The sequence below is a fragment of the Wansuia hejianensis genome, from assembly GCF_014337215.1.
Taxonomy (GTDB): Bacteria; Bacillota; Clostridia; order Lachnospirales; family Lachnospiraceae; genus Scatomonas; species Scatomonas hejianensis.
In genome coordinates this window covers 2,382,090-2,497,432 of sequence record NZ_CP060635.1, presented here as the reverse complement: position 1 = coordinate 2,497,432, position 115,343 = coordinate 2,382,090, and the positions used below count along the sequence as shown (strand labels likewise).

The following is a 115,343-nucleotide window of genomic DNA, read 5'->3' as shown; positions in this document are numbered from 1 at the left end:
TATTTTGCCAAAACAGGCCAGAAGCCGCTTGGAGAGGATCAGATTGCAGAGACGGCCAGAACGATTTATGAGAGTCTGGCGATGAAATACCGCCGTAATTTCGATAAGATGGCGGAAGCAGCCGGATTTGAAATCCGCGAATTGAACATTATCGGGGGCGGCTGCAATAACCGTTTCCTGAACCAGCTGACGGCCAATGTGATGAAGGTACCCGTGATGGCCGGACCGGGAGAGGCCACAGCGGCCGGCAATATCATGATACAGGCGGCAGGTCTGGGATTGTTCGGTTCTCTGGATGAGATCCGGGAGGTCATACGGAATTCGTTCCCCATCGAATATTTCTTGCCGGAGGATGTGGATGTGTGGGAGAAAAGGTATCAGTTCTACAGAGAAAGGGTGTTTCATGGGTGAAAAAATATTAATCGGGCTCGATCTGGGTACCCAGGGGGTCCGGGCGGCCGCTGCTGACGCACGGGGGCAGCTGATTGCAGAAGCTTCCAGGCGCTACAGCCATATAAATGTGGCGGAGGAGCCATATAAAGAACAACGGGCAGAGGAGTGGAGGCAGGCGTCGATGGAAGTGCTGGCAGAGACAGCACGCGCGCTGCGGGCGGCGAAGCCGGGATTTTCTGCGGTGCTGGCAGTGGACGGAACCAGCGGGACCATATTGCCGTTAGACAGTGAGGGGCGGCCTCTTTCGGCGGCCCTGATGTACAATGATTCCAGGGCTTCTTCTGTCATGGACGAGCTGCATGAGAACGTAAAAGGGCTGGAAGAAAAACTGGGATACCGCATGAGTGCGTCCTTCAGCCTGCCAAAGATCCTGTGGATACAGAAAAACTGGCCTTGGATCTATGAAAAGGCGGCGTCCTTCGTCCATCAGGCTGATTACCTGACAGGATGCCTGACCGGGAATTTCCGGGTGACGGATTATTCAAATGCGCTAAAGAGTGGCTATGATTTGATTGATGAAAAATGGGAGGGTGGAATTTTCTGTTCTCTGGGTATCGACAGAAAGCTTCTTCCGGATGTGGTAATGCCGGGCTGGCCGGTGGGTAGGATCACAGCCGCGGCTGCGGCCGAAACAGGGCTTCCGGCTGATACAGAGATCGTGGCAGGCACCACGGACGGTTACTCGTCCTGCGTAGCTTCCGGGGTCGTGCGTCCTGGTCAGTACAACACCACCATTGGGACGACGATTGTCCTGAAGGGAGTCACAGAGCAATTCATAAAAGATCCGAAGGGCCGTGTTTACTGCCATAAGCATCCGCAGGGATACTGGTACCCGGGCGGCGCCGGCAACGTGGGCGGAATCTGCCTGAATCAATGGTTTGGAGAGGAAAATTTCGCGGTTCTGAATTCAAGAGTCCCTGCGATGACTCCCACGGGCAATGTGATTTATCCCCTGACCATGAAAGGAGAGCGGTTCCCGTTCGTGAATCCGGAGGCCGAGGCCTTCTTCAGACTGAGAAATGAAGGAGAGGAGGCTCGCTATGCGGGCACAATGGAGGGCGTCGGTTATGTGGAGCGGCTGTGCTACGATACACTGGAGGGCCTGGGCTGTCCGCCGGGTGATACGGTCACGATCGCCGGAGGAGCGGTAAAGGCTCCGGTCTGGTCACAGATACGGGCCGATATACTGGGAAAAAGACTGGTACAGCCGGCCATGGTGGAAGCATCCTACGGAACTGCGGTTATCGCCGGAACCGTGTCTCTGGGAAGGAATCTCTGCGAAGCGGCCGAATTGATGGTAAAACACACGCGGGTATTTGAACCAGACGTTCGGAGACATGCAGCTTACAACGATTTATATGAGGAATTTTGCGATATCTGCAGAAAGAGGAATTATATCGATGAGTATCTATAAAGATTGTGATATACGCGGTATCTATGGGGAAGATCTGCGGGAAGAGGAGATGGGAAGAATCGGGAGAGCGGTCGCCGGCTTACTGCAGGGGCGTACAATTGTGGTCGGCGGTGATTTCCGCACGCACACCCCTTCTCTGAAAGCAGCATTTGTGGAAGCGCTTCTGGAGGGTGGGGCAAAGGTATGGGATGTGGGGCAGGTTTCCACCCCGCAGCTTTACTTTTCCAAACGATTTCTGGATGCATACGGAAGCGCGCAAATTACCGCATCCCATAATCCGCCCAAATATAATGGATTAAAGCTGATGCTGGGAGAGCTGCCAGTTCTTCCGGAGGACATCCGGGAAATACAGGACCGTGCAGAATCCGGAAAGTTTGAGTCCGGCGAGGGGACATTTCACCGGGTGGATACAGGCTCTGCCTATGAGGAAATGCTGAGAAGCCAATACGGACAGGGGAAGTGTGTCCCTCTCCATGTGGTCATTGACGCCGGAAACGGGGCCATGAGTGAAACGGCCCCCAGAGTGATGGAGGCGCTGGGTCTGCGGGTAACACGGCTGTATTGCAGCTATGACGGCACCTTCCCCAACAGGGACCCGAATCCGGCCGTACAGAAAAACCTCTCGGCCCTGTGCCTGAAGGTGAAGGAGGTGCAGGCCGATTTTGGAGTCGCGTTTGACGGCGACGGCGACCGGGCGATCTTTGTGGACAGTGCGGGCGTTCCGCTCCTGGCGGAAGAAGCCATGGTGATATTTTCAGACAGTCTGGTCCGTCCGGGGGAGAGCGTGGTCTATGACTTAAAGTGCAGCTCGATTTTACAAAAAGCCGTATTAGATGCGGGAGGAGTGGCGATCATGGAACGTTCCGGCCATGCGTTTATAAGGAGACATTTCCTGCAGGCTGGCAGCCGCCTGGCAGGGGAGGTGAGCGGCCATTATTTTTTCCGTGAACTGGAAGGGGATGACGGACTGTTTGCTCTGGTGACAATGGCGGATATTCTGCGGAAATCCGGCCGGACCCTGCGGGGGCTGCTGGAGCAGGTACGCTATACCGCAATCACCCCGGATATACGGAGAGCGGCGCCGGCGGACGAAATAGACAGGATCTTCCGCCGGATGGAAGACTGGGCCGGAGAACCGGGGCTGAAGGCCGTCCGCATAGACGGAATCCGCCTGGAATTCCCGGACGGAAGCTGGGTGCTGCTGAGGAGGTCCATTACGGAACCGGCGTTCACGATGCGGCTGGAAGCCCCCAAAGAAGAGCGGCTTGCGAAATTGCTGGAAACTGCGGGGCAGAAACTGGGCGTTGACCTGTCGTCCTATTGAAAGGAGTGTATTATGTCGGATTTTGTGAATAACAATAGAAAATTACTGGAGGAATATGTCCGCCTGTCCCATTGTTCGGGAGGACGGAGTGATTACGTACAGGGCGGGGGAGGCAACACTTCCGTAAAGCTGGCGGGTGGGAAGATGGCTATCAAAGCGTCGGGCTACCGCCTCAGTGACGTCGGCACGGAGCAGGCGTATTCCGTATTAGATTATCAGATGCTGAGAAGCTTTTACGGCGGTCATGAGGCAAAAGATTTCCAGGACGTGGAAGCGGCAGGAGCTGCGCAAACGAAGCAGGCCCAGTGCAGGATCGAAGGGCTTCCAGAGCTGCGCCCGTCTGTGGAAGCCGGTTTTCATTCGATCCTGGGGCGTTTTGTTTCGCATACACACAGTGTATACGCGAACCTGGCCTGCTGCACAGAAAGCTGCCGGGAAATCCTGCAAAGGGTCCTGGATGGCGCGGATTACCGCTGGGGCTGGGTGCCCTACTCAAATCCCGGGGCAAACCTGACCTTTGCAGTACAGGAGGAAGGCAGACGTGTAAAAGAATCACAGGGAGAAGAGCCGGCCGTGTATTTCATGCAGAATCACGGGCTGGTGGTCCATCATTCAGAATGTGAAGCCTGCCTGGGAATACAGGAGGACGTAAACCGGCGCCTTGCAGAATACTTTGGGCTGAAGCTGGAAGAATATCCGGAAGTAGTATTGCAGGAACTAGAAGAAGGGCTTTACAGAAGCGAAATTCCATTCCTGGAGCAAGCGTTCCGAAGTGGTATTTATACGGAAAATCATCTGCTTTACGCTCCGCTTTGCCCGGATCAGATGGTTTTCCTGGTGGGTACATTTAAGACGGAAGGCGGCCGGATGCCCGGACAGGATTGCTGTACAGCCGACCCGGAGACGGGAAAATTATATTTCAGAATGAGCAAAGGAAAGGCACAGGTGACGGCGGAGGTATTGCTTTCTGTGGTGTTTCTGGAAGAACACATCCGGAATGCCGGATATAAGACGGCAGTGCTGGGAGAAGCTGCGCAGGAATTCGTGAATAATTGGGAAAGTGAGAAATACAGGAAATCTCTTTCGGGTGGGGCGGGGGCAGAGAGCAAGAAAAAATGAAATTTGGTTTTGTGGCGAGGGGGAGGGGTGGATGCCCGGACGAAAAGCAGCGGGAGACCTCCGGCAGGCCGCAGCCTTCCATGGCGCCGTCCCTGTTCCGACCCGCCTCCCCTCAGCCTTTCGTCCGGGTATCCACAACACCTCCCCCTCACCGATCAATTGGAAGTTCAACCATAATCTGTTTGTACGCCGTTAGAGCTGGCGATAGTGCCTCTGGTCTTTTTCTGGCGGTAGAGCTGTGTTTGTGTTATACTTAAGAATATTATAAAGACATTTTTTGCTGGATGTTGTTTCTGGCGGCGGTTATGGAGGTGTAAGATGAACAGTATATTTGACAGAAAAAGTATTCGGAAATTTAAAGAGAAAAAGGTTGGGGAAGAGGAGATCCGGCTTCTTTTGAGGGCAGGTATGTCGGCGCCCACGGCCTGCAACCAGAGGGAGTGGGAATTTGTGGTTGTGACCGATGAGGGAGTGCTCGGTGAGCTTGCAGGGACCAGTCCCTATGCGAAGCCGGCGGAGCATGCGCCGTTGGCGATTGTACCGCTGGGGAATTGTGGAGCGATGAGCCATCCTAAGTTTTTTGAACAGGATCTGGGGGCGGCCTGTGAAAATATCCTGGTGGAGGCTGTGGAGCTGGGACTGGGAGCTGTCTGGATGGGTGTTGCGCCGGATCAGGAGAGGATGGGGCAGGTGTCTCGGATTCTGAAGCTGCCGGAGCATGTGAAGCCATTTGCGATCCTGGCGGTGGGCTATCCGGACGAGATCCGTGAAGCAGAGGACAGGTATGATGAGACAAAGGTACACTATAATAGATATTGACTGTTCTTTCCAGTCAGATATGCTATTATAAATTGTAGTTATCAGTAAAACGAAAATACACACCGCAAAAAAATCTTGAATATATTTCTGGAATCTGTTATGGTATAAACATGAAGGATGCAACCGCCCACAAGTGGTTTGACCTGCGAAAGAGATAGAAAATACCACCCTGACATCTGCCAAAGTTTCAAGGGTGGTTTTTCTATGCGATGCTAATGACTAATCAAGTAAATGAATGTCAGTAGTGCAATCAAAAATAATCCGAATTGTATCAAGTCGTTGAAGCTGAATTTGTTTTTCATAAGCCCCACCCCCACTCTATGTAAAATGAGGTCAACACCATCCTGTACCACGATTGTTCCTTGAGATCAATATAACAGAATTTATCATGACAATCAAGAAAAGACCTGAATTGGCTATTAACAACTTTATTGAAATTTTTATATTGATTCAACATTATCCTATACCACGATTGTTCCTTGAGATCAATATAACAGAATTACTCAGGGCAGTCAAGAAAAGATTGCTTGGGGCAGACAGAGTTGGCGGTATGTTGGACGTTTCGTCCGGAACCAGAGCCTGACACCCTCTTTTGCATACGATAGTATGCCTGAGATACCTTTTGCCAGTCGGTAATAGCAGAAGAGAACTTTTTCCTTCACTGGATTTGCTGATTTTATAATAGAAACCCTGAGCGCATTGATCGCACGAAGTTTCCGTACACAAAAGTTTTCAAACTGGAACACCTGCTTTTTACAGCGAAAATACTCTTCAATTTTCCATCTGGAAAAGTAGATCCGTGCCATCCAGATGACATCTTCTTTTGAACGGATCTCTTTATTAGTGGCAAGCATCATCTGGTGTTCTGTAATACCATAAACCAACACGAGATAAATATCTTTTCTGGATGCCGTGATCTGTACTTTTACATGGGAAAGGTATGCATCATGATCTTTCACTTTGTAGAAGATACTGGTTTTCACCTTGCCTTTGCGACGGTTACGGAGTTCTGTTGCAGGGGTCCATTTACTGGGATTAAAAAGTTTGCGGTTCGATTTGAGCCGGATCACGTAATCCTGTTTAAGCTCATCCAGCTTTAAAAACATCTTATTGTCATCATAGCCACGGTCCATGGCAAACGTTGCATGGTCAAACAGAGCAGCTCCCTGCTGCATGGCCTCAAAGGTTATGTTATTAGCAGATTTATAATCTTTCTCGGAAGAGGAGTGGATTCTGGAAAAGATGCTGACCGGGTGATTGCTTTTTGTAAGGACACAGGCTTCCGTGACATGGTAACCTTTCTTGTAAACATTTTTAGTGGAGGTGCTTTCAGAACCATCGCGGACGATACCGAGAGCCTAAAAATGATAACCATCGGGTTTGACGACATCGCTGTCATCGATGTGAATTACCGGTTCATCAGGAACCCATTTTTTAACGGTTTGAAGATAGGAAGCTGCCGTCAGCCCAGGAACGCCACGGTAGAGATGTTTAGAAAGGGGATCAACAACATTTATTTTTTTGGAATTTTCGGGAAGCTGATCCGTAACATCCGTCAGCAGGCAGCTGTTGGCGACAAGCATACCGTAGGTCGTGTCAGCGGTAAATTTCCGTTCTGGTTTAGAAAGACATTTGGAATTTATTTGAGAAAGTTAAAATTTTCCATTTCATTTGTTAAGTATTTGATGTACAATTAACCACAGGTAATCCTCATATTTTGGGGATTTTTTGAAAGTTGTGTATAAGGGAGGCAGTAAAAAAAGGTGAGTGGATAAAACTGCGGAAACTTTATATTAACAACTTTATTGAAATATTTATATTGATATGTTATAATACATATGTCAGGGTAGAACCTGCTGGATTGAAATAATAATGTTGTAAATAGAGAAGAGATTGCTATTTTATAAAATTAACAACTCTTCTTTATTTCTGTTATCAGCCGCTCGTCTACCGGAGGCACTATCACCAACTCTAGCGAAGCAAAAGCAGATTATGGATTTTGGTGAATTCGCACAAAGGATCTGTGCAAAATTAGAAAACCCTGCACAAATTATCAGATTATATGTTGACAAACAAAAGCCCCCATGCTAGAATATGTCATAACAAAGTAACATTACTATATAATTAAATAGGGAGGAGTTACATATGAAACGAAAAGCGTTATTATCAATCCTGCTGGCAGCTGTTATGACCGCGGGAATGGTTGGCTGCGGCAACAGCGCGGAGACGTCCGGGTCGGCATCTTCGAAGGGATCGTCGTCAGCCGCCTCGTCATCATCAGCCGCTTCGTCGGCCGCATCATCTGCATCATCTGCCGCATCAACATCGGGGGCATCGTCAAAGGAATATGACTTTGTCTATCTGTCACCCTCTACTGAATCCGAATACTGGCAGTATGCGGAGACAGGAATCCGCAATGCTATCCTGGATCTGGAAGAAGAAAAGGGAGTTAAAATCAATTTTACCGTGAGCGGTCCGGCTTCTGAATCAGAGACTGACGCCTATATCAAAGCATTTGAAAGTGTCATCGCATCCAGCCCGGACGCAATCATTACAGCCACCCTGGCTCCGGACGGAACCGTTCCGAAAACTCAGGAGGCTCAGAATGCCGGTATCTATGTAAACTTTGTAAGTATGGGTCTGGAAGGCGGAGATTCTCATAATTATGATGATTTCTACGGCGTACATTACTACTGCAACAATACTGTGATCGGCGAGACAGCCGCGGCAGCTATGTTGAAGGCGTTTGACGAGCGCGGAATTGAACCAAAGGGTAAAATCGGCATGCATATGTCAGTGGTTGTAGAGACTCTCGAAGAGCGCATGAACGGTTTCAAGGCTTATATGGCGGAGCACGCTCCGGATCTGGAATGCCTGGACACGCTTTATAATGAAAATGATGTGAATAACGCTCAGTCCAATGTGGAGACACAGATTTCAACATACGGAGATGAGCTGATCGGCCTGTACGGCGGCAATAATGTATCCGGCGACGGCATTGCACTGGCTCTGGGCAGCGCAGGAATGGGCGATAAGGTAGTTGGTATCGGCGTTGATTCCGACAGCCTTGAGATAGAAGCCCTGGAGAACGGAAACCTGTATGCAATCGTCGTTCAGACGCCATATGAGCAGGGGTATAATGCGGTTATGAATGCTTATACATACCTGGAGACCGGTAAGAATACAGAGACTGAAAAACATATTGACTGTACTTCCCAGGTTGTAACCGCTGAGAATATGGACACCGAAGAAAGCCAGGCGCTGCTGAATCCGAAGATTCTGGCAAAATAAAAGACGGATGAGAAAATAAGAATTACAATTATAGCTGCAGTTAAGTCTCCTGCGGCCTGGCTGCAGCAGCAGGAAACAGCGGTTTCAGAATAATATATGAGCCGTGCCCTTAGATGATTTCGTCTATAGTGCGCGGCTCACAATGTAATGATTGAGAAGGTGGTGGCTTTTATTATGGAGGATACGATTCTTAAAATTGAAAATGTCAGCAAAAGCTATCCGGGTGTGAAAGCGCTTAAGCATATCAACATGACGATCAAAAAGGGGGAAATCCGGGCGTTTCTGGGAGAAAATGGGGCTGGAAAGTCAACACTGATCAAGTGCATTATGGGTGTGGAATCTCCGGATGAGGGTTCGGTCAGCATTAACTGTGACGGAGAATGGAAATCCCCCAAAAACCCGGTGGAGAGTAAGGAGCTGGGGATGTTCGCCAATTACCAGCACGTGAATATAGCGAAAGAGCTGAGTATAGCGGAAAATTATTTTCTTGGTAGGCTTCCGAAGACAAGGGCCGGTTTTGTGGACTGGAGGAAAATGTATTCGGACAGCCAGAAGGTAGTGGATAAGTTCGGGATTGACATAGATCCCAGGGAAAAAATCAGCAATCTGACCGTAGCAATGCAGGAAATGGTTACGATCAGTAAGATTTCAGTGAATGATACGATCAGGCTTGTGATATTTGACGAGCCGACGGCACTTTTGGAAAACGATAAGGTGGAAATCCTGTTTCGATATATACGGGAACTGAAGAGCCAGGGAGTCAGCATTATTTATATTTCTCACAGGCTGGAGGAGATCATAGAAATCTGTGATACCGTTTCTGTTCTGAAGGACGGCGAATATGTGGATACAAAAAATGTCGCCGATGTCACAAAAGACATGCTGATGTCTATGATGGTAGGCCGTGAGATCGGTGATATATACAATATCAGCCATGCGGTGTCAGGTGAAGAGCTTCTGAAAGTCGAGGGCCTGAGCCACAAAAAGTATTTCAGGGATATCAGCTTCCGTCTGAAGGCAGGGGAGATTCTGGGGTTTTCCGGACTGGTTGGAGCGGGAAGAAGCGAGGTAATGCGTGCGCTTTTCGGGCTGGAAAAACTGGAGGCAGGAGAGATCTACATAAAAGGGAAGAAGGCGTCAATCAATTGTCCAAGGGATGCCATCCGCCAGGGAATTGGTTTCCTGACGGAGGACCGGAGGCTGGACGGCCTGGCGCTTCCTCTCAGTATTGAAACGAATATTAACGCAGCTTCTTATGATGAGATCAGCAGATTCGGCCTCATTAACCTGAAAAAGGAACGGAAGCGCGCGGAAGAATATAAAGAAAAAACCAATATTAAAGCGCCCAATATAGAACAAAAGGTGGAAAATCTGTCCGGAGGTAATCAGCAAAAGGTTGTAATTTCTAAGATTCTCTGCGGAGGCCCTGATATTCTGATCTTTGATGAGCCGACGGTTGGCGTCGACGTGGGGGCAAAGCAGGAGATTTATAAAATCATGGAACAGCTGGTGAAGGAAGGAAAAGGTATCATCCTCATATCCTCCTATCTGCCGGAGGTCATGGGACTGTCGGACCGCTGCATTGTCATGGCAGAAGGAAGAATCACCGGCATGCTGAACAGAGAAGAACTGGGGTTAGTCACGGAAGAAACGATGCTGAAGATGGCATCGACATCTGAATAAAACAATTGGGGGAAATTGACATGAAAGATAAAAAGCGTGATTTCAGTATTTTTCGGAGAACAGAATTTTCACTGATATTGATTATTCTGGCGCTGTTCCTGATAGCCACCTTTGGAACCGCAAATTTTTTCACAGAATACAATCTTATGAATATTCTGAAGCAGTGTTCCATCAATGGAGTCATTGCGATCTCTGCCACCATGATTATCATTACGGGAGGCATAGACCTGAGCTGCGGCGCCATCGTCGGCATGAGCACTCTGATGGTAGCCATGGGACAGGCGAGATGGGGACTGCCTATCGCCGCTTCCATTCTGATAGCGATTTTGGTTGGAATTGTCTGCGGGCTTTACAATGCGATTATCATCAATGAATTGAACGTACCTCCGTTTATTGCCACTCTGGGCAGCATGACGATCATTCGGGGGCTGATTAAAGTCATCAGCAACGCGGGCACCATTGCCGGGCTGAAGCAGGAATTCACATATCTGGGCGCAGGCTCCTTCCTGAAAATACCGTATCTGGCCTGGCTCTGGATTGCGGTTGTAATTGTAGGGTTTCTGATTTTAAAATATACTACCTTTGGAAGGAATATCTATGTTCTGGGAAGTGGGCAGGAAGTGGCGAAGCTCTGCGGCATTTCGATCCGGAAGACAGTTTATATGACTTATGGGTTTGCGGGGTTCCTCTGCGGAATTGCCGGCGTCATGCTGGCGGCCAGGATTAACAGTGCGGTTCCGACTGCGGGTCAGAGCTATGAGATGAATGCGATAGCAGCTTCGGTCATCGGCGGAGCCTCTCTCTCAGGGGCAAAGGGGGCCGTATTCGGTACGGCGCTGGGCACTGTGCTCATGACGTTGATTGACAATGTAGGCATCCAGTTTGGCATCAATTCGTTTATCATGGAGATCAGCACCGGTGTCCTGATCACGATTGCCGTTGTGATCGACCAGCTGAAGAACAGAAAAAGCAAGTGAAGGAGGTAACTGCGATTATGAAGTATATCATTGGAGCTGATGTAGGAACACAATCGATTAAAGTTCAGCTGTATGACCAGAACATGAATCTGGTGGCTAAGACGAATACGCCGCAGTATGTGGACACTCCGAAGCCAATGTGGGCGACCCAGAAAGCGGAATCCTGGTGGAAGATTGTGAGAGATAGCATACAGAAGGTGCTGAAGGATGCAGGCGTATCCGGCGGGGACGTGGCTGCTTTCGGATGCTGCGCCCACATGCATGGGGCAGTTCCCGTAAGGGTGGACGGTTCTGTGGTGGAAGAAGATGTACAGCTGTATTGCGATAAGAGAGGAAGCAGAATCGCTGAGGATCTGGCGGAGCATCTGAGCGGGGATGTGTACCGCGAGACGGCAAATGCGCCGATCGCCTCCTGGCATGGAGTGAAAATACGCTGGCTGAAGGATCACAAGCCGGAGGTCTATGAAGCTGCCGATAAATTTCTGACGCCGAAGGATTACATTAATTTCAAAATGACTGGTAAAACGTGTATCGATCCGTCGGAGGCTTCCGGCTCTTTTGCGATGAACTGTGAGACGGACGAGTGGTCCGACCTCCTGATCGGCACCCTGGGCATCGACAGGGAAAAGCTTCCGGAAATCAAAAAGGCCTATGAGATCATCGGGCATGTCAGTGAGAAGGCTGCGCAGGAGACGGGCCTCAGCACGCAGACGGCTGTGATTACAGGCGGAGGAGACATGCTGAGCATGCTTTATGTGTCTGGAATGAACAAGCTTGGAAGCGTGGTAGATATCACTGGCACAGGAGCTACAATTCAGGCATATACGAAGAAACCGGTCATGGATAAACGGATTATGAATCTCCGTCATGTGCTGGACGGCTGGGTTCCTTTTGGAAATATTGATTCCGCGGGTGGTGCATTCCGCTGGCTGCGGGATAACCTGGGGAAGAAAGAGGCGGAGGCAGCCAGAAAAGAGGGAAAAGACGATTACGCCTGCCTGTGTGAGCTTGCGGAGCAGATCCCGGCAGGAGCGGACGGGCTTTATTTCCTGCCGTATCTGATGGGCGAGCGTACCATGGGCAGTGCGGATTCCCGGGGCTGTTTCATCGGACTGTCCCTGGAGAAGAACATCGGCCATATGGTGCGGGCGCTGCTGGAAGGCGTAGCCTTTGAGTTCAAGCGTACCCTTGACATTTTCGAGGCTAACGGGGAGAAGATACAGATGGTATATCATTCTGGCGGAGCTGCGAAGGGCGATACCTGGAATCAGATTAAGGCGGATATATATAACGTGCCCATCTGCACATTGGAAGCAGATGAGGGCGGTGTCCTGGGCGCAGCGCTCATGTCAGCTGTTGCCGTAGGGTTTGTAGACGATCTGGAAAAAGGAGCCGACCGGCTGCTCAAGGTGAAAAAGACCTACCAGCCGAATCCTGCCAACAGAGAAATTTACGACAAATCTTATCAGGTATTCTGTGAGCTGCATGATGTGCTGCAGCCATCTTTTAAACATATGGCAAAAGTGCAGGAGGAGAAGTAGACATGGATTTCAGCAAAATAAAAAACACGGCCATCGCGAAACGGGTACGGGAGGAAGGCGCCGCGCTGGTTGCGAGATGCCATTTTGGAGTACAGGGCCTGACCAAGACAGAAGAGGATGTGAAGAAAGCTTTGTACCGCCTGCTGGATACCGGTTTTAAACCTGTAGCCTTCGATACAGAGCCGACATTTGTGAAAATGATCCGGGAAATAACCGGCGGGAGCATCCGGCTCCACGCGGCGGTGTCCTATCCTCTGGGTAGGATGACGCTGAAAAAGAAGCTGCAGGATCTGGAAAATCTATTGAACATGGGGGTAGAGGATACCTGTGTGTGTCTTGACTGGCAGGCGGTCTTTTCCCACCGTTACAGCGATGTGGAGAGAGAGGCCGCGGCCATCATGAAAGAATTTGACGGAAAATTTTATAAAAATGCCTTTGTCATACCGGCCACTCTCCTGAGCGATACAGAGATGATCGAGGTGCTGAAGGCGCTGGATGCAGCGGGTGTATATTCCGTAAAAGTAAATCCGGGTTGTAAGCTGGGAGTATCTTATGAGGAAGTGATGCTGATCAAGCGTCATTTCCCCAACCGTTTTGATATTCATCCGTCCGGCAATATCCGAACACTGGAACAGTTTGAAAAATATGTGGAGCTGGGCTGCCAGGTCATCCATACGGCCAGCACATTGGACATTGTGGAAAGCTATATGCAGCGACAGCTGAAGTTATATGGAGGGCTGGACGAATGAAATACGCGGATAAGATGGAATTTTCCAATATTCAGTTATATGAAGTAGGAGATATGCAGCTTGAGAATCTGGTACTCAAGGCTCTCCGGGCCGGCGCTAACACCGTAGTCGTTGGCCCCTCCGGGCTGCCTCTTGTAAACAGCCTGCTGAAGCCGGAAGACGGCGTCCGCATAGACTGTGCACTGTCATATCCCTCAGGCGCATATCTGACCTTTCAGAAGGTACAGGAGATTGAAGACATGCTGGCGGAGCCGGTACACATTGATGAATTCTATATTGTGATGCAGGTGGGAACTTATCTGAGCGGCCACTCAGACATGATGAGAGAAGAGCTGAAATCCCTGGTGGCAGCAGCAGGAGCCATACCGGTGAAAATTGTCACTGAAATCAGTGCATTCAGTAAAGAGCAGATGAAAGAAGTCTGTGACGCGGCTGCGGAGGCGAAGGTGAAAGGCATGGTTATTTCAGCGGATTTTAAGCCCTATGATATTCCGGAGCCGACGATTGAGCAGGTGAAGGACTTTGTAGAGGCGGCAGCCGGACGCTTCGAGGTGATCGGCGCGGGGAATGTAGCAGAAGCCGGCCGGTTTCTGGACATGCTCAATGCTGGTGTTACAAGGGTGAATACCCCGGCCGGTTTTGAAATATTAAAAGAATTGAATAAAGAAGCCTGAACACAGGACGGATCAAGGGGCAGGGCGTGTTGACAAAAGGGAAATTTATGCTAATATAAGTATTAAAGATACTACAATCCTACATTGACAGGCAATTGTATGCTGTAAGATTGCAGCAACCATGCCGGGGGAGGAAATATGCTGCTTGAAAAAAAGCTGGATAAGACAACACCTGTTCCGTTATACTTTCAGCTTAAAGAGTTAATCATGGCTGAGATCAAGAATGGCACCTATCCGAAAGACAGTGCGATACCGACGGAAAAAGAACTGAGCGATATGTTTGATATCAGCCGCACAACTGTGCGGCAGGCTATTGCCGAGATGGTTCAGGAAGGATGGCTGTACAGGGTGAAAAGTAAGGGAACCTTTGTATCGCAGCCTAAAATCAATCAGGATTTTATCCAAAAGCTGGAATCCTATAATGACCAGATACGGAGGACGGGGAGAACGCCGCATACGGAGGTACTGGATTTTAAAGTAATTCAAGCGACGCCTGAGGTGGCGGACCGCCTGAAGATCCAGCCGGAAGATAAGGTGATTTATCTGCAACGGAAACGGTATGCCGACGATGACCCTATTGTTGTATTGAAAACGTATCTACCTTATGAACGATGTTCCTTCGTCATGGAACATGACTTTGAAAAAGAATCATTGTATTCTGTTCTTTCCAGAGATAATTCCGTACAGGTACACTGTGTGAAACGTCTGGTGGAAGCTGTGGAGGCCACGGCCAGCGATGCGGAGAAGCTCAACATGAAAAAAGGGAAACCCATTCAGTTTTTTACCTCTGTTGGATTCAACGCATTCGGGGAGCCGATTGAGTTTTCTCTTGCCAGATACCGCGGAGACAGAAGCAGTTTTGAAGTAACCGTATTTACTGAAAAATGAAACCAGAGAGATCCCAAATGTCAGGTACAGGGCAGGCGGGATCTCTTTTTATACTCCAGATTACCCCGTGATGCATGGCCCTGGCGGGGAGGGGAGATGAGAATGAACAGATATGATCTGGTAATGTTTGATATGGATGGGACGCTGATGGATTCAAAAGTATTTCATCAGGAAGTATTTTACCGTTTTCTCAATGAATATGTAAAGCCAGTTACCAGGGAAGAAGTGGAAAAGGGGCTTGGGGCGACAGTCCGGGAGATCTTTGACAGTGTGGGAGTGGCAGAAGAGGATTTGCAGAGACTCTTTCAAAAACTGGATTATTTCTGCAAGACACAGGTGGACGGATTGGCCATACAAATCCCCGCCGCCGGAGGCGTCAGGGAGACGCTGGAAGTGCTGAGAGCCAGAGGGGTCCGGACGGCGCTGCTGACAAACTCAATGGAAGCCGTAACATTGCGCATGCTGGTCACCCACGGCCTGGAACAACTTTTTGATGCCATATCCGGTGCAGATTATGTTTCTATTGACAAGACGGGGCGCTGCAGGCGTATAGAGAAGTCTTTGGATGCACGGCGTATTCTGTACGTGGGGGATGCGGAGAAAGATATTGAGTTGGCCAGGGAAATGGGGTATGACAGTTGCTTTGCAAAGTTTCACTTTGGATGGTATGGAGATGCAGATTATATATCCTGTGTGATGAAGCCGACCTATATAGTGGAAAAATTGACGGATCTTCTGAAATATGTTTAGAAAAGGTGTAAAAGCTATTTACAATTTGATTTTAATGTTATATTATAATGTTATAACAATACATCATTACATCGTAAAGACAGAAAGGATGTGAAAACATGAAGATGGAAGGATTTGCCCATGTAGGATTGTATGTAAATGATATTCAGAAATCGCTTGCTTTCTATACAGAAAAGCTGGGATTTCAGCTGATCTGGGAATCTGTCAATCAGTGTGAAGCAGGAGAGGTATTGGTCAAATTCGTGAAAAGCGGAAACAGCGTGATCGAGCTGGTTCAGTTTCCATTTGCCATCGACCGGAAGGATGGCTGGTTCGACCATATCGCCATGAACGTGGAAAATATTGACGAAGTGATGGGGATTTTGAAGGAAAAAGGAATAGAATTTGAGGAAGGGTCATACACTCATGCGCCCCAGACATTCCAGGGAGGTTCCAAATGGGTGATGTTCCGTGGACCGGATCAGGAGCATATAGAACTGAATGAAAAATTATAAAATATATAAATGAGGTGAGTGACTATGTTAAATGTACAACCGGCAGTAAAACCAACGATTTACTTTATTGGCGTGACGACAGGTAAATCCTCCATCATGCGCGTATTTCCCAAATGGGCGGAGGCTCTGGGGCTGGATGCTGAGATCAAAGGCATTGATTTTAAACCCCATTCTCCTGGAGAGGATTACAGAGAAGCGGTGGAATTCATCAAAAAAGACCCGCTGTCCATGGGAGCTCTTGTAACGACCCATAAGATTGATTTATATAATGCCTGCAAGGATCTCTTTGAATACCTGGACCCCTTCGCGCTGAAGCTCGGTGAGATTTCCAGCATATCCAAAAAGGATGGAAAGCTCTGCGGCCATGCGAAAGACCCGATTTCCAGCGGATTGGCTCTGGAGCATTTTGTTCCGGAAAACTACTGGAAAGAGCATGGTGGAGATACCTTTTTAATGGGTGCAGGCGGGGCAGCCCTGGCCATGTCATTGTATTTCGGCCAGGAAAAATCTGGTGACGATATTCCGAAAAAGATCATCATTTCCAACCGAAGCCTCCCACGGCTGGAGTCAGCGAAGAAGATTCTGGAGGGACTGAATCCTGCGATCGAATTCGAATATTTACATACCCCGTCACCGGAGGATAACGACAGGATTCTGGCATCCCTGAAGCCCCATTCCCTGATTGTCAACGCAACCGGGCTCGGCAAGGATGCCCCTGGCTCGCCCCTCACAGAACGGTGCTCTTTTCCAAAAGACAGCCTGGTGTGGGAAATTAACTACCGGGGAGAGCTGGTATTTATGGAGCAGGCGAAAGCACAGGAGAAGGAGAAAAACCTTTACATAGAAGACGGATGGATTTACTTCATCCACGGCTGGACACAGGTGGTGGCAGAAGTGTTCCATATTGACAATATTGCGGAAAAAGTTCTGATGCTCAGCGAAGTTGCAAAAAATGCTTAACAGGAGGATAAGGAAATGAATCATTTTGACTGGGATCACAGTTTTTATGTAGATTTTGATCTGGCTGCAGGTTTTTCTGAGAAAGCGGAGCCTACCCGGCGGTATCTTTCCCAGATGAAGGATATGTATTATGATTCCGCGGCGGCGGAAAAAATTCTAAAGACGGAAGATCCGCTGATCTATGAGTTTTATGAGCTGGGATTTCCGGAGAGGGAAGGGGATCTCGCTTTCGGAACAACAATTCTCTATCCCGGCAAGGTGGGAAACGAATATTTTATGACAAAAGGTCATTTTCATACGAAGCTGGCAACTGCGGAAGTCTACTATACGTTAAGCGGTGAGGGCTGTATGGTTATGGAAAATCCGGAGGGAGATACTCTGGAAATGCCGCTGGTCAAAGGGCAGGCCCTGTATGTGCCCAGAAGGTACGCCCACCGCTCGGTGAACACCGGGAAAGATCCACTGGTTATGTTTTTTACCTTCCAGGCTGATGCCGGACATGATTATGGCACCATTGAGACAAAGGGCTATCACAAAATGGTAGTTGAAAAGGGCGGAGAGACAGCGGTTGTGCCGAATCCGAAGTGGTGAGACACGAGAAGGCATGCGGAAGGAGCTTCCGATGAAAAAAAGTATACATACGGTACTGGGTAATGTGGAACCGGAAAATATCGGGTTCACCCAGTGCCATGAGCATATCATGCTAAGCCGCGGGCGGTCCTCTGAAATCAATCCGGCGCTCTGCATTGATGACCTGGAGAAGTCTCTGGTTGAGACGGTTGCTTACAGGAGAGCCGGCGGAAGCGCGCTGGTAGAGGCCCAGCCGGGCGGCTGCTGCCGGGATTCTGAAAGCCTGACAGAGATCGCGGTGAGAAGTGGGGTTCATATCATCGCATCCACGGGTTTTCACAAGCTCCAGTTTTATCCGGAAACCCACTGGATCCGTTCTGTCAGCGAAAAGGATCTGGCAGAGTTCTGTATCGGGGAGCTGACCCAGGGTATGTTCACAGGTACGGACCAGGAATATCGTCCCAGGCAGGGCGGGGCAGCGGCAGGCATCATTAAGACCGCGTTAGATATCTGTAATCTGGAGGGTACTTACCGGACACTGTTCGGGGCGGCTGCCATCGCCCAGGCGGAGACAGGAGCCACGATGATGGTACATATTGAAAAGGGCAGTTCACCATTAATTTTGCTGGATTTCCTGAGAGAGCGGGGGGTGAATCTGGAAATGGTTTATTTCTGCCATATGGACCGAGCGTGCGGCGATACGGACATTTTTCTTCAGGTTCTGGAAGCCGGCGTTTCGCTGGAATTTGATACGATCGGGCGGTTCAAATACCACAGCGATGAGGCGGAGCTGGAGCTGATGAAGAGGGTGCTGAGCTGGGGCGGCGGCGAACAGCTGCTGTTTTCCCTGGACACTACCCGGTCCCGGCTGAAAGCCTACGATCCTGACGCCGTGGGGCTGGCGTATATCTTGAATACATTTGTCCCGGCCATGAGGAAGGCAGGAATATCAGAAAATCAGATTCAGAAAATATCTGTTGATAATCCGCGAAGAATTCTGGCTTGGTAGCTATGGAGGAAAGAAATGAACGTAAATGAAAGAATTGAAACATTGAAAATAGTTCCTGTAGTCGTAATCCAGGATGCAAAGGACGCGGTGCCGCTGGCGAAGGCTCTGACTGCAGGAGGGCTGTCTGTGGCGGAAGTCACTTTCCGCACGGACGCCGCTGAAGCCTCCATAAGGGCAATGACGGATGAATTTCCGGATATGCTGGTGGGAGCGGGAACTGTCACGAATGTGGAACAGGCGGAAAAGGCCATAGCCGCAGGGGCAAAATTTCTTGTGACTGCCGGTTTTAACCGCGCAGTGACAGAATATGCGGTAGAAAATAAACTTACTATCTATCCAGGGATATGCACGCCCACGGAACTGATGTTTTTGCTGGAATATCACCTGACTGTCGCAAAGTTTTTCCCGGCGGAGCAGTACGGAGGATTGAAAACGATCAAAGCGCTGTCGGCGCCCTTCCCTAATATACGTTTTATGCCCACCGGAGGGATTAACGCCGGCAATGTGAAAGAATATCTGGCGGATCCCAAGATCATTGCTTGCGGCGGCAGCTGGATGGTAAAGGATTCCCTGGTCCGGGAGGGTAAATTTGACGAGATTGAACGGTTAACTGCCGAGGCGGTTGCTCTCGTCCGGGATTAGAAGAGGAGGCATTGGGAGATATGGAAAAGTACAAGGTTCTGGTGACAGCGAGGTCCTTCGGCACGGCGGATCATAAGGCGGTAGAGCTCCTGGAAGCCAACGGCTGCGAGGTGATAAAACTGGTGGCGGCAGACGGTCCCGTCCCGGAACAGCTGCGCAGGGAGCTGCCTGGAGCTGATGCAGTGATTGCAGGGCTTGAAGAGTACGACAGTGAGCTGATCAGCTCAGGCAAAAACCTGAAAATCATTTCCCGCTATGGCGTGGGCTACGACAGGGTGGATCTCCGGGCGGCCGCTGACCGCGGAATAGCAGTGACAATCACCCCCGGGGCAAACGGCGATTCTGTTGCGGATATGGCGGTAGCCCTCATGATGGACTGTGCGAGGAATGTGACATATATGGACAACGGAATCAAAAGTAAAAACCAGGTGCGCCCTTCCGGGGTGGAGATGTGGGAAAAGACTGTTGGGATTGTGGGAGCCGGGAGGATTGGCAAAGGTGTGGCAAAGCGGTGCACGGGTTTCAATATGCGAATTCTGTGTTATGACCAGTATCAGGATGAAAAATTTGCGAAGGAGTGCGGGGCAGAATATGTGGATCTGGAAACACTGATCCGGGAATCAGACTTCATTACGATTCATTCGCCGCTGACGCCGGATACAGAGAATATGTTCAGTACAGCACAATTCCGGGCGATGAAAAAAGATGCAATCTTGGTAAATACCGCAAGAGGCGGAATTGTGGATGAAGAAGCTCTATATGAGGCGCTGAAAAACGGTGAGATCCGTGGGGCGGGGCTGGACGCGACCATGGCGGAGCCTCCTTATGAAAGCAGACTCTGTACACTGCCTAATTGTATTCTGACGCCACACGCTGGCGCCGCTACGAAAGAGGCGAGCAGCAAAATGAGCCTGATGGCGGCACAAAATGTATTGGACGTATTGCAAAACGGAAGTAGCCAATTTCAGGTGAGGTAAGAGTACAACCAGTATTTCATTCCCATTGCTGGAGGAATTCAGTTATTGTGTCATAGGGTGCCATACCGTTTATTCCAGTGCAGGCTGGCATCGACAAGTAATGGTATCTGTGATATGATTAAACCCTACCCGCAGGGCACCCTGTAATGTATGCCCTGTGGGTATAAAGTGTGGCAGAATGTCTATTGATTCAGTGAGAAGCTCGCTGGTATAGATGAAATCTCCTACAAATTACTCCAGGACTTCAAAGCGCTGGCTAACTGTTTCCATTTCCTTTTGACGTGCCTCAATGGTCTTGGTTGCCTGAGCTTTATCAGGAGCGGAGGCAGCGAATTCATTGAGCATTGACAGACTCTTTTTTCTTCCATCTGAAATTCTTATTTCCGGTCGTTCGGCCGCAGAATTCCAGAACACCAACCATAAGGTGGAAAGGGATGTTGCTCTTTTGGAGTGTCGTTGCTATAATTTTATTATTGGCAATCTATATCTTTTCTTTTTTATCATATAATGAAAGGGAAGCCATTGGAAGAGCGGACGCTTTTAGACTGTTTTATTTGCAGAAGCGATGGAAGTCCCTGAAAATATACAAATTTTGCTAAAAATTATCCTGACAGAGACATTTTGCTGAAATTTCCGCCCCAAACAGGGCCGGAGGAACGCAAGTCGTTCCTTTTCCGCTTTGCCCGGCTGGATGTGTGGGCCCAAAGTAGGGAGGATACAGTTTGGCTTCTGCAATAACAGCAGAGAGACGCTGGGGCTGGAACTGAAGGATGAAGCTGTCTGTATTTTGCGGAATACCCACGGAACCGGCAAAAAGGGGTGGAAACAGGTGTGAGATGGTTGAAAAAGGCAGCGCGGGCGGAGAGCATTGCGCAGTTTACAGAAGGGATGGATGTCTTTCCCCCAGGGATGAGAGAAGAAGACGGTGTGTTGAGCGGTAAAGAGGTGCTGAGTATGAAAAGGGTTTTCTTGATTGTTTTGGATAGTGTGGGCATCGGGGCATTGCCGGATGCGGGGCTTTATGGCGACGAGGGGAGCAATACTCTGAGATCTGCGGCCGGCAGCCCGTATTTTTCTATGCCTAATATGAGAAGGCTCGGGCTTTTTAATATTGACGGTATGGAATGGGCGGAAGGGGTGAATGCGCCTGCAGGTGCGTTCGGGCGTCTGGCGGAAAGCTCCAGGGGAAAAGACACGACGACGGGCCACTGGGAGATTGCGGGACTGGTTTCCGGCCGGGCCATGCCGCTGTTTCCGGAGGGCTTTCCGAAGGAGCTGCTGGAGGAATTGTCGGGGCGCGCCGGCCGGGGGATACTCTGCAATAGGCCTTATTCGGGGACTGAAGTAATCAGGGATTATGGCGAAGAGCATATCCGGACCGGTAATCTGATTGTGTATACCTCGGCGGACAGTGTGCTTCAGATAGCGGCTCATGAGGATGTCATTCCTGTGGAGGAGCTGTACAGGATCTGTGAGGCGGCCCGGGAACTCTGCAAGGGGCCGTATGGCGTGGGAAGGGTGATTGCCAGACCCTTTGAAGGAGAGTATCCCTTCAGGCGGACGGCAAGAAGGCATGATTATTCGTTAGTTCCGCCAGAAGATACAATGCTGGATGTGTTGAAACGGAGCGGTTTAGAAACCAGAGGCGTCGGCAAGATCGGCGATATTTTTGCGGGGAAGGGAATCAGCTCATCTGTACGGACATCTTGCAATGCGGAAGGGATTGACCGGACACTGGAGCATATGAATGCCGAATTTGACGGGCTGTGCTTTACGAACCTGGTAGACTATGATATGCTGTACGGCCACAGGAATGATGTGGACGGGTATGCGAAGGCGCTGACGTATTTTGACGAACGCCTGCCGGAATTGCTGAACGCTCTCAGAAGTGAGGACATTCTGATGGTTACTGCGGACCACGGATGCGACCCGGGCACGCCCTCTACAGACCATTCCAGGGAGTATGTGCCGCTGGTCATGGCGGGGGAACTGCTGAAGCCCGGCAGCAATATCGGTACGCGCGCTTCATTTGCCGACATCGCTGCCTCAATACTGGATTATTTCGGACAGGAAAATCCCGGTGCCGGGGAGAGCTTCCTGAACCAGATCTTGTCTATTCAATAAAGCTGTTTCTGTAATCGCTGGGGGAGACGCCGGTATGGGTCTTGAAGACCTTACTGAAATAGTAAGTATCTGAAAAACCCGTTTCTTCAGCGATTTCGTATATTTTCAGTTCGTTGTTCCGCAGAAGCCGCTTCGCGGCTTCCAGGCGGATTCCGTTTAAATATTCCACTATACTGTATCCGGTTTTGCTCCGGAAAATCGTACTCAGGTAATTCCGTGAGATTCCCAGTTCCCTGGCGATCTCACGGATGTTAAGCTTTTCCTTGTAATTTTTTTCCAGAATCTCGCAGCAGGCATCAGCCAGGTGACAGATTCTGTTTTCCGTGCCGCTTTTGATCCTTTCACTGATTTCTTCCAGCAGCTGTTCCGTGTAGGCGTAGAGGCTGTCGAGAGTTGTCTGAGAACTGGTTTCGAAATAGGGATTCCGGTTCATAAGCTCTTCATTTTTGTCCAAGCATCCCAGAGCCAGTGAGGATATGAAACAGCAGTAATGGATGGCGCTGTTCAGGTTGATGTCCCGATGCTCCTTAAGTTGCTGCAGCAGTTCTTGAAGCTTAAGAAGGAACTCATTTTTATCGGCGGTGGCTGAGGCTGCCGTCAGCTTATCCAGCGATTTTTTCAAATCCCAGTGAACATTTTCGGAAGGGGAATGTTCAGAAATGTCGTGAATACTGATGATGCTGACCATTTCCGTATAATTGTTATAGTTTAAAGCAAAGAGAGCTTCCGTATAGGAATCGCGGATTTGCCGGACGGAGGTGACCACGCCGCCGATGCCGATATTCATGCGCAGGTGCAGGTCGCTGATTAGCGACGCAGCCAGTTCGTCAAAGGCAGAGAGCAGGTCGTCGTCCAGAGAATCTGAGGATCCGCCTGCGATTACCGCGATGGTATCGCTGTTCATATGAAAAATATGGGAGCAGAGAGCGTGGTTTAACTGGTCTCCGATCAGTTTCCCCAGCGTGTACAGCTGAAGCGGTTCGTCGGCAGCGTCGGGAGCGGCGGCGGAATGCCCTATGTGTATGGCCGCAGTGATTAAATAGGGAAAACAGATCTGAAGGCCCAGAAAATGCTCCATACGGTGAATGGTCTCATTGTCTGGGGATTTTTGCAGCAGATCCTGAAAAAACTGTTCCCGCAGCAGGGGCTTGATGCTGTCGATTTCCTGGCGGTAGGTGTTCAGCTGAGAAATATAAGATCGCTTGTGCAGGATGTTTTCCTTAAGCTGCATCAGGAAATCCCGGATCTGTTCAGAAGTTACCGGCTTCAGGAGATATTCAATGGCTCCATAGTGAAGGCATTTCTGTGCGTAGTCAAATTCGTCGTGGCCGCTCAGCACGATCACGGCACAGTCTTTTTTTCTGCTTTTCATGTGCTGTAAGAAGGTGATTCCATCCATTTCCGGCATCTGCATATCCAGAACTACACCGTCAATCTCCTCCTCTTCCAGAAGCTCCAGCGCCGTCCTGCCGGTCACGGCGGTAAATACGTTGAATTCTTCCATGGACAGAGCGGTCTGTACGATACTTTCGCGGATCATCCACTCGTCATCGCATATTAAGAGATTCATTTTTTCCATAGTCAATACCCTCCGGGAAATATCTTTTAATTGTCTTGTGGGGAGTCCTGTCTGGCTTTTGTTACGATTCGTGTGACTGTCCGGCGGCCCCGGATCATTAGGCGCAGCCCCAGCCTTTTGTCGCCCGGGAATTCATAACGGATGCGGTCGTTTACGTTTTTCAGGCCGATGCCATGACGTCCCCTCTGCGGCGGGACAGGACTTTCCAGCCGCTGGTTGATTTCAAGCATCCGCTGTTCTGTCAGGCGGTTGCCGTCATCCAGCACCTCAAAGATCAACAGGTCTTCCTCTTTCCAGCCGCGGATGATAACGAGAGTCTGTCCGTCGGCTGGATCCTTGAGGCCGTGCTCCAGTACATTTTCGATAACGGGCTGGAGAATAATTTTAACGGTAAGAAGCTTCATTACATCCATATCTACGTCGATCATATAGCGGAAAGAATTATGGAAGCGTATTTTCTGTATGTCCATATAACTCCGTACCAGCCCAAGCTCCTGCTCTACAGGAATAAATTCCCGGGTGCGGTTAATGCTGGTATGCAGCAGCTGCGAGAGCGCAGCCAGCATAGCGGTGGCCTCTTTCTGCTTTCCCTCTTCAATCAGGTAAATTACAGATGAAAAGGTGTTATACAGAAAGTGGGGATTGATCTGTGCGCGGAGCGCCTCCAGATGCAGCTGCTGATTCTGAATCAGTGCTTTTTCCGAAGCCTCGCGGGATTCCTTCAGGCGTTCGGTCATGGTGATGAACTGATTCCACATCTGGCTGATTTCATCCTGAAATTTCGGATATTTCAGCGGGATGTTCAGGTTATTGTTGCCGATCTCCGCCATAGTGTCTGACAAATATTTCAGAGGCTTTGAAATGATGGAGGAGACCTGGGAGGACAGCAGAATGATAATCACAATACACAGCAGCAGAAGTATAATAAAAGAAGATACGGCATTCCTTGTAGAAGAATAAATATCATCATAGGGAATTACAGCGATGTAATCCCAATCAGAAGAGGAGGGGTTCTGATAGCTCAGGTAAAGGCATTGTTCATTCTGGTAATTTCCGTCGAAAGAATCCTGTCCCGTATAACCGGAGACGAAGTCCGACATGGATGTCCCAATCAAAGATTTATTCCAGGAGGAAATGATAGTCCCGCTGTTTACGATTAGCACATCAGAAGCCGGTATCTGCTTTGAACGGATCTGTTTTCTCGTGATCTCGGACAGCCTGGAGGTATCATAATTGACGCTCATCATTCCCACGGCTCTCAAATCCTCCGGATCGCGGATAAAACGGATATAGGGAAGCAGCCAGATGGAGCCGCAGGACAGTGGTTCTCCCCAGGTATAGGGCTGCTTAGTGTGCTTCAGCGTATCGCGGTACTGGTTGTATTGTGAAAACATCAGCCGTGACAATTCTGTTGAAGAGCTGGTGGACGAAAAGATTCCGTTACGCCCGATAATTACCGCGGAGTCACAATGAGTAGATAATTTTAAATTATAGAGAATTTTATACAGCTCATAGTTATCCTGGGCGGTGATGGAACTGTTATTGGCAAGCAGGTCAATCAGCAGATCCTCCATGGAAGCGTTAATGGATTTCTGGCGGAGATCTGAAATATCGGTGGAGACCATTGACTCAATCCATTGGAGGGAGCTGTTCACTTCTGCCTTGTAGCGTCTCATTTCCATGCCCCTGACCCTGGAAATATTGAGAAATGCCATGAGAGACAGGGGGACAATGGATACGATGAGCATCCAGAGTAAAATTTTATAATAAATGGAAAGATTGTGATAAATATGAATAAAACGCCGCATTTTCTGTCTCCTTCTTTCTGTTTCCATTTTAGAGTATATAAGAAATAATTGATAAATTAAATGGAAAGATTAAATAAAAAAAACATAAAAAATAGGTGAATAATACAAAAAATAGGTGGGTTTTTCATGTACTTAAAAAATTTTTAATGATATACTCCAAAACATATTGAACTGCATGCAGGAAGCATTGAGTACGAATGCAATATTATTCTGGAAGGAAGGATCATTAAGATTATGGGCAATGGCATAAAAGGAACTGGAACATCACCAAAGGTGTACTTTGGAAGATTTTGTAAAGAGTATATGTCGGTGGTGGGCATTATTCTTCTGAGCATTGTATTTACCATCTGTTCACCGTACTTTTTTACCTGGGATAACTGGAAGAACATTCTGCTGCAGACTTCTACGGTGGCCATTGTGGCGATGGGACAGGCGCTTTGCCTGCTGACTGGCAATTTTGATTTATCCCTGGGGCGTATCGTTGCCCTGGTGAGCTGCGTGGGGGCAATATTGATGAAGAGTGTCGGGCTGAATCCCCTTCTCGCGGTTATTCTCATGTTGCTGCTGGGCCTGGGCCTTGGCGTGTGGAACGGCATTATGACGGCGTACGTGGGACTTCCGGCTTTTATAGCAACACTGGGAACTCAGTATATCTGCTATGGTGTGGCAAAATTGATTACCAATGCTACGCCGATACCGAAGATGCCGGAGGAGATCGGCTGGCTGGGACGCGGTTACATCGGACCGGTACCCATCTGTGTGATTCTGATGGTAGTCCTGTACATAGTGGCACAGTTTATTATGGACCGAACCAAGCTGGGGCGCAACCTGTATGCGGTTGGCGGAAGCTCTGAAGCGGCATTTTTCTCAGGTATTAACGTAAAAAAATATGTGACAGGAACCTTTGCGGTCGGCGGGCTGCTGGCGGCTTTCGGAGGAATTGTCCTCATGAGCCGGCTGAATTCTGTAGCCATATCCAACGGTCAGAATTATGAATTTGACGGCGTAATCGCTTCTATCATCGGCGGTATCAGCCTGGCAGGAGGCAAGGGCAGGATTATCGGAACTATGTTCGGCTCCATTTTCCTGATCACGCTGTTCAATGGTTTTTCTCAGATCGGCGTAGATCCGTTTGTACAGGATGTTCTGAAGGGCTGCGTTCTCGTAATCGCGATCACACTGGATGTTCTGAGCAATAAGAAGAAAGCGTGACGGCTTCCGGACAGGAGCCGGCGAGAGAAAGGAATGGTTGGAACAGCGATGGAGAAAGATTACATATTTGAACTGAAGGGAATCACGAAGACTTTTCCAGGAGTGCGCGCGCTTGATAATATCAGCTTTGGGATCGAACGGGGTACGATCCATGCTCTGGTTGGAGAGAACGGTGCCGGAAAGTCGACGCTGATTAAAATACTGGCGGGGATTTATCATCCGAATGACGGTAAGATCATCATGAATCAGAAGGAACAGGTATTCGCGACGCCTGTCGAATCAAAAAAGGCCGGTGTTAGTGTGGTACACCAGGAAATTAAGCTGGCCGAGCCTCTGACGGTAGCGGAGAACATGTTCCTGGGTAATATGCTGATGAAGGGGAAACTGGTAGACTGGGCTGGAATGCGGCGCAGGGCCTGTGAAATTGTAGAAGAACTGCAGATGGATATAGACATCAATGAACGGGTATGCAATCTGAGCGTGGCCAAGAAACAGATCGTGGAGATTATGCACGCGATTAATAATAACAGCCGGCTGTTGATTATGGATGAGCCTTCCGCGGTGCTGACGGACCGGGAACTGAATGTTCTGTTTGAACTTGTGAAAAAGCTGAGAGAAAAGGGGATTACAATTATCTATATTTCTCACCGGCTGGAAGAGGTTTTTGAATTATCGGACAATGTGACTGTTCTCCGGGACGGACAGCATGTCGGAACCTTCCCCATTTCTGAGGTGGACAGGAAGACGCTGATTTCTCTGATGGTCGGACGTGAGATGGGACAGGAATATCCCAAGGAAGCGGCCAAGATAGGAGAGACGGTACTGGAAGTAAAACATTTGGTCAGGAATCGGGTGCTGAAGGATATCAGCTTTGAAGTTAAAGCCGGAGAGGTGTTCGGGATCTCCGGGCTGGTAGGAGCAGGGCGTACAGAGCTGGCTCGGGCCATTCTGGGGATTGACCGTTATGATTCCGGTGAAGTCTATGTGAAGGGACGGAAGGTACATTACAGGAATCTGAGAGAGGCTATCAACGACGGACTGGGTCTGATCCCTGAGGACCGGAAGCTCCAGGGCCTAGTGCAGATTATGTCTATCAAGAAAAATATCTGTATGGTAAACATAAACAAAATCATCAAAGGCGGCATGATACAGAAAAAACTGGAGCAGAAATACGCCGAAGAATATAGCCAGAAGCTGCATGTGGCGGCTCCTAATGTAGATGTCCAGGTACAAAACCTGTCCGGAGGGAACCAGCAGAAGGTAGTCATTGCAAAATGGCTGATGCAGGAAAGCGACATCCTGTTTCTGGATGAACCAACCAGGGGAATTGATGTGGGAGCCAAGGCGGAAATCTACCGTCTGATCAATGAGATCGTGAAGGAAGGGAAGACCGTCATCATGATTTCTTCGGAAATGCCGGAAATCCTGGGGATGTGCGACCGGATTATGATTATGCATGAAGGACGAAAGATGGGAGAATTGAGTCGAGAAGAGGCCAACCAGGAAAAAATCATGTCAATGTGCGTATAAATGGACATCTTAACGGCAAGGGCCGTAAAGATAAAAAGTAAGGGCAAAAAATAAGAAATGGGAAGAATGGAGGTAAAAGTATGAAAAGTAAGAAATTAGCGCTGGTGCTGACAGGCGTGATAGCAGTTACCCTGACCGCGTGCGGAACTCCTTCCACGGAATCTACAGCCGGGTCTTCTGCAGGTACCTCTGCAGAAAGCAGTACGGGGGCGTCTTCCGGTGACAGCAGCAAAGAAACCACAGGAAAAAGCACTGGAGCGGAAGAAGAAGGCAAGTCAGAGATCAGCGCGGATAATCCGCTGGCAGGTAAAAAGATCGGCTGCACGATTGTATACAAAGGGGATGAGTGGTGTTCGGCTCTGGCGTCTTGCTTGGAAGATGTGGCAGATAAATATGGCTGTGAAATTGTTGTGGAAGATGGTGATCTCAACGATGAGACTCAGTCCAAACAGGTAGAGAACATGGTTGCCGCAGGCGTTGATATGATTTTCGTGGATCCGGCCACCCCGGACGGCGTGACGGAAGCTATGAATAAAGCAGTAGATGCCGGTATTCCGATCTTTATTTATGACGGATACTGGAATGAAGATAAAGCAGTTACCACAGTTACCTGGAATCAGCCGCTGACCGGCGAACTCATGGCGGATTATGTCATTGACTATGTGGATAAAAACCTGAACGGCAAAGCAAAGGTAGTCGTTCTGACGCTTAAGAGCTCCACTCACTGCGTGGAAAGAGAAGAAGCGTTTAAGGAGGCAGTTGCCGGCCACGGAGGGATAGAAGTAATTAATACTCAGGACTGTGAAGGCAACCGTGAAAAAGGAGCCAATGCGATCACAAACATTGTAGAGCCTTTTGATATTGTAGTATCCGTGGTAGACAATGGCGCATGGGGCGCTGTATCTGCCTTGCAGGCGAGAGGGCTTACGGATGTCAAAGTGTTCTCCATGGGAGCGTACGGTTCAGAACCCTTTGAGGCGCTGAAGAATGAAGATCCCAATTACGAGGCTTGCGTTGTAGTACCACCCCAGGAGATTGCGGATACGATCTATCAGGCGGCCAGCGACTACTTTGAGGGAAAAGAAGTTGAAAAGACAACCAATATTGAGCTGGCAGTAGCCGATTCCTCAAATGTTACAGATTTCTGGACATTTCAGTAAATGAGAGGACGAGGTGTCCATGTATGGGTGCATGACGCTATGCGTTCTGCATGGACCCTTTTGGCTAATCCGTCTCTCAACCTGATTCTGCTGTATTCGGAGAATATGGCCACTGCCGGGAGCGCTGGCGCCGAAAAAGGAGGTCGATGTATGGAAATTGTCAGAGAAGAAAATCCAGAAGGTGGAAAGGGTTTTATGACCTTGAAGAAGCTTTTGGGAGAAGAAGAGATGCATGGGAATTGCGGGCTATATGCTGAAGTGACGATGGAGAAGGGCACGGAGCTGGGGTTCCACAGGCATTATGGAGAAAGTGAGACCTATTATATACTGTCCGGAGAAGCCGATTATAATGATAACGGAACAGTCCGCCCGGTAAGAGCAGGAGATGTGACCTATACCCCCAGTGGGAAAGGGCACGGGCTGACGAATACGGGAGACGGTGAATTTGTTTTTATGGCCTTGATTATTAAAGATTAAAGCTTTAAGTGATTGGAGCCTCAATTGATACATAGTCCGATTGGTGATATACTATGTGAAGCAGCAGTATTGATTCGAACGTAGGAGGAAGGAACTTGAAAGCATTTGTGGGAGTTCTTTTGGGGGCAGCCTGGATCTGCAGCCTCATGGCCGGATGCGGGAGAGAACAGGAAGCTGTGCCTGAAGATGAGCAGTCTTTAGAATCAGAATATACGATAGGCGTGTCCATGCTGTACCGGTCGGATGAGTTTTATATTGATATTGAGAATCTTCTGAAACGGGAGGCCGAAGAGCTGGGCATAGAACTGATCGTTCAGGATGCCAACTGCGATCCTACGGTTCAGATGAGACATTTTGAGGACTTTATACAGATGGATGTGGATGCGATCATCTTTTCCGCCTGTGATCCGGTCACCTGCAGTACCGCGGTGGCGGCTGCCAATGAGGCTGGAATTCCTGTGTTTACATTTGATTGTGATGCCGCTAACGACGAAGGGATTACAGCTGAAATGTGCAATGATTTCTATGAAGAGGGATATGAAGCTGGTGAATGGGCGAAGGAATACATTGCGGAGAACCTGAACGGGCATGCCCGGGTTGTGATCCTGGACTATGCCGCTTCATTTCTGGTCAGCGGACAGAGAGCCAATGGATTTGAAGATGCCGTGACAGAGATGGAGGGCGTGGAGCTGGTGGCCAGAGAAGATGGAAAGGCCACACGGACGGTCTGTATGGAACTGATGGAAGATTTGATAGAAACCTATAACGGGGACATAGACCTGGTGTTCGCAATCAACTATGAGTCGGGCGCAGGAGCGATTTCAGCATTGAAAGCGGCGGATGTGGAGGCGTGTGTCATCTGTGCGGCATGGGGTGAAGAACCACTTCAGCAGCTTTCGGGAGGAGATCCCTATCTTAAAGCGGTTCTTCTGGGCGATCCCAGGGATCAGGCGAGGATACTCCCGATTGCCAAAGATTATCTGGACGGTAAAAAAATAGAGAAATATAACGAATACAGCTATCATCTGGTAACCAGCGAGACTCTGGATGAGATGATTGACTGGAGAGAAATCATTCAATTAAGAGATTAACTAATATTTGTGTCAGCCATACATTAAAGAAGGCGGTGCGATGGGAAACCACGCGCCGCCTTCGAATGTGAATAAAACAAAATCCCCCGGCACATAATATGTGAAACGGAAACGGGGGATTTTATTATGAGCAAAATCAAGGGAATGCAGAGCCTTGCATTCGAGAAAGAGGTATATATTCTCTCGGCGGCCTCTGTGGTGGGCAAGCTGGAAGGGGAAGGGCCTTTGGGGAAATGCTTTGATTATGTGGAAGAGGACCCTATGATGGGTGTGGGAAGCTGGGAAGAGGCAGAAAGCCAGATGCAGCTCAAGGCGGCCAAGGGAGCTCTGGAGAAGGCGGGGAAAAAACCGGAGCAGATCCGGATGATTTTTGCGGGAGACCTGCTGGCCCAGTCGATTGCTTCTTCCTTTGGAATCGTTGAACTGGAGCGGCCTGTTTACGGGTTGTTTGGCGCATGCTCTACCATGGGCGAGGCGCTTTCTCTGGGGGCTATGACAGTGGCTGCCGGATATGCGGAGCATGTGCTGTCGCTGACTTCCAGCCACTTTGGAAGCGCGGAGAAGGAATTCCGTTTTCCTCTGGCTTACGGAAACCAGCGTCCGCCGTCGGCCACTTGGACTGTTACAGGAAGCGCGGCCTGTGTGCTGGCCGGCAGCAAAACAAAGGCCGAGATTGCGGGAATAACTTCCGGAAAAATCGTTGATTATGGATTGAAGGACTCTCAGAATATGGGAGCCTGCATGGCTCCTGCGGCCTGCGACACGATCTCGAGGCATTTTATGGATTTTAACCGCCAGCCGGAAGAATATGACCATATCATAACCGGAGATCTGGGCACAGTTGGAAAAGAAATTTTGCTGGAGCTGCTTCAGCAAAAGGGCTATGACATTTCACGGCAGCACATTGACTGCGGAATGCTGGTCTATGATGAGAAGAGCCAGGATACCGGAGCAGGAGGCAGTGGCTGCGCCTGTGCGGCAACCGTCTTTGCGTCTTATATACTGCCCAGGATAGAGGACGGGACCTGGAAGCGGATACTTTTTGTCCCCACAGGGGCGCTGATGTCGAAGGTCAGTTTTTATGAGGGCCAGAGCGTGCCGGGCATTGCTCAGGGCGTCATGGTGGAATACGCCGGAAAGGAGGAATGATATGGATTATCTTCAGGCATTTTTGGTGGGCGGACTGATCTGCGCCCTGGCACAGATATTACTGGACCGGACGAAGATGATGCCGGGCCGGATCATGGTACTCCTGGTATGCACGGGCGCCGTTTTAAGCTTTCTGACGTTGTTCGAACCGCTGCAGGAGTTTGCAGGCGCAGGGGTGTCAGTTCCGCTGATTGGCTTCGGACACCTGCTGTTCAACGGCGTAAAGGAAGCGGTCAATGAAAAAGGAATCTTAGGTCTCTTCATGGGCGGATTCAAAGCCTGTGCGGCCGGCATATCTGCGGCGTTGATCTTCGGATATCTGTCGGGGCTGATCTTCAAGCCGAAAATGAAAAAGTGATTTCTGTCAGACAAAGCTGTCATCCGCTGCTTCACGTAAGCAGGGAGGGCAGCTTTTGATTTTTAGGGTCAGAGGTATTTGGGGTTCGTATCAGTCTGAGTCTGTGTTCCAGATGCTGCGGTAAGAATGGGGAGTGAGCTGTTCATATTTTTTGAACAGTTTAATAAAATAGCTGACATTGTCGATGCCTACCTTTTGGGCGATGTAAAATACAGGGGCGTCTGAATGGCGGAGCATTTTCTTGGCGGCAAAGGGTCTAACCAGGCAGTTACGGCTGCCAAATTGGGGGCAGATATTAAGCTGATCTGTAAAATAGGACATGACCGGTATGCGGAAGAAGCGGCAGCCATGTACCGGTCACTGGGATTATATGGAGACGTTATCATCCAGGACGAGACAGAGAATACCAGTGTAGGCGCGGCCATTTCCATTTATCTCGGTGCCAATAAGAATTTAACAGTTGAAGAAGTGACCGGCAAGCTTCGGTCTGATCCTGAGAAACCGTTTTTAGTGGGTTTTCAGTTGGAAAATGATCCGGAAATGGTTGCAGATTGCATTAAAGCGTGTCGTGAGATGGGGATAGATACGCTCCTTGATCCTGCTCCGGCGGCTCCGCTGCACGGATGGGTCTATCCATATCTCACCTATATTAAACCCAATGAGCATGAGGCGGCCGCGCTCAGCGGAATTCCTATTGCCGGCATTGAAGATGCCTTTTCGGCCGGGCGCTGATTTTTGAAGGCCGGAGTAAAGACTGCAATTATTACGTTGGGAGAACAGGGTACGGTTTGCCTGACCGGTGACAAAGAGATGTATTTCCCCACTATTTCGGTAAATGCGGTGGACACGACAGTCGCGGGCGATGTATTCAGCGGCAGTTTCATGAAAGCACTTGCCGGGGGATTGGACCTTGAGAAAGCAATAGTATATGCCAGCTGCGCCGCGTCACCTTCTGTGACCAGGCAGGGTGTGACAGAATCGGTTTCGGATGCCGGTGAGGTCTGGGATTTGTTCCTGAAGCAGCAGACAATGGAGGAGGAGAAGCGATGACGGTAAGAGAGAGAATGATGTGCTGCTATCGCGGAGAAAGCGTCGATAAACCGGCGCTTGGCATATATACCAGATACTTAAAGCGCGGGAATATGGAGCGTCTGGCAAGGAACAACGGATTGGGAATCATCGATTATGTGGCGCTGACCTCACAGATTAGCCCGCCGTGGCACCTGCTGCCGGAATTCATTTCTTCAGTGAAACATACAGATATCAGCATAGAATATTATTGAGAGCGCGGGCACAAAAGGCAGCGGAGAAAATATGTTACTCCTGTGGGAAGTGTTTATGCGGATGTGGGAGAGTCCAAAGGGGGCGGAAGTGAACACATTTCACATTATTATATTCAAACCCCGGAAGATTACCGCACTATGAAATACATAGTAGAGAATATTGAACTGTCCAGCAACGAAGAGATATTTCGGAAACGCATGGAAGATTTGGGGGAGGACGGTGTTGTGCTGGGGCGCCTGGACAGAACTCCTTATCAGAAGCTGATGCTGGAGCTGGTAGGGGGAGAAAAATTCCTGATGGATCTATATGAAGATCCAGAACCTGTAGAGGAGCTGATGGATGCTTTATACAGGAAGATGGATGAGTAAATAGAACGGGTCATGGACAGCAGCGCTGAAATACTCTGGATGCCGGAAAATGTTACGGTAGATATGACGCCGCCGTCCCAATTTGAGAAATATCATCTGGGGGCCTATCAGAAATACACAAATTGGGCGCATCAGTCAGGTAAGACAGTTATCGCGCATTTTGACGGAAAAGTGAAGCCGCTGCTGGGGACGATACCTTTGTCCTCCCGGGTTCAGTGGTTTTAGAGGATAAGATTCTTCTATATGGCATATAATATTGCTGCAGAACAAAATAACGGAGGTTGCACTTTCGATAGGCGGGTTGTATAATAAGGAAAAAGAAAATTTCGGGGGTATCATGGACGAGACAATCTACAGACGGTTTTGCGAAATTGCAGGGAGTGCCTGCGTGCTGGTTGATGAACCCATGAAGAGACACACAACCTTCCGTATCGGAGGGCCGGCAGATTATTTTGTCTGTCCGGATTCGAAGGAGAAACTCCGTCAGGTGCTGGCGCTGTGCCGGGAAGAGGGCCTTCCCTGGTTTATATTGGGGAATGGCAGTAATCTTCTGGTCAGCGACCAGGGCTATCGCGGTGTGATTATACAGATTTACAAGAATTTTCAGCAAGTGGCGATAGAAGGAGAACGAGTCACGGCGGGAGCGGGGATATTGCTTTCACGGCTTGCCAGTCTTGCCTGCGAGAGCAGTCTGGCAGGGCTGGAATTTGCCTCCGGGATTCCGGGAACGCTGGGCGGAGCGGCAGTGATGAATGCCGGAGCCTACGGCGGAGAGATGAGGGACGTCCTGTCGGGAGTGACAGTCCTGGATCAGAAGGGCGGAATTCAGCATTTGGATGCAGAGGAACTGCAGATGGGATACCGAACCAGCCTGGTGAAAGAAAGAGGCTGGATCGTGGCGGAGGCAGAGCTTCTGCTGACGCGCGGCGTGCAGGATAAGATCCGGAAGAGAATGGAAGAGCTGAAAGAAGCGCGGTGCGCGAAGCAGCCTCTGGAATATCCCAGTGCGGGAAGCACCTTCAAGCGCCCGGAGGGTCATTTTGCAGGGAAGCTTATTATGGACGCAGGCTTACGGGGAGTACGCGTGGGTGGAGCCATGGTGTCAGAGAAGCACTGCGGTTTTGTGATTAATGCCGGTGATGCCACGGCCTGGGATGTGATGAAACTGATGAGGCAGATACAGGAAACCGTTTGGGAAAAGTTCCGTCTCCGCCTGGAGCCGGAGGTTCGGTTCCTGGGGGATTTTAACGGAGGATGCGGGGAATGCTGATGCGTTTTGTGATTGTGACCGGAATGTCAGGCGCAGGAAAGAGCACAGCGTTGAAGATGCTGGAGGATGCAGAATATTTTTGCGTGGATAATCTTCCAATCTCTCTGATTGAGAAGTTCGCCCAGCTGACCATGGACGGAACCGAGGGCAAAATCAAAAAAGTGGCCCTCGGAGTGGATATCCGCAGCGGCGAGGTTTTGGCCGATCTGCAGGCAGTTCTGGAGAAGATGAGCCTATCCGGAATAAGGTATGAGATCCTGTTCCTGGATGCCAATGACGAAACGCTGGTGAAGCGTTATAAGGAAACCCGCCGGAGCCATCCGCTGTCAGGCAAAGGACGGGTAGAGAGCGGAATCCAGAAGGAGAGAGAACAGCTGGATTTTCTGAAGAAGCAGGCAGATTATATCATAGATACCAGCCAGCTTCTGACCAGAGAACTGAAGTCAGAGCTGGATAAAATATTTATTCAGAACCAGGAATTCAAAAGCCTCATGGTAACAGTCTTATCGTTTGGGTTTAAATATGGGATTCCTGCTGATTCTGATCTGGTGTTTGATGTGCGGTTTCTGCCGAATCCCTATTACATAGATGAGCTGAAGCGTCTGTCGGGTAACGATGAGCCGGTATACGATTTTGTGATGGGGTTTGAAGCGGCACAGATCTTTGCCGGCAAACTGGTGGATATGATACGGTTCCTGATTCCGAATTATATCGAAGAAGGGAAGAATCAGCTGGTGATCTCCATTGGCTGTACCGGAGGCAAGCACCGGTCGGTGACGCTGGCGAATGAGTTGTACCGGAGGCTTGAGGATTCCGGAGAATATGGCATACGCATTGAACATCGGGATATCGAAAAAGATGCGGTGCGCAAGGGGATGTGAAATAATGTCTTTTTCTGGTGAAGTAAAAGAGGAACTTTCCAGGCAGACGGCAGGTGCGCGGCACTGTCAGATTGCCGAACTGGCTGCGATCATCACCCTGTGTGGCAGCGTCCATATTTCAGTGAAGGATGAATACTGTATCCGCATGCAGACAGAAAATGTCTGGGTGGCAGATAAATATTTTCTTCTATTAAAGAGGATCTTTAAGATTAATCCGGAGGTATCCGTCAGGCGGAATGCCAGGCAGAATAAAGTGTCTGCCTATCAGATAATGGTTGCGGAGAATGATGATGCCAAGCGTGTCCTGCAGGCGGTCAAGCTGCTGACGCCGGAAGGCGCGCTGGCAGAGGATCTTCCGTTGGTCCACAACGTGATTGTCCAAAAGAATTGCTGCAGGCGAGCTTTTATCCGTGGAGCTTTTCTGGCCGCCGGTTCTATCAGCGATCCGAACCGGTTCTATCATTTTGAAATCGTATGTGACACGGAATACCAGGCAAAGCAGCTGAGGGATCTGATCCGGAGCTTGAAAATTGATGCGAAAACGGTCAAAAGAAAAAAATATCATATTGTTTATATAAAAGAAGGTTCGCAGATAGTAGACCTGCTGGGTCTAATGGATGCCAGGATGGCATTGCTGAAGCTGGAAAATGTCAGAATATTAAAAGAGATGAGGGGGAGTGTCAATCGAAAAGTGAACTGTGAGACTGCAAATATTAATAAAACAGTAAATGCGGCAGTCAAACAAATGGAGGACATCAGGTATATCCGGGATACGATAGGTTTCTCAGGGCTTTCAAATGGACTTGACGAAATAGCACGGCTTCGGTTACAATATCCAGAAGCGACACTCAAAGAATTAGGTTTACTGTTGAATCCACCGGTTGGAAAGTCTGGTGTAAATCATCGCTTGAGAAAGCTGAGCAGCATTGCGGATGAGCTGAGAGAAAGTAAGGAGGAGAATTATTATGATCAAAAAACCAATCACGATTCAGATTTCTAGCGGGCTTGAGGCAAGGCCCATTGCTATGCTGGTGCAGGTGGCCAGTCAGTTTGAGAGCGAGATTTACGTGGAGAGCGGTAAGAAAAAGGTGAATGCAAAAAGTATCATGGGAATGATGACCCTGGGACTGGATACCGGTGAAAATGTGACAATAACAGTTAATGGTGCGGATGAAACGGAAGCCATGAGTCAGATAGAAGGTTATCTCACTAATAAATAGAGACGGAAGAAGAGTATGATAAAAAAGGATGATACAACAGCATTTCAGCTGATCGTATCATCCTTTTTAAATGGTCAGTTAGCTTCCGGAAGTTCCTGTGGTTCAGGCTCGGGAAGCGATATCAGCGCCACATGGTCCATGGCTTCTTCGGCGATCCCTACGCAGTTGTCTGCGATACGGTCCAGATTGTACAGGATATTGGAAAAGTCGCTGGTCAGTGCAGCGTCGCATTCTCCGGAATTCACCCTGGCCAGATGAGCTTTGTTCAGCTGCTTTTGGATTTTCCGGATCTTATTTTTGTGTTTTACAACCCGTTGGGCAACATCCAGGTTGCCGGCCTGCAGCGAGCCCATGGCATCTCTGTATAATTTTCCCAGAAGACGCATCCCCCGGTTCAGTTCGCCGGAGGCCTCTTCTGAAAGTGGCCTTCCGGTGGAACGGATGTGTTCAATGCTGTCGGAGATTTCTTCACAGCGGTCTGCGATGCGGTCTACATTATTGGAAACATATAAGAATCCGGCAATCTGTTCAGACTGCCTGGCCGTCAGGTTACCGCTGGAAAACAGCTTCGTGATATAGCGGGCGATGCTGGCGTGCAGCTTTTTGATCGACTGCTGCAGATGCAGATAAGTGTCTCTGGATGTACTGCTTACTTCTCCGGAGATGGTATCCTTCAACGCGCTCAGCATGGAGCCTGCGTCTGCCATCAGCCGTTTCATTTCCTGGGAGACCAGGTACATGGCGGCAGCCGGCTGCCCGATCATGCCGTCGTCCAGGAACTTTGGCTGAAAGGCGGCAGCTCCGGCGCTGTCCTGACCGGGAATCAGGAGTTTTACAATCTTTACCATTACAGGTATCAGCGGCAGCCAGATCAGGGTACAGACTACATTAAATATCGTATGGGCATTGGCGATCTGCCTGGAAATTACATCCACTTCAATGCCCGTTGGCGATATAAATGTCACAAATTGCGTCAAAAGCGGTATCAGGAACAGAAACAGAACGCTGCCGGTGAGATTAAAGACAGTATGCGCAATAGCAGTCCGTTTGGCATTTTTGGACTGTCCCACCGATGCCAGCAGGGCGGTGATCGTCGTTCCGATGTTGTTGCCGAGAAGGATCGGAATGGCTCCGGCCAGGCCGATGATGCTTGTTACCCCGTCCGGGCCTGCCTGGGCCGCAAAGTTCTGTAGGACCGCAATGGTGGCAGAGCTGCTCTGGACGATCATCGTCATGACAGTACCCAGAAGCACGCCGAGCACCGGAATGTCGGCGACTTTTCCCATGAGATCGATGAAGACAGGACTGTTGGCCAGTGGCTTCATGACGCTGCCCATGATTTCAATTCCTTCAAATAACAGACCAAAAGAGAAAATAACAAGTCCGATGTTCTTGATTTTCTCTTTCTTTGCTACGAAATTCAGAATAAAACCGATAAATATAATAGGGTAAATGTAATCGCTGATCTGAAAGGCGATCAGCTGGGCAGTCATCGTGGTGCCGATATTGGCGCCGAAAATAACGGAAATAGCCTGCGGAAGGCTCATAAGCCCTGCGCTTACAAAACCTATGACCATGACTGTTGTGGCGGAGCTGCTCTGCAGGACCGCCGTGACCAGCGCGCCGGCCAGGGCGCCCATGACCGGGTTTTTTGTCAGGAAGCCCAGGATGTTTTTCATTTTTTCTCCTGCTGTTTTCTGCAGTGCGTCACTCATGCTGGACATTCCGTACAAAAACAATGCCAGGCCTCCGGCCAGCCCAAAGATAATCTTTACCGTCTCATTCATTTTTTCATCCTCATTTTACATGATTTTACATAAAAATACACAAAACTTTACACAATAATAGCATAACCTCTTTTTGTACATTCGCTACCGCATCTGTGTAAAATAAATGTTAAATCTATGTAAAATTGAGGCCGCCGGGAGGCGAAAAAATGCCCGGCAGTATTGATTCGCCTGCCGGGCATTGAAAATACAAAACTTTTAACAATGGATCAGATGTCCGCCAAATTCTGAAGAGCGGTATCTCTGATCAGAGCATTGCCATGTTCCAGCAAATAGGCCTCTCCGGAAGCAGAAAAGGTCTCGTTCGTTCCATACTCTGAAAGAATATTGCAGACCTTATTGAAGGCCTCCGGAGTACAGTCGGACTGGTGCAGTACCAGCTGATAGCTGCCAAGTGTCTCATTTTTATACAGTGAGTTCCTTCCGGAATAAAAGTGGTTCAGGCCGTGGGCTGCCAGGATGGCATCGTCCAGGGATCGGAACCGGAAAGACTGGACCAGATTGACTGGTGTCTTCTCCGTATCCTGAGCCGCTTTCTGACTGGAAGATTTTTTCGTATCTTTTTTGGTACTGCCGTTCTGTATTTTGTTCTTTGCTTCATAGATCTTCTGGAACAGATCCAGGATATCATCTGCTCCGGAAAACTGAGGTGCCTTTGCCGTGTCCGACTCGTCACCGGAGGGAGAGAACTTGGAAAAGCGTGTGTCCAGCTCCTCCGGATCTTCCACCTTTGTGATGATCAGTACAATGCTGTCCGGTGCTACGGGAATCGCCTCTATCATCAAGGGTGAGTTGTCAGACTCAAAGCCAAATTCATAGTGAGCCTGCTGCATCATATCCTGAAACAAATTTTTTGCTTTTTCGGTGCCGTAAGCTAATTCACTGAGTTTGATTTTGCGGCTTGCCAGGTCGTCGCTTGTCAAGGTACAGCGGATCTGGCTGTCGTTAATCTTTTCAATCTTCATTCTATCACATCCCCTTCTTTAGCCAGTCTGAAATATTAAGAAGAAACTCTGTCTTTAGAAGATACACTTAGCTACGTTTATTATATGCGGCGCAAGAGCTATTGCGTCACATATAGTATATACCAAAATGCCCGGCGATGTAAAGAACTTCACAGAGTTTTTAGAAAATGTAAAAATATGCTTGAAATCCCTGGTAATTAAAGTATAATAGTAAATAAGAAATGATATGTCAGATACCTGTTTCAGAAAGGGGTGTTTGCCCATGACCAGGTAACATATATAGTCTATAATCTTACTCAAACGATTCAGAACGGCTTTCGCCGAATCTTACTTAATTAATTTCAGTGATGTTTTATTCATGCAGTTTCGCAGTAATTTTCCCAACACAAACGTAATCAAATAAAAACAGAACTGGTATCTGAATGTGTCTTTTCTTAAATATAAAAGTGACATTAAAAGATTGTCAAATTGAAGAAAGGGAGCAGGTACCTGAATTTTTGTTATCACGAGACAGCTTCAAGTACCGCTAAATATTATGAATATCAGAAGAAACACAGAGCGAAATCTGGAGACAGAGCTGCAGAGCTATCAGGACAGCGGTATCCGTCTCCTTCTGGAAGGGAGGGAAAGCAGCCCGGAGTCCATTGCAGACGCCTGTGCCGTCGCAGAGCACGGTACATATATGCGGGATTATATTCAGGACGAAACAGGGAAATTAAACATAATTGATTTTAATTTTGTAAGTGAAGACGAGTAAATAAACAGTCCGTCCGGCAGGAAAACCGTAAGGTCCCTTGTATAACCACCTGCCGGACGGCATTAAATTACGGTTTTGTGGCGAGGTGGGGTGGATACCCGGACGAAAAGCAGCGGGGGACCTCCGGCGGCTGCGGTCTGTTGGGCAGACTGGGCTTCGGGTTGAAGTGATTCTAAGACTTCCGGAGGCCACTCTCCAGGGGTACCGGGGAAAGTCCGGTGGAAGGCTTGATGCCTTCCATCCTCCGTTCCCCTCGCCCGCCGTGCTTGAGGCACAGCGGACGCCCCCTGGAGAGCGGCCTCCGGAAGTCAAGAATCACTAACAACCCTGCAGAGGTCTGCCCGTCAGGCCGCAGCCGCCGGAGATCCCCCGCTGCTTTTCTGGCTGTTCCAGACGGTACAATGGCTCTCGCCAGAGGTGGAACCCCGATAGTCTCAGGCGGTAGATTTCGATATTTAATAAAGAAATACTGGCGCCAGTCGGCCGCGATAAGCCAGCAATTACTGTCTGAAACCATCCTGATGACACTTTCGGAGAACTTGGGTGAAGAGTTTTAGATCACCAGAAAGGCTGGGAGGAGGCGGGGCGGAACAGGGACGGCGCCATGGATTTCTGCAGGCCTGATTAGTTCTGCTTAGCGGGCAGCAGCGCCGGAAGGGAGGGCAGGTATTGTGCCTCACGCACAATACCTGAAGGGCACGGAGGATAGAAAGACATCAGTCTTTCTACCGGACTTGCCCTGGTACCTCCCTGTAGGTGCTGATGGCCGTTTAGCAGAACTTCAGGCCGAAGCCTTCCATGGCGCCGTCCCTGTTCCGCCCCGCCTCCTCCCAGCCTTTCGTCCGGATATCCAAAACGCCTCCCTTCTCCGACCAATTGGAAGCAAACCCATAATTTTCCGTTGAAATTTATGTCGAAAAAAATAGTCTTTCAATTGATATCAGATAGCTTTAATGTTAAAATGATGAATGATGAGGAGTAATTTAGGAGGAATAAGGGATGCATAGAAATAAATCGCCGCTGCCGGTTGTCATTTGTCTGGTTATTGTTGCGGCAATCGTAGGGATTGGTGGATTTTTTATCAATCGTTATTCGCCTACGGGAAAAAAGATGAATAAGAGTGAATATTATGGCCTGTCTTCCGGAGATCAGGCAGCTTTGATTGTTAATGATGAAGTGCTGGAAGAAAAAGGGCTGGTGATAGACGGAGAAGTATATGTTGATTATATGACAGTCTGGAATTATCTGAATAGTGGTTATTATTGGGAAGCAGGAGCTTCCCAGCTGCTGCTCACATTGCCGGCGGGGACAAATACCTGGGTGCCGGGAGACGGGAGCGGTGCGGTGATTCTGGGTGAGGACGGTGTGCCTTATATTTCTGCTGCCTGTATCAGAGAGAATTCGGATATAGATATGGAGATCCTGGAAGAGCCATACCGGGTCGTGGCCAGAACTTCCTGGAGCGGGGTGACTGCCGGGACTATGACAGAGGATACCAAGGTCCGGTACAGAGGAGGGCTCAAAAGTGAGATTCTGACGGAGGTGAAGAAAGGGGATACGATCGTATTCCTGGAGGATCTGCAGGACTGGTGCCGTGTGTCTACTGCTGACGGCTATGTGGGTTATGTGCAGAGCAGCACCTTTATGAAGAACAGCGAGGCCGGTCTTCCCCATACGGCGGATGCGCGGTTCCAGTTCCAGAGAATTTCTCTGGATCATAAAATAAACCTTGGCTGGCATTATGTGGATTCCCTGGAGGGAAACAGCTATCTGGGCGAGCGCATCGCGGAAGCAGCGGGTCTGAATACCATATCGCCCACCTGGTTTTCTCTGGCAGATGAACAGGGGAGTCTGGTTTCCTACGCTGATAAGGCATATGTGGATCAGGCCCACGCCGCAGGGCTTCAGGTATGGGGAATGCTGGGCGATGTGAATGGAAGTCCGGTAAAGACGGGAGATGTGCTGGCCGGCGCGTCTGCCAGAGCCAATATCATTCAGCAGCTGATGCAGATTGCGACGGATTGTGGAATGGATGGCATTAATGTAGATTTTGAATCCATCAGGGAGGACAGCGCGCCTCAGTATCTCCAGTTTCTCAAGGAGCTGTGCGTGGCAGCCCATGCGCAGAACCTGGTGGTTTCTACAGATAATTTTGTCCCGACCTATACGAAGTATTATAAGCGCGCTGAACAGGCGAAGACAGTCGATTATTTGATTATCATGGGATATGATGAACATACGGCATCTTCGGAAGAGATCGGTTCGGTAGCGTCCCTGCCGTTCGTAGAACAGGGAATTCAGGATACGCTGAAGGAGGTTCCCGCGGGGCAGGTGATCAATGCAATTCCATTCTATACCAGGAGCTGGGTAGAGACCTTTGGCACTTCTGTGCCGGAGAGCCAGGCTCTGGGCATGGATGCTGCAGCTGCCTTTGTGGAAGAGCATGGGATTGTCACCGCATGGGATGCCTCTGTGGGACAGAATGTGGGAAGTGTGGAAGACGGCAGCGCGCGGTACAGCATCTGGCTGGAGGATGAGCAGTCTGTAGAAGCGAAGATGAAGCTCATTGCCCAATACGATCTGGCAGGTGTGGCGGGATGGCGGCTTGGATTTGAACGGGCATCCGTCTGGAATATAATTGCGCAATATCTGGCGGTATAGGCAGGCAAAAAAGAATCAGGAAAGGGAACGGAGGACACGTACAATGGCTGGCAATGGGAATGAAGAGATGTTCAAGACAACGCTGATGGGTGGATTTGACAAGGACGATGTCCTTCGTCAAGTTCAGAAGATGAAAGACGAAGCATATGCAGAGAAGAGTAAGCTGCTGCTGGTATTGAAGGGCAAGGACAAGAAAATAGCCGAACTGACCAATAGAATGGCGTTGAAGGAGGCCGAGATAGAACGTCTGGAGAGGGATATTCGGGAGAAATACCAGTCCTATATAGATAACTATGAGATGATCAGCCAACTGGTTTTTGACGCAAAGGTGCGGTCGGACCGCATGATCAGTGAGGCAAAGGCGGAGAGCGAGAGGATTCTCGGGGAGGCCCAGGCTACTGCCCAGAAGTGCCTGGATTCCGTTCAGCATGAGGTTGATGATAAATTATCCGAGGGCAAGAAAAAATATGTGGCCGTCCAGGAAGAACTAAATGACATTGTAGAACTGATTAACCAGGTACAGCGCCGCTTTATGCAGTCCTACAAGTCAGTTCATGCCATTGTCAGCACTATGCCGGAATCCCTTCAGGATCTGGAGGATGAGATGGAGGAGGATCTGATCCAATCCCAGCCCCTTGAGGCAATAGAGGACAGCCTGGATGAGGAAGACAGCCTGGAGGACCAGGCCCAGCTGGACGAGAAGCTTGCGGATCTCCTGCATGATGAGGAGGAATGAGCCGGAGGAAACATGATTAAATCTCCAGAGGCATATATTACTATAAATATAGCCCTGGAGATATTTTTTGAAAAAAAGAAGATGGTTGGAGCTTTGTATGGCTGTGCTGTTGCTGGGAGGCGTGTACTTCCTGTCCGGTAAAGGTGCTCAGCTGGTGAACGCACAGAAAAGTGGTGCAAAAGTGGTCGTGTTGGATGCGGGGCACGGCGGAGATGATCCGGGAAAGATCGGCGTGAATCAGGTGAACGAAAAAGATGTTAACCTGGTGATTGCAGACAAGGTAAAAAAAGAGCTGGAAGCAAAAGGGATTACCGTAGTCATGACGAGGGAAGAGGATAAAGGCCTGTATGAAGAGGGAGCCAAAAACCATAAGGTTCAGGATTTGCAGAACCGGGTGGAACTAATACATAAAGCAGCTCCCGCATGCGCTGTCAGCATCCATCAGAACAGCTATCCGGAGGAATATGTGAAGGGGGCGCAGGTCTTTTATTACACAGATTCGGCAGAGGGGAAAAGGCTGGCCGAATGCCTGCAGGACACTCTGGTGAGCGAGGTGGACCCGGATAATCACCGTCAGGCGAAGGGAAACACCAGTTACTATCTGTTGAAAAAGACAGATGTGCCCATCGCGATTGTGGAATGCGGCTTTCTGAGCAACTGGGAGGAGGCGGAGCTTTTGAACGACAGCGGCTACCAGGATCAGCTGGCGAAGGCTGTCTGCCATGGGATTGAGAGCTATCTGGAGGGGGAGAAATAGGGGTTTTCATTTCTCTGAAAGAATGCTATACTTATGAAGAATATGGGAAGGTAAAGATGATGAAAGCAAAAATGGTTCAGATGACTGAGAAGCAGCTGGATATGGATGCGTTGCGGGAAGCAGGAGAGATCCTGAAGAGGGGCGGCCTGGTGGCTTTTCCTACTGAGACGGTCTACGGCTTGGGCGGGAACGCTCTGGATCCGGAGGCCTCCAGAAAAATATATGCGGCGAAGGGAAGGCCCTCTGATAATCCCCTGATCGTTCACATCGCCGGGATGGAGGATCTCCCGGCGATTGTCAGTGAGATTCCGGAAAAGGCGGAAAAGCTGGCAGAAGCTTTCTGGCCGGGGCCGCTGACCATGATTTTTAGCAAGAGTGATAAAGTACCTTATGAGACCACGGGAGGTCTGGACAGCGTGGCAGTCCGTCTCCCGAGCAACCGAATTGCGCAGGCGCTGATTCGGCAGGCGGGAGGATATGTTGCGGCGCCCAGCGCTAATACATCCGGAAGGCCCAGCCCGACGCTGGCTGTCCATGTGCAGGAGGATCTGGAAGACCGGATAGATATGATCATAGACGGCGGACAGGTCGACATCGGTCTGGAATCTACCATTGTAGATTTTACTGAAGACCCTCCGGTGGTTCTGCGGCCGGGCTATCTGAACCGCTCCATGCTGGAAGAGGTGCTGGGAGAAGTGAGGATAGATCCCGGCATACTGTCAGCGGACAGCAGGGTCCGTCCGAAGGCTCCGGGAATGCGGTATAAGCATTATGCCCCGAAAGCGGATCTGGCGGTTGTGGAGGGGCCGGAGCAGGATGTCCCCGGGAAGATCAGAGAGCTCGTTCATGAGAAAATAGACGCTGGTTATAAGACTGGCGTTATTTGCACGTCCGAGACCAGAGGGGAATATCCGGAGGGAATCATATACAGTATTGGGTGCAGAGCCGAGGAAGAGAGCATCGCGCGCCATTTATATGAGGTTTTGCGCAGATTTGATGAAGACGGCGTAGAATATATATATTCAGAATCTTTTTACACACCTCGGATGGGACAGGCGATCATGAATCGCCTTCTGAAGGCGGCAGGACATGAGATAGTCGAGATACAGTGAGGTGACCGGCGTGAAAAAATACGACAAATTAATATTCGTGGATTCTGATGATACGGACAGAGCTCCGATGGCATCAGCGATCATGCAGAAAAAATATCTGTTGTCACCGCTGAAGGTCTGCTCCAGGGGTCTTGTGGTCCTTTTCCCAGAGCCGGTTAACCAGAAGGCGGAAGCAGTTCTGGTCAGCAACGGGCTGACGGCAAAAGAGCATGCGGCTACCCAGCTGTCCCAGGAAGATATCAGCGGGAAGGTGCTGCTTCTGACGATGGAAGAAGCACAGAAGGAAAAAATCCGGACAGGCTATACAAACGCGCTGAACGTGTATACGATTGCGGAATATACAGGAGTGAGTGAGGATGTGGCCCCGTTGTACGGAGCGCCGCTGTCCGCTTATGGAAAGTGCTATGAAACCCTGGAAGCTCTGATCAACAGGCTGGTGATACAATTAAATGAGGAGGAACTGAAAAAATGATCGGTTTGGGATGTGACCACGGCGGTTACGAGTTAATGCAGGAAGTGAAAAAGCATCTGGATAAGAGAGGGATCCCATATCAGGATTTTGGATGTTACAGCAGGGATTCGGTGGATTATCCGGATTATGCGCGGCAGGTAGGGCATGCGGTACAGGAGGGAAGCTGCGAAAAGGGCATCCTGATCTGCGGAACGGGAATCGGCATCTCCATCACGGCCAATAAAATGCCAGGAATCCGTGCCGCACTGTGCAGCGACTGTTTTTCTGCAGAAGCGACACGGCTGCATAACGATGCGAATATTCTGGCCATGGGCGGACGCGTGGTAGGAGCCGGCCTGGCGCTGAAGATAGTGGATACCTTTCTTGACACTCCTTTTTCAGAGGAAGAACGTCATAAGAGAAGAATTTATAAAATTGAACATCCGGAAACATAATATAAGACAAAAGAAGAAGGAGAGCATCATTATGGCAAAGACAATTATTATGGACCACCCGTTAATCCAGCACAAGATCGGAATCATCCGCCGGGAAGATACTAGTTCAAAGGAATTCCGGGAGATGATCGGAGAGGTGGCCATGCTGATGTGTTATGAGGCCGCCAGAGAGCTTCCTCTGGAGGATGTGGAAATTACCACTCCAATCTGCCAGACCACCGTCAAGAAGTTGGTAGGCAAGAAAATGGCGGTAGTGCCTATTCTGCGCGCCGGCCTGGGAATGGTTGAAGGTATGCTGACGATCATACCGGCCGCCAAAGTAGGCCACATTGGTTTGTACCGTGATCCGGAAACGCTGGAGCCAGTGGAGTATTACTGCAAGCTTCCTTCTGATATAGCCAGCCGCGAGGTGTTCGTGACAGATCCCATGCTGGCAACCGGCGGTTCTGCCACGGCCGCTATTACCATGCTGAAGGAAAAGGGGGCCAAGAAGATTCATTTCATGTGTATCATAGCGGCTCCTGAGGGTATTAAGAAAATGCATGAGATGCATCCGGACGTGGATCTGTTCATTGGGGCGCTGGACGACCATCTGAACGATCACGGATATATTGTGCCGGGACTGGGTGACGCGGGAGACCGCATTTTCGGAACGAAATAGGCAGGTACCGTTATGAATGATAAGCGCAAAGACTATATAACCTGGGACGAATACTTTATGGCTGTTGCAAAGCTGGCCGGAATGAGGTCGAAAGATCCGAATTCACAGGTGGGGGCCTGTATTGTCAGCGCTGACAACAAAATACTTTCCATGGGATATAACGGATTTCCTATGGGCTGCTCGGATGATGAATTTCCCTGGGGAAGGGACGATGAAGACCCGCTGAAGACGAAATACGTCTACGTAACCCACAGTGAGCTGAACGCGATCCTGAATTACCGGGGAGGAAGCCTGGAGGGGGCAAAGCTCTATGTATCCCTGTTTCCATGCAACGAGTGCGCAAAGGCCATCATCCAGGCGGGAATCAAAACGGTAATCTATGACAGCGATAAATACGACGGGACTCCGGCGGTAATGGCTTCTAAAATGATGTTCCAGGCAGCGGGGGTGCAGTTCAAGAAATATACGCCGACGGACCGGAAAATTGAAATTACGGTATGAGGGGGTAATTTACCGGAAGTTCTAAGCGGAGTGAACATATTGGGCCGGCCTGATCGAATCTGGATCAGGCCGGCCCTGTGTCTGTGAAACAACGCTCTGCTATTTCCGCTTATTAATACGCTCTTCCCCAGTATACCATCTTTTTAGCAGGTTTCCCGCAGCAGACACAGACGTCGCTTAACTGCTCCTGCTCAAATGGAATACACCGCGAGGTGGCGGCAAAATCTTCCTTAATCTTGTCCTCACACTCCCGGCAGCCGCACCACATGGCGCGTATGAAACCTGGACGCTGATTAACGGTTTTGTCAAATTCCTCATAAGTAGTCACATCGTAGGTATGAGAATTCCTGTGAGCGAGAGCTTTATTGTACAGATTCGCCTGAATTTCCTCAAGCAGCTCTGCGGCTTTGGCTGGAATCTCGTTTATAGAGACTATATATTTCTCGCGGGTATCCCGGCGGACCAGGACAGCCTGGCCGTTTTCGATATCCTTTGGCCCGAGCTCCACGCGTACGGGAATGCCGCGCATTTCCTGTTCTGAGAATTTCCAGCCGGGGCTTTTTTCTGAATCATCCAGTTTTACGCGGATATCTGCGGCTTTCAGAGCTTCTCTGATTTCAAGGGCCTTGTCCATAACTCCCGCAGCGTCCTGGCGGATGGGAATAACCATGACCTGGGTGGGGGCGATTCTGGGCGGAAGAACCAGGCCGCTGTTGTCGCCGTGCACCATGATCAGGGCGCCAATCATGCGGGTGGTCATGCCCCAGGAGGTCTGGTGTACATATTTCAGAGTGTTATCCTTGTCGGCGTATTGAATGTCAAAAGCCTTTGCAAAACCGTCGCCGAAGTTGTGGCTGGTGCCGGACTGGAGTGCCTTGCCGTCGTGCATCAGGGATTCGATGGTGTATGTTGCCTCAGCGCCGGCAAATTTTTCCTTATCAGTCTTCCGGCCTTTGATGACCGGTATCGCAAGCACCTCCTCGCAGAAATCCGCATATACGTTCAGCATCTGGATGGTGCGCGCCTCAGCTTCTTCTGCTGTAGCGTGCGCGGTGTGACCTTCCTGCCAGAGAAATTCCCGTGAACGGAGGAAGGGGCGGGTAGTCTTTTCCCATCTCACGACAGAGCACCACTGATTATATATCTTCGGCAGATCCCTGTGAGAGTGGACATCCCTGGAATAGAGGTCACAGAAAAGGGTTTCAGAGGTGGGACGTACACACATGCGCTCCTGAAGTGGTTCCAGTCCGCCGTGGGTGACCCAGGCAACCTCGGGAGCAAAACCTTCTACATGATCCTTTTCCTTCTCCAGAAGGCTTTCAGGAATAAACATGGGCAGATATACGTTCTCCACGCCTGTTTCTTTAAAGCGGCGGTCCAATTCATGCTGAATGTTTTCCCAGATGGCGTAGCCGGCCGGTTTGATTACCATGCAGCCCTTTACGCTGGTATAGCCTACAAGCTCTGCTTTTGTGACCACATCCGTATACCACTGGGCGAAATCGTCTTCCATGGATGTGATGGCTTCTACTAATTTTTTGTCCTTTGCCATAATGGTTCTCCTTCTCTTTTTTTGATCTCCTATAAAGATACAAAGAGTCCGGCTTGCCGGACTCGCGCGCCGGAGCGCGGTCGCCTTAGCGGCCATATTTCTTTAGCGTGGAATGCGCATCCCCCGGTGGGTTTTTATTTCATAGGAAGAACTTCCTATGAAATAAAAAAATGCCCGTCCCCAGACAGGGACCGACAATTAATTCGGTGGTACCACCCTCATTAGCCGTCTGATACAGAAGGCTCACTCGTTTATCGCCTTAACGCGGCGGCACGTCCTGCTTCTCGCAGGCAGCTCCAGGGGCCGGTTCCATATCTTCCAAACGAAAGCCTTGCACCGGATGGCTTTCTCTCTGAGGATCTTCTGACATGTACTATTCCCTATCAACGCTCTGTTATTGTTAATTCCGTTTCATTCTAAGATAAATTGCAGGATTTGTCAAGATTCTAAAATCTTCTTGCCCATAGACATATACGTAAAAATCCCCTCTGCCAGCACTGTCCCATTCTGATCTTCAACAGAAACCTCATAGACCAGAATTCTTTTGCCATGTTTCAGCTCGCGGGCCTTTCCGTAAAGACAGGTGACATCCAGGCCGGCTCTCAGATAGTGAAGGTTGCCGTCCAGAGTTGTAACCTGATAACCATAGGAGCTGGCAGCAGCCCCGCCCACTACGTCGGCCATGGTGGCAAGGCACCCTCCATGGACAGAGCCGATGGGATTCAGATGATCTTTTGTGACAGGCATTTCAGCCCGGGCAGATCCTTCGCCTAGCTGTGTGATATGAAGACCTATATAATTGGCAAAAGCATTCAGATGATTCCGGTGTTCTTTTAACCTTTCAAAATCCATACCAGTCGTTATCCTCCGTTTCGTCCTCTCGGTAAGTGATGAAGCCTAAACTGCTGCATATCCAGTTAATATAGTATGTCCTTTGGGGGAAATTGTCAATATGCTGTAGTATGCGTTGGAGGTGTAAAAGATAGGTGGAGTTGACATTCATAGTGCAATTATGGTCTTGATTTTAATTGGTCGGTGAGGGGGGAGGTGTTTGGGATACCCCGTCTCCTGTCTGCCTTTCTGGTGATCGAAAACGCCTCACCCAGGATCTCCGAAAGTGTCGCTGGTATTGTTTCAGACAATCATTATTGACTAATTGTGGTCAATTGGCGCCAGTATTTCTTTCTTGTATTCCGGAATCTACCGTCTAAGACCATTAGGGTTCCCGCCTTAGGTCTCCCGCTGCTTTTCGTTCAGGTATCCATACATCTAACCACAAAACCATAATAGGGCTGTGAATGGTAATCTGGTGAAATTGTTCCTTTGACAGCCGGAAGAGATATGTTACAATAGTAGCGGACAGTAATGAACAAGAAATGAAGGAGACGAAAGCGTTGAGGATAAAATTGCCTGCTACTGTAAAAGCAATCCTGGACAGCCTTCATGCCGCCGGCTTTGAAGCATATGCGGTAGGGGGCTGTATCCGGGACAGCATACTGGGAAGGCGGCCGGATGACTGGGATATTACCACGTCAGCCCGCCCGGAACAGGTGAAGGAGATTTTTAACAGGACTGTGGATACGGGTATTGCTCATGGGACGGTAACGGTTCTGGTTGGCAGTAAGCCTCATGAAGTGACTACCTACCGGATAGATGGGGAATACAGAGATGCCAGGCATCCGGAGGAGGTGACCTTCACGGCCAGTCTTCCAGAGGATTTGAAACGGAGGGATTTTACGATCAATGCCATGGCATATAATGAGGAAGATGGTCTGGTGGATCTGTACGGAGGCATAGACGACCTTCAGAGAAAAGTGATCCGCTGTGTGGGGGACCCCATGGAACGGTTTTCGGAGGATGCTCTGAGGATACTACGGGCGGTCCGCTTTTCAGCACAGCTGAGCTTTGGAATTGACAGAGATACGGTGGCAGGCATCATCCGTCTGGCTCCGACTCTCGAAAAAATCAGCGCGGAGAGGATCTGTGCTGAGCTCATGAAGCTGATTACCTCTGATCATCCGGATTATCTGAAAGTGGCTTATGAAGCGGGAATAACAAGAATTATTCTGCCAGAATTTGATGAAATGATGAGGACTCCGCAGAATAATCCGCACCACTGCTATACTGTGGGAGAGCACACATTGAAAAGCATGTGCGCTGTGGAGGCGGACAAGACGCTTCGGCTGACCATGCTGCTCCATGATATCGGAAAACCTTCCTGTCATACTACAGATGAGAATGGCATCGATCATTTTAAGGGGCATGGGCTTCTGGGAGCAGAGATGGCAAAGGCAGTCATGAGGCGGCTGAAGCTGGACAACGGTACAATTCGCCAGGTAACCACATTGGTGAAATATCATGACTGGAGGATGCAGCCTGAGGAAAAAGAAGTGCGCCGCGCAGTCCATAAGATCGGCACGGAATTGTTTCCGCTTCTGATTAAAGTACAGAATGCAGATACCCTGGCGCAGAGTGAGACATACAGGACGCTGAAACTTCAGCGGATTATAGAGGTATCTTTGGTATATGAAAGAATAATGAAGGCAGGCCAGTGCCTGAAACTGAAGGACTTAGAGATCACAGGACGGGACATTCTGTCCCTGGGCGGCAGGCCCGGTCCGGAGGTCGGTGAACTGCTGAATGCGGCTTTAGAGGAAGTGCTTAATGAACCGGGCAAAAATAACAGAGAATATCTGCTGGATTTTGTAAAAAACAGGATCAATTAAGAACGCTGATAAAAAATAGGAGGTAAACGGATGATACAGTGTATGGACTCGGAAAATCTTCACCGGAGGCTGAAAAAAATAATAGGACAGGTTCAGGCCATCGACCGCATGGTTGATGAGGACGTCCCCTGCGAGGATGTCCTGGCACAGATCAATGCTGCAAAATCGGCTCTTCATAAGGCCGGGCAAGTGGTGCTGGAGGGGCATATCAATCACTGTGTGCGCGATGGGATCGAGCACGGGGATGCGGATCAGACCATTAAAAGCTTTACGAAAGCGGTAGAACGTTTTGCGAATATGTAATAGAAAACGGTGAGGGCTCAATAGAGGATGCACAGGGAACCGGCCGGCGTATATCGGGAAAGGACAGCTGCAAGCTATATTTTGTGGCTGTCTTTTTTTGTACTTGACAACCAATACCCCTATAGGTATTATAAACATATACCCCTATGGGTATAAAGGAGGGCGGTTATGAAAAGACTAAAAGGACTATTGGAATGGGGAGGAATTAAAAAAGACGTCGCTTTCCTGGTGATTTCAGGTGCGGCGCTGCTGGCCAGCATGTTCAGAATATTCCCGATACCATTCGACGCAGCCTGGGCCGCTGTCGTGCTCTGCGGAATCCCGATTATCATGGAAGCCGTAACCGGACTGGTGACTGCTTTTGATATCAAGGCTGACGTGCTGGTATCGCTTGCGTTAGTTGCCTCCATCATTATTGGAGAGTATTTTGCGGCCGGTGAAGTGGCTTTTATCATGCAGCTGGGCGGACTGCTGGAAGAACTGACCGCCCAGCGGGCCAGGGCGGGGATTGAAAAGCTGGTGCGCCTCACCCCTCAGACGGCCAGAGTTGTGGAAGGGGAGACGGAAACCATAGTTCCGGCCGGTCAGGTGAAGACAGGCGATATTCTCAGAGTCCTTCCGGGAGAAAGCATACCCGTCGACGGCGTGGTACTTACCGGGCATACTTCAATTAATCAGGCGGTTATGACAGGCGAATCCCTGCCTGTTGACAAAAGTGCGGGAGATGAGGTTTCGAGCGGTACCGTCAATCAGTTTGGGAGCTTTGATATGAGAGCCGAACGGGTGGGGGAGGATAGCTCTATCCAGAGGATGATCCGTCTGGTGCAGTCGGCTGATGCGGGGAAAGCAAAAATAGTTGGCATCGCCGACCGGTGGGCAACCTGGATTGTAGTCATCGCTCTGGGCGCCGCCGGACTGACATGGCTGGTTACAGGCGAAATCTTGCGTACTGTGACGATATTGGTAGTATTTTGTCCCTGTGCGCTTGTGCTTGCAACACCAACCGCTATCATGGCGGCAATGGGGAATGCCACAAAACATGGGTTTCTTATACGGGAAGGGGATGCGCTGGAAAGACTGGCCGGTGTGTCTCGCATAGCTTTCGATAAAACAGGAACACTGACTTTTGGGACACCTGAAGTAACCATTGTGAAAAGTATACTTCCGGAGATCACAGATGAAGAACTGTATGCCTGTACAGCGGCTGCCGAGCAGCGTTCGGAACATCCTCTCGGCCGCGCTGTGACACGTTGTTACCAGCAGAAAACAGGGCGATTTAATTTTCAGGCGGAGGAATTTCAGATGATTCCCGGGCGGGGAGTCATGGCCTGCGCCGGCGGCCGGGAAATTCTGGCCGGAAACAGAGAACTGTTAGAAGAACATGGTATAACCATAGAGGATAAAACAGCAGAAGACATAAAATCCTGTCTGCTTCGGGGGAACACGGCGGTTTATGTTGCGATAGACGGGAGATTTGCAGGATATCTTGCGCTGGCCGATACCCTGAGGCCGGAAAGCGTGGACACGATCAGCAGAATAACAGCTCTGGATATTCATCCAGTGCTTATAACAGGCGACCGGGAGGAAACTGCGAAGAGCATCGCCGGACTGCTGCAGATTGCCGAAGTCCATGGGAACTGCAGGCCGGAGGATAAATTGAACTGGATCAGCCATTACGAGGAAAACTGCCAGCTAATCTGTATGATCGGAGACGGAGTAAACGACGCCCCGGCCCTGAAAAAGGCCGCCGTAGGAATAGCCATGGGAGGCGTGGGAAGTGATATAGCAGTGGATGCGGCAGACATTGTGCTGGTGAGTGACGAGATAAAAGAATTGCCCCATCTGCTGGAATTGTCCAGGAGAATGATGAACACGATTAAATGTAACCTGAGCTTTTCTATGATACTGAATTTCCTGGCTCTGGCCCTGGCGATGGCTGGTATTCTTAATCCTGTGGTGGGAGCGCTGGTTCATAATGCGGGTTCTGTGCTTGTCATCATTCATTCTGCTGTTTTATTGAAGTGGAGCGGGAAAAATCGATTAGCCGTATCTAATTGTACTGAACATCCTGAAAAACAGTGAGCGGCGGATATGGATCGGACTCACTGTAAAACCAGAAATATTCTCATCCCTCTGAGCATAGGATAGAAAGACGAAAGGGGGAGCGCCAGTGTACGATCGTGGTTTATGGGTGTTGGAGCAATATGGGCTTACAGCGAGGACAGCCTGCCGTGGAAGAGGAGTTTTGCTGTATGAAACTTCAGACGGATGGGTCAGCATTAAAGAATACAGTGGGACAAAACGGAAGCTGGAACAGCAATACGAGCTGATGAGCCGGATAAAAGAGGCAGGATTTCCCTATCTGGACTGTCTCCGGAGAAATCTGGAGGGTGAACTGATCTCCTATGATAAAGAAGAAAACGCCTATGTGCTGCGTGACTGGTACGTGGGAAAAGAATGCGATACCCGTTCTATCAGCGATATTGAACGGGCGGTGAGGAAGCTGGCTGTTTTACATAAAGTGATGCGGGGGGAAATCCAGAACGAGTATGTGAGAGAGTCACTGGTCCATGAATGTGACCGCCACAATGCGGAAATCCGGAAGACCAGGAAGTTTATACAGAAGAAGCAGAAAAAAAATGGTTTTGAAGTGAGACTTTTGAATTGCGCGGAGCTGTTTCTCCGTCAGGGAGAGCAGGTGGTTCAGGAGCTGGAAAATTCGGATTATGAGATTCTCCGGAAGGAGAGCCTGAATTTGGGAAGTATTTGTCATGGAGACTATAATCAGCACAACGTGCTGTTCAATGGCAACCAGATAGCCATCACAAATTTCGATAAATGGAATTACGACATACAGGTAGCAGATTTATATCATTTTATGAGAAAAATTCTGGAAAAGCATAACTGGGACCTGAGCATGGGACTGGGAATGCTGGACACCTATCAGGAAGTCAAACCGCTGTCAAAAGCAGAGTTAAACAACCTGAGGATCCGTCTGGCATATCCATGGAAATTCTGGAAATTATGCAATTTCTACAGCAGCACAAATAAAGCCTGGATTTCAGGAAAAAATATGGAAAAGCTGGATCAGCTGCAGAGACAGTGGAAAAACTGGTTATATTTTCTTGAAAAAGCTTTTTGACTTTCGGTGAACCTGGGTGAAGCGTTTTAGGTCACCAGAAAGGTTGGGAGGAGATGGCGCCGTCCCTGTTCCGCTCCGTCTCCTCCCAGCCTTTCGTTCGGGTATCCAAAACGCCCGCCCTTCCCCGACCATTTGGAATCAAAACCGAAATTTTTTGATTTCTTTTTGGGGTGTATTGGTATATAATAGGCATAGATATCAGTTATCTAAAACGAAACGGAGGTGCCAACATGGATTACAGGGAAATTTATGAATCCTGGCTGAACAATCCTTATTTTGATGAGGATACGAAAGAGGAACTGCGTGCCATCGCGGATGACGAGAACGAGATAAAGGAGAGATTTTATAAGGAGCTGGAGTTCGGAACGGCCGGGCTTCGGGGGATTATTGGAGCGGGGACTAACCGGATGAATATTTATACTGTCCGGAAGACTACGCAGGGGCTTGCCAATTATATCCTGGCTGTCAACGGGCAGGACAAGGGTGTGGCGATTGCCTATGATTCCCGCCGGATGTCTCCGGAATTTGCGGATGAGGCGGCTCTCTGCCTGGCGGCCAATGGCATCAAAGCGTATATATTTGAGTCTTTAAGGCCGACGCCGGAGCTGTCCTTTGCCCTGAGGAAGCTTGGATGCATTGCGGGTATCAACATCACGGCCAGCCATAACCCGCCGGAATATAATGGATATAAGGTGTATTGGGAGGACGGAGCGCAGATCACCCCGCCTCATGATACGGGAATTATGGATGAGGTCCAGAAGGTCACGGATTATAACGATGTGAAAACGATGGACCGTGAGAAGGCGCGGAACGTGGGGCTGTATCAGGTGATTGGACAGGCTGTGGATGATGCGTATATTGAGGAACTGAAGAGCCAGGTATTACATATGGATTCTATTCAGGAGATGGCGAAGGAACTGAAGATCGTCTATACGCCTCTGCATGGAACCGGCAATATTCCCGCTCGCCGTGTGCTGAAAGAGCTGGGCTTTGAAAATGTATATGTCGTGAAGGAGCAGGAGCTTCCCGACGGAGAATTTCCGACTGTGAGCTATCCCAATCCTGAGGCAGAGGAAGCGTTTGAACTGGGCCTGAAGCTGGCGAGGGAAGTGGATGCGGATCTGGTGCTGGCTACCGATCCTGACGCGGACCGCCTGGGTGTGCGGGTGAAGGACTCCAGCACAGGCGAATACCATACGCTGACAGGGAATATGTCCGGCTGCCTGCTGGCAGATTATGAAATCGGGCAGAGAAAAGAGCTGATGGGGCTTCCGGAGGACGGGGCCATGATCTCTACGATCGTTTCGACGAATATGGCAGGCGCAATCGCCAGATACTATGGAGTGAAATTTATCGAGGTGCTGACCGGATTTAAGTATATCGGGCAGCAGATTCTGAATTTTGAGACCAGCGGCAGGGGAACGTATCTCTTCGGATTTGAAGAAAGCTACGGCTGCCTGATCGGCACCCATGCACGCGACAAGGATGCGATCGTGGCTACGATGGCGCTCTGCGAGGCCGCCGCATATTACAAGACGAAGAATATGACACTCTGGGATGCCATGCTGGAGCTGTATGAGAAATATGGTTATTACAAGGATGAAATCCAATCCATCACGCTGAAAGGTATCGAAGGCCTGGCCAAGATCCAGGAGATCATGAATACCCTGAGGAAAGATCCGCCGAAACAGATCGGTTCCTACCGGGTGACGGCCGCCAGAGATTACAAAGAGGACAAGACAGTGAACTTTGTCACCGGAGAGACGGGAACCACAGGACTCCCCAGTTCTAATGTCCTTTATTATGACCTGGAGGATGATGCATGGCTTTGTGTCCGCCCTTCAGGCACAGAACCGAAGATCAAATTTTACTATGGAATCAAAGGCAACTCTCTGGCCGATGCCGATGAGAAATCTGAGAAGATGGGAAGAGAAGTGCTGGATATGATTCAGAAAATGATGTGACCCATGAAGGATGAGAAATATACGTATGAAGATTTTCGCAGGATCATAGCGAAGCTGCGCGCTCCGGAGGGCTGTCCCTGGGACCGGGAGCAGACCCATGCGTCGTTGAAAAGCTGCATGATTGAAGAAGCCTATGAAGTGGTGGACGGCATCCGGATTCTGGACGAGACAGGCAAGCCGGACAACCTCTGTGAGGAGCTGGGGGATGTGATGATGCAGGTATTCCTTCACAGCCAGATTGCGGAGGAGGAGGGGTTGTTCAGCCTGGATGACGTGGTGGACGGAATCAGCCGGAAGATGATTTACCGCCATCCCCATGTATTCGGGACCGCGGAGGCGGATACGGCGCAGAAGGTGCTCCAGAACTGGGAGGAACTGAAGAAAAAAGAAAAGGGCGATTTGACGCCTGAAGAAGAAATCGCGGCGATCCCACACAGCCTTCCGTCTCTGATACGGACTTCCAAGGTCCTGAAGAAGCTGGACCGGTATTATGGGGTATTCCAGAATGAGAAGGACAGCTTCCAGGAGGCGTCAGACAGCCTGGAACAGATGCTGGCAGAGGAGAAGCCGGAAAAGATCAGGGAGAAAGCCGGCGAGGTCTTACTGCAGGTTTGCAATATTCTCAGGCTGCTGGAAATAAATGGAGAAGAGGCGCTGACAGAGGCCCTGGAGAAGTTGTTAAAAATGTATGAAATACCGGAATGACCTTGACAAACGGGCATCCTGAGTATATAAATATTTGTAGAGTTATGATAGCATTCGCTCACCTCCCTGAGAAAAGTGGGCGTCTGATATTAATTTAGCTTAAAGAATGATTAGGAAGAAAACACAGGAGGAGATTTACTCATGAACAAAACAGAATTAGTAGCAGCCATGGCTGAGCAGACCCAGTTATCTAAAAAAGATACCGAAGCAGCTTTGAAAGCTTTCGTTGATGTTGTTTCCGCAGAACTGAAGAACGGAGGAAAAGTACAGCTGGTAGGATTCGGTACCTTCGAGGTATCCGAGAGGGCTGCAAGAGAGGGTAGAAATCCCCAGACCGGAGCGACCATGAAGATCAAAGCATCTAAGACTCCGAAGTTTAAAGCCGGAAAAGCATTAAAGGATATGATGAACTAATTTATGAGACTTGATAAATATCTGAAAGTGTCCCGGCTGATCAAGCGCCGCAGCGTAGCGAATGAGGCGTGTGATGCAGGCAGAGTTCTCATCAATGACAAGCCGGCTAAGGCATCGGCCCAGGTGAAGGCAGGCGATGTGCTGGAGATCTTATTCGGCACGAAATCTGTCCGGGTAGAGGTACTGAATGTGCAGGAGACCGTCAGGAAGGAAGAAGCACAGGAACTGTACCGGTATTTATAAACCAGGAATAAGTATAAAAAGGCCCCCATATAATGGAGAATAGACCATTATATGGAGGCCTTTTGTATGGAAGAACGCTTGCACCGGCTGACACTTTCCCAGCGCAAGGAAGGCACAATCACGGGGGTTGTGGATGTGTTTTCTTTTGATGAGCATGAGATACTGCTGAAAACAAGCCAGGGGATGCTGACAGTCAAGGGGAAAGAGCTTCACGTGAGCAGGCTGGAGCTTGAAAAGGGCGAAGTGGACCTGGAAGGGCAGGTGGACGCCCTCCTGTATACCGGGCAGGAACCGAAGCAAAAGCAGGGCTCGCTTCTGTCCCGGCTCTTTGGGTAAGCTCTATGAGCGGGTATATGACCAGGGAACTCCTGCTGTTTGTCAAGTCATTCTGGTATGGGGCAAGCCTGCTGCTTCTCTATGATATTCTGCGAATATTCCGCAAGGCTTTCCGGCATGGGAAAATATTGACGGCCACGGAGGATATTATTTACTGGGTTTTCTGTGCCGTCTATTTATTCAGCAAATTTTATCAGGAAAACAGTGGAATTTTGAGGGCATATCTGTTTGCCGGAGTTCTGCTGGGAGTATTTGCATGTTCTGCAAGCATCAGCACTCCTTTTGTCAAATGCGGCGCGTGGCTGTTGAACGGATGTAAAAAAATATTAGGAATACCGCTAAAAGGAGTAAAAAAAATAATAAAAAGGTTGAAAAATCAGTTGTTTCGGTTTAAAATTTATGTAAACAATTCTAGGGGCGAAAAAAAGGAAGAAGGCAGCCTTCATCCATCCCAGAAACCCAGGCGCAGAAAATGCGCCCCCGGAGGAAAGCATGAAAAAAGAAAAAAGCAGAAACAGCCGCAGAGCAATGAAAGCACATCAGAATAAAGTGACAATGATAGGAATTACTTTTGTTGTATGTGTACTCATGGTGACCTTGCTGGTGCAGGGGCAGAAATTAAATGCCAAACTGTCATCCAACCAACAGCGGACTTCTGAGCTGGAGCAACAGATAGAGAACGAGAATCAGAGGACTGAGGATATCAGTGAGATGCAGGAATATATGCAGAGCGACGAATATCTGGAGAAGGTGGCGAAGGATAAGCTGGGTCTTGTAAAAGACGGTGAGATCATATTTAAGGAATCAAACTAATATTACGATTTTTGTTGAAAAGTTTTTTGGATTTTTCTAAGATCTTTGACAAAGTTTTTAAGTGTAAGCGTCTATAATACTCCCTAGCACATGTCCGGGGATTCCGGGTGATGTACTGGAAGAATGTCCGGCCGGGGCCGGATTGGGCAGGAGGGGAGCATCAGATGCACGAAGTAATTATTGCCATGCTCGGGATCATTGCTGTTCTAGTGATACGGGACATGGCAAAAACTGTCTTATCAGGAAGAAAAGACAGAGGCCTGTCTGAGATATACGAACACCATCCCCAGAAAGAACAAATGGAAAAATATGCGGCATCCTTTCAGAAACTGGCGAATTCATTCTATAACATGCCTTTTCGGAAGGAACACCTGACAGCTCCGGAAGTGGAGGAAATCTTTGATAAAATGCAGAAGGGAATCTGTTCCAGATGTCCGAAAGCAGAATCCTGCTGGAATCTCTGCTTTCACCTGACGTACCAGCAGGGCTGTGAGCTTCTGAATGCGCTGGAGGACGGGGAACAGGAGCACATCGCCCTGGCGTTCGGAGACTGGGTGGAACACTGTATTAACGGGGCGAAATTTTTGGAAGAGATCCGGGGCCAGTACGTCCGGGCCAGGCAGGATCTTCTGTGGAATAACCGGCTGATTGAGAACCGGCTGGCAGTTGCGGAGCAGCTGGGGGAGGTGGCTCATATCATGCAGATGGCCGCAGAGGATATTTACAGTATTACAGGAGTTCCCCACGAACTGGAGGAACAGGCACGGAAGACGCTGAAGAAGCAGCATGTGGTTGTGAAAAAAATGTGGATGCTGGAAAAGCCGGAGGACCGCCTGAAGATCTTTGTCACCATGCGTGTCCGGGGAGGACAGTGTGTGACGGTAGGGGAGATTGCCAGGCAATTGTCCGCGATCTGTGATACCCGGCTGATCGCTGCCAAGGAGGGGCGCAACGTGCTGAACAGTGATTACACCACGGTGTTCTTTACAGAGGATACCAATTACCGGGTGCTGTACAGCGCGGCTAAGGTGACTAAAGACAAGGAAACCGTTTCGGGGGACAGCTACACCTGCTGCGATGAGGATGGCCAGCTGGTGATGTGCCTTTCGGACGGCATGGGTTCCGGCCTGGCGGCCAGCCGTGAGAGCGAGGCGGTTGTGGAACTGCTGGAGGAATTCATCACTTCAGGATTTTCCAGAGAGACAGCGGCCAAGATGATTAATTCGGCCCTTGTGCTTCAGAGAAGCGACGGGATGTTTTCCACGGTGGATCTCTGCTCGTTGGATCTCTATACCGGCGTCTGCAGCTTTCTGAAAGCTGGGGCTGCCACGACCTTTATCCGGAGGGACCAGTGGGTCGAGACGATCAGCTCTACCAGTCTGGCGGCGGGCCTGGTACAGCAGCTGGATTTTGACACTTCGGTCAAAAAGCTGTATGATGGAGACTATCTGGTGATGGTTACGGATGGAGTTCTGGACGCGCTGCCGCTGAAGCAGGAGGAAGAGACCATGAAGGAAATATTGCTGAATATCCACAGCACCTCGCCCAGAGAATTTGGACGTGCCGTGCTGGAAAGGGTGCTGAGCTACTGTGAATACCGTGCGAAGGATGATATGACGGTGCTTGTGGCAGGCGTGTGGAAAAAAGCGTAGGAGCTGAAACTCAGGAGTTTGCGAATGAAGAAAAGAATTCTGGACTATATGAATCAATATCAGATGACGGCGCCGGGAGACGTGGTCTGTATAGGCCTTTCCGGCGGCGCTGATTCTGTGTACCTGCTGCTGGCTCTCCAGGAGCTGGCGGAGAAACTGTCCCTCCGGCTGCAGGCGGTGCATGTCAATCATGGCCTCCGCGGGGAGGAGAGCGACGGGGATCAGGCGTTTGTGGAACAACTTTGCAGAGAGCGGGGAATACCGCTCTTTGTCTATGCCCGTCCGGTGGCTGAGCTGGCGGCGGAGAATCATATGGGGCTGGAGGAGGCCGGACGGATGGTGCGCCGGCAGGCGTATCAGGAATGTCTGGAGCGCCGCGGCGCCACGAAGATCGCCCTGGCCCACCACCAGAACGACATGGCGGAGACTTTGCTCTTCCATCTTGCCAGGGGCACCTCCCTGCCGGGGATGGCGGCGATCCGTCCTGTAAACGGAGCGATTATCCGGCCCCTGCTCTGTATAAGCCGGGAAGAAATAGAGCATGATCTAAACAACAGAGGGATCGTCTGGAGGACAGACAGTACCAATCTGGAGGATGATTATACGCGGAACAGTATCAGGCATCAGATGATACCTTATCTGGAACGGCGCGTAAATGTGCAGACAGTGCGCCACATGGCGGAGGCAGCAGGAGATCTGGAAGCGGCCGGACATTTTCTGCGGGAGGAGGCCCTGAAGCGGATGAAGGAGCTGGTTCTGGATCAGGGGAACCGGCTGATGATTCTGGAGGGCCTTCTCGGAGAACCTGAAATTCTCCAGGGCTATATGATATTAGAATGCCTGCAGAGGCTGGCAGGCGCCAGAAAAAATCTTACCCGCAGCCATGTGTCCATGGTCAGGGGGCTGATGAGCATGCAGACGGGAAAAAGAATCTGTCTGCCCTATGGAATTACGGGGATCAGGGATTACCGTGGAGTCTGCCTGAAGGCAGGCGGCGGGGCCGGGCCAAAGAAGCCGGAGCCGGTACCGCTGCCAGAGGGACTGGTGCCTGTGGGAAGCAGCGCCCGGTTCTGCTTTGGGGAATATGAAGCTGTCTGCGGAATTTATGAGAGAAACGGTGAAAAAATCCCGGAAAAGGCGTATACGAAATGGCTGGACTATGATAAAATAAAAAATAGTTTGGTCATTCGCACCAGAAAACAAGGAGATTTTCTTGTGATTGATAAAAACGGCGGAAGAAAGAAGCTAAAGGATTATATGATCGATCAGAAGATTCCCAGGCAGGAAAGGGATTCCATACCGCTTCTGGCTTCCGGCCCGGAGATTTTCTGGGTGGCCGGACACCGCATCAGCGAAAGCTGCAAAATAGACAATAATACGAGACATGTATTGCACATACAGATAACAGGAGGAAATACACATGAGTGAGAGAATCCGGACGATGATTGAAGAAGAGAGGGTTGCAGCCCGGATCAGGGAACTTGGAGAGGCGATCAGCCAGGAGTATGAAGGAAGAGAAATTCATTTGATTTGTGTTCTGAAGGGCGGCGTATTCTTTATGTGCGAGCTGGCCAAACGGATAACTGTGCCGGTCACCATGGATTTCATGTCGGTATCCAGCTATGGGAGCGGTACCAGCTCCAGCGGGGTAGTGAGAATCGTGAAAGACCTGGATCAGCCGCTGGAAGGGAAGGATGTGCTGATCGTTGAGGATATCATAGATTCCGGCAGGACGCTTGGCTATCTCATAGAAATTTTAAAGAAACGGCATCCGAAAAGCCTGCGTCTGTGCACGCTGCTGGATAAACCGGAACGACGGGTTGTGGGCAATGTGCAGGTGGATTACTGCGGATTTCAGATACCGGATGAATTTGTGGTGGGCTATGGCCTCGATTATGCGCAGAAATACCGGAACCTGCCCTACATAGGGGTAGTGGAGCTCTCATAGAACAGGCATTAGAAGGAGAATAAAGTGAATAAACAGTCAAAAGGATGGGGCACATATGCGATACTGATTGTTGTATTGATCGTCTTGTTTATATATCTGCCCAATGTGATGAGTCAAAGCAAAACCATATCTAACACAGAATACCAGACTCTTCTGGAGACCGGGAAGCTTACAAAGGTCGTCATCGACCAGAACGGAGAGGTGCCGACCGGCGTCGTCCGTTTTGAGACCCAGGACGGTGAAAGCGGGAAAGTGAACGTGCCGGACGTAAAAGAAGCAGCGCAGGAGCTGAAGGACCGGGATGTTGCCTATTCGATGAATAACGTCTCCAAAGACAGCATTTTCCTGACGCTGATACTTCCTGTCATGCTGTGCAGTGTTGTAGTGATTATTTTTATGTCGTTGATGAACCGGTCCGCCGGAGGCGGCGGCACCAATGCTAAAATGATGAATTTCGGCAAAAGCAGGGCCAGGATGTCCACAGATCAGGACAAAAAGGTCATGTTTTCCGATGTGGCGGGACTGATTGAAGAGAAGGAAGATCTGGTGGAAATCGTAGATTTTCTGCGGCATCCCCAGAAGTATATTAAGGTAGGAGCCAGGATTCCGAAAGGAGTGCTTCTGGTAGGCCCTCCCGGAACAGGAAAGACCCTGCTGGCCAAAGCGGTGGCGGGAGAAGCAGGAGTTCCCTTCTTCTCTATCTCAGGTTCAGACTTTGTAGAGATGTTCGTAGGCGTGGGTGCGTCCAGAGTGCGCGACCTGTTCGAAGACGCGAAAAAGAATGCCCCCTGTATTGTGTTTATCGATGAGATCGATGCAGTCGCCAGGAGAAGAGGCACCGGTATGGGCGGCGGACATGACGAGAGGGAACAGACGCTGAACCAGCTGCTGGTGGAGATGGATGGCTTCGGTGTCAACGAAGGGATTATTGTCATGGCGGCCACGAACCGGGTGGATATACTGGATCCGGCTATCCTTCGTCCCGGCCGTTTTGACCGGAGAGTGATGGTGGGTGTTCCGGACGTCCGCGGTCGTGAAGAGATCTTGCGGGTACATGCCAAGGGCAAACCGCTGGGGGATGACGTGGATCTGAGACAGATCGCCCAGACCACAGCCGGATTCACTGGGGCAGAGCTGGAGAACCTTCTGAATGAGGCGGCAATCCATGCGGCCAAGGCAGGCAGAGCCTATCTGCTTCAGGAAGACATCAAGGACGCGTTTATCAAAGTAGGCGTGGGTACGGAAAAGAAAAGCAAGATTATTTCCGATAAAGAAAAGAAGATCACGGCTTATCACGAGGCGGGACATGCCATATTGTTCCATGTACTGCCGGATATGGAACCGGTCTATACAATTTCAGTCATCCCGACAGGCCCCGGGGCCGCCGGATATACGATGCCGCAGCCGGAGAATGACAACATGTTCAACACCAAGGGCAAGATGCTCCAGCATATCACGGTGTGTCTGGGCGGCCGCGTGGCGGAAGAGATGGTCTTTGACGACATCACCACAGGCGCTTCTCAGGATATCAAGCAGGCGACATCTATCGCCCGGGCGATGGTGACGAAATACGGTATGTCTTCCAAGCTGGGTCTGGTCACGTACGGCGACGATTCAGATGAAGTGTTCATCGGCCGCGACTGGGGCCATACCAAGAATTTCAGCGAGAACGTGGCGGCGGCCATTGACGAGGAAGTCAAGGAAATAGTGGAGAGCTGCCACAGCAGGGCCAGAGACGTGATCTCCAAGCACAGATATGTACTGGAAGAATGTGCAAAACAGCTGATTACAAAAGAAAAGTTAAATCGGCAGGAATTTGAGGCAATTTTTGAGCAGGAAGCCGAAGGTCCCGAAGAGTGAAATGACAATCTGCACAAAAAAATATTTCAAATTTTGTGAGATTTGTGCACACTTTTTTGCACTCCTGTGCTACTATAATAACTGTAAAAACCCCCCAATACATTATATAGTTTTTGCTACACCCCATAAGAAGAAATACCTTCTCCAAAAAAGACAGCCGTCGACAAGCTGTCTTTTTTACTTTGTTAAAATAGCTTACCAGGCAGTCAGATATTTGGAGCAATGATAATCTTCACACCTTTTTCAGTTAATGTTTTGTAAATCTCTTTGGGAATACCCGAATCTGTAATAAGAGTGTTACCTTTTTGAAGCTCAAAGAGCTGGAAAAAGCTCCGTTTGTTGAATTTTGTAGAGTCGGCAACAACTATTAAATGCCTGGTTGACTCCAGAACGGCTGAAAACGTCCCGGCCTCAATAATATTATAGTTATATACGATGCCATTTTCATCAATAGAAGCTGCCCCTATGAAAGCGTAATCATAGCGGTAGCTTTTAATCATATTCTCCGCCACATAGCCTACTATGTTCAGGGAGGGCAGCATGACCTGGCCGCCGATTGTGATGACTGTATATTCCGGATTGTTAGCTAAAATCTGGGATACGTGAAGATTGTCGGTGACTAATGTGGTGTTATGCAGAGGAAAACTCATCTGCGTGGCTATGCATACCATAGTAGTTCCCGAGGCAATAAAAATGGAATTGCAGTTTGGACGTGTGCTGAGACTGCGTAAATAGCTGGCGGCAGCGGCTCCCAGGGCAAGCTTTAATTCCTGGTTTTCGTGAAGCCGGGAGTCAAATGAATTGGCATTGAACTGTGAAGGGGCTGCCTGGACCAGAGTGGCCCCGCCGTGATGGCGCAGGACACGTTTTTCATCCTCAAGTATTTTCAGATCCCGCCGGATCGTCATGTCTGATACATTTAATGCGGCGCATAATTCATTAACGCTTGCAGTATTCTTGTTGTTTTTCATATAAGAGATAATCTGATCGGCTCTTGAATTCTTCATACATTTTCAATTCCCTTCTTAATTCATATTTCACAGTAGTTAGATATTTTGCTTCTGCTGAAGAAGAAAGAACACCGTAGAACAAACAAAATATTTATATACTTAAAAAGACTGGCCTGATATTTTCAATATGGATTATTATAACGTTTATTTTGTTAAAAATCAATAGATTCATTTATAATCAAACACAATTCTGTTTGAAATGTTTAAATTTGGAAAGTGAGGCTTAGCAAAATAAACAAAAATTGGGGATTATATTTTGGCAATCATACAAAATAGAGAATAATCAAACAAAAAACGTTGACATAGTGTTTAGAATATGTTTGAATAAACATATGACACAAGGAAACAAACAACAAAGTGACACGCATATATCAGGAGGCTGTATGGATAGAGACTATATAATCAGCATAGATATTGGAACGTCCAGCTGTAAAACTGCCCTGTTTTATAAAGACGGAACAATTGCCGGGATGGCTTCACAGGAACACGGGACTGTCTTCGGGGCCGGTCATGTAGTTGAACAGAGCCCGGAGGAGTGGTGGAAATGCAGCGTTAAAACCATTCGTCAGGTGTTGGGAACGACTGGAGTCCGGCCCAGCCAGATAGGCGTGATTGGAATTGACAGTCACAGCAGTTCAGTCATTCCCGTGTCTGCCGAAGGAAAGGCTTTATATTCGGCAATGATCTGGACAGACAGGAGGGCTATTCAGGAGAAGGAATGGATTGACCGTGAGGTGGGGCAGGAGGTTCTGACACAGATCAATGGCAACAGGAATGATGAATCCAATGCCGCCTGTAAGATTTTATGGCTGAAAAGAAACTGCCCGTCTCTATATCGGGATACATATAAGATACTGAATGCATCCGGTTATATGGTATATCGGATGACAGGTAAATTTTCCAGCAATATTTCAGAAGGTGGACTGTCTCAGCTGTTAGATATTGAAAAGGGGCGGTGGTCTAAGGAGCTTATAGATGCCTGCGGTTTAGATCTGGAGAAACTTCCCGATATCTATCATTGCTATGAGATTGTCGGCGGGATTACGGCAGAGGCGGCCGACCAGACCGGTTTGGAGAGCGGGACGCCAGTTGTGGCAGGAACAATGGATGCTGTGGCCTGTGGGCTGGGGTGCGGTATTACGAAAAAAGGTGACGCTTACATTACAGGGGGAACGGTTACGGCCCTGGGCGTATGCACAGATAAGCCTCTGAAAAACGGCACGGTGCATGTCTATCACCATATTGTCCCGGGAGCCTGGTGCAACATGGCCGGAGTGGATTATGGAGGGGGTAACTACCGGTGGTTCCGGGACACATTTATGGAACACACAGACACAGGCGAGGCTTATGAAACAATGAACCGTATGGCGGAATCTGTACCGCCGGGAGCTGAAAAATTACTTTTTCTGCCCACCACGGTTGGACAGAGATGTCCCCAGTGGGATGGCCTGATGCGGGGAGTTTTCCTGGGAGTTGCGCCGGTACACACAAAGGCACATTTTGTCCGTGCGATCATGGAAGGAAATGCTTTTGCGGTCCGGGAGATCATGGAACTAATGGAGGAGCTGGGGGCGGAAGTTAAGAATCTTATGATTGCGGGAGGGATAGCGAGAAGCAGGATATGGATGGAAATATTTGAGAATATTCTGGAGCGTCCCCTTTACGTGGCAAAATTTGAAGAAGCCACCGTTCTGGGAAATATGCTGAATGCGGCGTATGGCGTGGGGCTGCTGGAAGATTTTCATAAAGCCAGAGATTACTGCAGGTTTCAGGAGCTGCCGCCGGATCAGGAACAGAGTGAAAAATATCAGCGTCTGTTTGAAGTTTACAAGAAGATGTATCCGGCGTTGAAGGAACGTTTCAGAGAGCTGTCAGAGCTGGATATCTGAGGAAAGACATGCAAATGTAATAAAGGAGGACAATATTAAGATGACATCGAGAGAGAGGGTTCAGTGTGTGCTTGAGCACAGGAAGCCTGACAGAGTAGTGGTTGATCTGGGATCTACAGCATCCGGTATGACTAATCTCACATTCCAGAGGGTAAAAAAATATTTTGGCATTACGGGTGGGGATATATTGGTACGGCCCGATGAAAGCTCAGCCTGGTATAACGATCAGCTGACGGAAAAAATGGGAAGCGATTTTAAACATGTATTTTTGCTGCCGCCGGACGGCTATGATCCTCTGAAAGACGGGGGTGATGTAATCGTTACGGAATGGGGGCTGCAGAAGACCTTAAAACAAGGGCTGTGGCAATGCAGCAGCAATCCTCTGAAGGATGCAGATATAGAAGACATAGATGCCTATAGCTGGCCGGACCCCTATGCGCCCGGAAGGGACAGGGGACTCAGGGAAAGGGCGGAATATCTGTATCATTACACTGACTATGCGATTGCGGCACGGGCGGTTTCACACGGGTTTTTTGAGTTGGCCTGGGAATTGCGCGGTATGGAGAATTTATTGATGGATATGCTGATTGACAAGGATTTTGCCAATCGGTTAATGGATAAGATCCTGGAAATCCAGATTGGCTTTTATGACGTGCTTCTGAGTGCCTGTGGAGAATACCTGCAGGTAGTGGAAACCGGCGATGACTATGGTACCCAGAGGGGACCGATCATGTCGCCGGAGCTGTTCTGGGAGATGATCGTCCCGAGGAGGAAAAAGCTGAATGATTTTATACGGTCAAAAGCGCCTCAGGCCAAGATTTTCCATCATACCTGCGGGTCTGTGTACAGGCTGCTGGATGGACTGATTGAATCCGGAGTAGATATTCTAAACCCGGTGCAGCCGAGTGCGGCAGATATGGATACTGCCCGGCTGCAGAGGGAGTATGGAGACCGTCTGATCTTTCACGGAGGGATTGATGAGCAGACAGCGCTGATCGGGAATACGGAAAGGCTTAAGGAGGAAATGAGAGAGAGAATTTCAACACTGGGCAGGGAGGGTATCTATATCATAGCGCCCACAAGCAACTTCCAGGATGATATGCCGCTTGAAAATATAGTAAATTTCGCGGCCTATGCGAAGGAAATAGGACAATATTGAGGAAAGGTATGGGAGGATTCAGATGATTACAATTGAAGAAAAGAAATATCTCCGGGAATTGGCGAAAAAACTCCGCGATCTGGCACAGGATGAAAAGTGGAGACAGAGAGAGCAGGACTGGATTGATTTATATAATCATAAGAGCAGGCGGACCCTGATTTATTCGTTTGTGTTTGATGACGCCTGGCTGGAAATACTCCATCCTTCCAAAACCTTGCGCGTAAAAGATCCTATGTTCCGAAAAATTGAATTTGATATTATTAAGCGGATATACAGGGCAGAGCATTTTGCATGCGATACCGTTCTGTATCCTGACCTGTATGTGCCGATTGAATACAGGTTCAGCGATTGGGCGGATAATTTTGTAAAGCCGTATGGAGCGGCAGTGGAGGGGGAACTGCGGACTACGGCCGTCTACCATCCTGTCCTGGAGACAACGGCGGATATTAAGAAGCTTAGAAAACCAAAACTGGAATATCTGGACTGGAAAAAAACGGATGAGAACTACGAGGCGGTTAGCGATGTTTTTGGAGAGCTTCTGCCGGTACATAAGGGCTGCCCGTTTATCGGTTCCACAGATTTCCGAGTGTTTGGATGGGGGCTTAGCATTATTGATGTGCTGTGTGAGCTTCGGGGATTGGAGCAGGTATTTTATGATATCTATGAGGAACCGGAATTCCTGCATGAGGTACTTTCATTTATGCAGGAGGGTTATCTGGATTATATTGATACGATGGAAAAGGAGCACCTGTTTGTTCTGAATAACAATGGATATTATCATTCATTGTCAGGAGGCGAAGCAAGCCCTGTCGGAGAAAATGGGCTGGGAATTACAGACAGGCTGCCCGGAAAAGATTTTGATCCCCAAAATGTGAAAGCAAAGGATTTATGGGGGTATATGCAGGAGCAAGAGTTTACGGCGGTAGGGGCAGATGCCAGGTATGAATTCGCCATAAAATATCAAAAAGCTATTTCAGAACGATTTGGCGCGGTGACATATGGATGCTGTGAGAATAATGATTTTAATTATGACAATATCACAGAGAATATCTCGAATCTGGAAGTGGTTTCAGTTCCCTATGTGTCAGATATCCGGATTGCAGCCGAACGTCTAAAAGATTATGTGATGGCATGGCGGCCGCTGCAGACGCCGGTTAGCAGCTTTAATGAAGAGGAATTCCGGAGAAAAACCATGGAACACATGGAAATTATGAAGGATAACAATGCGGTATACTGGTGCGGCGCCCCGCTGACACTGGAGGGACATCCGGAATACATTGATAAAACCACAAAAATTGTGAGAGAATGCGCTGAATATTATGCAAGGCGTTGAATAGGCCGCCAGATTTACTATTCACAGTAACACGGCAGACAAAAGAAACGGGGGTATGTACAGAATGAAACATGATTTTTTCAGCCTGAAAAATAAAGTGGCGATCGTGACAGGAGGCAATCAGGGGATTGGCAAAGTGGTGGCTGGATATCTGGCCGACGCAGGAGCGGATGTGGTGATTTTCGACCTGATTGACGCTACGGCGGTCGCGGAAGAAATCGCTGAAGAATATGGTGTCCGGACAGCGGCGTTTGTGTGCAACGTGACAGATCCGGAAGCGGTAGAGTCGGAAATCCAAGCGGCGGCCGACAAGATGGGGACTCTGGATCTATTATTTAATAATGCCGGTATCTGTCTGCACAAGGAGGCGCTGTACTGTACTCCGGACGACTGGCTGAAGGTAGTAAATGTAAATCTGAACGGCATTTTCTTTATGGCTCAGGCCTTTGGAAAATACCTGGTGAGTCATCATAAGACAGGAAATATCGTAAATACGGCTTCCATGTCCGGGACGATTGTGAATATCCCCCAGGGACAGGCCTCCTATAATTCATCGAAAGCCGGGGTTGCGCATTTGACAAAATCACTGGCTGTTGAATGGGCGGACAAGGGTATCCGCGTCAATTCCATCAGTCCGGGATATATCAGAACAGAGATGACGGGAACGGTTCGGGAAGACTGGCAGGAATACTGGATCAGCACGATACCCTTTAAAAGGATGGGGACGCCGGAAGAGCTGGCGGGGGCAGTCATCTATCTGCTGTCGGATGCGTCTACTTATACTTCGGGATTGGATATGATCATAGACGGTTGCTTCACAATTGTATAGAATTGGATGTTCAACAGCGGTTGCTGAACATAATAGATTAAGGAGGAAGAGAAATGAAAAAAAGGGTAGTAAGTTTATTGGTGTGTGCGTGTATCTGCGCCGCTATGCTGGCGGGGTGCGGAGATAAGCCGTCAGACAATGCCGGGAGCACGGCTGCGGAGCCGAAGAGTGAGAGTGCGGCTTCATCCGGCTCCAGCGCGGGTACAAGCAGCCAGCCGGAGAAAGCAGATGCAGAAAAGTCAGATATTAAAATTGGATTTGCCATGAAGACACTGGACAATTCATATTTTGTTTCATTGGTGGGCGCAGTGGAAGAGCTGGCCGCTGCGGAAGGATGGGAGTGTACAACCCTGAATGCCAATATGGATTCTACAAAAGAAGCGGAGAACATGGAAACTTTCATTACACAGGGTATGGATTTGATTTTCCTGGACAGTGTGGATCCCACCGCCTGTGTTCCCAGCATTAATGCCGCAGCAGAAGCGGATATTCCGGTTGTAAACCTGGACAGCGGTGTTGCGGAGTGCGAGCAGTGTACAACTATCTATGCGGATAACTATCAGAACGGGCGCATGGTTGGCCTGGCCTATGGAAAAGCAGTGCCGGCGGATCAGGAAATCATTGGAGTCATGATCAGTTCTCTGAAAGGGAATGTGGCCTGTACAGAGAGACGTACTGGTCTGTATTGTGGAATTCTGGAGTCCAGAATCGGGTGTACGGAGGAGGAAGCCTGGGAACTGGCAGAGACTTTTGAGAATGAAGTGGCTAATTCCGGAAAGGCAACCAATGAGGATGCCAAATTTACAGTCCGGGGACAGGGCTGGGGCGATGCGACAAGACAGCAGGCTCTGGAAGCTTCGGAGGATCTGATCACAGCGAATAAGGATCTTACCTGTGTGCTGGGGGACGCTTCTGAAAATCTTTTGGGAGCTAAAATGGCACTTGAAAATGCCGGCATTGAGGGCGTGGATCTGGTTTGCGCATCTGATGGGCCTATGGAGGTACTGGATCTGATCAAAGCAGGAGAGTTCTTCGGAACAGGTGAAAATTCTCCCTGGATGGTTTCTGCAAAGGGCATTGAAGTCGCAAAAGAAATATTGATTGACGGTAAAGACTGGAGAAGCTATCCGGAAGTAATACGGACAGAAGCAATTGCGATAACTAAAGAGAATGTGGAAGAGCGTTACGAATTTGGGTATTAAAACCACAGGCTTATGATATGGCGCCCCCTGTCTGAGGGGCGCCATATCATACAGGCAGCTGCAGGATAGGGGAATTATATATGCAGGAAAATTATATGTTAGAGATGAGACACATCACAAAACGCTTTGGAGGGGTAAAGGCCCTGACAGATATGAACCTTCTGGTGAAGAAGGGTGAGGTTCACGCGCTGATCGGTGAAAATGGCGCCGGAAAATCTACGCTTATGAAGATTTTATCCGGTGCCTATCAGATGGATGAGGGCGAAATTATACTGGACGGGCAGAAGGTAAAGCTACAGTCTCCAAAGGATGCCAAAAATTTGGGAATAACCGTTATCTATCAGGAATTTATGCTGGCGCCGGATCTGACTGTTGCGGAAAATATTTATATAGATAAACTGGCTGCAGGTAAATTCATGATTAACTGGAAGGAATTGGGTAGAAAGACAAAGGAACAGCTGGTGCGCCTGGGATTTAGCTCGATTGACCCGAACGCGAAGGTTGGCAGCCTGAGTGTTGCCTATCAGCAGGTAGTGGAAATCTGTAAATGTCTGACCAGGAATATGAAGATACTGGTCCTGGACGAGCCGACAGCAGTTCTGACATTCAGCGAAATAGAAAAATTATTCGGTATTATCAATAAACTGAAGGCGGAGGGTATCAGTATCATTTATATCTCTCACCGCCTGGAAGAGATTTTCCGGCTGAGTGACCGGATTACAGTATTAAAAGACGGATGCTACGTGGATACGGTAGATACGAAGAGCATAGATAAGGAAAAGCTTGTGACTATGATGGTAGGCCGTGAGCTTACACAGATGTTTCCGCCCAGGAACAGCAAAATAGGAGAAGAGGTTTTGCGGGTGGAGAATTTAAACGCAGGACGGCAGGTGAGAAATATAAGCTTTCATGTGCGTGCCGGAGAGATACTTGGTTTCAGCGGGTTGGTGGGATCGGGAAGAACGGAGACGATGAGGGCTATTTTTGGCGTTGACAAAAAAGAGTCAGGGGAGATTTTATATTTTGGAAAACCCGTGTCATTTAAGGACCCCCATGACGCCATACGGCACGGCTTCGGAATGCTTCCGGAGGACAGAAAAAAGCAGGGCTTAATGCTTGAGCAGAGTATCCGGGTCAACACAACACTTGCTTCCATGAAAAAAGTGACAAATTCTTTTGGAATGATTAATCACAGAAAAGAAAAAGAATATGTGAAAAAACTTCTTGGGAGCGTGTCGGCGAAGTATTATTCGGAGGAAGACAATGCCAATAGCCTGAGCGGCGGCAACCAGCAAAAGATCGCGCTGGCAAAATGGATATCTGCCGATTGTAAATGTGTTGTTTTTGATGAACCTACCCGGGGCGTTGACGTGGGGGCGAAGACGGAGATTTATAAAATCATAAACGCGCTTGCGGAAAATGGCATTGCGGTAATTGTTATTTCTTCAGAAATGCAGGAAATTATAGGCTTATGCGACCGTGCGGTGATCATGCGCCAGGGAGAGGTAACCGGGGAATTAACAAAGGAAGAATTTAATGAAAATAATCTGATAAAATATGCGATGGGGATATAAGCATGGAAAACAAGAAAAAAAGCGGGCTTAGTTTTACGAAATTTTTGATTCAAAATAATACATATATTATATTTGCAATACTATTTATTGTCTGCTGCGTTTTATCAAGCAACTTTCTGACAATCATGAATCTGAAAAACATTGCTCTGCAGCAGGCAGCCCCAATATTGGTAGCGCTTGGCATGCTATTTGTTGTCGTGACAGGCGGTATTGACCTTTCTGTAGGTTCTGTTATGGCTTTTGGGGCTTCTTTTACGGCAATTTTAATTAAAAACATGAACGTACCTTTTTTACTGGCGATTTTAGCCGCTATGGTATTGTCAATGGCTATGGGATGCTTTACAGGTGTTCTGGTCGCCTATGCTAAGATGCAGGGGTTTGTTGCCTCTCTTGCGATGATGACGATTGCCCGGGGGATTGCTTTTGTTATTACGAACGGGATGCCCATCACTGTGGGAGCCGGGAACCTGGACCAGCTGGTCAGCGGAAAACTGGGGTATCCGATTATCTGGATCACAATACTGATGATTTTTATCTTCGCGTTTATAAACAAATATACTTCTTTCGGACGGATCGTTATAGCGATCGGCAGCAATGAAACCGCTGTTGAGCTGGCCGGTATCCGTGTAAAAAAATACCTGGTGGCGGTATATTCACTGTCCGGTGTGATGGCGGCGCTGGCGGGCGTATTTGTAGCCGCGCGGACAGTCACAGGAAGCGCCACGATTGGCAACGGGCAGGAACTGGATGCTATTACAGCCTGTGTGATTGGCGGCGCAAGCCTGTCCGGGGGCAAAGGCTCCGTTGTTAAATCTGTAGTCGGTGCGCTGGTGCTTGCCCTGATTGGAAATATTATGAATCTGATGTCCGTGCCGTCCTATCCGCAGGATATTATTAAGGGATTTATAATTATTGGGGCTGTATTGCTGCAGCTGACAATGGAGAAATCTGAAAAAACAATCTGATACTTCTCAGTGATTTTCAAGGAGATATGGGCGTGAAGCCCGTATCTCCTTTTAAAATGTGCAGTCCATACCCAATGGGGGATACGCTGAAGTATGAAAAAAATACCAGAACCTGGTTGTAAACCTGGAGTTTGTCGGGTACAATAGTATAAAGACTGTATATTTCAGAGTATCCCGTAACACATGCCCTGTGGGTATATTTACAGGACGGAATGTTCAGGGATTCCGAATATAAGCATAGAAAGAGGTTTTCAGATGGGTTTTGAAAGAGCGCAGGAATATACATTTAAGATGAGGGCGCTTTTTAATAAACGGGCGCTGTACAGTGACGAGACAGAGATGTTTCAGACGCCCTGCGAACCAGAGCCAGGAGATGTGGTGACTGTCAGGTTCCGTACTAAAAGAAACAATGTTGATGCAGTATATTATATCAGCGGGGCCACGAGAGAGAAAATGGAGCTCCGGGAATCAAAAAACGGATTTGATTACTATGCCATCGATATACCGGTGGGAGAAGAGACGATACTTTATTATTTTGAAATACAATATGGTAAACTGACCTGCTACTATAATAAGCTGGGGGTGAGCCGTGACCTGCAGGAAGCATATTCCTTCGGGATTGTGCCGGGTTTCGCGACTCCTGACTGGGCTAAGGGTGCGGTCATGTATCAGATTTTTGTGGACCGGTTCTGCAACGGGGACACCTCCAATGATGTAGAGACAGATGAGTACAGTTATATCCATGAGCACGTGGTGAAGGTGGAGGACTGGTACCGGGCGCCTCAGAATATGGATGTGCGGAATTTCTATGGCGGAGATCTGCAGGGGGTGATTGATAAGCTGGATTACCTGCAGGGGCTGGGCGTGCAGGTCATCTATATGAATCCGATTTTCGTTTCGCCGTCTAACCATAAATATGACTGCCAGGACTATGACTATGTGGATCCGCATCTGGGGCGGATCGTCACGGAGCAGTCCGAGCTGCTGACGCCTGGCAATCAGGATAATACCCAGGCCGGACGGTATATCAGCAGAGTAACAGATAAGAGGAATCTGGAGGCCAGCAACCAGCTGTTCATTCATCTGGTGGAGGAAGTGCACCGGAGAGGTATGAAGATTATTCTGGACGGAGTGTTTAATCACTGCGGGTCGTTTAATAAGTGGATGGACCGGGAACGGATCTATGAGAATCAGCCGGGATATGAAAAAGGAGCTTATGTGTCCCAGGATAGCCCGTATCACAGCTATTTTAAGTTCCTGAACGAGCACAACTGGCCTTATAACGAATTTTATGATGGCTGGTGGGGACACAACACTCTGCCGAAGCTGAATTATGAAGCCTCCCCGGATTTAATGGCAGATATTATGCGGGTGGCCCGGAAATGGGTCTCGCCGCCATTTAACGTGGACGGATGGCGCCTGGACGTGGCGGCCGACCTGGGGCATTCCCCCGAGTTTAATCACCATTTCTGGAAAGAATTCCGGAGAAACGTCAAAGAAGCAAATCCCGACGCTCTGATTCTGGCGGAGCATTACGGGGATGCGAGGAGTTGGCTGCAGGGGGACGAGTGGGATTCGGTGATGAATTACGATGCGTTTATGGAGCCGGTATCCTGGTTTCTGACCGGCATGGAAAAACACAGTGACAGCTACCGGCAGGATCTGCTGGGCAACAGCGACAGCTTCTGCGACGCCATGCGGTATCATATGCCGTCGTTTTATATGCCTTCGCTGCTCACTGCTATGAATGAGCTGGATAATCATGACCATTCCCGTTTTCTTACACGGACGAACCATCGGGTGGGGCGTCTGGAGAACTCCGGAACCCGGGCGGCGGAAGACGGTATCGATAAAGCGGTAATGCGCGAGGCGGTCGTCATACAGATGACCTGGCCAGGGGCGCCGACGCTGTATTATGGTGACGAGGCAGGACTGTGTGGGTTCACGGATCCGGATAACAGGCGCACCTATCCCTGGGGCCGGGAGGATCAGGAGATGCTGCGGTTCTACAGGGAGATCATAAAGGTTCATAACAGATATCCGGCACTGCGGACAGGTTCGGTCAAGGTGCTGCACCAGAATCACAATTTGCTGGTTTATGGGCGTTTTAATGAAGAAGAACAGATTATAATCGCTGTCAATAATCGTCAGGAGGGGATTAGCGCGGAGATACCTGTCTGGGAGACAGGGATTTCCAAGATCAGTGAAAGTGAACATATGACAGAGGTGTTCCGGACAGACAGAAGCGGATTTACCACAGAGAAGACGGATTATCAGGCAGCAGCAGGTATTATGAAACTAAATCTCCCGCCGCAGAGCGCGGCAATCTTCTGCCACCGGGAGGAAGTACAGGAATAAAATTGACTGCAGGCTCTTTTTGGACGCAGCCCGGTGTGCGGGACTCAGGAGGTCCCGAAAGCTGGGACTGTGGCTGAAAAAGGGCTTGCAATTGCAGATAAAATAAGTTATAATATCATCTTGTCAGAGTTGTATAATTTTGACATCAGCATGGACGGATTCCCGAGTGGCCAAAGGGGACAGACTGTAAATCTGCTGCAAATTGCTTCGGTGGTTCGAATCCACCTCCGTCCATCTGCCGGCGTGGCGGAACTGGCAGACGCCCGGGACTTAAAATCCCGTGGGTAGTAATACCCGTACCGGTTCGATTCCGGTCGCCGGCATCCTATAGAGCCTGTATTTACGGGCTCTTTTCTATTTTGTGTTGCATAATTTGGAAATACAGCCTTTAATACTCCATCATTCCCCCATCCGCCACGTGCCATGATATAGCTGTCAGGAATGCCCAGTGCGTGTTGAATTGAAGCTGAATAATGCCGTAGTCATGAAACTCAATATTTAATTTATATTGCACTATTTCTTTGAATTTTGAAATAATTTAAGGAATGGTGCTTTTCTTATTTCAATATTGATGATATACTAAAAATATATTTTTTATTGAGGTGTATAAGATGTTGTCCTATACAGGAAAGTATATTGAACATATTGACCACAACAAAAACAATTTTAAATATTACACATTTACGCCTCGTCCTCTAACGCATGGAGATATGTATAAAATGGATGATGAACTATCCGCTTTGCTAATTGAGGCACATCGGAATATTGGTTTTCTGGAGGGGCTCTTTAAATATGCTCCTAATAAAGATGCATTCAGTGAATTGATGCTATTAAAAGAGTGCGCATATTCTCTAATGATTGATTATGATAGCCCTACTTTCCAAGATGTACTTGTTAATCGTGGGAGCGGCAAAGAAAATATTGTACCGATTACTAATCTTGCATTGGCTTATAAGACAGGGAGAAATATGAAGATTTCTGCTCCAAGTCTGAGCAAACTATGTGGAATTGCACTGTATGGTGATAATGTTGACAAGACGATTGATGTTAGAAATCGACAGACCTTTTTATATAATGTTAGAACGAATATCAAATCCTATAATCCTACTGCACCTACTGAAGTTTTACCAGCACTGACCGATATTTTTGACTATTTATATAATGGCCAAGATACTGATCCCTTAATTAAAACTGCATTAGTGCATTATCAGTTTGAGATAATTCATCCGTTTGAACAATACAACGGCATCGTTGGGCGAATAACAATTCCGATGATATTGCATGACGTTACCAGCGAAACATTTCCACTGATATGCTTCTCAGAATATTTATATCAGAATAAAAACGAATATTTCGACTTGCTCAGGACAACGCAATATAGCGGTGGATATATTCGGTGGATTAAGTTTTTAGTAAAAGCTATAGGAGAAACAGCGAAACAATCTGCAGAATCATTGATTCAATATGAAAATACAACAGCAAAGGATGAAGCGCTATTAATAAAAAGAGGCAAGATATCCAGAAGTACTTCCATAGTATATGAGTATTTTAAGCGATTTCCAATAACAAACATTCCTTACGCTTCAAAAGGAACAGGACTTTCTTTTAATTCAACGGCAAAAGCGATAGATTTACTACAAGAGCAAGGTATTCTTGTCCAAATGAATTCAAAAGAAAGAAATCGTATTTGGGAATATATGTCACTCAAAAATTGCATTGTGTTGGAATTGCAATAATGCTTTCTGGTAGTATGTTCCAGAATATACAATATTTACCGAGTGCAAATGTATTGGAGGAGAGAACAATGAATATCAAACCAAGAGGAAAACAGGAAGAGGTTATGGCACTTCCTGCAAAAGGACATATTGTTGTTTTAGGAACGGCAGGAAGCGGAAAAACGACCGTTGCTTTGTTACGTGCTCATCATCTTGCCAACATTCCTAATGGTGGTAAGGTGCTGCTTGTTACATTTAATAGGGCGTTAGTCAAATATATGCGTGGTCTAAGCGATTAGCAAACTCAAAAACTTGTGGTCGAAAATTATCATACATTTGCTCGTGGTTATTTAAATAGTCGCGGGCAAATGCCATATCGAAACGGAATTGCATGTCCAGATGAAAAAGCATCTTATATAGAACAGGCTGTGGATTATTTTAAAAAGAAATATCCGGCAGAAACAACTTTTAAGTATTCCATAGATTTTTTTATTGAGGAAATTACATTTATAGAAAGATTTGGGTTCTCTGGTTTTGCTGAGTATAAAGAAGCGGAACGTATTGGGCGTGCATCTGCAAATATTAAACGTGAAAATAGAAAATGGATTTTTGAAGTGTATGAAAAATATAGAGAGTTGCGCAAAGCAGACGGTAAAAAATATGATTGGGATGACTTGGCACTATACGTCTTCAATGAATTGCAAAATGACGATAGTGAACGGAGATGTTGCACAACAAATCTATGGCAGTCGCCTGTCATGACGAAAGAATCAAAAAAATTCGTGCTGAATTTGGTGGAAATATCAGAATTACTTGGAAGTCCAGAATTTAAAACGAATATTGCTATAGGCAAAGTTTTGAAAATTATTGAAGATTTGATCGATGACAAAGAAACAAGCAAAAATCTTTCTAAAAAGTATAAAGTTGATCAATTGTTTGTAGAACAAATAGGAAAATATGTAACAGATATGAAGTATCATAACGGGCTATAATAGCGTTAATAAATTGCTATTTGTTTTAATAGAGGAGAGAATATGCCACAGTCAAACATACTTATGTATACTGCAGAAGATGGAGTCACAAAAATAGAAGTAACATTTGATCATGATACGGTTTGGCTTTCCATAGATCAGATGGCTGAATTATTTCAACGAGATAAAAGTGTAATTGGAAAACATGTAAGAAATATTTTTAAAGAAGGAGAATTGGTAAAAGAGACAGTTTGGGCAAAATTTGCCTACACTGCTTCTGACGGCAAGACTTATCAGGTAGATTTTTATAATTTAGATGTTATCATTTCCGTTGGCTACCGGGTAAAATCCCTGAGAGGGACACAATTTAGAATATGGGCAACTTCAATTTTGAAAGAATATATGAAAAAAGGGTTCGCATTAGATGATGATCGTCTTAAGAATCTTGGAGGCGGGAACTATTTTGATGAATTATTGGAGCGTATCCGTGATATTCGTTCTTCTGAAAAAGTATTTTGGAGAAAAGTGCTGGAAATATATGCAACCAGCATTGATTATGACCCGAAGGCTGAGAACTCGATTTTATTTTTTAAACAGGTACAGAATAAAATGCATTGGGCGGCTCACAAACACACGGCAGCAGAAATAATCTATCAGCGGGCAGATGCGGAAAAGAATAATATGGGATTAACGGCGTGGGCTGGAAAAGAAATCAAACGTTCTGATGTAGAGGTTGCAAAGAATTATTTAAATGAAAAAGAAATAGATGCATTAAATAAAATTGTGACAGCATATTTGGATATTGCGGAAGTCCATGCCCTAAATCAAGAGCCGATGTATATGAAGGACTGGTTGGAAACGATTGATGATTATCTAAAAATGACAAGAAGGGATATTTTAACTACGAAAGGAAGGGTTACTCATAAACAAGCTCTTGAGAAAGCGCATGGAGAATATAAGAAATATCGGAAAAAGCAGGAAGATTCCCTTTCTCCTGTAGAGTATCATTTTCTTGAAAGCATAGAAAAATTACATAGGTTGGAAGAAAAGAATTAATTTTTTGTCTTGGACTTGACATACGGGTGCCTAAGCTCTTGTAAGCGGAAAATGCCGATTAGGGTATATTAACGACAAATAACATGATAAAATGCTACGGTAAGGTTGCCGTAGCATTTTTCTATACTGCCAGGATGGACTCATTACATATTTAGGAGGTAAATGGTGAATAATCCGTCAACTTCCTGGAATCTCAAAAATCGGGGATAATGGTGTATAGAGTGTGAAAAGTGTGTTTTATATTGACAGTACATTTTTATTATGACATACTGATAGTAAATTGACAGGTCAGAAAAGCGGGAGGGAAAAGCAAAAATGGCTCAAAGAAGTATTCAAGGTGATCAAGAACTCGCGAGAAAGATTAAGCAAAGGCGTAACGAACTGAATTTGACGATAGAGGAAGCTGCCTTGAGAGCTGGGGTGGGTACAAAAACCTGGTGTCGCTACGAGGCGGGCGAATCCATTCGGCGGGACAAATGCAGGGGAATTTGTAAAGCACTAAACTGGCGTGATTTTCCTAATAAGAAAGGAGATGTTGAGAAGAAATCTCTGATTGAAGAATACCGGGATCATGAAGCTTGGTCTCAGTTCCTTGCAGATAATTACGGTTCGGGAGCCGCCGTGGCTTTTGCAGCAGGAAGCGATATCCTGCTCGATTATATTAATCAGGATCAGTCAGATCTTGCATCCATGCCTTCTGGTTCACATATCGGCCAACTGAGTACGTCATTCATTTCTGAGGAGCTCCCTCCACAGTTCTTGATGAGGTATGACTATGACTTTCTCTATAAAATGAAATGCGTTCTTCTCCAATTAAGATGGAGGGCAAAGCATGAGATACCGATGACTGTTCATAGCATTTTGGAAGAACTGCTCATATATTTGTGCAATGAAGAAGCGCAGGCGCTTATCGAAATCAGCGCAGGTGCGGATGATCTTGTTGACAACGAGGAACTGGATGATATGGAAGATTGGGTATTCAACATGTTTGATGATATGGATATAATCACTTTCCTGTATTCCGATGAGTATCTAACTGAAGATCACCCGTTTCATTTTAAGCATTGGTGTGACCAACAGTTTTATATGGATTGATTCTGCGGTCAGCATATTTTCCAGAATACACTCATCTGCTAAAAAGGATTATAAATCAGCCAATACCATTACTTTTGATGCGATAGAACAGGGTGCTGCACTCTTTGGCAAGGCAGCGTTTGGAATGGAACAGAATCCAACGCATTAAAGGTCGCAATTATAAAAACAGCAGATCCTGTAAAGGAAAAAATTTTCTTCTGCTATTACCGACTGGCTAAAGGCATCCCGGCATACTATCGTATGCAAAAGAAGGCGTCAGGCTCGGTTCCGGACGAAGCGCCCGGCTTACTGTCAACTCTGACTTAAGCTGGTTGCTTAAATAGATAAAAAAATTGTTCTCCCAAAGTCCGGTCAGGCGGGTCTTATTAAAGTGCCTCTAATCCCAAATCTGTCAATCTGTCACATTCAGAAATTTGATAGATTGGCATCTTGGGGAGATTTTACTCTTTCAGAATTATATTTTGCGGAAACTCAAGGGTAAACAAAAGTTCATAAAAAAATACAAAATACTAAAATGAATAACGATAGGTTGTATAAAGGATATGTCAGTGCGGTAAATGCCGGAAAAGGTTGTTACTGATGCAAAAGGCCGCAAGAGCCGGCGGTTTGTGGGGATCATTGTATCGTTACTTATAATCCGGATACTGGAGAATTGATTCAGACGAATAGGAGGTGATAGGAATTGTTAAACTTGAATGAAGAACAGAAAGAATTTTTGCAGTAGAATTTCAAGACGGATGCAGTAGCTATAGTTGAAACAGATAATCTTGACGAAATATTGTTACCGTTGGGTGCGTTGATTCCTTACCAGGGTTTTGATGATGACTATCTCTTAAACGCCTGGGGCAATAAAGCCCAAAGAATTTACGACGAAATCTATACACAAAACAGAAACTGAACCACCAGTCAGAAATGGCCGGTGGTATTCTTATTGTGATATATATTTGTATTACATAAGTAATCGGGGCGCTTTTTTTACGTAAGCAGTTGTTTAATGGAGGGGCTAGTGGTAAAATAGCAGAAGTACAGTTTTTTAAATATGGAGGAAAAAGAGAGGGATTGTGAAATGAAGGGTTGTAAACGCAAAATCATATGTACGGGGCTTGTGTTGAGTCTCATCCTGGGCGGCTGCGGTTCTGCACCGGAAGAAGGAGGACAGGCAGCGGTAAAACTGGACCCTGATAATCCCACTCCTGTAACCGTGTGGCATTATTACAACGGCGCACAGCTGGAAGCGTTTGACGAACTTGTCAAAGAGTTCAATGAGACTGTCGGGAAAGAACAGGGAATCGTAGTGGAAGGATACAGCCAGGGGAATGTGAACGATCTGGAAAACAGCGTGCTGGATTCTGTGAACCACAAGGTCGGGGCCAGTGAACTTCCCAGTATATTTGCGGCTTACGCGGATACGGCCTATGCGGTTGACAAGCTTGGCTATGCAGTGGATTTAAAGCCCTATTTGTCCGAGGAAGAACAGGGACGTTTTGTGGACAGTTACATAGAAGAAGGTGAGTTCTCAGAGGATGGGAGTTTGAAGATCTTTCCCATTGCCAAGTCTACAGAGATTTTCATGCTGAACAAGACGGACTGGGATAAATTCGCACAGGCAACGGGAGCGAAGCTGGAGAATCTGAAAACGGTCGAAGGGATTACTGAGACGGCGAAAGCTTATTATGAATGGACTGATAGCCTGACGGAAGAACCGGAGGACGGAAAAGCCTTCTTTGGCCGTGACGCGATGGCCAATTATTTTCTGATCGGCGGCAAGCAGCTGGGAGTTGAGCTGTTTTCCGTTAAGGACGGCAAACCGGTGTTGAATTTTGACCAGGAAACGATACGAAAGATCTGGGATAATTATTATGTACCCTTTGTGAAGGGGTATTTCGCGGCATCAGGAAGATTCCGCAGCGATGATATTAAGACGGGAAATATTATAGCATTTGTAGGCTCTTCCTCCGGGGCAACATTTTTCCCGGATGAAGTGGTTCTGAATGACACAGAGAGCTATCCGATCAATATGGAAGTGATGGAATGCCCGCAGTTTGAAGGCGGAGAAGCCTTTGCCGTTCAGCAGGGAGCCGGGATGGTCGTGACAAATACCGACGAAAAACAGATTTACGCTTCCGTCCAGTTCCTGAAATGGTTTACCGAAGACGAACGGAATATCCGCTTTTCTGTTGCTTCCGGATATCTTCCGGTGACAAAGAGCGCCAACGACGTAGAGAAGATACAGGCCAATGCTTCCCTGCCGGAAGGGAATATGCTTTCAATCATCTCGGCGGCAATCAATACCGTGAATCAGAATACGCTATATACAACGAAAGCATTTGAAAATGGAACCAGCGCCCGCAGCATTCTGGAATACTCCATGTCTGACAAGGCAGCGGAGGACAGGGCGGCTGTAGTTGAACGGCTGCAGGCGGGAATGTCCCTGGAAGAGGCGGCAGGAGAATTTGTCAGCGACGAGTCTTTTGAGAGCTGGTATGAGGGAACAAAGGCAGAGCTGGAGGCGCTGATGAAATAAAGCGTCAGGCTGTACCGAGAGTGCCAGAAAGGAAGTGTCAGGTGAAGAAATTGCGGAGTACTCCAATTTCCCGGAAATTATTATTTCCTATGGTAATACTGATCGCTATTGAGATCCTATTACTGGTGGGAGGCATTTTCGGCGGCGGTCTGATCCAGCATCTGGAGGGAAATGAAAAGGATATACTGCGGGAACGGGTGATTAACCGGAAGAATTATCTGGAAAATGAGATGATAACCAGATGGTCCAATGTAAGCGAAACGGTTCAGAAGGTGAATAATACGGCTGAACGTCTGTTATGGTCAGGCCAGATCTCTTTGGACACGTTGGATGACGGTTCGGATTACAGCACTCCGCTGCTGGCGGATGTCTCTGATGATTTGATTTCTCTGATGCGTACAAACCGGGTGACAGGGGCATTTGTCATATTAAATACTGATGATCTGGAGGCGCTACACGCGCAGGGGATCTATGAGAATAAGCCGGGTCTGTATTTCCGGGACTATGATCCTGTCTCTAACTCCACAGAGAGAAACCAGGACCTGCTTTTAGAGTATGCGCCGACGGAGGTCGTACAGAACCTGAATATTTCACTGGACAGTGAATGGAGGCCGCAATTTGAATTTGAGCGGGCCGGCGGATACGGTTCCTATCTGTATGAACCGTTTGAGGCGGCTGTTCAGATTGAGGAACCTCAGAACCTGGAGATCTCCGATCTGGGATACTGGAGCGAACCGTATTGCCTGTATGGGGACGGAAAAGAAGTGATTTCCTATTCTGTTCCTCTGATTCTCAGTGACGGGACAGTGTATGGAGTGCTGGGAATCGATCTGACACTGGACTATTTAAAAAGCCTTATTCCCTACAGTGAAATCGGTGAAAAAAATCAGGGCGCCTACCTGCTGGGAATTGAAAAGAATGATGATGGAAAGCTCACAAATGTTCTGATTAATGGCCCCGTTTATGCCCAGATGGCGGACGATCAGGAGATCACAGAGGTTTATGAACAGGATGGGGAGATGGCGATCCGAAGTGACGGACAACAACAGATGTACTGTGATATGGAATATCTGAACCTGTACAACACGAATACGCCCTTCTCAAGCCAGAAATGGGCTCTTGTGGGCACAGTCAGCCGCAATAATCTGTTTGCATTTTCAAATCAGATTATTACCACTTTGATTAAGGCAATTCTGCTCACGCTTGCGGCCGGCGTCGCCGGCGGAATTCTGATCAGCCTTTTTATCTCGCGGCCGGTTACAATGCTGACCAGGAGCGTTAAGAAGGCTAAACCGTCAGGCCAGATGGTACTTGCGAAGACAGGAATCCGGGAAATTGATCTTCTGGCGGAGTCTCTGGAGAATTTGAGCGGGGAAATGCTGTATACGGCGGAAAAGTTTGCATATATCATCAATATGGCCAGCATCCAGCTATCCGTCTTTGAGGTGAACCGTAAGGATGGATCGATCTTTATCACAGAGAAATTTTTCAGTATGTTTGACATTCCTGAGATGGAACCTTCTGAGATCACAATAGATTCATTCAGAGATACGATGCTTTCTCTGGAAAGCTGCAGGCAGAACGACATGGAGGGGGAGAACGGAGAGATTCTTTATAAAATTCCATCAGAAGGCGACAGCTACGGCCCCTTCCGCTATATCAAAGTAACGCTGAGCGATAATGGGCAGCGTTGTATCGGTCTTGTTGAAGATGTCACGAGTGCGGTGATGGAGAAGGAAGCGATCGAGCATGAGCGGGATCATGATCTGCTGACGGGCCTTTTGAACAGACGGGCTTTTAACAGGATCATGAAACATCTGTTCAGCAAAGGAAGCGGTGTCCTGAAGACGGCCGCTCTCGTCATGATGGATCTGGATGACCTGAAATATGTGAATGACACCTATGGCCATGACTATGGCGATAAATACATACAGAGCGCCGCCGAATGTTTTCAGGAATCAGTTCCCGAAGATGCCGTCGTGTCCCGTTTTTCCGGTGATGAGTTCTATATCTTCCTCTATGGCTATCCGGACAAGGAAGAGGTCCGGGGAAGGCTGGCAGAGCTGAAACGTGGGATCAAGAAAAAGAACCTTTCCCTGCCCGATCAGGAGCCATGCCATATCCGGGTATCCGGAGGCGTCGCATGGTATCCGGAAGACAGCACTTCCTATGAACAGCTGCTCCGTTATTCGGATTTCGCCATGTATAAGGTGAAGCATTCGGTCAAGGGAGAATTCAGTGATTTTGACCTGGGGGTCTATAACCACGATGTTTATTTGATGCAGAATAAAGCGGAATTGAATGAACTGTTGGAAAAACGGGCTGTAGAATATTATTTCCAGCCGATCGTGAGCACGGCGACAGGAGAGATTTATGCATATGAGGCGCTGATGCGCGCTCATATGACGACGCTGCAGAACCCGGCGGAGATCCTTCAGCTGGCGCGGATGGAATCTAAGCTGAATCAGATTGAATCCATGACCTGGTTTAAGTCCATGGAGGCTTTCAGCGGATGGATTGAAAAGGGCCGGGTATCAGAGGCATGCAGGATATTTATCAATTCTGTGCCGAATCTGGTGCTTCCCAGCGACCAGCTGGATCAGTTTGAGAAGAGGTACCAGCCATACCTGAAAAATATTGTGTTAGAGATTACAGAGGAAGAGGAGCAGGATGAAGAATCCAGCGGTTTAAAAAAGGCGTTGATGAAGCGCTGGCGAGGTGAAATGGCGCTGGACGATTATGGGAGCGGCTACAACAGTGAAAAGGCACTGCTGGGTCTTTCACCCAGGTATATTAAGGTTGATTACGCGATCATCCGGGACATCCATCTGGACCGCGATAAGCAGAAGATTCTGGAAAATATTGTATCCTATGCCCATGAGCGGAATCAGCAGATCATCGCAGAGGGAATTGAAACAATGGAAGAGGCGGTTGCAGTTATCCAGATGAATGTGGATTACCTGCAAGGCTTTCTTCTCGCCAAGCCTGCTCTGCTTCCTCCGGAAATCAGTGCGGATATGAAGAGGCTGATTCAGGCAGAGGCGGCAAAAAAGAGACATTAAAAGCACAATGATCTCCTTTCTCATATTGTATAGAGAAAGGAGATTTTTTATATGGGAAGAGATATTTCACAATTACACCCGAGATTACAGCAGAAAATTGCAGAATTAAAGCAGCTTTGCGCCAACGAAGGCCTTCCGCTGGGGATCGGGGAATGTTTCCGGTCAGTGGCGGAGCAAAATGCCCTGTACGCACAGGGACGGACAGAGCCTGGTGAAATCATCACGAACGCACCGGGAAGCAGTTATTCCAGCCAGCATCAATGGGGCATAGCCTTTGATTTTTATAAAAATGTCGTAGGCCACGCCTATGACGATATTGCGTTTTTTAATCGCGTGGGCGCCTTGGGTAAATCCATCGGGCTGGGATGGGGCGGAGACTGGACGTCGCCAGTGGATAAACCCCACCTGTATCTCCCGGACTGGGGCGATACGCCCACTCTGTTAAAGCAGAAATATGGTACGTTTGATGCATTTAAGGCCACCTGGACCGCAGGCGGAGGATCGCAGGGCGGAGAGACAGGTGGAGGCGGGGGCCAAACTTCCAGCAAGTACAGCTTCATGGCTCCGAAGGTCCAGTATGGCAATACAGGCGTGCCTGTACTGCTGCTCCAGGAAATCCTTTTGCCCAGAAGATATTACCGGGGAGGTTTGGATCGTTCCTTCGGTGATCAGACGCTTCAGGCAGTGAAGAGCTACCAGAGCGACAGAAAGGGAGGAGCAGGAGAAGTGGATGGAATTGTCGGCAGCAAGACCTGGTCAGATCTTTTGGGGCTTCCTAAGGAAAATGGAAGGTTTGTCCCAGAGGTGGTAAAGAAGGGAAGCAAAAACGCTTCTTCACTTTTGGTTCAGGAAATTTTGTATTCCAGAGGATTCTATACGGGAAATATTGACTGGTCCTTCGGAGACGAGACAGAAGCTGCCGTAATTGCTTACCAGAAATCCAGAAACGGCGGAGCCGGCCCTGTAGACGGCATTGTCGGACGGAAATGCTGGGCGGATATGATCGCGCTGTAAAAGCAGATGCGGAGCCGGAGATTCTGTGATATACTTGGGGTGACTGAATAATCCCATGAGGAGGAAAATGATATGCAATACGAGATCAGAGGTGAAACCCTTCCGGTTGTAATCTGCAGGCTGGACGCAGGCGAGAAGATGGTGACAGAAGGAGGCGGAATGTCCTGGATGTCTCCGAATATGACGATGGAGACAACAACGAACGGGGGAGCGGGGAAAGCTTTCGGCAGAATGTTTGCGGGTGAGAAACTGTTTCAGAATATTTACACAGCTCAGGGAGCCGGTATGATCGCTTTTGCGTCCAGTTTTCCGGGGTCCATCCGGGCATTTACCATTGGGCCGGGGCAGGAAATCGTTCTTCAGAAGAGCGCGTTTCTGGCCAGCGAGTACGGCGTGACCACATCTGTATTCTTTAACAAGAAGGTGGGGTCAGGGCTGTTCGGCGGCGAAGGATTTATCATGCAGAAGGCCAGCGGCAGCGGATTGCTGTTTGCGGAGTTCGACGGCCATGTGGTGGAATATGACCTTCAGGCAGGCCAGCAGATCATAGTGGATACCGGCCATCTGGCGGCCATGTCAGCCACCTGCAGCATTGATATACAGACGGTAAGAGGTGTGAAAAATGTGCTGTTTGGTGGGGAAGGGCTGTTCAATACAGTGATCACCGGACCTGGCCGTGTGATCCTCCAGACAATGCCGATATCCAATGTGGCGGGAGTCCTGAGGCCCTATCTGCCGTCCGGGAATTCGTAATCCACTGTATCTAATAGCTTTCGTGTTAAAACCGTTAAATATAGAGGCAGCCGCAGGATGCAAATGAAGTATGCATCCTGCGGCTGCCTTTTAAGTATCCGCTGCCCAGCGGCCCCTATTGCTTTTTGCTGCATATCTGATCCGCGGTACACAGGATCGTGTGCGGAATATGCTTCCATGTTATGTTTTTTCTCAGCGCAACTACCGCCATCGGGATATAGGTAAATATGAAAACCGGAAAAGTAAACAGATATAATACCTGCTTAGGCCTGCTGCAGTAGATCCGTTTCTGTTCAGCCAGAAGAGTCACTGCGCCGAAAGCAAACAATGACACATAAATACTCAGCAGGCAGCCGCCGAACGCAGCCGCGGCAGTCTCGGTGATGAGCATATTCCCGGCGGAAACTCCCAGCAGGGCGAAAAATATGTTTGCCAGAAGGGAAGTCAGTGTCAACAGCGTTGCCGGGGCAATGACCATCAGCATGTCATAGCACTGGAAACTGTGATCCCTGGCAATTCCCTTGCACAGCAGTCCTCCGTAATTAGCAAATACCTGATAGAAGCCTTTTGTCCAGCGCAGCCGTTGGTTCCAGGAGGCGCGGAATGTGACCGGCTGTTCATCATAGAGAATCGCGTCTTTGCAATAGCCGATTTTGTGGCCCCGTATGATGTGATCAGTAGAAAATTCGATATCCTCCGTCAGAAGATTATATTTCCAGCCCCCGTCTTTCTGTATCATTTTGGAAGATACAAGAAATCCCGTTCCGGAAATGGCGCAGCTTGTACCTAATTTCATCCGGGCGCCGTTCAGAAAACGTGATTCTCTTAAAAACCACAGAGCATAGCCGGCGGAAATCCAGTTGGTGCCGTAGTTTTTAGAATTCCTGTAGCTGGTAATAATCTCATACCCCTGTGAGTAGGTGCGGTTCATTGCTGCGAAATAGCCGGGGTCCAGAACGTTATCCGCATCAAAGACCAGGAAAGCGTCATAATGGCCGAGGCCTTTTCCAGAATCAATCTGTTTGAAGGCATAGTCCAGCGCGTATCCCTTGCCCACCTTCACATGGTTAAAGCGTTCGATGACAGAAGCACCCAGCCGGGCAGACAGAGCGGCGGTATGGTCGGTGCAGTTATCTGCAATTACATAGATATCGATCAGCTCAGCGGGATATGTCTGTTTCCGGATACTTTCCAAAAGCCCGCCGATTACGGCTTCCTCATTTCTGGCGGGTATCAGGACAGCAAAACGGTGCATTTGTACTTTACGGGTCTCTTTTCGCTCTTTTTTCAAGAGGCCGGTTACCATGTAGACAAGCTGGTAAGCATAACAGCCGCTGAATAAGAGAAGAAGTGAAAAGTTAAAAATTCTAATAAATGTGACCATGGTAGCGTCTCCTTACCAATACTAAATTTTCCGCAGATCAGATGCGGACTCCCCTGTTTGCTTTATACCAAAACCGCAGGCGGATATCATGCCTTCGGCGGAAGTGCAGCAATTTCAGCGGGACCGCAGAAATTGATATATGCACAAGTATAATAGCTGACGCTATTATAATATCCGCAAGCGGATATTATGCCTTCGGCGAAAGTGCAGCAATTTCAGCGGGACCGCAGAAATTGATATATGCACAAGTATAATAGCTGACGCTATTATAATATCCGCAAGCGGATATTATGCCTTCGGCGAAAGTGCAGCAATTTCAGCGGGACCGCAGAAATTGATATATGCACAAGTATAATAGCTGACGCTATTATACTATATATAAGTTGAAAATTTTGGAATTTTAGAAAGGATTAAAAAAATAATTAAGATTCTTAAGAAATTGGACACAGAGTAAACACAAATATATTGAAGAAATATACCTCTGAAACAAGTTCCTGCCTGATAGATAGCGCTGGTTAAAATCATTTTCTGCATTTCAGCCACAGTTCGGAAGAAACCAATTCCCCGCTGGAAGCCATAGCAAACGTATGCCTTTGCAGATTGTATTTGGTGCCGCCCTTCATTCCCCGGCTACGGTAGAAGTAGCACCTGTTTGTGCGCGCAAAGTCGGGAGCGTCATTCACAACGACCGTTCCCTGGCTTTTGAAAAATACATAAATATCAAGGTCAGCTTTGAAACAAATGGAATTACATTTTGATGAAATTTATATTTTGAAAATTGCGTTTTTGCAATTCTTTTGTATAATGGGAATATACGGAGGAGGTGTGTGTCTATAGCTTTACCCGTAACACATGCCCCTGGCGGGGCGGGGAACAGCTCACGCTGCTTCACAATGTATACTCCAGAGTATCCCGTAACACATGCCCTGTCGGGCGGGGGAACAGCTTACGCTGTTCCATAAAGTATTAAATTTGTATATGGAGTGATTTTACTATGCCACAACATATTATTGTATTGGACTATAATACAGAATGGGCGCTGCAATATGAGATAGAAAAAGAAAAAATAAGTACAATATAAAAGAATAATTTCTCCGTTGGTCGAAGCCGGAGCCGTTTCTGCCGCGCTTCTTACAGAAAAAGGAAATATTTATGTTGGTGTTTGCATTGATGCCGCCTGTTCGTTAGGTATGTGTGCGGAAAGTAATGCGATTGCCAATATGATTACAAATGGAGAAAGCCATATTGCAAAAATAGTTGCAGTTATGCCGGACGGAAAAACAGGCATCCCGTGTGGAGCCTGCCGGGAATTTCTAATGCAATTAGATGCAAGCGCAGGACAAATAGAGATTTTGTGCGGCTATGAAACAAAAAAAGTAGTACAGCTAAAAATGCTAATCCCCGATTGGTGGCATACTAAAACACTCAATATGGAATAAAGGAGAATAGAATAATGGTGAAAAATATTATGATTAGAAATGAGAAAAAAGCTGATTACGAAGTCGTTGAAAAGATAACAAGGGAAGCGTTCTATAATCTTTATGTTCCGGAATGTGTAGAACATTATTTAGTACACATTATGCGGGAACATGAGGATTTTCTGCCGGAGTTAGATTTCGTCTTAGAATTAAATGGAGAAGTGATCGGAAATGTCATGTATACAAAGGCGAGACTATTGGACGAGGATGGAAACAAAAAGGAGATTTTGACCTTTGGCCCGCTCTGCATCAAACCAGAATATCAAAGACAAGGGTACGGAAAAAAATTGATAGAGTATTCTTTTGAACGTGCGGCAGAACTGGGCTATGATGTGGTTGTAATATTTGGCAGCCCAGCCAATTATGTAGGCCGTGGATTTAAAAGCTGTAAAAAATATGATGTATGTATAGAAGGCGGAAAATATCCAGCGGCAATGATGATAAAGGAGCTTCTTCCCGATACACTTAAAGGGCATAAATGGTGCTACTATGATAGCCCGGTTATGATGATCAGTGAAGAAGAAGCACTAAAATATGATGATACTTTGGAAAAGATGGAAAAAGAATACCGACCAAGCCAAGATGAATTTTATATTATGAGTCATTCTTTTGTGGAAGGATGTTAAATAGCAAACCCATCCGGGCCAGTTAACGGTCAAGATAAACGGCGCATATAAAATGCGCCGCCGTTGCAGCCCCTCCCGTCTTTGCTGATGAGTGATCGAAACGGGAAAGTCTAAAATGGCTTCCCGTCCATCTCGATTTTGAGAAAAAAAGGTCTGTTTCCGCCCGTTGTAAAGTTTGTCGTTTTCTGGTATTTAGAAATGTTTCAGGCGTGTAGGCATGTGATATGACAGCTTGCGGCGAAGGGATTAAACGCAGGAAGCTGCCATGGAGGTAAGCGGATGGATTTCTGGGCAATTTTATACGGGGATGCCGGGGGGAAGAGGGATTGCGGTTGGTTATCCCCCGGCCGGGAGAAATAGTGTTGGAAAATGGGCAATTTCACTGTATAATAGAAAAAACGTTTGTCAGCCGCCATGAGTGGTGAAGGCCGGCGGAAAGAACTGCAGCTTCCAAGGAAGTCAGATAAAACGTTGATTGCCGATGAAAAGTGGAGGAAAAGTAGACTATGAAAAAATGTATTGTGATCCCGGACTCTTTTAAAGGGACGTTGAGTTCAGAAGAGGTTTGCAGAATTGTCTCAGATAAAATCCGGGAGATTGAGCCGGGATGTGAGGTGGTGGCAATTCCGGTTGCCGACGGCGGTGAGGGGACTGTGGACTGTTTTCTGTATGCGGCTGATGCCAAGAAGATAGAAGTCGAAACTCAGGGACCATACGGCGAGACAGTCGCGGCTTATTATGCCCGTATGGGAGATACGGCTGTGATTGAGATGGCACAGGCGGCGGGCCTTCCGCAAGTTGAAGGAAGGGAGAATCCCGCGCTGACTTCTACCTATGGAGTGGGGTTGATTCTTCGGCACGCGGTAGAGCATGGATGCAAGAAGCTGGTCATTGGACTGGGCGGCAGCTGTACCAATGACGCGGCCTGCGGCCTGGCTGCTGCAGTCGGGACCAAATTTTTTGACCGTATGGGACAGAATTTTATTCCGGCGGGCGGGAATCTTAAAAATGTGGAGAAAATTGATGTTTCAGAGACTCGGAAACTATTGAACGGATGCCAGGTAATTGCCATGTGTGATATTGACCATCCGATGCACGGCACCGGAGGGGCGGCCTATATCTTCGCGCCGCAGAAGGGTGCAGATGAGGCGGCTGTGAAAGAACTGGATGACAACCTGAAGGCTCTGGATGCGGCGATCAAAAGGGAGCTGGGAAAAGAAGTAGCGGAGATTCCGGGAGCGGGTGCCGCAGGCGCCATGGGAGCAGGTATTGTGGCTTTTCTTGATGGAGAGCTTCAGCCGGGCATCCGGACTGTGCTGGAACTGGTCCATTTTGATGAGGCGCTGGAGGGGGCCGATCTGGTCATCACCGGAGAGGGAAAGATTGACGGTCAGAGCTTACATGGGAAAGTTGTTGTGGGAGTGGCGGAAAGGGCGGCCAGGAAAGGCGTTCCTGTCGTTGCTGTTGTGGGCTCAGTGGGGGAGGAGGCTGAAAAAGCCTATGACATGGGAGTCACAGCAATTTTCAGCATTAACCGTCAGGCTGTGGATTTTTCAGTATCCCGCTATCAGAGCAGAGAAAATCTGGCTGCGACAGCAGAGGCGCTGATCCGTTTTCAGAAGGCGTTTCACAGATAAAATTTAGGTCAGGTGCGCCTGGTTTTGTGTACCAGCTGCTTGACAAACGGGGTAGAGGGATTGCACAGCAATTCTTCTGGAGAGCCGTACTGCAGGATTTTACCCTGATCCATGACCAGGACTCTTGTACCCAGCTTCAGGGCCTCGGAAATATCATGGGTTACAAATAAAATGGTGATCCTGGTTTCTTCATAAATTTGCCGGAGCTCAATCTGAAGCTGGCCGCGGGTGATTTCGTCTACAGCCCCGAAGGGTTCATCCATCAGCAGAATTTCCGGGGACGCTGCCAGCGCCCTGGCGATCCCCACACGCTGCTGCTGGCCGCCTGAAAGCTCTGAAGGATACCGTTCTTTCAGCTCTTCGTCCAGTCCGACGGTCTGCAACCATTTGCTGACTGCAGTACGGGTTTTCTGTTTTTCTTTTTTATTGATCAGATTTGGCACATAGGAAATGTTTTGTTCCACAGTCATATGAGGGAATAAAACGCTGCCCTGGATTGCATATCCGATTCCTCTGCGCAGCCTGATCAAATCCTGATTCCGGATGCTGCGGCCATTAATCAGGATGTCTCCGCTGTCAGGGCTGATCAGGCCGTTGACCATCTTGAGAATTGTCGTCTTGCCACAGCCTGAGGAACCGATGATTGTGATGAATTCCCCTTTTTCCAGAGTCAGGCTGAAGTCCTTCAGAACCACATTTGAACCGTATGATTTACTGATATTTTTATATTCTATCGCTGCAGCCATTTAATCACTCCTCACTCTAACAGCCCTTTTTCTCGAAGAAACTCTTCGGCTACTGTACGGGGTTCCTTACTTTCTGATTCTACTGCGTAGTTCATCTGAGCCATGTCATCATCGGTGATCAGGCCGGCCAATGCCGAAAAGACATCATTCAGTTCTGGGTATGTTTCCAGAATTTCGCTCCGGATGACATTTCCGCAGAGATAAGAGGGATAGAAATTCTTGTCATCCTCCAGGACAGCAACGTCGGAAATGCTGAGCTGTCCATCGGTCGTAAATATTACCATCACGTCGATTTTCCCCTGACTGATCGCCTGGTATTTCAGGCCGATATCCAGATCCATGATCCTTCCGAACTTAAGTCCATATGCATCGCAGAGTGCATCATAGCCATCCTCCCGTTCAAAAAAATCGTATTCTGCGCCGAAGGTGAGCTGTCTCGCGGCGGATTGCAGGTCAGAATAGGTTTTCAGGTCATATTTTTCAGCGATTTCGCGGCGGACTGCCAGGCCATAGGTGTTATTAAAACCATAGATGCCGCTCCACTGCATGTTCAGCTCATCTTTATAGGCCTGCTGCATGATGGGAAACAGATCTTCTGTATACAGGCTGTCTTCTTTCAGTACCATATTCCAGCCGGTTCCGGTGTATTCCGGGTAGAGATCAAATTCGCCGCTTTCCATGGCGGGCTGGATGTTGGATGTGCCTCCGCCGACGCCCTGGGTCAGTTCTGCGTTCAGGCCTGTATTCTGTTCAATGAGAAGATCCAGCATTTCGCCCAGCACATACTGCTCAGTCATGGGCTTTGTAGCGATGTGAATAGTATCTTTTGAGCCAGGGCGGAAAACAGTTCCGGCAATAACAGCCAGGCAGGCGGTGGCCGCTGCAGCGGCCAGAACCCGGTTTACCCTTTTGGATCTGGCGCTGTGCTTTTTCATCCGTTTTTCGATAAATCCGAGAAGGAAATCAACTACTAGGGCCAGGAGGGCAATTAAAAGGCTTCCTGCCATGGTCATGGCGGCATTATTTGTGGTGATACCCCTGTAAATGGCGACGCCCAGGCCTCCGGCTCCGATAAAAGAAGCGATTCCGGCCAGAGCTATCGTCATAGTCACCATGCTGCGGATGCCTGACAGGATAACCGGCGTTGCCAGCGGAAGCTTGATCTTTAATAAAATCTGCAGGCGCGTGCTGCCCATTCCCTTGGCGGCTTCCAGGATAGCCAGATCTACGTTCGTGATTCCAGTATGAGTGTTGCGAACCATTGGTAGCAGGGCATAGATGGTGAGCGCAATTACCGCTGTGGCATTTCCGATTCCGGACAGAGGGATCAGAAAGCCGAGCATGGAGATAGAGGGAATCGTATAGAGAAAATTAATTACGCCCAGAGCGGGTTTGGCTGACTTTTGAAATTCGCTGATCAGAATGCCCACAAGGCCGCCGAAGAGGACTGCGATCACGATAGCGGCAAGAGATATCTCTATGTGTTCCCAGAGCAGCCCCAGAAAAAATTCTTTCCTCTCAATAAAAGTCGACCACATATCCTGTAACATGTTTATATACCTTTCCTCTCTAGCGCCTGAACGGGGCATGTTTCGTAGCACAGGCCACAGTGCAGGCAGTGATCCTGCCGTATGGTATAAGGGGTGCCTGCTTCAATACACTGCTGCGGACAGGAGCGGTGGCATTCCCCGCATCCGATGCAGGAATCTGTGATAAAAAAGCCCTTCTGCGGCTTCCGTGCATTTCCAATTGTCAAGCATTCCCGGAAAACAGGCTCCCTTCCCAGGTCAAAGAACTCAATCTGACCGTCGGCTATACAAAATGGTTCCAGAATGTACCGGCTTTCACCGGGGTATACATTATTCATAACCGGATTTTCCTCAAAAATGCGGTCAATCCATTCTTTTTGCCCGGAAAGCTTCCTGGCCCTGCCGCTCAGGCGCACCATCTGGAAAAAATGGTTCATAGCTGTTATAGCCACCTGGCCGGAGGCAGTCAGTTGACGGTAGAAATCTTTACCACGGGCTGTGCAGAAATAGAGCTTTTCCTGATCTATCAGCATTACGTCAATGATTCTGACCTGCGGCATCCCTGTTTCGTCTACTGTGGCAAATGCGGCGTCTTTAACTTCTCGCAGTATACGAAGGCAATTCTGAGCTGTCATAGCTAAAACCTCCTGTTTTTTCTTTTCCTTTACTCTGAAGCAAAGATTGAGGAACAGCGTAGGCTGTTCACCCTCCCCGTCAAGGGCATGAGTTACGGGTGTGCTCTGGAATATAGCATGTGTCAAGCATACTCCTGTGAGTGTTTGTTGTAAAGTGAGCACAATAAAGTGGCATAGTTTCTTTTTGCATACTATGGAACATATGCAGCCGCCCTTTCGTTTTTGACAGTGATGTAGTATAATTTTCTTATCGGAAGGGAAAGGAAGGGTTGGGCATGATTACACAACAGGAATTTCAACAGAAGCTGGAAGCACTTCTGTCTCGGGCAGAAGCAGAAAGCTTTCATATAAAAAAAGAAGAAGCGGAGAGTTTTTTCTCCGGGGATGAGCTGACCGGTGAGCAAATGAAGCTGGTTTTTGATTATCTGCTCTCGAAAAAAATAATAGTGGAAGGTTATCTGAAGGAGACAGCTCTGCCAGAGCTGTCTGTGGCAGATCTTCAATATCTGGAGGAATACGAAAGCGCGTTGAAAATGTTGGCTCCGGAGCGGAATGGGGAGCGGACCAGCCTTCTTGAAAAGATTCTAAACGGGGACAAGAGTGTCAGAGAGCGGTTGTCTGAGCTGTTTCTTCCAGAGGTGGTAAAGGCGGCCAGAGAGAGGTATGTGCCGGAGGTGGCCGTGACGGATCTGGTGCAGGAAGGGAATCTGTGCCTGCTGCTGGCGCTGGAGGCAATAGAGGGCAGGGCAGGACTGGATCTGGCTTCAGCGGAAGATAAAATTATGCAGGAAATACGTCAGGGGATGCAGGCACTGACAGAGCAGCAGAGGGATGTGAAACATCAGGATCACAGAATGGTTTCTAAAGTACAGGAGCTTAAGGACAGTGTCTCCGTTCTGAAGGAAGAAATGGGCAGAAAAGTATATCTGGATGAAGTGGCGGACTTCATGCATATATCCGAGGATGAGGCAGAGGCCATTCTGAAGCTTGCCGGGGAAGAGGTACCCGAGGAGGAATAAGTATGCCGTTTACAATCATAAGGGATGATATTTCCAGAGTTCCAGCGGATGCGGTGGTAAATGCTGCGAATACAAGGCTGCAGTATGGAAGCGGCGTCTGTGGGGCTATTTTTGAGGGTGCGGGTGTGCGGGACATGCAGGCGGCCTGCGGCGCCATCGGAAGCTGCCCAACGGGGAGGGCTGTCATTACGCCGGGGTTCCGGCTGCCGGCCAGATATGTGATCCATACGGCAGGGCCGGTATGGAGCGGTGGCCGGTGCGGGGAGGAGGAATTGCTGCGCGGCTGTTACAGGAATTCATTGGCGCTAGCCTTGGAATATGGGCTGAAAAGTATTGCATTTCCGCTGATTTCCGCCGGGATTTACGGCTATCCCAAGAAAGAGGCACTGGAGGTGGCAGTTTCGGAGTTCAGGTCATTTCTGGAAGGACAGGAGATGGATATTTACCTGGTGCTGTATGACCGGAAGGCTATGGACATAGGAAACAGGCTGAAGAGTTCTGTGCGGAAGTATATTAATGACCATTATGTGGCAGAGCAAGCTTTACTGTCCTCCCCGGCCCGGCCTCCGGTGCCGTTGATGAATTCTTTTTCCCGGGAGGAAGAAGGTCCGGCGGTTCTGAAAGAAGATCCGGCGGGTTATAGGGACAGAAGGACGCTGAAGGAGCTGCTGGCCCGCAGGAATGAAACATTTTCCAGAATGCTGCTGCGTCTGATTGACGACAAAGGGCTGACGGATGTGCAGGTATATAAAAAAGCGAATATAGACCGGAAACTGTTTTCGAAGATCCGGTCCAGCGAGAGCTATGCGCCCAGCAAGCGGACTGCCTTATCCCTTGCCATTGCGCTGGAGCTGTCCCTGGATGAAGCCAGAGACCTCCTGATGAGAGCAGGGTATGCTCTGTCGTGCAGCAACAGGCAGGATGTGATTGTGGAATACTTTCTCAGGGCGGGGGAATATGATATTTTTACGATTAATGAGACACTCTTTGCCTTTGGCGAGCCGACGCTCTGAAAAGATTTACTTTTAGCCGGCCCGGCAGAATAGTTGTCGCCTGGCGGGCGACCATTCCTCTCTTTTTTTAGGGTATTCTTACTGCAAGAAGTAATACAGAAGTAAGAAGGCTGTGAGACAAAGGGAGGAATTGATTGTGAAAAAAGGATTAACGGAGCTTGTGTTTATTTTGGACCGCAGCGGTTCTATGGCGGGTTTGGAAAGTGATACGATCGGCGGTTTTAACAGTATGATGGAGAAGCAGAGGCAGGAACCGGGAGAAGCGTGTGTGACTACCGTATTGTTTGATGATCAATATGAAGTGGTGCATGACCGCCTATCCGCGGATTGTGTGGAGCCGATGACCGGGCGCCAGTATTACGTCAGAGGATGTACGGCCTTGCTGGATGCTATGGGAAGGGCGATTACTCATACTGCAAATGTGGTGAGGTCCGTGCCGGAATCCGAAAGGCCGGAAAAGGTCATTTTTGTGGTGATTACAGACGGTCTGGAGAATGCCAGCAGAATTTATTCGTATGACAGGCTGAAGGAGATGATCCGGAAGGAGCAGGAAGAGTATGGATGGGAATTCTTGTTTCTGGGAGCGAATATGGATGCGGTGAACGAGGCTGCCAGATTTGGGATCAGAGCAGACAGGTCTGTGACATTTCAAAATGACCCAGCAGGCGTTTCATTGAATTATCGTGTGGTGTCAGAGACTGTCTGCCGTATGAGGAGCTGTTCGGCCTCTTCACCAGTGGGGGCTGAATGGAAGCAGGAGATTGAAAGAGATACTCTGGGGAGAGACAGGTAAACGTATGGAAGCGGATTTTTCTGAATAAAAGATCAGGTGTGGGAGATGGCGGAAAAGTAAGAGTCCATATCAAATCTTTTGACTGTCATATTTATATTTTCTACTTCTGTATGAAATAAATATTTTTTCGTATTTTAAAATCAAACTTAGGATAAAAGTCTCGTACACTGTTATTTACAAATAAGATAACAGCGTCATAACGGTTTTCCCAATCATTTCTTGTTTTTTCCATGAGATGCTGTGTCAGCCTCTGGTTGCAGTATCCCACGTCTGTTATTGCTGTCCCCGGGTAAATATATTTGTGGGTTTTCTTTTGTCTCCGTTCCTATAAAGAGCGTGTATCTTGCATTTTTGACATTTGTTGGAGATTATGCAAGTGTTGGAATGCCTCTGTGTCCGGAGGTTTATGCAGAGGGGATTTACACCTTGACTTTTTAGAAACAGCCAGATATAATCCTATTTAGCAGATGGGAATTGCGTAGAATAAGATCAGCTGAGGAACAGTTATATAGTGGAGAAAATACAACTGTGGAAGGGAGCAGAATATGGCGAAGATTTATCAGAGTGTGGAAGAATTCATCGGGCGTACGCCCCTGATGGAGGTTCGGAATATTGAACGAAAATACGGTCTGGAAGCCCGGCTGCTGGTGAAGCTGGAATACATGAACCCAGCGGGAAGCGTGAAAGACAGGGCGGCAAAATACATGATTGAAGACGCGGAGAAGGCAGGCCTCCTGAAGCCTGGGGCGACGATCGTTGAACCTACCTCCGGCAATACGGGGATCGGGCTTGCTTCCCTGGCGGCAGCAAAAGGATATTGTTTGATTCTGACCATGCCGGAGACCATGAGCCTGGAACGAAGGAATATTTTGAAAGCCTACGGGGCAAAAATTGTTCTGACAGACGGCAGCAAGGGGATGAATGGAGCAATTGAGAAAGCGAAAGAAATAGTCAGGGAAGTGCCGGGGGCATTTCTGACGGGGCAGTTCGACAATCCCTCTAATGCGAAAGCACACCGTGAGACCACCGGACCAGAGATCTGGCAGGATACGGACGGCGAAGTGGATATTTTTGTCGCGGGAGTAGGCACCGGCGGGACAATAACGGGCACCGGAGAATATTTGAAGAGAAAAAATCCGGAGATCCGAGTGGTGGCAGTGGAACCCGCCGTTTCACCGGTGCTGTCACAGGGGCAGGGAGGGCCTCACAAGATCCAGGGGATCGGAGCAGGCTTTATCCCGTCGGTTTTAAATACGGAGATTTATGACGAAATATTTCCGGTGGAAGACGAGGTGTGTTTTTCAGTGGCCAAAGAACTGGCACAGAGGGAAGGGATTTTGGTAGGAATATCCTCCGGAGCAGCGATGTATGCAGCACTTGAGCTGGCGAAGCGGCCGGAGAACAGGGGACGTACAATTGTGGCTTTACTTCCGGACAGTGGAGACCGTTATTATTCGACTCCTTTATTTGCAGATTGAGGAAGGGGGAGGCCTATGAAAATATCCACGAAGGGAAGATATGCGCTGCGTTTGATGCTGGACATCGTGCAGCATAACGACGGAGAGCCGGTACGGGTAAAGGATATAGCAGCGCGTCAGGAGATTTCAGTAAAATATCTGGAGCAGATCGTTTCTATCTTGGTCAGGGCTGGTTATCTAAAAAGTATCCGCGGCCCGCAGGGCGGCTACCGGCTGATGAGGCAGCCAGGAGAATATACAGTAGGATCCATCCTGAGGCTGACGGAAGGCAGCCTGGCTCCGGTGGAATGTCTTGATTCGGAGATCAATGACTGTCCCCGCTCTGAAACCTGTGTTACTCTGAGACTATGGAAAGAGCTGGACCAGGCGATTAAAGGCGTAGTGGATCAATATACGCTGGAGGATCTGAAGGATTGGAGCGAAGAGGCAGGAAACAACTTTGTTATTTAAGATATCAAAAAATTAAGGAAAATGAAAATATCTGGTTGACATTATTGGAAAAATAGTGTAAAGTATTTTGTGCTGGTGATGTTAACCAGATATTTTGCAGGTGTAGTTCAATGGTAGAACACCAGCCTTCCAAGCTGGATACGTGGGTTCGATTCCCATCACCTGCTTTCGGAAATTGCATGACGCGTTTCCGTTTATATATATGCGCGAGTGGCTCAGGGGTGGAGTACAACCTTGCCAAGGTTGGGGTCGCGGGTTCGAATCCCGTCTCGCGCTGATAAAAAGCACCGTTTCTGCGGTGCTTTTTTGTTCGTTTAAAAGTTTTTCTGTATTTTTCTGTGGTTATTCTTCGGTCCAGATCTCACATACGGAAATGCAGGAAGTGACGCCATTGGTGTTCCAGAATGTGGCTAGCGCTTTGGTCTGGCTGATTCTGGTCAGGGTAGAATAACCGAATTTGTATTGTTCAAACTGGGCGAAAGGATTTTCACCGTCAGGAGTTCCTTCACAGAGGAATAAAGGGGTAGCGCTGTCAGCATCCCAGGTCATTCCCCCGTCATGACTCAGCATGGCCTTTATACCGGGCTGATCGGAAAAGCGTTCCTGATAAATACAGAGAAAATTGTTTTCGTCAATGTAAAAAGGGGAAGTAATCTGTTTTTTTAGTTCAATTGGCTCCAGCGGGGAAAAGGAACGGCCAGAGTCATGGCTGATGGTCCTGTGCACCTTCAGGTCTTTCATATCCTTCATATCATAGGCCCAGAAAAATATTGTCAGGTTCCCCAGAGAATCCTCTGTACATCTGGCATCTCCGGCAAGAAAATCTTCCGGGTGAGGAAAGAAAGAAGCCCGGTCAAAAGTTTTTCCTCCGTCTACGGAGTAAATAAAACGTCCTTGGAGCGGTTCCTGATAGGGCATTTCGTAAAGATTGTGCATTTCCATCGGAAAACCGATCATGCCGTCAGCCAGCTTTTGGATTTTTCCGGGTATGATAGCATCGGGCATCGTGTATGCCAGATTTTCCGGCAGATCCCAGGTATGGCCGTTGTCGTGAGAGCGGGTAATACGGCAAGTACAGGGCTGGATGCCATCATATTTTTCGGAAAACAAGGGTTTGGAGGAATCTGTGTGAATCAGGGGATAGATGGCTATCAATTCATTGGGAGAAAGTTCTGTGACATGACACATGTAAATTCCCTTGTCAGGATTGCTCAACATATCATGGCAGGCCGGCGAGCAGGCTGGCTCCACCCGGTCTTCTTCCGGCCAGTAGCGCACAGACACCTGGCTGCCTGCGGGGTCCTGAAGTCCGTTAATCTTCCTGGCGCAGATGAAAAAGCTGCCGTCTGATAAACGTTCACAGGACGGAAAATTGTAAAAGACAGATGTGTCCGATCCGGTTTCATCTCCGATGACACAGCGGTATGGATTGACTTTTATTCGCATAGCAACCTCCTTTTTATAGCCTGACGGCATACTCATTTCCTGTATTATAGCAGAGCCTGTTCCAAACATCAAAGTAAATATGGAATGGAATGAAGTAAATATGGAATGATGTGTAAATTGGACATTCTGCAGACAACGGCAAGGGAGCCGATCCTGTCAGTTGTTTTTGAATCTGATCTATTATACAATAGAGGAAAAAGTGATCTGACAGGGAAATAGGGAGGAATAAGAAATGTTAAATTTTCAGTGTGATTACTTGGAAGGCTGTCATCCGAAGATACTGGAAAAACTGGCTGAGACGAATAACATCCAGATGCCGGGTTATGGCAATGATCCATACTGCGGCAGTGCACGGGAAAAGATTCGCAGGGCTTGCGGGGCGCCTGAAGCAGACGTTCATTTTCTGGCGGGGGGAACGCAGACGAATCTGACGGTAATTTCCGCCATTCTCCGTCCTCACCAAGGTGTGCTGGCAGCGGCTGAAGGGCATATTGCCTGCCATGAAACGGGCGCTATTGAGGCTACCGGACATAAAGTCCTGACGCTGCAGCCGTCTGACGGAAAGATATCTGCCAGCCAGATTGAGGAGTATTGTAAAAATGATCTCGCGTGCAGTATAAGGGAACACATGGTGCAGCCAGGAATGGTATATCTGTCATTCCCTACAGAAAGCGGAACACTTTACAACCGGAAAGAGCTAAAGGAAATCAGCAGCGTTTGCCGCCGGTATGGACTTCCTCTGTATCTGGATGGAGCCAGAATGGGATACGGCCTGTCCAGTCCGTCCAACGATCTGAGCCTGGCAGATATTGCCGAACTGTGTGACGTATTTTACATAGGCGGAACGAAATGCGGCGCGCTGTTCGGAGAAGCGGTGGTCATCTCTAATGACAGCCTGAAAAGAGATTTCCGCTATTTCATCAAACAGAAAGGAGCCATGTTGGCAAAGGGCTGGCTTCTGGGGCTTCAATTTGATGTACTGTTTGAGGACGGCCTTTACTCCGGAATCTGTGCAAAAGCGGTAAACTATGCGCAGGACATCAGAAGAGCTTTTGAACATAAAGGAATCCCCATGTTTGGAAACTCAGTTACCAACCAGCAGTTCCCCATTCTGAACAAGGAGCAGATGGAAGCGTTTCATCCGGATTTTGAATACGAAGTGTGGGGGAAATACGATGAAAGCCATATGATCGTCCGCTTTGTAACCAGCTGGGCTACGACAGAGGAAGAGGCCGGGAAACTGATTGAAAAGATTCATAGTATCCCGTAATTTAGGGACAGAGCATCCAACGATGTTCTTCCAGGAGAAAGATTAATTTTACCTGTGTGCGGTACTGGTCCTGGATGACTTCGCAGAGGTATTCCAGGGTTGGGACGCCGCAATAATATTTTTCTTCCTGGCAGAGTATGCGAAGGCCGGACACGCTGTGCAGAATGCCTTCTTCATCCTGATATTTGAACATTCGGGGGATGGTTTTCCCTTTGCTGGTGAACCAGCAGTCTACAGCAATATTTTGTTTCTTCCCGGGCAGCTTTCCGGCGTCCGGGCGTTCTGTATATGTCTCTGTGCCAAAAGCCATAGGAAATCTCCTTCCTTAATTTTATTTCAGATTCAGCCGTTCATAGTCGACGGAACGTTTTTCTCTGCTGATGCCTCCGGAACGGTGATCGACGGGGGTTTTTAAGAAGACGGCGCGTTTTACCGCATCATTTCCGAATCGTTTGCGGATGATGTCGACGGTTTGATCCATCTGTTCCAGTTTTTCATAGTCTGCAGAGGGAAAGAGTTCCAGCTGCCGGGCAGGTGCTCCGGTGGCGATGCGGGTGATATGGATACCCAGGTGACGGACCGGCCGCCCGTTCCAGGATTCCTGAAAAAGGCGGAAGGCGGTGCGTGCCAGCTCAATGGTAATGTCAGTGGCCTCCGGGAGAATGCACTGATGGGAGTGGCAGGAAAAATCGCTGTATTTAATGGAAACAGACAGGACTTCTGCCTTTACCTGATCTGCCCGGAGCCGGGCGGACACTGTCTCAGCCAATCCCAGAAGGACCAGGGAAGCATCGGAAGGCCGGGTGATATCAAAGGGGGTGGTCGTGCTGTTTCCATAGCCTTTGTTGGGGGGCGGTACAGCGGTTACCGGAGAAAGATCAATACCGTTGGCAAAGGCCTGAAGCACCTCTCCATGTTTTTTTAGATGAAACCGGATCAGAGAGGGATCGGCATGGGCCAGATCGCCGATGGTGCGGATGCCCAGATTCAGAAGCTTCCGGGCAGAGGCACGTCCGACAAAAAATAAATCGGAGACCGGAAGCGGCCACAGCTTATGGGGGATATCCCCGGGAAACAAAGTGTGCACCCGGTCGGGCTTTTGGAAATCAGAGGCCATTTTAGCCAGTAATTTATTGGAAGAAATTCCGATATTCACGGTGAAACCCAGAGTTTCACGAATCTGACGGCTGACAGATTGGGCCGCCTCCTCAGGAGTTCCGTAGAGGGCGGCAGTTTCCGACACGTCTACATAGGCCTCGTCGATGCTGAAAGGCTCTACACAGGGGGAGTACTCTCGCAGAATGTTAAGAAAAGCCCTGGAACTCTTCTCGTATAGGCCGTAGTTGGGCGGTGCGAGAAAGAGGCCGGGACATTTCTGAAGGGCTTCCGGAATGGATTCTCCTGTGTGGATGCCGTATTTTTTAGCCGGAAGGGATTTTGCCAGGATGATGCCGTGACGCTGGCTGATATCCCCGCCTATGGCGGAAGGGATCTCACGGAGATCCACAGTTCCCTTAAGGTGTGTGATCCGGTGAACTGCCTCCCAGCTCAGAAAGGCAGAGTTGACGTCCACATGAAAAATAATTTTATCGAACATACATTCGACCTCCTATGTGGCCAGCATAGCACAGCATCAGGAGGAAGTAAACTGGAAAAGGGAGGAAGAAAACAGGTTAGAATTTCAGCGTTTGCTGATGGTATTCGGCGGTGGCATCCAGTTCAGGGGGAGCCTGCCGGAGAAGAGCTTCAGCCTTTCCGGTATCGAATATCCAGTCCCGGAGCTGGCCGTTTTCCAGGATCAGGGGCATCCGCGGGTGGATTTCCTGCATGGAATTGTTAGCGGCGGTAGTCAGGATGACAAAGTGATCTTCTTCTTCAAAACGCCGGTACAGCCCGGCAAGATAGAGAGGGCCATGGTCCGGGCGGGAAAAGGTATATTTTTCCCTCTGCCTGTTCCATTCGTAGAAGGATCTGGCTGGTATGACGCAGCGCCGCGACTTTATGCTGTCCCGGAACATGGGTTTTTCCAGGACGCTTTCAGAACGGGCATTGAAGATCAGGCGGCTTTTCTGAAAGCCGGGGAATCCCCAGGGGAGCAGTCCGGCCGTAAGGCCTGAAGCTCCGGCCAGTAATATGGGTGCCTGTTGGCCCGGAAATATGTCTCCGGTCTGGATATGAAGTGAAAAGCTCTGATCTAAGCGGCGGACCAGCTGTTCAATAGCTCTGGCTGTATCGTCGTCTATATAATATCTTCCGCACATAATTGTCCCTTTCTCCCGCTGAAAAGCGGGATTTTCTTATTGTTCTTAATTTTGCACATTTTAAAGGGGGTGTCAAGGCGGGCAGAGTGAAAAAAAGACTTGTATTTCTGAAAAAATTGTTGTATTTTTAACATACCGGTTATGAGGAGGAGAATAGCACGGGTCGGTTTTTCCTGATCTGATTCCGGTAAATGTATTATATCCCGGGAAGCGGGAATAATAACAGGAGGGAAAACAATGAAAAATAAGAGAACTCTTAAGATGGTACAGATGGCCATACTTATTGCGGTGCTGCTGGTAATGTCCTACACGCCGCTGGGATACCTGAAGATAGGTCTCCTTTCTATTTCGCTTTTATCGATTCCGGTGGTGATCGGTGCCATGCTGGTCGGACCGGCCGCGGGGGCTGTTCTGGGGGCTGTATTCGGTCTTACAAGCTTTGCACAGTGCTTTGGAGCAGATGCTTTTGGCGCGGCGCTTCTCAGCATTAATCCATTTCTGACATTCCTGGTCTGTGTGCCGACCCGGACCCTGATGGGATTTCTGGCAGGAGTGATTTTCAGAGGCGTTCACAGGATTGACAAGACGAAAACAGTATCTTATTTCGTGGGCGGGCTCTCCGGAGCAGTGCTGAATACAGTGTTTTTTATGGGGCTTTTGATGGTCTGCTTCTGGAACACAGATTACATCCAGGGGCTTAACCAAACCATGGGAGGTTTGGGGCTGTGGGCTTTTTTGATCGCTTTTGTGGGAATCAACGGAGTTGTGGAAGCGATCGTTGCCTGCGCGGCAGGAGGAATCATTTCCAAAGCAGTAAGTAAAGCTTTGAGAATAAATGAATAACTGAATCAGAAATATAGAGGCGTTCCGGACAGACCCGACCGGGGCGTCTTTTTTAATATCGCAGACAGATATGATTGGGCATATTTTCCATATTACGGTAAGAAATGCAGAGGGGAAGCGCCTATATCTTGAAAAACGCCATATATTGTGTTAATATGGAGATCGATCGCTAAATATTGTTGAAAAAGGAGGAAGAGGCAGCGTGAATATAGAAGAATGGCTGGGGCAGGATAATCAGCTGGGCTGCGATATCTGGCAGAAGAAATATTGCTATGAGGGAGAATCCTTCGACCGCTGGCTGGAACGGATCAGCGGGGGGAATGAGAGAATCGCCCGGCTCATATGCGAGAAAAAGTTTCTCTTTGGGGGCAGGATTCTCTCCAACAGAGGGTTGGAATATGAGGGAAGGAAGATCACCCTGTCTAACTGTTACGTGATCGAGCCTCCCAGTGATGATATTGAAAGTATTTTTGAGTGCTCCAAAAAGCTGGCGCGGACATACAGCTATGGAGGCGGCTGCGGGATCGATATTTCCAGGCTGAGCCCAAGGGGGGCCAAAATCAATAATGCAGCCAAGGAGACGACCGGCGCAGTGTCTTTTATGGAGCTGTATTCTCTGGTCACCAACCTCATCGGACAGAATGGGCGAAGGGGCGCGCTGATGATTTCCATTGACTGTTCCCATCCGGATGTGGAAGAGTTCATCGATTTGAAGACGGATTTGAACAAGGTGACAAAAGCCAACCTTTCTGTCCGCGTATCGGATGAGTTTATGAGGGCGGTGAAGAGAAATGAGCCGTTCCGGCTTCATTATATCAGAGAAGCCACAGGTGAAGAGATTGAGAAAACAGTGGACGCCAGGGAACTGTTTCATCATATAGCAGAGACCAACTGGGATTATGCGGAGCCGGGAGCACTGTTCTGGGACCGGGTGAGCAGCTGGAATCTGCTTTCCAATACGGAGGAATTTTCCTATGCGGGAGTGAATCCCTGTGCGGAAGAGCCTTTGCCGGCCGGCGGGAGCTGTCTGTTGGGCAGTGTGAACCTGTCGGAATTTGTGAAACACCCATTTACTGCTGAAGCCATGTTTGATTTTGACGAATTCAAGAGCTGTGTAAAAGAGAGCGTGCGCGCGCTGAATGAAGTGCTGGAAGAAGGGCTTCCGCTTCATCCCCTGGGGGAACAGAGAGAAAGCGTGGCTGACTGGAGGCAGATCGGCCTGGGGATCATGGGGCTGGCGGACATGCTCATGAAGATGGAACTGGCCTATGGGGAAGAAGAGGCCGTCCAGCTCTGTGACAGGATTGGATTTGCCATGGCCGATACGGCGATTGCAGCATCGGCCATGCTCGCCCGGGAAAAAGGGGCGTTTCCAAAATGCAAGGTTGAAGAGATTATGAGCACTCCGTATTTTGAAGCCAACACGTCGGTCCCGACCAGAGAGCTGGTGAAAAAATATGGACTCAGGAATTCACAGCTCCTGACCATCGCGCCGACAGGAACGCTGTCCACAATGCTGGGAATTTCCGGAGGCATTGAGCCGGTCTACGCGAATTATTATGAGAGAAAGACAGAATCACTCCACGGAAAGGATGTGTACTATAAAGTATACACAAAGATCGTGGATACTTATATGAAAGAGCACAAGCTGACGGATGACAGCCAGCTTCCGGATTATTTTGTGACGGCCATGACGCTGGATTACCGCCAGAGAATAGATATGCAGGCTGTCTGGCAGACCCATATCGACGCGTCTATCAGCTCCACAGTCAACGTGCCCAACCAGTTCACCGTGGAAGAGACAGAGAGCCTGTACTGCTATGCCCATGAACGGGGACTGAAGGGCGTGACAATCTTCAGGGATGGCTGCAGGCGCCTGGGCATTCTGAACGCCGAGGATGAGAAGAAGAAAAAATCCCCTGTGGCGGGAGAAGGGCTGGCGCGGGGAGAGATCGTGGAAATCAACGACGATGTAATCGGGAAGAAACGGAAGCTGATTACAGGCTGCGGAAGCCTCCACTGTATCGCCCTGTTTGACCCCTATACAGGCGCTCTGGTAGAGACATATCTGAGCAAAGGCTCTACAGGCGGCTGCAATAATTTTATGATCGGGCTTTCCCGGATGATTTCTATCAGCGCCAGAGGGGGAATCGATATCTATACGATCATCGATCAGCTGAATTCCACCGGCTCCTGTCCTTCCTATTCTGTGCGGCGCGCGACGCAAAAAGACACGAGCAGGGGAAGTTGTTGTCCGATGGCAGTTGGCAACGCGCTTCTGGACATGTATAATGAAGTACAGGAGGAACTGTTCGGATCAGAGGAGAAGAAGGTTCACGTTCCGCCTAAAGCGCCGAAACCGAAAGCAGTGAAGAGCCTGGAGAAGAAAATTCGCTGTCCCGAATGCGGGGAGCCGCTGGTTTTTGAAGGGGGCTGTAATATCTGTAAGAGCTGCGGATGGAGCAAGTGCATGTGAAAGTCCGCGTACCAGCCACTGACTGCGGCGCGGGAAAAATAATAAAGAGAGGTAAAGGAACTATGAGGAAAGTAAAAGTACAGAAATTGACAGCAGAGGCCTTCCGGCCATATGGAGAGTTTTTCAGCATCACGGACCCCAAGGGATTCGCATTGGGCAGTTTTTACGCCGACAGGGTGTCTTTCCCGGCGGCAGGGGATGTCCCCCTGGGATTCTCTTCGCTGAATTCTGACAAGCCGGAGAAAATGATTGTAAATATGGCAGAATATCACAACAAGTCCTGCGAAGGAGTGCTCTGCCTTAATGATGATGTGGTTGTGCATGTGGCGCCGCCGTCCAAGGAACCGGTTCCGGAGAAGACAGAAGCTTTTCTGGTTCCGAAAGGAACCTTCGTGAAGCTGAATATCGGCGTGTGGCATCTGGCAGCGCTTCCGGTGAATAAAAAGACGGCGAGAATTCTGATCGTACTGCCGGAGAGAACCTATCTGACAGATTGCATCGTTGTAGAATACGATGAAAAAGATCATATGGAGCTGGTTCTGTAAAAGAACCGGATCAGATTCATATCCGGCGGGGGCCGGCAGAGAGAGGCAGTTCTATTCTTAGAATACCTGAAACTGTGGATAGTTTGCACAATATCTGTCAAAAATATTGGGCAGAAAGTTTATGCTCTTATTAAGACAGGAGGACTATCATGCTTTGTGTTCAGAATGGCATACTGCACACGATGGAATCTCAAGGTACCATCCGTGCTGATTTATTGGCGGAGGAAGGGAAAATTATCCGCATTGAGGAACATATCGCACCGCCGGAGCAGGCGGAGATTTTAGATGCTGCGGGTTTTCATGTGTATCCGGGTCTGATTGACGCACATAGCCACATCGGTATAGCAGAAGAAAAAATCGGCACACAGGGGGATGACAGTAATGAAGGGACAAATCCTGTAACCCCGTGGCTTCGGGCAATTGACGCCATTAATCCTATGGACAGTGCTTTTCACAACGCGATAGCGGCGGGAATAACGGGTGTTATGGTGGGGCCGGGCAGCGCCAATCCGATTGCCGGGCAGTTCGCATTTATTAAAACGTCCGGCCGCGGGGTAGAGGATATGGCGGTGCTGGCGCCGGCCGCCATCAAAATAGCCTTTGGTGAGAATCCTAAGGCTAACTATGGCGGGGACGGAAATATGCCGTCGACACGTATGGGGATTGCGGCGTTAATCCGGGAGGAGCTATTCAATGCGCGGCTCTATTTTGAACAGGAAGATAACGAATACCCCGATTTCCGGAAAGAATGTTACCGCCCTTTATTTGAACGCAAGATTCCACTCAAGGCACATGTACACCGGACAGACGATATTTTCACTGCTATCCGTATCGCTCAGGAATTTGACCTGGATCTCACGCTGGATCACTGCACAGAAGGCCATCTGATCGCAGAGCAGATCGCTGACAGCGGTTTTCCGGCCATTGTGGGGCCGTCTCTTTCCTCGAGAAGCAAGATAGAGGTGGAACAGTCCGATTTTCAGACGCCGGGCGCGCTGGCTCGCGCAGGCGTGCTGGTAGCGCTCACAACGGATCATCCCGTCTCACGCATTCAGCATCTGCCATTGTGTGCTGCGTTGGCTGCCAAGAGAGGGTTGGGTGAGGAAGAGGCCATGCGCGCTATCACGATTAATGCCGCGCGTATATGCCGCGTGGATCACCGCCTGGGCAGCCTGAAGGTGGGAAAAGATGCCGACCTTGCGATCTTCGATGGGGACCCGCTCGTGATAAAGAGAGACGCCTGCGCAACTGTCATCAATGGCCGCATTGTTTATAAAGAGCGTATGTAAATGCTCCTGTAAACATTAGGAAGGCGGGATGTTAAATCCTCCGGAGTGTGTTATAATACCCCTGGAAGGGGGACTGCAGAATGTCTCAGACAACGAAGAGAGCCCTGGAGGCTTCGCTGAAAAACCTGCTGCTGAAAAAGCCTCTGGATAAGATCACCATCCAGGATATCGCTGACGACTGCGGCATCAGCCGAATGACCTTTTATTACCATTTTAAGGATATTTATGACCTGGTGGAGTGGTCCTGCATGGAAGATGCGACACGGGCCCTTGCGGGGAAGAAGACCTACAGTACCTGGCAGCAGGGGTTTTTGCAGATTTTTGAAGCCGTGCAGGAGAACCGGCCGTTTATCATGAACGTTTATCATTCAGTCAGCAGGGAACAGGTAGAGCGCTATCTGTATGAGATTACCTACGGCCTTCTGATCGGCGTTGTGGAGGAAGCGGCAGCCGGCATGCAGGTACGGGAGGAAGATAAAAAATTTATTGCCGATTTCTACAAATTTGCCTTTGTCGGGCTGATGCTTGACTGGATCAAGAATGGCATGCGCCAGGAACCGCGGCAGATCGTCGGGCGTTTAAGCACCCTGATCCATGGAGATATCGGAAGAGCATTGAATAGATACCGCACAGATCTGTAAATGATTCATTTCCTTACAGAACCCGCCCTGTGATAAAAAATTTATCACAGGGCGGGTTCTGTTTATTGTACCATTTAAAAAGCGCTGATACAATGAAGCCATCACTGAGGATGAAAGCCGGCTGCACTGCGCCTTCGACGCTTCTGCGGCTGCCGGAGGCATCTGCTGACCCGGAGCTTTCATAGTAGAGAGAAATGGAGGTATCAGTATGTATTATTCAAGTGGCAATTATGAAGCATTTGCACGTCCTGTAAAGCCGGAGGGCGTCGACCATAAGTCAGCGTATATTGTAGGATCGGGCCTCGCAGCTCTGGCCGCGGCCTGTTTTCTCGTCCGGGACGGCCAGATGAAGGGGGAACATGTCCATATTCTGGAGAAGGAGCCAATTCCCGGAGGCGCCTGCGACGGATATCTGTATGAAAAATTAGGCTATGTCATGAGGGGCGGCCGCGAAATGGATAACCATTTTGAATGCATGTGGGACTTATTCCGCTCCATCCCGTCGATTGAGACTGACGGGGTCAGCGTGCTGGATGAATATTACTGGCTGAACAAAAAAGATCCCAACTATTCCCTGATGAGAGCCACGGTCAACCGCGGGCAGGATGCCCATACAGACAAAAAATTTAATCTTTCTGACAAAGCCTCTCTGGAAATTCTGCGGTTGTTTTTCACGCCGGATGAAGAGCTTTACGACAAACAGATTGACGAATATTTCAGCGAAGAGGTGCTGAACTCCAATTTCTGGCTGTACTGGCGCACCATGTTCGCGTTTGAGAACTGGCATTCTGCGCTGGAAATGAAACTCTACATGAAACGGTATATCCATCATATCGGCGGGCTGCCGGATTTCACAGCCCTTAGGTTTACGAAATATAACCAGTATGAGTCCATGATACTTCCGATGGTCCGTTATCTTCAGGGATTTG

General features: G+C 48.7%; 108 protein-coding genes, 4 tRNA genes, 1 pseudogene and 1 other annotated feature (2 of these 114 cut by a window edge). Of the genes and pseudogenes, 96 read left to right on the top strand and 17 right to left on the bottom strand.

What is annotated here, in order from left to right:
• The 5 genes from H9Q79_RS11590 to H9Q79_RS11570 all read left to right on the top strand — a co-directional run.
• Window positions 1–411, top strand: partial view of a rhamnulokinase gene (locus tag H9Q79_RS11590; RefSeq protein WP_249328342.1) — the end only. Its footprint begins 1,077 nt before the window's first position; only the last 411 of its 1,488 coding nucleotides appear in the window; the start codon falls outside the window, past its left edge; it ends in the stop codon at window positions 409–411.
• Window positions 404–1,867, top strand: a complete 1,464-nt coding sequence (locus H9Q79_RS11585; protein WP_249328341.1) for an FGGY-family carbohydrate kinase — start codon at window positions 404–406, stop codon at window positions 1,865–1,867. The genes H9Q79_RS11590 and H9Q79_RS11585 overlap by 8 nt, the downstream gene beginning before the upstream one ends.
• Entirely contained in the window at window positions 1,854–3,191 is a 1,338-nt protein-coding gene (locus H9Q79_RS11580) for a phosphomannomutase/phosphoglucomutase (protein ID WP_249328340.1), read from the top strand. The genes H9Q79_RS11585 and H9Q79_RS11580 overlap by 14 nt, the downstream gene beginning before the upstream one ends.
• Window positions 3,192–3,203: 12 nt before the next feature.
• Window positions 3,204–4,310, top strand: coding sequence for a class II aldolase/adducin family protein (locus H9Q79_RS11575; RefSeq protein WP_249328339.1), 1,107 nt, complete (start codon window positions 3,204–3,206; stop codon window positions 4,308–4,310).
• A 318-nt stretch (window positions 4,311–4,628) separates the two neighbouring features.
• On the top strand, window positions 4,629–5,129 hold the full coding sequence (locus H9Q79_RS11570) for a nitroreductase family protein (RefSeq protein ID WP_249328338.1): 501 nt from the start codon (window positions 4,629–4,631) through the stop codon (window positions 5,127–5,129).
• 512 nt (window positions 5,130–5,641) lie between these two features.
• Here H9Q79_RS11570 and H9Q79_RS11565 read toward each other — a convergent pair.
• Complete coding sequence (locus tag H9Q79_RS11565; RefSeq protein ID WP_330597001.1) at window positions 5,642–6,373, bottom strand: transposase; 732 nt, start codon at window positions 6,371–6,373, stop codon at window positions 5,642–5,644.
• On the opposite strand from H9Q79_RS11565, the gene H9Q79_RS11560 reads away from it, so the two are divergent.
• The 16 genes from H9Q79_RS11560 (at window position 6,356) to H9Q79_RS11485 (ending at window position 22,458) form a co-directional block, all read left to right on the top strand.
• Complete coding sequence (locus H9Q79_RS11560) at window positions 6,356–6,826, top strand: hypothetical protein (protein WP_249328337.1); 471 nt, start codon at window positions 6,356–6,358, stop codon at window positions 6,824–6,826. The two genes, H9Q79_RS11565 and H9Q79_RS11560, sit on opposite strands and share 18 nt — an antisense overlap.
• Window positions 6,827–7,274: 448 nt before the next feature.
• The gene (locus H9Q79_RS11555) at window positions 7,275–8,420 is read left to right on the top strand and encodes a substrate-binding domain-containing protein (RefSeq protein WP_118644151.1); all 1,146 of its coding nucleotides are present in this window, start codon (window positions 7,275–7,277) and stop codon (window positions 8,418–8,420) included.
• Between the two features lie 174 nt (window positions 8,421–8,594).
• A complete protein-coding gene (locus tag H9Q79_RS11550) occupies window positions 8,595–10,103 on the top strand; it encodes a sugar ABC transporter ATP-binding protein (protein ID WP_118644219.1) in 1,509 nt (502 codons plus the stop codon).
• Window positions 10,104–10,123: 20 nt separating this feature from the next.
• Window positions 10,124–11,080, top strand: coding sequence for an ABC transporter permease (locus tag H9Q79_RS11545; protein WP_118644153.1), 957 nt, complete (start codon window positions 10,124–10,126; stop codon window positions 11,078–11,080).
• 17 nt (window positions 11,081–11,097) lie between these two features.
• Complete coding sequence (locus H9Q79_RS11540) at window positions 11,098–12,621, top strand: xylulokinase (RefSeq protein ID WP_249328336.1); 1,524 nt, start codon at window positions 11,098–11,100, stop codon at window positions 12,619–12,621.
• Window positions 12,622–12,623: 2 nt separating this feature from the next.
• A complete protein-coding gene (locus tag H9Q79_RS11535; protein WP_118644159.1) occupies window positions 12,624–13,370 on the top strand; it encodes a hypothetical protein in 747 nt (248 codons plus the stop codon).
• Window positions 13,367–14,044, top strand: a complete 678-nt coding sequence (locus H9Q79_RS11530; RefSeq protein ID WP_118644161.1) for a hypothetical protein — start codon at window positions 13,367–13,369, stop codon at window positions 14,042–14,044. Before H9Q79_RS11535 ends, H9Q79_RS11530 begins: the two co-directional genes overlap by 4 nt.
• 138 nt (window positions 14,045–14,182) lie before the next feature.
• Window positions 14,183–14,932, top strand: coding sequence for a GntR family transcriptional regulator (locus H9Q79_RS11525; protein ID WP_118644163.1), 750 nt, complete (start codon window positions 14,183–14,185; stop codon window positions 14,930–14,932).
• A 102-nt stretch (window positions 14,933–15,034) separates the two neighbouring features.
• Entirely contained in the window at window positions 15,035–15,682 is a 648-nt protein-coding gene (locus H9Q79_RS11520; protein WP_249328335.1) for an HAD family hydrolase, read from the top strand.
• 98 nt (window positions 15,683–15,780) lie between these two features.
• On the top strand, window positions 15,781–16,176 hold the full coding sequence (locus H9Q79_RS11515; RefSeq protein WP_118644167.1) for a VOC family protein: 396 nt from the start codon (window positions 15,781–15,783) through the stop codon (window positions 16,174–16,176).
• Window positions 16,177–16,200: 24 nt separating this feature from the next.
• Window positions 16,201–17,136: a shikimate dehydrogenase family protein gene (locus H9Q79_RS11510; RefSeq protein ID WP_118644169.1), complete on the top strand. Its 936-nt coding sequence runs from the start codon at window positions 16,201–16,203 to the stop codon at window positions 17,134–17,136.
• A 15-nt stretch (window positions 17,137–17,151) separates the two neighbouring features.
• The gene (locus H9Q79_RS11505; RefSeq protein WP_118644171.1) at window positions 17,152–17,727 is read left to right on the top strand and encodes a glucose-6-phosphate isomerase family protein; all 576 of its coding nucleotides are present in this window, start codon (window positions 17,152–17,154) and stop codon (window positions 17,725–17,727) included.
• A 31-nt stretch (window positions 17,728–17,758) separates the two neighbouring features.
• Window positions 17,759–18,715 carry a phosphotriesterase family protein gene (locus H9Q79_RS11500; RefSeq protein WP_249328334.1) on the top strand — a complete coding sequence of 319 codons (957 nt, stop codon included), beginning with the start codon at window positions 17,759–17,761 and terminating at the stop codon, window positions 18,713–18,715.
• Window positions 18,716–18,730: 15 nt separating this feature from the next.
• Complete coding sequence (locus tag H9Q79_RS11495) at window positions 18,731–19,357, top strand: bifunctional 4-hydroxy-2-oxoglutarate aldolase/2-dehydro-3-deoxy-phosphogluconate aldolase (protein WP_118644175.1); 627 nt, start codon at window positions 18,731–18,733, stop codon at window positions 19,355–19,357.
• Window positions 19,358–19,377: 20 nt separating this feature from the next.
• Entirely contained in the window at window positions 19,378–20,334 is a 957-nt protein-coding gene (locus H9Q79_RS11490) for a phosphoglycerate dehydrogenase (RefSeq protein ID WP_118644177.1), read from the top strand.
• A 954-nt stretch (window positions 20,335–21,288) separates the two neighbouring features.
• The gene (locus tag H9Q79_RS11485; protein ID WP_249329717.1) at window positions 21,289–22,458 is read left to right on the top strand and encodes a phosphopentomutase; all 1,170 of its coding nucleotides are present in this window, start codon (window positions 21,289–21,291) and stop codon (window positions 22,456–22,458) included.
• On the opposite strand, the gene H9Q79_RS11480 is transcribed toward H9Q79_RS11485, so the two are convergent.
• Window positions 22,448–24,037, bottom strand: a complete 1,590-nt coding sequence (locus tag H9Q79_RS11480; RefSeq protein ID WP_118644179.1) for a response regulator — start codon at window positions 24,035–24,037, stop codon at window positions 22,448–22,450. The genes H9Q79_RS11485 and H9Q79_RS11480 overlap by 11 nt on opposite strands.
• Before the next feature lie 26 nt (window positions 24,038–24,063).
• Entirely contained in the window at window positions 24,064–25,845 is a 1,782-nt protein-coding gene (locus tag H9Q79_RS11475; protein ID WP_249328333.1) for a sensor histidine kinase, read from the bottom strand.
• Window positions 25,846–26,154: 309 nt separating this feature from the next.
• Here H9Q79_RS11475 and H9Q79_RS11470 point away from each other — a divergent pair, with 309 nt between their 5' ends.
• The 7 genes from H9Q79_RS11470 to H9Q79_RS11440 all read left to right on the top strand — a co-directional run bounded on the left by H9Q79_RS11470 (window position 26,155) and on the right by H9Q79_RS11440 (window position 32,822).
• A complete protein-coding gene (locus H9Q79_RS11470) occupies window positions 26,155–27,057 on the top strand; it encodes an ABC transporter permease (RefSeq protein WP_249328332.1) in 903 nt (300 codons plus the stop codon).
• A 33-nt stretch (window positions 27,058–27,090) separates the two neighbouring features.
• Window positions 27,091–28,587, top strand: a complete 1,497-nt coding sequence (locus H9Q79_RS11465; RefSeq protein ID WP_118644185.1) for a sugar ABC transporter ATP-binding protein — start codon at window positions 27,091–27,093, stop codon at window positions 28,585–28,587.
• An 80-nt stretch (window positions 28,588–28,667) separates the two neighbouring features.
• Window positions 28,668–29,747 carry a sugar ABC transporter substrate-binding protein gene (locus H9Q79_RS11460; RefSeq protein ID WP_118644187.1) on the top strand — a complete coding sequence of 360 codons (1,080 nt, stop codon included), beginning with the start codon at window positions 28,668–28,670 and terminating at the stop codon, window positions 29,745–29,747.
• Between the two features lie 150 nt (window positions 29,748–29,897).
• Entirely contained in the window at window positions 29,898–30,224 is a 327-nt protein-coding gene (locus tag H9Q79_RS11455; protein ID WP_118644189.1) for a cupin domain-containing protein, read from the top strand.
• Between the two features lie 95 nt (window positions 30,225–30,319).
• On the top strand, window positions 30,320–31,315 hold the full coding sequence (locus tag H9Q79_RS11450; RefSeq protein ID WP_249328331.1) for a sugar ABC transporter substrate-binding protein: 996 nt from the start codon (window positions 30,320–30,322) through the stop codon (window positions 31,313–31,315).
• 126 nt (window positions 31,316–31,441) lie between these two features.
• Window positions 31,442–32,464: a stage V sporulation protein AD gene (locus H9Q79_RS11445; protein ID WP_249328330.1), complete on the top strand. Its 1,023-nt coding sequence runs from the start codon at window positions 31,442–31,444 to the stop codon at window positions 32,462–32,464.
• A gap of 1 nt (window position 32,465) precedes the next feature.
• Window positions 32,466–32,822, top strand: a complete 357-nt coding sequence (locus tag H9Q79_RS11440) for a SpoVA/SpoVAEb family sporulation membrane protein (protein ID WP_249328329.1) — start codon at window positions 32,466–32,468, stop codon at window positions 32,820–32,822.
• A 90-nt stretch (window positions 32,823–32,912) separates the two neighbouring features.
• Here the strand turns inward: H9Q79_RS11440 and H9Q79_RS18650 are convergent, their stop codons facing one another.
• The gene (locus H9Q79_RS18650) at window positions 32,913–33,059 is read right to left on the bottom strand and encodes an AraC family transcriptional regulator (RefSeq protein WP_408646425.1); all 147 of its coding nucleotides are present in this window, start codon (window positions 33,057–33,059) and stop codon (window positions 32,913–32,915) included.
• On the opposite strand from H9Q79_RS18650, the pseudogene H9Q79_RS11435 reads away from it, so the two are divergent.
• The 8 genes and pseudogenes from H9Q79_RS11435 (at window position 33,048) to H9Q79_RS11400 (ending at window position 37,845) form a co-directional block, all read left to right on the top strand.
• Window positions 33,048–33,872 (top strand): annotated as a pseudogene (locus H9Q79_RS11435) (ribokinase). The gene H9Q79_RS18650 and the pseudogene H9Q79_RS11435 overlap by 12 nt on opposite strands.
• Window positions 33,869–34,105 carry a hypothetical protein gene (locus H9Q79_RS11430; protein ID WP_249328328.1) on the top strand — a complete coding sequence of 79 codons (237 nt, stop codon included), beginning with the start codon at window positions 33,869–33,871 and terminating at the stop codon, window positions 34,103–34,105. The pseudogene H9Q79_RS11435 and the gene H9Q79_RS11430 overlap by 4 nt, the downstream one beginning before the upstream one ends.
• 138 nt (window positions 34,106–34,243) lie before the next feature.
• The gene (locus H9Q79_RS11425) at window positions 34,244–34,474 is read left to right on the top strand and encodes a hypothetical protein (protein ID WP_147371427.1); all 231 of its coding nucleotides are present in this window, start codon (window positions 34,244–34,246) and stop codon (window positions 34,472–34,474) included.
• A gap of 12 nt (window positions 34,475–34,486) precedes the next feature.
• Window positions 34,487–34,699, top strand: coding sequence for a hypothetical protein (locus H9Q79_RS11420; protein WP_118644203.1), 213 nt, complete (start codon window positions 34,487–34,489; stop codon window positions 34,697–34,699).
• A gap of 112 nt (window positions 34,700–34,811) precedes the next feature.
• Window positions 34,812–35,744: a UDP-N-acetylmuramate dehydrogenase gene (murB, locus tag H9Q79_RS11415; RefSeq protein WP_118644223.1), complete on the top strand. Its 933-nt coding sequence runs from the start codon at window positions 34,812–34,814 to the stop codon at window positions 35,742–35,744.
• Window positions 35,744–36,625, top strand: coding sequence for an RNase adapter RapZ (rapZ, locus tag H9Q79_RS11410; protein WP_118644225.1), 882 nt, complete (start codon window positions 35,744–35,746; stop codon window positions 36,623–36,625). Before murB ends, rapZ begins: the two co-directional genes overlap by 1 nt.
• A gap of 4 nt (window positions 36,626–36,629) precedes the next feature.
• Entirely contained in the window at window positions 36,630–37,625 is a 996-nt protein-coding gene (gene whiA / locus H9Q79_RS11405; RefSeq protein ID WP_118644205.1) for a DNA-binding protein WhiA, read from the top strand.
• Window positions 37,591–37,845: an HPr family phosphocarrier protein gene (locus H9Q79_RS11400; protein WP_118644207.1), complete on the top strand. Its 255-nt coding sequence runs from the start codon at window positions 37,591–37,593 to the stop codon at window positions 37,843–37,845. Before whiA ends, H9Q79_RS11400 begins: the two co-directional genes overlap by 35 nt.
• 74 nt (window positions 37,846–37,919) lie before the next feature.
• Here the strand turns inward: H9Q79_RS11400 and H9Q79_RS11395 are convergent, their stop codons facing one another.
• Together H9Q79_RS11395 and H9Q79_RS11390 are read right to left on the bottom strand one after the other, a co-directional pair.
• Window positions 37,920–39,632: a Na/Pi cotransporter family protein gene (locus H9Q79_RS11395; protein WP_249328327.1), complete on the bottom strand. Its 1,713-nt coding sequence runs from the start codon at window positions 39,630–39,632 to the stop codon at window positions 37,920–37,922.
• 209 nt (window positions 39,633–39,841) lie between these two features.
• The gene (locus H9Q79_RS11390; protein WP_118644211.1) at window positions 39,842–40,597 is read right to left on the bottom strand and encodes an adaptor protein MecA; all 756 of its coding nucleotides are present in this window, start codon (window positions 40,595–40,597) and stop codon (window positions 39,842–39,844) included.
• Between the two features lie 535 nt (window positions 40,598–41,132).
• Between H9Q79_RS11390 and H9Q79_RS11385 the strand changes: the two genes are divergently transcribed.
• From H9Q79_RS11385 to H9Q79_RS11345, 9 genes are all read left to right on the top strand, one after another.
• On the top strand, window positions 41,133–41,354 hold the full coding sequence (locus H9Q79_RS11385) for a hypothetical protein (RefSeq protein WP_118644213.1): 222 nt from the start codon (window positions 41,133–41,135) through the stop codon (window positions 41,352–41,354).
• 999 nt (window positions 41,355–42,353) lie between these two features.
• The gene (locus H9Q79_RS11380) at window positions 42,354–44,015 is read left to right on the top strand and encodes a glycosyl hydrolase family 18 protein (protein ID WP_249328326.1); all 1,662 of its coding nucleotides are present in this window, start codon (window positions 42,354–42,356) and stop codon (window positions 44,013–44,015) included.
• A 43-nt stretch (window positions 44,016–44,058) separates the two neighbouring features.
• On the top strand, window positions 44,059–44,751 hold the full coding sequence (locus H9Q79_RS11375; protein WP_118642842.1) for a coiled-coil domain-containing protein: 693 nt from the start codon (window positions 44,059–44,061) through the stop codon (window positions 44,749–44,751).
• Between the two features lie 67 nt (window positions 44,752–44,818).
• Window positions 44,819–45,508, top strand: coding sequence for an N-acetylmuramoyl-L-alanine amidase (locus H9Q79_RS11370; RefSeq protein ID WP_249328325.1), 690 nt, complete (start codon window positions 44,819–44,821; stop codon window positions 45,506–45,508).
• A 59-nt stretch (window positions 45,509–45,567) separates the two neighbouring features.
• Complete coding sequence (locus H9Q79_RS11365; protein ID WP_249329716.1) at window positions 45,568–46,620, top strand: L-threonylcarbamoyladenylate synthase; 1,053 nt, start codon at window positions 45,568–45,570, stop codon at window positions 46,618–46,620.
• Between the two features lie 10 nt (window positions 46,621–46,630).
• On the top strand, window positions 46,631–47,092 hold the full coding sequence (locus H9Q79_RS11360) for an arsenate reductase/protein-tyrosine-phosphatase family protein (protein ID WP_249328324.1): 462 nt from the start codon (window positions 46,631–46,633) through the stop codon (window positions 47,090–47,092).
• Window positions 47,089–47,526: a ribose 5-phosphate isomerase B gene (gene rpiB / locus H9Q79_RS11355; protein WP_118642848.1), complete on the top strand. Its 438-nt coding sequence runs from the start codon at window positions 47,089–47,091 to the stop codon at window positions 47,524–47,526. The genes H9Q79_RS11360 and rpiB overlap by 4 nt, the downstream gene beginning before the upstream one ends.
• Window positions 47,527–47,557: 31 nt before the next feature.
• Window positions 47,558–48,187: a uracil phosphoribosyltransferase gene (upp, locus tag H9Q79_RS11350; protein ID WP_118642850.1), complete on the top strand. Its 630-nt coding sequence runs from the start codon at window positions 47,558–47,560 to the stop codon at window positions 48,185–48,187.
• 12 nt (window positions 48,188–48,199) lie between these two features.
• Window positions 48,200–48,688 (top strand): deoxycytidylate deaminase, encoded by a 489-nt coding sequence (locus tag H9Q79_RS11345; RefSeq protein ID WP_249328323.1) that lies wholly within the window; start codon window positions 48,200–48,202, stop codon window positions 48,686–48,688.
• 112 nt (window positions 48,689–48,800) lie between these two features.
• On the opposite strand, the gene proS is transcribed toward H9Q79_RS11345, so the two are convergent.
• Both proS and H9Q79_RS11335 read right to left on the bottom strand, forming a co-directional pair.
• Entirely contained in the window at window positions 48,801–50,240 is a 1,440-nt protein-coding gene (gene proS / locus H9Q79_RS11340; RefSeq protein ID WP_249328322.1) for a proline--tRNA ligase, read from the bottom strand.
• Between the two features lie 183 nt (window positions 50,241–50,423).
• Window positions 50,424–50,636, bottom strand: a binding site (T-box leader).
• A gap of 42 nt (window positions 50,637–50,678) precedes the next feature.
• Window positions 50,679–51,092: a PaaI family thioesterase gene (locus tag H9Q79_RS11335; protein WP_118642874.1), complete on the bottom strand. Its 414-nt coding sequence runs from the start codon at window positions 51,090–51,092 to the stop codon at window positions 50,679–50,681.
• A gap of 542 nt (window positions 51,093–51,634) precedes the next feature.
• Between H9Q79_RS11335 and H9Q79_RS11330 the strand changes: the two genes are divergently transcribed.
• The 15 genes from H9Q79_RS11330 to ftsH all read left to right on the top strand — a co-directional run bounded on the left by H9Q79_RS11330 (window position 51,635) and on the right by ftsH (window position 66,346).
• On the top strand, window positions 51,635–52,966 hold the full coding sequence (locus H9Q79_RS11330; RefSeq protein ID WP_249328321.1) for a CCA tRNA nucleotidyltransferase: 1,332 nt from the start codon (window positions 51,635–51,637) through the stop codon (window positions 52,964–52,966).
• Window positions 52,967–52,996: 30 nt separating this feature from the next.
• Window positions 52,997–53,269, top strand: a complete 273-nt coding sequence (locus H9Q79_RS11325; RefSeq protein ID WP_118642876.1) for a metal-sensing transcriptional repressor — start codon at window positions 52,997–52,999, stop codon at window positions 53,267–53,269.
• A gap of 168 nt (window positions 53,270–53,437) precedes the next feature.
• Window positions 53,438–55,351: a heavy metal translocating P-type ATPase gene (locus H9Q79_RS11320; RefSeq protein WP_249328320.1), complete on the top strand. Its 1,914-nt coding sequence runs from the start codon at window positions 53,438–53,440 to the stop codon at window positions 55,349–55,351.
• An 88-nt stretch (window positions 55,352–55,439) separates the two neighbouring features.
• On the top strand, window positions 55,440–56,411 hold the full coding sequence (locus H9Q79_RS11315) for a CotS family spore coat protein (protein ID WP_118642880.1): 972 nt from the start codon (window positions 55,440–55,442) through the stop codon (window positions 56,409–56,411).
• 230 nt (window positions 56,412–56,641) lie between these two features.
• Window positions 56,642–58,375 (top strand): phospho-sugar mutase, encoded by a 1,734-nt coding sequence (locus H9Q79_RS11310; protein ID WP_249328319.1) that lies wholly within the window; start codon window positions 56,642–56,644, stop codon window positions 58,373–58,375.
• 3 nt (window positions 58,376–58,378) lie between these two features.
• A complete protein-coding gene (gene mazG, locus H9Q79_RS11305) occupies window positions 58,379–59,080 on the top strand; it encodes a nucleoside triphosphate pyrophosphohydrolase (protein ID WP_118642882.1) in 702 nt (233 codons plus the stop codon).
• Window positions 59,081–59,221: 141 nt separating this feature from the next.
• On the top strand, window positions 59,222–59,494 hold the full coding sequence (locus tag H9Q79_RS11300) for a non-specific DNA-binding protein Hbs (protein ID WP_118642884.1): 273 nt from the start codon (window positions 59,222–59,224) through the stop codon (window positions 59,492–59,494).
• 3 nt (window positions 59,495–59,497) lie between these two features.
• On the top strand, window positions 59,498–59,737 hold the full coding sequence (locus H9Q79_RS11295; RefSeq protein ID WP_118642886.1) for an RNA-binding S4 domain-containing protein: 240 nt from the start codon (window positions 59,498–59,500) through the stop codon (window positions 59,735–59,737).
• A 51-nt stretch (window positions 59,738–59,788) separates the two neighbouring features.
• On the top strand, window positions 59,789–60,073 hold the full coding sequence (gene yabP, locus H9Q79_RS11290) for a sporulation protein YabP (RefSeq protein WP_408646424.1): 285 nt from the start codon (window positions 59,789–59,791) through the stop codon (window positions 60,071–60,073).
• 5 nt (window positions 60,074–60,078) lie between these two features.
• A complete protein-coding gene (yabQ, locus tag H9Q79_RS18645; protein ID WP_408646423.1) occupies window positions 60,079–60,621 on the top strand; it encodes a spore cortex biosynthesis protein YabQ in 543 nt (180 codons plus the stop codon).
• On the top strand, window positions 60,566–60,886 hold the full coding sequence (locus H9Q79_RS11285; protein WP_249328318.1) for an FtsB family cell division protein: 321 nt from the start codon (window positions 60,566–60,568) through the stop codon (window positions 60,884–60,886). The genes yabQ and H9Q79_RS11285 overlap by 56 nt, the downstream gene beginning before the upstream one ends.
• 164 nt (window positions 60,887–61,050) lie before the next feature.
• The gene (locus H9Q79_RS11280; protein WP_249328317.1) at window positions 61,051–62,538 is read left to right on the top strand and encodes a SpoIIE family protein phosphatase; all 1,488 of its coding nucleotides are present in this window, start codon (window positions 61,051–61,053) and stop codon (window positions 62,536–62,538) included.
• A 24-nt stretch (window positions 62,539–62,562) separates the two neighbouring features.
• Window positions 62,563–63,966, top strand: coding sequence for a tRNA lysidine(34) synthetase TilS (gene tilS, locus H9Q79_RS11275; protein ID WP_249328316.1), 1,404 nt, complete (start codon window positions 62,563–62,565; stop codon window positions 63,964–63,966).
• The gene (hpt, locus tag H9Q79_RS11270; RefSeq protein WP_118642896.1) at window positions 63,959–64,486 is read left to right on the top strand and encodes a hypoxanthine phosphoribosyltransferase; all 528 of its coding nucleotides are present in this window, start codon (window positions 63,959–63,961) and stop codon (window positions 64,484–64,486) included. The genes tilS and hpt overlap by 8 nt, the downstream gene beginning before the upstream one ends.
• 24 nt (window positions 64,487–64,510) lie before the next feature.
• A complete protein-coding gene (gene ftsH / locus H9Q79_RS11265; protein ID WP_249328315.1) occupies window positions 64,511–66,346 on the top strand; it encodes an ATP-dependent zinc metalloprotease FtsH in 1,836 nt (611 codons plus the stop codon).
• Window positions 66,347–66,552: 206 nt separating this feature from the next.
• On the opposite strand, the gene H9Q79_RS11260 is transcribed toward ftsH, so the two are convergent.
• Entirely contained in the window at window positions 66,553–67,353 is an 801-nt protein-coding gene (locus H9Q79_RS11260; protein ID WP_118642898.1) for a DeoR/GlpR family DNA-binding transcription regulator, read from the bottom strand.
• 386 nt (window positions 67,354–67,739) lie between these two features.
• On the opposite strand from H9Q79_RS11260, the gene H9Q79_RS11255 reads away from it, so the two are divergent.
• From H9Q79_RS11255 to H9Q79_RS11165, 19 genes are all read left to right on the top strand, one after another.
• Window positions 67,740–69,245 (top strand): xylulokinase, encoded by a 1,506-nt coding sequence (locus tag H9Q79_RS11255; RefSeq protein WP_249328314.1) that lies wholly within the window; start codon window positions 67,740–67,742, stop codon window positions 69,243–69,245.
• 40 nt (window positions 69,246–69,285) lie between these two features.
• Entirely contained in the window at window positions 69,286–70,404 is a 1,119-nt protein-coding gene (locus H9Q79_RS11250; protein ID WP_118642902.1) for a uroporphyrinogen decarboxylase family protein, read from the top strand.
• A 22-nt stretch (window positions 70,405–70,426) separates the two neighbouring features.
• Window positions 70,427–71,737 carry a hypothetical protein gene (locus H9Q79_RS11245; RefSeq protein WP_118642904.1) on the top strand — a complete coding sequence of 437 codons (1,311 nt, stop codon included), beginning with the start codon at window positions 70,427–70,429 and terminating at the stop codon, window positions 71,735–71,737.
• Between the two features lie 64 nt (window positions 71,738–71,801).
• Window positions 71,802–72,566, top strand: coding sequence for an SDR family oxidoreductase (locus tag H9Q79_RS11240; RefSeq protein WP_249328313.1), 765 nt, complete (start codon window positions 71,802–71,804; stop codon window positions 72,564–72,566).
• 53 nt (window positions 72,567–72,619) lie between these two features.
• A complete protein-coding gene (locus H9Q79_RS11235; protein ID WP_249328312.1) occupies window positions 72,620–73,768 on the top strand; it encodes a substrate-binding domain-containing protein in 1,149 nt (382 codons plus the stop codon).
• Between the two features lie 95 nt (window positions 73,769–73,863).
• Window positions 73,864–75,342: a sugar ABC transporter ATP-binding protein gene (locus H9Q79_RS11230; protein ID WP_249328311.1), complete on the top strand. Its 1,479-nt coding sequence runs from the start codon at window positions 73,864–73,866 to the stop codon at window positions 75,340–75,342.
• A 2-nt stretch (window positions 75,343–75,344) separates the two neighbouring features.
• Window positions 75,345–76,307 carry an ABC transporter permease gene (locus H9Q79_RS11225; protein ID WP_118642910.1) on the top strand — a complete coding sequence of 321 codons (963 nt, stop codon included), beginning with the start codon at window positions 75,345–75,347 and terminating at the stop codon, window positions 76,305–76,307.
• A gap of 255 nt (window positions 76,308–76,562) precedes the next feature.
• Window positions 76,563–78,665, top strand: coding sequence for a glycoside hydrolase family 13 protein (locus H9Q79_RS11220; RefSeq protein ID WP_249328310.1), 2,103 nt, complete (start codon window positions 76,563–76,565; stop codon window positions 78,663–78,665).
• 152 nt (window positions 78,666–78,817) lie between these two features.
• Window positions 78,818–78,899, top strand: a tRNA-Tyr gene (locus H9Q79_RS11215).
• Between the two features lie 3 nt (window positions 78,900–78,902).
• Window positions 78,903–78,988 (top strand) — tRNA-Leu (locus H9Q79_RS11210).
• Between the two features lie 396 nt (window positions 78,989–79,384).
• A complete protein-coding gene (locus H9Q79_RS11205; protein WP_249328309.1) occupies window positions 79,385–80,401 on the top strand; it encodes a Fic family protein in 1,017 nt (338 codons plus the stop codon).
• Between the two features lie 68 nt (window positions 80,402–80,469).
• Complete coding sequence (locus H9Q79_RS11200; RefSeq protein ID WP_249328308.1) at window positions 80,470–80,679, top strand: UvrD-helicase domain-containing protein; 210 nt, start codon at window positions 80,470–80,472, stop codon at window positions 80,677–80,679.
• A 15-nt stretch (window positions 80,680–80,694) separates the two neighbouring features.
• Window positions 80,695–81,372, top strand: coding sequence for a hypothetical protein (locus H9Q79_RS11195; protein ID WP_249328307.1), 678 nt, complete (start codon window positions 80,695–80,697; stop codon window positions 81,370–81,372).
• 42 nt (window positions 81,373–81,414) lie between these two features.
• Window positions 81,415–82,407, top strand: a complete 993-nt coding sequence (locus tag H9Q79_RS11190) for a virulence RhuM family protein (RefSeq protein ID WP_249328306.1) — start codon at window positions 81,415–81,417, stop codon at window positions 82,405–82,407.
• A 315-nt stretch (window positions 82,408–82,722) separates the two neighbouring features.
• On the top strand, window positions 82,723–83,502 hold the full coding sequence (locus tag H9Q79_RS11185) for a helix-turn-helix transcriptional regulator (protein WP_249328305.1): 780 nt from the start codon (window positions 82,723–82,725) through the stop codon (window positions 83,500–83,502).
• 1,066 nt (window positions 83,503–84,568) lie between these two features.
• Window positions 84,569–86,026, top strand: coding sequence for an extracellular solute-binding protein (locus tag H9Q79_RS11180; protein WP_118643052.1), 1,458 nt, complete (start codon window positions 84,569–84,571; stop codon window positions 86,024–86,026).
• Between the two features lie 41 nt (window positions 86,027–86,067).
• Window positions 86,068–89,088 (top strand): EAL domain-containing protein, encoded by a 3,021-nt coding sequence (locus tag H9Q79_RS11175; RefSeq protein ID WP_249328304.1) that lies wholly within the window; start codon window positions 86,068–86,070, stop codon window positions 89,086–89,088.
• Window positions 89,089–89,139: 51 nt separating this feature from the next.
• Window positions 89,140–90,102: a peptidoglycan-binding protein gene (locus H9Q79_RS11170; RefSeq protein ID WP_249328303.1), complete on the top strand. Its 963-nt coding sequence runs from the start codon at window positions 89,140–89,142 to the stop codon at window positions 90,100–90,102.
• Window positions 90,103–90,174: 72 nt separating this feature from the next.
• Complete coding sequence (locus tag H9Q79_RS11165) at window positions 90,175–90,855, top strand: TIGR00266 family protein (RefSeq protein ID WP_118642926.1); 681 nt, start codon at window positions 90,175–90,177, stop codon at window positions 90,853–90,855.
• Between the two features lie 115 nt (window positions 90,856–90,970).
• Here the strand turns inward: H9Q79_RS11165 and H9Q79_RS11160 are convergent, their stop codons facing one another.
• Entirely contained in the window at window positions 90,971–92,239 is a 1,269-nt protein-coding gene (locus tag H9Q79_RS11160; RefSeq protein ID WP_118642928.1) for a glycosyltransferase family 2 protein, read from the bottom strand.
• 1,097 nt (window positions 92,240–93,336) lie between these two features.
• On the opposite strand from H9Q79_RS11160, the gene H9Q79_RS11155 reads away from it, so the two are divergent.
• From H9Q79_RS11155 to H9Q79_RS11145, 3 genes are all read left to right on the top strand, one after another.
• Window positions 93,337–93,678, top strand: coding sequence for a cytidine deaminase family protein (locus tag H9Q79_RS11155; RefSeq protein ID WP_330596806.1), 342 nt, complete (start codon window positions 93,337–93,339; stop codon window positions 93,676–93,678).
• 14 nt (window positions 93,679–93,692) lie between these two features.
• Entirely contained in the window at window positions 93,693–94,343 is a 651-nt protein-coding gene (locus tag H9Q79_RS11150) for a GNAT family N-acetyltransferase (RefSeq protein ID WP_249328302.1), read from the top strand.
• A 506-nt stretch (window positions 94,344–94,849) separates the two neighbouring features.
• On the top strand, window positions 94,850–95,980 hold the full coding sequence (locus H9Q79_RS11145; RefSeq protein ID WP_118642934.1) for a glycerate kinase family protein: 1,131 nt from the start codon (window positions 94,850–94,852) through the stop codon (window positions 95,978–95,980).
• A gap of 8 nt (window positions 95,981–95,988) precedes the next feature.
• Here the strand turns inward: H9Q79_RS11145 and H9Q79_RS11140 are convergent, their stop codons facing one another.
• Genes H9Q79_RS11140 through H9Q79_RS11130 form a run of 3 tightly spaced genes read right to left on the bottom strand, consistent with a single transcriptional unit; the run spans window position 95,989 to window position 98,890 of the window.
• On the bottom strand, window positions 95,989–96,726 hold the full coding sequence (locus tag H9Q79_RS11140) for an ABC transporter ATP-binding protein (protein ID WP_249328301.1): 738 nt from the start codon (window positions 96,724–96,726) through the stop codon (window positions 95,989–95,991).
• 11 nt (window positions 96,727–96,737) lie between these two features.
• Entirely contained in the window at window positions 96,738–98,276 is a 1,539-nt protein-coding gene (locus tag H9Q79_RS11135; protein WP_249328300.1) for an ABC transporter permease/substrate-binding protein, read from the bottom strand.
• Window positions 98,277–98,278: 2 nt separating this feature from the next.
• Entirely contained in the window at window positions 98,279–98,890 is a 612-nt protein-coding gene (locus H9Q79_RS11130; RefSeq protein WP_118642938.1) for a 4Fe-4S binding protein, read from the bottom strand.
• A gap of 275 nt (window positions 98,891–99,165) precedes the next feature.
• Between H9Q79_RS11130 and H9Q79_RS11125 the strand changes: the two genes are divergently transcribed.
• The 7 genes from H9Q79_RS11125 to H9Q79_RS11095 all read left to right on the top strand — a co-directional run bounded on the left by H9Q79_RS11125 (window position 99,166) and on the right by H9Q79_RS11095 (window position 103,919).
• Window positions 99,166–99,909, top strand: coding sequence for an RNA polymerase sigma factor RpoD (locus tag H9Q79_RS11125; RefSeq protein ID WP_118642940.1), 744 nt, complete (start codon window positions 99,166–99,168; stop codon window positions 99,907–99,909).
• A gap of 2 nt (window positions 99,910–99,911) precedes the next feature.
• Window positions 99,912–100,922, top strand: a complete 1,011-nt coding sequence (locus tag H9Q79_RS11120; RefSeq protein ID WP_249328299.1) for a macro domain-containing protein — start codon at window positions 99,912–99,914, stop codon at window positions 100,920–100,922.
• A gap of 136 nt (window positions 100,923–101,058) precedes the next feature.
• Window positions 101,059–101,715: a vWA domain-containing protein gene (locus H9Q79_RS11115; RefSeq protein WP_249328298.1), complete on the top strand. Its 657-nt coding sequence runs from the start codon at window positions 101,059–101,061 to the stop codon at window positions 101,713–101,715.
• A 545-nt stretch (window positions 101,716–102,260) separates the two neighbouring features.
• The gene (gene cysK, locus H9Q79_RS11110) at window positions 102,261–103,193 is read left to right on the top strand and encodes a cysteine synthase A (protein ID WP_118642946.1); all 933 of its coding nucleotides are present in this window, start codon (window positions 102,261–102,263) and stop codon (window positions 103,191–103,193) included.
• 15 nt (window positions 103,194–103,208) lie between these two features.
• Complete coding sequence (locus H9Q79_RS11105; protein WP_118642948.1) at window positions 103,209–103,643, top strand: RrF2 family transcriptional regulator; 435 nt, start codon at window positions 103,209–103,211, stop codon at window positions 103,641–103,643.
• A gap of 96 nt (window positions 103,644–103,739) precedes the next feature.
• Window positions 103,740–103,810 (top strand) — tRNA-Gly (locus H9Q79_RS11100).
• A gap of 37 nt (window positions 103,811–103,847) precedes the next feature.
• A tRNA-Gly gene (locus tag H9Q79_RS11095) sits at window positions 103,848–103,919 on the top strand.
• 66 nt (window positions 103,920–103,985) lie between these two features.
• Here the strand turns inward: H9Q79_RS11095 and H9Q79_RS11090 are convergent.
• A complete protein-coding gene (locus H9Q79_RS11090) occupies window positions 103,986–105,089 on the bottom strand; it encodes a sialidase family protein (RefSeq protein ID WP_118642950.1) in 1,104 nt (367 codons plus the stop codon).
• 232 nt (window positions 105,090–105,321) lie between these two features.
• On the opposite strand from H9Q79_RS11090, the gene H9Q79_RS11085 reads away from it, so the two are divergent.
• Window positions 105,322–106,359, top strand: a complete 1,038-nt coding sequence (locus H9Q79_RS11085) for a threonine aldolase family protein (RefSeq protein WP_118642952.1) — start codon at window positions 105,322–105,324, stop codon at window positions 106,357–106,359.
• Window position 106,360: 1 nt separating this feature from the next.
• Here H9Q79_RS11085 and H9Q79_RS11080 read toward each other — a convergent pair whose 3' ends face one another.
• The 3 genes from H9Q79_RS11080 to H9Q79_RS11070 all read right to left on the bottom strand — a co-directional run bounded on the left by H9Q79_RS11080 (window position 106,361) and on the right by H9Q79_RS11070 (window position 108,620).
• Window positions 106,361–106,669, bottom strand: a complete 309-nt coding sequence (locus H9Q79_RS11080; RefSeq protein ID WP_118642954.1) for a hypothetical protein — start codon at window positions 106,667–106,669, stop codon at window positions 106,361–106,363.
• Window positions 106,670–106,690: 21 nt separating this feature from the next.
• Window positions 106,691–107,956, bottom strand: a complete 1,266-nt coding sequence (locus H9Q79_RS11075) for a DNA polymerase Y family protein (RefSeq protein WP_249328297.1) — start codon at window positions 107,954–107,956, stop codon at window positions 106,691–106,693.
• A 76-nt stretch (window positions 107,957–108,032) separates the two neighbouring features.
• Window positions 108,033–108,620 (bottom strand): SOS response-associated peptidase, encoded by a 588-nt coding sequence (locus tag H9Q79_RS11070; protein WP_249328296.1) that lies wholly within the window; start codon window positions 108,618–108,620, stop codon window positions 108,033–108,035.
• A gap of 237 nt (window positions 108,621–108,857) precedes the next feature.
• On the opposite strand from H9Q79_RS11070, the gene H9Q79_RS11065 reads away from it, so the two are divergent.
• From H9Q79_RS11065 to H9Q79_RS11040, 6 genes are all read left to right on the top strand, one after another.
• A complete protein-coding gene (locus H9Q79_RS11065; protein WP_249328295.1) occupies window positions 108,858–109,463 on the top strand; it encodes an ECF transporter S component in 606 nt (201 codons plus the stop codon).
• A 202-nt stretch (window positions 109,464–109,665) separates the two neighbouring features.
• The gene (locus tag H9Q79_RS11060) at window positions 109,666–111,939 is read left to right on the top strand and encodes an adenosylcobalamin-dependent ribonucleoside-diphosphate reductase (protein WP_249328294.1); all 2,274 of its coding nucleotides are present in this window, start codon (window positions 109,666–109,668) and stop codon (window positions 111,937–111,939) included.
• Window positions 111,940–112,001: 62 nt separating this feature from the next.
• Window positions 112,002–112,484: an ureidoglycolate lyase gene (locus H9Q79_RS11055; protein ID WP_118643054.1), complete on the top strand. Its 483-nt coding sequence runs from the start codon at window positions 112,002–112,004 to the stop codon at window positions 112,482–112,484.
• Window positions 112,485–112,633: 149 nt separating this feature from the next.
• Window positions 112,634–113,773 (top strand): amidohydrolase, encoded by a 1,140-nt coding sequence (locus H9Q79_RS11050; RefSeq protein WP_249328293.1) that lies wholly within the window; start codon window positions 112,634–112,636, stop codon window positions 113,771–113,773.
• 80 nt (window positions 113,774–113,853) lie between these two features.
• Entirely contained in the window at window positions 113,854–114,414 is a 561-nt protein-coding gene (locus H9Q79_RS11045) for a TetR/AcrR family transcriptional regulator (RefSeq protein WP_249328292.1), read from the top strand.
• A gap of 208 nt (window positions 114,415–114,622) precedes the next feature.
• Window positions 114,623–115,343, top strand: the 5' end (the start) of a protein-coding gene (locus H9Q79_RS11040) for an oleate hydratase (protein WP_118642958.1). Its footprint extends 1,055 nt past the window's final position; 721 of the gene's 1,776 nt are visible here — the first part of the coding sequence; it begins with the start codon at window positions 114,623–114,625; the stop codon falls past the right edge of the window.

What these genes read in the sequence shown, in the direction of transcription:
- H9Q79_RS11200 (WP_249328308.1), top strand. Translation starts at nt 80,470, where the DNA reads ATGAATATCAAACCAAGAGGAAAACAGGAAGAGGTTATGGCACTTCCT.
- H9Q79_RS11495 (WP_118644175.1), top strand. Translation starts at nt 18,731, where the DNA reads ATGAACGTAAATGAAAGAATTGAAACATTGAAAATAGTTCCTGTAGTC.
- H9Q79_RS11120 (WP_249328299.1), top strand. Translation starts at nt 99,912, where the DNA reads ATGCCGTTTACAATCATAAGGGATGATATTTCCAGAGTTCCAGCGGAT.
- H9Q79_RS11045 (WP_249328292.1), top strand. Translation starts at nt 113,854, where the DNA reads ATGTCTCAGACAACGAAGAGAGCCCTGGAGGCTTCGCTGAAAAACCTG.
- H9Q79_RS11420 (WP_118644203.1), top strand. Translation starts at nt 34,487, where the DNA reads ATGGACAGCAGCGCTGAAATACTCTGGATGCCGGAAAATGTTACGGTA.
- H9Q79_RS11375 (WP_118642842.1), top strand. Translation starts at nt 44,059, where the DNA reads ATGGCTGGCAATGGGAATGAAGAGATGTTCAAGACAACGCTGATGGGT.
- H9Q79_RS11460 (WP_118644187.1), top strand. Translation starts at nt 28,668, where the DNA reads ATGAAAAGTAAGAAATTAGCGCTGGTGCTGACAGGCGTGATAGCAGTT.
- H9Q79_RS11220 (WP_249328310.1), top strand. Translation starts at nt 76,563, where the DNA reads ATGGGTTTTGAAAGAGCGCAGGAATATACATTTAAGATGAGGGCGCTT.
- H9Q79_RS11070 (WP_249328296.1), bottom strand. Translation starts at nt 108,620, where the DNA reads ATGTGCGGAAGATATTATATAGACGACGATACAGCCAGAGCTATTGAA.
- upp (WP_118642850.1), top strand. Translation starts at nt 47,558, where the DNA reads ATGGCAAAGACAATTATTATGGACCACCCGTTAATCCAGCACAAGATC.
- H9Q79_RS11145 (WP_118642934.1), top strand. Translation starts at nt 94,850, where the DNA reads ATGAAAAAATGTATTGTGATCCCGGACTCTTTTAAAGGGACGTTGAGT.
- H9Q79_RS11295 (WP_118642886.1), top strand. Translation starts at nt 59,498, where the DNA reads ATGAGACTTGATAAATATCTGAAAGTGTCCCGGCTGATCAAGCGCCGC.
- H9Q79_RS11130 (WP_118642938.1), bottom strand. Translation starts at nt 98,890, where the DNA reads ATGACAGCTCAGAATTGCCTTCGTATACTGCGAGAAGTTAAAGACGCC.
- H9Q79_RS11570 (WP_249328338.1), top strand. Translation starts at nt 4,629, where the DNA reads ATGAACAGTATATTTGACAGAAAAAGTATTCGGAAATTTAAAGAGAAA.
- H9Q79_RS11585 (WP_249328341.1), top strand. Translation starts at nt 404, where the DNA reads ATGGGTGAAAAAATATTAATCGGGCTCGATCTGGGTACCCAGGGGGTC.
- H9Q79_RS11505 (WP_118644171.1), top strand. Translation starts at nt 17,152, where the DNA reads ATGAATCATTTTGACTGGGATCACAGTTTTTATGTAGATTTTGATCTG.
- H9Q79_RS11535 (WP_118644159.1), top strand. Translation starts at nt 12,624, where the DNA reads ATGGATTTCAGCAAAATAAAAAACACGGCCATCGCGAAACGGGTACGG.
- H9Q79_RS11400 (WP_118644207.1), top strand. Translation starts at nt 37,591, where the DNA reads ATGATCAAAAAACCAATCACGATTCAGATTTCTAGCGGGCTTGAGGCA.
- H9Q79_RS11260 (WP_118642898.1), bottom strand. Translation starts at nt 67,353, where the DNA reads ATGAAGAATTCAAGAGCCGATCAGATTATCTCTTATATGAAAAACAAC.
- H9Q79_RS11515 (WP_118644167.1), top strand. Translation starts at nt 15,781, where the DNA reads ATGAAGATGGAAGGATTTGCCCATGTAGGATTGTATGTAAATGATATT.
- H9Q79_RS11205 (WP_249328309.1), top strand. Translation starts at nt 79,385, where the DNA reads ATGGATGATGAACTATCCGCTTTGCTAATTGAGGCACATCGGAATATT.
- H9Q79_RS11510 (WP_118644169.1), top strand. Translation starts at nt 16,201, where the DNA reads ATGTTAAATGTACAACCGGCAGTAAAACCAACGATTTACTTTATTGGC.
- cysK (WP_118642946.1), top strand. Translation starts at nt 102,261, where the DNA reads ATGGCGAAGATTTATCAGAGTGTGGAAGAATTCATCGGGCGTACGCCC.
- H9Q79_RS11105 (WP_118642948.1), top strand. Translation starts at nt 103,209, where the DNA reads ATGAAAATATCCACGAAGGGAAGATATGCGCTGCGTTTGATGCTGGAC.
- H9Q79_RS11365 (WP_249329716.1), top strand. Translation starts at nt 45,568, where the DNA reads ATGAAAGCAAAAATGGTTCAGATGACTGAGAAGCAGCTGGATATGGAT.
- H9Q79_RS11160 (WP_118642928.1), bottom strand. Translation starts at nt 92,239, where the DNA reads ATGGTCACATTTATTAGAATTTTTAACTTTTCACTTCTTCTCTTATTC.
- H9Q79_RS11475 (WP_249328333.1), bottom strand. Translation starts at nt 25,845, where the DNA reads ATGCGGCGTTTTATTCATATTTATCACAATCTTTCCATTTATTATAAA.
- H9Q79_RS11390 (WP_118644211.1), bottom strand. Translation starts at nt 40,597, where the DNA reads ATGAAGATTGAAAAGATTAACGACAGCCAGATCCGCTGTACCTTGACA.
- H9Q79_RS11150 (WP_249328302.1), top strand. Translation starts at nt 93,693, where the DNA reads ATGGTGAAAAATATTATGATTAGAAATGAGAAAAAAGCTGATTACGAA.
- H9Q79_RS11225 (WP_118642910.1), top strand. Translation starts at nt 75,345, where the DNA reads ATGGAAAACAAGAAAAAAAGCGGGCTTAGTTTTACGAAATTTTTGATT.
- H9Q79_RS11055 (WP_118643054.1), top strand. Translation starts at nt 112,002, where the DNA reads ATGAGGAAAGTAAAAGTACAGAAATTGACAGCAGAGGCCTTCCGGCCA.
- H9Q79_RS11500 (WP_249328334.1), top strand. Translation starts at nt 17,759, where the DNA reads ATGAAAAAAAGTATACATACGGTACTGGGTAATGTGGAACCGGAAAAT.
- H9Q79_RS11255 (WP_249328314.1), top strand. Translation starts at nt 67,740, where the DNA reads ATGGATAGAGACTATATAATCAGCATAGATATTGGAACGTCCAGCTGT.
- rapZ (WP_118644225.1), top strand. Translation starts at nt 35,744, where the DNA reads ATGCGTTTTGTGATTGTGACCGGAATGTCAGGCGCAGGAAAGAGCACA.
- H9Q79_RS11335 (WP_118642874.1), bottom strand. Translation starts at nt 51,092, where the DNA reads ATGGATTTTGAAAGGTTAAAAGAACACCGGAATCATCTGAATGCTTTT.
- H9Q79_RS11050 (WP_249328293.1), top strand. Translation starts at nt 112,634, where the DNA reads ATGCTTTGTGTTCAGAATGGCATACTGCACACGATGGAATCTCAAGGT.
- H9Q79_RS11235 (WP_249328312.1), top strand. Translation starts at nt 72,620, where the DNA reads ATGAAAAAAAGGGTAGTAAGTTTATTGGTGTGTGCGTGTATCTGCGCC.
- H9Q79_RS11090 (WP_118642950.1), bottom strand. Translation starts at nt 105,089, where the DNA reads ATGCGAATAAAAGTCAATCCATACCGCTGTGTCATCGGAGATGAAACC.
- H9Q79_RS11380 (WP_249328326.1), top strand. Translation starts at nt 42,354, where the DNA reads ATGCATAGAAATAAATCGCCGCTGCCGGTTGTCATTTGTCTGGTTATT.
- H9Q79_RS11280 (WP_249328317.1), top strand. Translation starts at nt 61,051, where the DNA reads ATGCACGAAGTAATTATTGCCATGCTCGGGATCATTGCTGTTCTAGTG.
- tilS (WP_249328316.1), top strand. Translation starts at nt 62,563, where the DNA reads ATGAAGAAAAGAATTCTGGACTATATGAATCAATATCAGATGACGGCG.
- yabQ (WP_408646423.1), top strand. Translation starts at nt 60,079, where the DNA reads ATGAGCGGGTATATGACCAGGGAACTCCTGCTGTTTGTCAAGTCATTC.
- H9Q79_RS11455 (WP_118644189.1), top strand. Translation starts at nt 29,898, where the DNA reads ATGGAAATTGTCAGAGAAGAAAATCCAGAAGGTGGAAAGGGTTTTATG.
- H9Q79_RS11325 (WP_118642876.1), top strand. Translation starts at nt 52,997, where the DNA reads ATGATACAGTGTATGGACTCGGAAAATCTTCACCGGAGGCTGAAAAAA.
- H9Q79_RS11445 (WP_249328330.1), top strand. Translation starts at nt 31,442, where the DNA reads ATGAGCAAAATCAAGGGAATGCAGAGCCTTGCATTCGAGAAAGAGGTA.
- H9Q79_RS11530 (WP_118644161.1), top strand. Translation starts at nt 13,367, where the DNA reads ATGAAATACGCGGATAAGATGGAATTTTCCAATATTCAGTTATATGAA.
- H9Q79_RS18650 (WP_408646425.1), bottom strand. Translation starts at nt 33,059, where the DNA reads ATGCTCCGCCATTCAGACGCCCCTGTATTTTACATCGCCCAAAAGGTA.
- hpt (WP_118642896.1), top strand. Translation starts at nt 63,959, where the DNA reads ATGAGTGAGAGAATCCGGACGATGATTGAAGAAGAGAGGGTTGCAGCC.
- H9Q79_RS11320 (WP_249328320.1), top strand. Translation starts at nt 53,438, where the DNA reads ATGAAAAGACTAAAAGGACTATTGGAATGGGGAGGAATTAAAAAAGAC.
- H9Q79_RS11550 (WP_118644219.1), top strand. Translation starts at nt 8,595, where the DNA reads ATGGAGGATACGATTCTTAAAATTGAAAATGTCAGCAAAAGCTATCCG.
- whiA (WP_118644205.1), top strand. Translation starts at nt 36,630, where the DNA reads ATGTCTTTTTCTGGTGAAGTAAAAGAGGAACTTTCCAGGCAGACGGCA.
- H9Q79_RS11440 (WP_249328329.1), top strand. Translation starts at nt 32,466, where the DNA reads ATGGATTATCTTCAGGCATTTTTGGTGGGCGGACTGATCTGCGCCCTG.
- H9Q79_RS11465 (WP_118644185.1), top strand. Translation starts at nt 27,091, where the DNA reads ATGGTTGGAACAGCGATGGAGAAAGATTACATATTTGAACTGAAGGGA.
- H9Q79_RS11250 (WP_118642902.1), top strand. Translation starts at nt 69,286, where the DNA reads ATGACATCGAGAGAGAGGGTTCAGTGTGTGCTTGAGCACAGGAAGCCT.
- mazG (WP_118642882.1), top strand. Translation starts at nt 58,379, where the DNA reads ATGAAGGATGAGAAATATACGTATGAAGATTTTCGCAGGATCATAGCG.
- H9Q79_RS11180 (WP_118643052.1), top strand. Translation starts at nt 84,569, where the DNA reads ATGAAGGGTTGTAAACGCAAAATCATATGTACGGGGCTTGTGTTGAGT.
- H9Q79_RS11170 (WP_249328303.1), top strand. Translation starts at nt 89,140, where the DNA reads ATGGGAAGAGATATTTCACAATTACACCCGAGATTACAGCAGAAAATT.
- H9Q79_RS11190 (WP_249328306.1), top strand. Translation starts at nt 81,415, where the DNA reads ATGCCACAGTCAAACATACTTATGTATACTGCAGAAGATGGAGTCACA.
- H9Q79_RS11240 (WP_249328313.1), top strand. Translation starts at nt 71,802, where the DNA reads ATGAAACATGATTTTTTCAGCCTGAAAAATAAAGTGGCGATCGTGACA.
- H9Q79_RS11185 (WP_249328305.1), top strand. Translation starts at nt 82,723, where the DNA reads ATGGCTCAAAGAAGTATTCAAGGTGATCAAGAACTCGCGAGAAAGATT.
- proS (WP_249328322.1), bottom strand. Translation starts at nt 50,240, where the DNA reads ATGGCAAAGGACAAAAAATTAGTAGAAGCCATCACATCCATGGAAGAC.
- H9Q79_RS11430 (WP_249328328.1), top strand. Translation starts at nt 33,869, where the DNA reads ATGACGGTAAGAGAGAGAATGATGTGCTGCTATCGCGGAGAAAGCGTC.
- H9Q79_RS11555 (WP_118644151.1), top strand. Translation starts at nt 7,275, where the DNA reads ATGAAACGAAAAGCGTTATTATCAATCCTGCTGGCAGCTGTTATGACC.
- H9Q79_RS11490 (WP_118644177.1), top strand. Translation starts at nt 19,378, where the DNA reads ATGGAAAAGTACAAGGTTCTGGTGACAGCGAGGTCCTTCGGCACGGCG.
- H9Q79_RS11165 (WP_118642926.1), top strand. Translation starts at nt 90,175, where the DNA reads ATGCAATACGAGATCAGAGGTGAAACCCTTCCGGTTGTAATCTGCAGG.
- rpiB (WP_118642848.1), top strand. Translation starts at nt 47,089, where the DNA reads ATGATCGGTTTGGGATGTGACCACGGCGGTTACGAGTTAATGCAGGAA.
- yabP (WP_408646424.1), top strand. Translation starts at nt 59,789, where the DNA reads ATGGAGGCCTTTTGTATGGAAGAACGCTTGCACCGGCTGACACTTTCC.
- H9Q79_RS11485 (WP_249329717.1), top strand. Translation starts at nt 21,289, where the DNA reads ATGAAAAGGGTTTTCTTGATTGTTTTGGATAGTGTGGGCATCGGGGCA.
- H9Q79_RS11425 (WP_147371427.1), top strand. Translation starts at nt 34,244, where the DNA reads ATGAAATACATAGTAGAGAATATTGAACTGTCCAGCAACGAAGAGATA.
- H9Q79_RS11245 (WP_118642904.1), top strand. Translation starts at nt 70,427, where the DNA reads ATGATTACAATTGAAGAAAAGAAATATCTCCGGGAATTGGCGAAAAAA.
- H9Q79_RS11395 (WP_249328327.1), bottom strand. Translation starts at nt 39,632, where the DNA reads ATGAATGAGACGGTAAAGATTATCTTTGGGCTGGCCGGAGGCCTGGCA.
- H9Q79_RS11140 (WP_249328301.1), bottom strand. Translation starts at nt 96,726, where the DNA reads ATGGCTGCAGCGATAGAATATAAAAATATCAGTAAATCATACGGTTCA.
- H9Q79_RS11300 (WP_118642884.1), top strand. Translation starts at nt 59,222, where the DNA reads ATGAACAAAACAGAATTAGTAGCAGCCATGGCTGAGCAGACCCAGTTA.
- H9Q79_RS11345 (WP_249328323.1), top strand. Translation starts at nt 48,200, where the DNA reads ATGAATGATAAGCGCAAAGACTATATAACCTGGGACGAATACTTTATG.
- H9Q79_RS11135 (WP_249328300.1), bottom strand. Translation starts at nt 98,276, where the DNA reads ATGTTACAGGATATGTGGTCGACTTTTATTGAGAGGAAAGAATTTTTT.
- H9Q79_RS11075 (WP_249328297.1), bottom strand. Translation starts at nt 107,956, where the DNA reads ATGTTCGATAAAATTATTTTTCATGTGGACGTCAACTCTGCCTTTCTG.
- H9Q79_RS11310 (WP_249328319.1), top strand. Translation starts at nt 56,642, where the DNA reads ATGGATTACAGGGAAATTTATGAATCCTGGCTGAACAATCCTTATTTT.
- H9Q79_RS11085 (WP_118642952.1), top strand. Translation starts at nt 105,322, where the DNA reads ATGTTAAATTTTCAGTGTGATTACTTGGAAGGCTGTCATCCGAAGATA.
- H9Q79_RS11540 (WP_249328336.1), top strand. Translation starts at nt 11,098, where the DNA reads ATGAAGTATATCATTGGAGCTGATGTAGGAACACAATCGATTAAAGTT.
- H9Q79_RS11580 (WP_249328340.1), top strand. Translation starts at nt 1,854, where the DNA reads ATGAGTATCTATAAAGATTGTGATATACGCGGTATCTATGGGGAAGAT.
- H9Q79_RS11285 (WP_249328318.1), top strand. Translation starts at nt 60,566, where the DNA reads ATGAAAAAAGAAAAAAGCAGAAACAGCCGCAGAGCAATGAAAGCACAT.
- H9Q79_RS11230 (WP_249328311.1), top strand. Translation starts at nt 73,864, where the DNA reads ATGTTAGAGATGAGACACATCACAAAACGCTTTGGAGGGGTAAAGGCC.
- H9Q79_RS11080 (WP_118642954.1), bottom strand. Translation starts at nt 106,669, where the DNA reads ATGGCTTTTGGCACAGAGACATATACAGAACGCCCGGACGCCGGAAAG.
- murB (WP_118644223.1), top strand. Translation starts at nt 34,812, where the DNA reads ATGGACGAGACAATCTACAGACGGTTTTGCGAAATTGCAGGGAGTGCC.
- H9Q79_RS11480 (WP_118644179.1), bottom strand. Translation starts at nt 24,037, where the DNA reads ATGGAAAAAATGAATCTCTTAATATGCGATGACGAGTGGATGATCCGC.
- H9Q79_RS11125 (WP_118642940.1), top strand. Translation starts at nt 99,166, where the DNA reads ATGATTACACAACAGGAATTTCAACAGAAGCTGGAAGCACTTCTGTCT.
- H9Q79_RS11545 (WP_118644153.1), top strand. Translation starts at nt 10,124, where the DNA reads ATGAAAGATAAAAAGCGTGATTTCAGTATTTTTCGGAGAACAGAATTT.
- H9Q79_RS11385 (WP_118644213.1), top strand. Translation starts at nt 41,133, where the DNA reads ATGAATATCAGAAGAAACACAGAGCGAAATCTGGAGACAGAGCTGCAG.
- H9Q79_RS11520 (WP_249328335.1), top strand. Translation starts at nt 15,035, where the DNA reads ATGAACAGATATGATCTGGTAATGTTTGATATGGATGGGACGCTGATG.
- H9Q79_RS11065 (WP_249328295.1), top strand. Translation starts at nt 108,858, where the DNA reads ATGAAAAATAAGAGAACTCTTAAGATGGTACAGATGGCCATACTTATT.
- H9Q79_RS11525 (WP_118644163.1), top strand. Translation starts at nt 14,183, where the DNA reads ATGCTGCTTGAAAAAAAGCTGGATAAGACAACACCTGTTCCGTTATAC.
- H9Q79_RS11575 (WP_249328339.1), top strand. Translation starts at nt 3,204, where the DNA reads ATGTCGGATTTTGTGAATAACAATAGAAAATTACTGGAGGAATATGTC.